The following is a 115,343-nucleotide window of genomic DNA, read 5'->3' on the forward strand; positions in this document are numbered from 1 at the left end:
TTCCGGCTTCGGTTCGGGCTCCGGTTTCGGCTCCGTCCGTGTCGGTGCAACTACCCCCCTGGGTTTGGGCGTCTCGCTAAGGTCGACCCATTCGACCCGCACCGGGTCGGAACCGGCCGACGCCTCCGCGGGGGCCGGTTCCTGCCAGAGGAACAGAACCAGCAACAAATGCAGCCCGCCGCTGGCCAGCAGTCCCAGCACGGTTAATCGGATTGCCTGCTTCGACATCAATGAATGACCGGTGATCAGTGCTTCAGGGGCCGGAACGCGAGCGCCGCCCCGGCATCGGAGCGCACAGTAATTCATCCGGAGTTGTGGTGCAAATGGTAATGATTCGCACTACTGAGCAGAGGCGCTGTAGAGCGCAGCGGGCGACGGACAGGAAAAGAGACACGGAACACCGCCGCCCGCCCCGTTCAGCACGAGGCATCCGGCCCGATGAGACGGAACGAGAAACGGCAGCAGGTTAGGAACGCGCGCAGCGGCGCAACAATCAGCGCAGACCGGGCCGGTCGGCGAATTGCTGGCACGCCTGCGGGCTCATGTCGCGGGCACAACGCTCGGCGAGATCGACGTTGCGTTCGAGATAGTGGTTGTAGAACCCGGGTGCCGTGCCGGTGATCTCGCCGATCCGCTGGCCGCTCGGAGCGAAAAACAGCACGTAGGGAACACCACGGACATCGAGGCGATCAGCGAAGGCTTCCGGTTGCTTGATGGTGCCGTCCATACCGGTGAACGTCTGGTCGCCGTCGATCTGCACCCGACGAATGATCAATCGCCCCTGGTACTTGGGACTCAAGCGCATCGGGATGATGAACTCGTCGTCGATCTTCCGGCAATAGCCGCAGTAGCTGGCATGGAAGAACACCATCATCGGCTTGTCGTGTTCCTGCATCCAGGCCAGGTCCATGGGCAGGTCGTTGAGGTGGTCGACGAAGGCAACCTCGTCGGTATAGGGCCCATCGCTCGCCTGCCCCAACCCGGCCAGCGGGAGGAGCAGAGTCAGTGCGGCGAGTCGCGCCAGTGCCCTGCCCTGTCGATTGATGCCGTTCTCGCGACTTGTTGCTTGTCCCCTCATCGTCTCTTCTCTCCCTGTCACACCCACCGGACACGCCGGCATCATTCGTAGTCGGGCGATAGTCGCACGTTTTGTGACCCGCGCTCCATCATCGCCTTCACGTCCCTCGACCGGCATAAAAAAATCCCCCGATCCGGGGGAAGAAAAGCGAGGGATACAAGAGGCGACTTCCCGGGGGAAGCAGGCTTAGTAATAGCCTTGGGCGAAGGTGACCACGGAATCGGCCTCGAGTTGCATGCTTTCCAGGAAGTCGTCTTCCATGTGGCCGTTGACGGCGACCAGATCGCCCTTGTCGACCTGCTGGAACCCCTGGTCGTCGAGCACGTCGTAGTTGAGGTCGCTAGTATCCACCGTGACCTGACGGTTGCCCGAGTCGATGGTGAATTCCTTGTCCGCTGGCGAGACCGACGACACCTTGCCGGTTACATCCATGCCGGTCTGGACGTTGAATACCAGCGTGGGGATGACCGACACGTCGTCATCGTCAGTCGGCGCGGCAGCAAAGTAGGTGCCAAGGTTCTCCACATACAGGCTGCTCGCCTCGATGCTGCGGGCCTCGCTGAAATCATCGTCGATGACCCCGTAGACGGTGACCTCGTCACCTTTGATCAGACCGCGGGCCTCCTGCTCGATCCACTCCCAGTCGTCCACCTCGACGGTGATCAGCCCCTGGCCGTAATCCATCACAAACGAGCTCGGCGTGATCTCGATCGCCGTGCCCGAAAGCACCAGCGCAGACTGGTCCGGCAGACCGGACGGATTCTCGGCGGCCACGCTGCCGCCGGCAAAGGACAACATCAGCGCGGTGGTAATCAGATTGCGTTTCACGTGCGCCTCCTTCCCTAACTCGGGATATCGGCAAATGGGATGAGGCACTTCCCCGTCTCCCGACAAGTGGTGCCCCAACTGCAACTGACGCTAGAAAACCGACACGAATGTGTCAAAGAAACAACACGTTACGCTGTGGCTCTGATTGATGGCACGCACCCTTCCCCTGCCGGCGGCGCAGCCGACGGACCACCTCTCTAGCCCCAACGAGCGCTCTCGAGCACCTCGGGATTGAGCAACCGGATCTGCTGCACCTTAGGGTCAGGATGCTCGCGCTCGGGCTCGATCTGCATCAGGCGCAGGAAGTACGGCACCATCGCGCGGCGCAGCGGGTAGACCGTGCGGCCGTTATCCATGCCGTAGTCCGCCGCGATCACCGCCCGCTGGGCGGCCGACAGCTCCGGATGCACACCCACCACCAGTTCCACCATCTCGATCCAGTCGCGATCCTGCTCGCGCGACGCCCCGATCTCCTCACCCAGCAGCTCCGCTCCACGCATGCGGGCAAGCACGAAGTCGCGGTATTCGTCGTGCCGATGACTGTAGGCGCGCACATGCCAGCGAAAGCCGCTGTAGACCAACGTGTGCGGCGAGAGCGTCACACGACGCGGCTCGGGGCGGCGCATCGACTGGTACTCCACTGCCACCCGGCAGCCGTTGCTCGCCGCGGCACTCACCGCCCGGAAGACATCGAGGTCCAGCTCGCGCTCCATCGGTCGCAGGATTTCCACGGCTGGGCCGGCGGCCGCCAGCGCCACCACGGGGCTGTCCTCACCCGGCAATGCAGCCAGCAGATCGAGCATTTCCGACGTCCGCCCGGACAGCAGGACCGGGCGGAACGCTGTGCCGGCCTGGTAGCGCTTGTGTGACCGGTCGTAGACGAGGTTGTCCGGCGCCAGCGACTGGTAGACGGCGAAGTCCTTGGAGGCCTGGGCGCGACTGATGCCGAAGCTCTCGGTCAGTGCCTGGGTGCGCACCCAGCCGTTAAGCAGCAGCGTGCACTCGAGCAGCTTGAGCCGCTGACGCAGGTCCCATTTGAGGGTATCGGGGGAAGTTTGCATGCCCCGCATTCTCCGGGCCGGGCACCACCTGTCAATAAAAACGACACGATTTTGTTGACACACCTGAATTACGTGCCTACTATCTGGACATGCCTATTTTGTAGGCGGTCAACAGAGGAGCACAGTCATGCATACCTACCGCGACGAAGTGATCGATTTCTGGGCCAACATCTTTCGTGCCTGCCGCCTGTCGACGACCGGACTGGATCTCGAGACGTTTCTCGAGGAGCCCCAGCAGCATCTCGACCGGCTCGGCCTTTCCGATGCCGTCGAGATGCTTGCCGGCGGCCACCTGCCGTTACTGCCCGAGCAGGCCGCGGTGCGACGCGAGATCGATGCCCGCCATCCCTTGCCCGAGGTGCCGGCAACACCCGGTCCGGCCACCCGCCGGCCGATCGCGCCGCTGCCAACCCTGATGGCCCAGCCGGCCTGAAGCCCGGACCGTACCCACCCGCCCCGAACGCTCCCCCGCGGACATCGTCCCGGGGGAGCTCGCGTATGATGGAACCGACTGGCCCGCTCGGTTTCTCAAGGACGTTATGGACGCGACCAATTCCTTCATCCTGCTCGGTGCCCTGCTGCTGTTCACCAGCATTCTCGCCGGCATGGCCTCGTCGCGTTTCGGCTTCCCGCTGCTGCTGATCTTTCTTGGTGTGGGCATGCTTGCCGGCCAGGACGGGATCGGCGGTGTGGTCTTCGACGACTTCCAGACCGCCTTTCTGATCGGCAACATCGCACTGGCCATCATCCTGCTCGACGGCGGCCTGCGCACCCACATCCGTACCTTCCGGGTGGCCCTGAAGCCCGCCCTGTCACTGGCCACCGTCGGCGTGATGATCACCGCCGGCGCGATGGGGGCTCTGGCTGCCTGGCTGATGGGCTTCGACTGGCATTACGGCCTGCTGATGGGTGCGATCATCGGCTCGACCGACGCCGCGGCGGTATTCTCGCTGCTCAAGGGCAGCGGTACGCGGCTCAACGAACGGGTCGGTTCGACGCTGGAAATCGAGTCGGGCATCAACGACCCGATGGCGATCTTTCTCACCATCACGCTGCTGGAGGTGATCTCGACCGACCAGTCGCTGCTCGACCCCTGGACCGGGCTGTTCCTGCTTCAGCAGTTCGGCATCGGCGCGTTACTCGGGGTCGCCTTCGGTTTCGCGCTGCGCGAGACGCTGCGGCGCATCGAGCTGGCCGAGGGCCTCTATGCCCTGCTGATCGCCTCCGGCGGGCTGCTCTCGTTTGCGCTGATCAACGAGCTCGGCGGCAGCGGCTTCCTCGGTGTCTATCTCACCGGACTGGTGATCGGCACGGCGAAAAATCGCGGCACCTTCCACGTCCTGCGCATCATGGACGGCCTGGCCTGGCTCGCCCAGGCCGGCATGTTCCTGATCCTCGGCCTGCTGGTCACCCCGACGGCCGTGCTCGATCAGATCGTGCCGGCCCTGGTTCTCGCCTTTGCCCTGTTGCTGGTTGCCCGGCCGCTCGCGGTCGCCGTCAGCCTGTGGCCGTTCCATTTCAACTGGCGCGAGACGGCCTTCATAAGCTGGGTGGGGCTGCGCGGAGCCGTGCCGATCGTGCTGGCCCTGTTCCCCGTCATCTACGGCATCGACGAGGCCGACCGCTTCTTCGAGGTCGCCTACGTGGTGGTGATCACCTCGCTGCTGATCCAGGGCAGCACCGTGCCGCTGGCCGCCCGCCTGCTCAAGGTCGAACTGCCTCCCCTGGCCGAGCCCCGCCAGCGGGCGGATCTCAACCTGCCGATCGAGCCACGGCTGGAGATGGTGCAGTTCGTGGTCGGCGAGCATACCGACGGCGACGGCGCCGGGCTCGATCGCCTGCCGTTCGGCGAGTCGGTCACGGTAGCCGGCGTGGTCCGCAACCTCGCCCTGCGAAAGCCCGAGCGCGGTTTCCGCTTTCAGGCCGGCGACATCGTGCTCACCATCATCCCCGAGGACATGATCAACGACCTCAACCGCTTCTTTAACGGCGAGCGCAGGAAGAAACCATCGCTGGCCGAACAGACCTTCTTCGGCGCCTTTTCCCTGCGTGGCGCGGCGCGGGTGAGTGATCTCGCCCAGGTCTACGGCATCGACCCGCCCGAGAGGCTGCGCGAGGCGACGCTCGACGAGGCCATCAAGGCCCTGCTGCGCAATCCGCCGGTGGTGGGCGATGCCGTGCATCTCGACCGCGTCGAGCTGACTGTGCGCGAAATGGAGGGCTCGGCGATCACCCAGGTGGGCCTGAAATTCCGCGAGCGGACCGGCTAGGCGCTCAGGGGGCCGCAAGCAGTGCTGCCACCCGCGCCTGCAGGGCGGGAACCACCTCCGCCTCGAACCAGGGGTTGTTGCGAAGCCAGCGGTTGTTGCGCGGGCTGGGATGCGGCAGCGGGAAGTGGCTCGGCGCGTGCTGCCGCCAGTCGGCCACCAGGTCGGTCACGCGCTGACCGCCCTTCAGCCCCAGGTGCCAGCCCAGCGCGTAACGACCGATCACCACCGTGGTCTCGACCCGCGGCATGGCGGCCAGCAGCGGCCGGCGCCACGTCGGCGCACATTCGGGCCGTGGTGGCAGATCCCCGCCCCGACCGGTGCCCGGAAAACAGAAGCCCATCGGCACGATGGCGATGGCCGGGTGGTGATAGAAGGTCTCGCGGTCGATGCCGAGCCAGTCGCGCAGCCGCTCGCCGCTGGGATCGTTGAACGGCAGACCGGTCTCGTGCACGCGCCGCCCCGGCGCCTGGGCGGCGATCAGCAGACGCGCCTCGGGGCGGGCAATGAACACCGGCCGCGGACCGAGCGGCAGCTCGGCCTCGCACAGCCGGCAGGCGCGGATCTCGGCTTCAAGCGCATTGAGCTCGAGCGGCTCAACCGACATCCAGGGCCTTGAGATGCTCGAGCACGGAATCCTCCAACGCCTCGAGGTCGTAGCCGCCTTCCAGCAAGGAGACCACCGGCAGGTCGTCGCCACCGGCCGCGGCAATCACCTCGCGGGTGATCCAGCCGAAGTCCTCGTTCTCGAGCAGCAGGCCGCCGAGCAGATCCTGGGTATGGGCGTCGAAGCCGGCCGAGAAAAGCAGCAGCTGCGGCTCGAACTCGGCCAGGGTGTCGAACCAGACCGACTCTCGGATCGCCTTGCGGAAGCCTTCGCTATCGGTGAGGTTCTCGAGGGGCACCGGCAGGCAGTTGTCGGCCAGCGGCGGGATGCCCGAGTACGGGTAGAACGGGTGCTGGAAGCAGGAGAAGAACCGTACCGGCTCGCTCTGGGCCACGATCCGTTCCGTGCCGTCGCCGTGATGGACGTCGAAGTCGACGATCGCCACCCGCTCCAGCCCGTGGTGGCGAATGGCGTGGTAAGCCGCAATCACCACATTGTTGAACACGCAGAAACCGGCTGGCTGGCAGGGGGCGGCGTGGTGACCCGGCGGGCGCGTGGCGAGGAAGGCCCGACGGTCGGGGCCGGCCAGCACCCGGTCGACCGCGTCCATCGCCCCGCCGACCACCCGTCGGCTGGCATCGAGCGTGTACTGGTTGAGCGAGGTGTCGCCATCCACGCGCAGCACGCCGAAGTCCTTGGGCGCCTGGGTGAAGATGGCATCGACGTAGCGCGGGTCGTGCGCCAGCTCGTAGTCGGCCTTGTCGGCCAGGGGCGGCTCTAGGCGCTGGTAGCGATCCGCCGGAAAACGCTCGATCGCCGCCATGACCGCATCAAGGCGCTCGGGACGCTCGGGATGCGGCAACATCACGTCGTTCTCGTTCTTGTGTTTCCAGCAGACGGGGTGGCTGTAGATGAGCATGCGCGGATTCCTCTCGAACGGCTCGGCGGGCATGGCTCAAATCAAGCACGCGACATGATCGGTGTAAAGAAAAGCCTGTGCGAATCGAATCCCCTAGCTACCGAATCCCTCAGCCCCGTCATGCGGGGCCCGCACGGTCATCACGTCGCTACGGGATTCGCGCAGGATATGCTGGGCGACGCTGCCAAGCAGCAAGGAACGCAACCCCGTCTCGCCCTGGGTGCCGCAGACGGTCAGGTCGGCATGGGCCCGTACCGCGGCGTCAACCACCGCGGTCCCCGGGTGGCCGGCAATCACGCGGTAGTCCGGTTCGTGTTCGCTGCGCACGCCCGCCTCCCGCGCGAAATCGCGCAGACGCGCGTACAACCCGTCCTCGAGCTCCTGCCGAAGGTTTTCGTAGGTCACCACGTCGATGTAACTCTCGAACAGTGTCTCGTAGGCGTGCACCAGGGTGAATTGCGCCCGCGGTGCCCAGGCGAGGGCGGCGCGAAGGGCGGCACGGCTGGACTCGGAGAAATCGACCGCAACCACCACCGTCTGGTAGCTGTGAGTCGGCTCGCACCGAGCCACCAGCACCGGCACACGACCGGCACGCACCATCTTTTCCGCCGTCGTCCCGATGAACCAGTCACGCACCGCGTGACGGCCGTGCGCACCGACGACGATCAGGCGCGCCTCCATGGCTTCCGCCATCTCGGTGACAACCGCCGCCGGCTTGCCAAACCGCACCTGCACGCCCGGCTCGGATGGTTCTCGATCTACCCGCCCCGCCATCTCGCGCAGCTGGGCCCGGAGCGTCGCCAGCGCCTCGTGGCGCAGTTCGAGGCGCAGGTCGTCCGGATCCAGATCTCGGCTCTCGACCACCCACCACAATGGCTCCTCCTGGATGACGTGCAGGGCGGTCAACGGACAGGCGTGGCTACCGGCCAGTTGCATCGCGCGGGTCACCGCGACCTCGCTGGCATCGGAGAGGTCACTGGCAATCAGGATGGGGCAGGCTTCGGCCATCTTTCGCTCCAGGGATCGGCGTTCTCGTTGATTGCAAGTTACCATCAGAGGAATCGTCTTCACCAGCTTGGCGATAAGGGCGCGGTGCCGCCACCGTAGCGCTCGCCTTAACCAGGAGCATGACGGGTTTGCGCGAGCTCAAGATCTTCTGGAGTACCCTGCTGCACGCCGGTCGCAACCTGCTGCCGATCGTGCTCGTGGTCGCGGCATTCCAGCTGTTCGTGCTCCAGTCCGTGCCCGAGGGGCTGACCGGCATCCTGGTGGGACTGGGCATCGTCGTCCTCGGGGTAGCCCTGTTCCTGCAGGGACTGGAGATGGGGATCTTCCCGATCGGCAGGAGCCTGTCGAACGCCTTCGCCCGGCGCGGTTCGCTGCCCCTGTTGCTGGGCTTCGGTTTTTCCTTCGGCTTTGCCGCGGTGATCGCCGAACCGGCTTTGATTGCGGTGGCCGGTCAGGCCGAGACGATCAGCGAGGGGCATATCGATGCCATGACCCTGCGCCTGATCATCGCCACTTCCGTGGGCCTCGTGGTCGCGCTCGGGGTACTGCGCACCCTGCTCGGCCTGCCGCTGCACTGGTTCATGATCGGTGGCTACATCACCGTGGTCACCATCACCTGGTTCGCCCCGCCCGAGATCGTGGGCCTGGCCTATGACTCGGGCGGCGTGACCACCAATATCGTCACGGTGCCGTTGATCGCGGCTCTGGGCATGGGGCTGGCCGCCGCGATCAGCGGGCGCAATGTTCTGGCCGACGGCTTCGGCCTGGTCGCACTGGCGGTGATGGTGCCGATGATCACCGTCCAGGCCTACGGCATCTACGTCTTCGAGATCGTCGGTATCGACCCGGGCGGTGAATCGCTCGACCTCGCTGGCGACCCGGCCGCGAAGGGGGCATCACTCGATCCGCTGAGCATCCTCACGGGGCTTCTCACGACCCTGCGCGACGTACTGCCCATCATTGCGGCGGTGCTGTTTTTCCAGCTCGTCATCCTCCGCCAGCCGATCCCGCACTTAAAGCGCGTGGTGATCGGTTTCCTGCTGGTGATCCTGGGGCTGTACGCCTTTGTGGTCGGCCTCGAGCTGGGCCTGTTCCCCATCGGCGAGCGCATGGCCGATCAGCTGATTGCCCGTGACAACCTGATCTTCCTCTATCTGTTCGCCTTCGCCATCGGTTTTGCCACCACCATGGCCGAACCGGCCCTGATCGCGATTGGCGACCAGGCCGAACAGGCCGCCCGGGGGCAAATAAACGCCGCCGTGATCCGTCTGCTGGTCGCGCTCGGCGTGGCCATCGGCATCACCATCGGCGTGCACCGCATACTGGCGGGGGATTCGATCCACCTCTACGTGATCGGCGGCTACGCGCTGGTGATCGGGCTGACGTTCGTCGCGCCGCGCTACATCGTGCCACTGGCCTATGATCTCGGCGGGGTGACCACCTCGGAGGTCACCGTGCCGCTGGTCACGGCGCTGGGCATCGGCCTGGCGACGCAAATCGAGGGGCGCAATGCGCTCATGGACGGCTTCGGCCTGATCGCCTTCGCCTCGATCTTTCCGATCGTGACCGTGCTCGGCTATGCCACGATTGCCGATAGGGTCAATCGCCGGCTCTCGGGCCGACCAACGACCGATGACATCGACTGAAGAGGACGCATCGCGATGAGATTTTCCGTACTGGTCGCCATTCTCGCCGAGGACATGGAGGAAAAGGCCATCAAGGTCGCCAAGGACGCCGGGGCCGGTGGCGTGACACTGCTCAATGGCCGCGGCATCGGCGCCGAGGAGAAGAAGACCTTCTTCGGCCTGACCTACGAGGGCAGCCAGTCGGTGCTGCTGTTCGTGCTTGAACGCTCGTTGTCGCTCAAGGTGATGAAGGCGCTCACCCACGAGCTCGAGTTGAAGGAAAACTCGCGCGGCGTGGTCTTCACCCTGCCGCTGGAGCACATCGCCGGCATCGAGAACCGGCAGGTAGAACGATTCCAGGAGAACCTGAAAGATGACCTCTGAAACCCGTCCCCGTCTGGTCGGCGACGTGATGGTCCGGGAAGTCGCCACCATCTCGCCGATGGCCAGCCTGCGCGAGGCCCTGCGCGAGATGCGCCAGCGGCGCGTCAAGTCGCTGGTGGTCGGAAAGGCCCATCCGCACGATGCCTACGGCATCCTCACCTACACCTCCATCCTGCGCACCATCGTTGCCGAGGAAGGCGACATCGATCTGGCCAACGTCTACGACGTGATGAGCAAACCCGCGATATCGGTCCCCGAAGGCATGGAGATCAAGTACGCCGCCCGCCTGATGGTTTCGCAGTCGATCCGACGCGTGATCGTTCTGAGAAGCGACGAACTGGCCGGCATCGTCACCATGAGCGACATCGTCGAGTCGATCATGGCGTTGGCCGATACCTGACCCCCCAACGAAAACGCGGGCCCGAGGGCCCGCGCTTGATTCGATCATCGCGACTGGCTGATCACCAGCCGATGAAGGCCGTGGCCGCGTCCGCCGCGTCGTAGAGGAACAGGTCACGGAACATGTGATCCGAGCCCGAAACCACCGTCATCTCGATGTGGTCGGCCTGGGCCGGCTCGGCCATCTTCTCCTCGAGGTCGGTGATGGTGGTGTCCGCCCCGGCGATGATCACCAGCGTCGGCACCGAAACCGCACCGAGCACGGTGGGGGTGTCCATCAGCGGGTCCTCGCGGTAGTAGCTGACCACACTGGCGGCGGTGGCCGTGGTGTCCTCGCAGTAGATGAAATCCATCTCCATCACCTCGTCGCCACGACCTTCGGCAACGAGGGCTTCCGCGCGGTCCAGAAGCGGAGCGAGTTCAGCGTCGTAACGCTTCTGGTAATCCTTGGCGTGATAGCCGGCAGTCCAGGTCTGCGGGGCCAGCAGCACCGCTTTCTCGACGGACGGATCGGGCTCGCCGGCAAGGTAACGCGCCACCTGGTTGCCGCCACGAGAATGGCCCATCACGGCCAGTCGCTCGGCACCCTCGCCTTTCAGCCACTCGACCCAGGCGGCAACTTCGTTGACGGCGTTGCCGTGCTCGTGGCGGTGGGTGGTGGCGCAGTCGTACATGCCTTCGCGCGCGTCCTGCCCCAGGCTGAGGTTGATGGCGAGTGCGTTGTAGCCCGCCTCGGCCAGGAGCGACTGCATGCTGCGCATGATCTCCATCTGCCCGTGGGCGAGCGTGCCGTGGACCATCAGCACCACGCCGTCGCTGATCTCGCTGCCCGGGGCCATCTCCATGTGACCGACCAGGGTGGTGCCGTCATGCTCGAGCTCTACCCGCTCGGCGGCCTGTGCCTGGCCGGCCAGAAACGACAGCCCCAGGGCGAGTGTGCTCAGGGTGCGGAAAATGCCTTTCATTGTTGTTTTCCTCTTTGGTGAATTGGCGGTTCCGACGGCAAGTCTAGCCGGAAGAGGCGCCAAACACGTCCCCGTGGCTGCGCAGACCGCACAAATCGATAAGCCATGCCACAAAAAAATGGGCAGGCCGTCCCCCGAAGGGGATCAGCCTGCCCGCAAACTCACCGCAGGAGGAGTCAATGAGAACGAAGAGAGAGGCTCTCAACGTGACCCACGCGCTCTGACCGGAAAGGTTTTCAGGAGTTCCCCGGATCAATGCGTCGCGAGTGGCTGGGGTTGGCTGACTTGGCCGCCCGCTTCGTTTCCACCTGACGAGACGCAGTATATCGATCACACATGCAAATGCAAACGTTTCGCATTCCCTTTTGCGTGGAGGCTGTCGCGATTCAGTGGAAATCCCGCGATCGCGCCGGCAGCCGCCCCAGCCAGTCGCTGTGATCGACCAGCACCCGCGCGATCAGATGCGCCACGCCCTCGCGATGCTGCCACTGGCCACGCACCTCCAGCAGACGCGCACCGACCACCACCTGCTGGTATTCGGCCACCCGGTCGGGCCAGACGATCACGTTGACCGTGCCCGCCTCGTCCTCGAGCGTCAGGAACACCGTGCCCTTGGCCGTGCCGGGGCGCTGGCGCATGGTCACCAGCCCGCAGTAGCGCGTGTGCGCCCCGTCATGACGGGTCTTGAGCTCGTCGCTGCGCCGTAACCGCAGCCGGCGCAGTCGCTCGCGCAGCAGCGCCAGCGGATGACCGTTCAGCGACAGTCCCAGCCGCTGATAGTCCGCGAGGATGGTCTGGGCCTCGTCGGGGGCGGGCAGTTCGACCGCCGACTCGCCAAGCGCCCGGTCGGCCGGCAACCCCGCCTCCAGGGCGAGATCGTCGGGAATGCCGGTGGCCGCCCAGTGGGCGGCATGACGATTGTCTTCCAACCCGGCGAAGGCACCGGCCTGCGCCAGCGCGCGCCGGTCGCGCGCATCCAGCCGGGCGCGGCGCACGCAGTCGGCCACCTGCCGGAACGGTGCAACCCGCCGGGCGGCCAGCAGGCGCTCGATGCCGCCGGCGGACAGCCCGCGGATGCGGTCCAGCCCCAGGCGCAGGGCATGGGTCTCGCTGGCATTCCCCTGCCCTGCCAACGGTTCGAGCGTGCTCTCGTCCTGACTGGCCAGCACGCAGGGCGGGCGCACCACCACCCCGTGGCGGCGGGCATCCTGCACCAGCTGCGAGGGGCCGTAGAAACCCATCGGCTGGCTGTTCAGCAAGGCGCAGTAGAAGGCGACCGGCTCGTGGCACTTGAGCCATGCCGAGGCATAGGCGATCACGGCGAAGCTCGCCGAATGCGACTCGGGGAAGCCGTACTCGCCGAAACCGAGGATCTGGCGGTAGACCCGGTCGGCGAAATCGGGCGTGAAGCCGCGCGCGGTCATGCCGTCGTACAGGCGTCGGCGGAAGTCCTCGAGCGTGCCGCGCTTGCGCCACGCCCCCAGCGCCCGGCGCAGCTGGTCGGCCTCGCCGGCGGAGAAACCGGCGGCCACCATGGCCAGCTCGATCACCTGTTCCTGGAAGATCGGCACGCCCAGGGTGCGTCCCAGCACCCGTCGGATGTCATCGTTGGGATACTCCTCCGGCTCGAGTCCCTGGCGACGCTTGAGGTAGGGGTGGACCATCTCGCCCTGGATCGGGCCGGGGCGGACGATCGCGATCTCGATCACCAGATCGTAGAACGAGCGCGGCTGCAGGCGCGGCAGCATGCTCATCTGCGCGCGCGACTCGATCTGGAACACGCCGACGGTGTCCGCCCGGCTGATCATCTCGAAGGTGGCCGGGTCCTCGCGCGGGATCGACCACAGCGCCAGTGGCTGCTCGCGCGGGCGGTGCCGGTTGGCCAGCGCGAACGCCCGGCGTACCGCCGAGAGCATGCCCAGCGCCAGCACGTCGATCTTCATCAGCCCCACCGCGTCGAGATCGTCCTTGTCCCACTGGATCACGGTCCGATCGGCCATCGAGGCGTTCTCCACCGGCACCAGGTCAGCGAGCTGGCCGCGAGCGATGACGAAGCCGCCGACATGCTGCGAGAGGTGGCGCGGCATGCCGGTCAATTGCCGGGCGATCTCGAGCCACCAGCGGATGCGGCGCTGCTCGCCGTCGATACCGGCCGCGGCCAGCTTCTCGGCGCTCACCTCGCGGTCCCACCACGCCAGCTGCTCGTTGACGCGTTCCTGGACGTCCTCGCCGATGCCCAGCGCCCGGGCGGCATCGCGCAGGGCCGAACGGCGCCGGTAGCGGATCACCGTGGCCGCCAGCGCGGCGCGGTCGCGACCGTAGCGCCGGTAGATGTACTGCATCACCTCCTCTCGGCGGTGGTGCTCGAAGTCGACGTCGATGTCGGGCGGCTCGGCACGCTCCTTGGAGATGAAGCGCTCGAACAGCATCGAGGACTCGGCCGGGTTGACCGCGGTGATGCCGAGCGCGAAGCACACCGCCGAATTGGCCGCCGAGCCGCGCCCCTGGCAGAGGATGTCGCGCGAGCGGGCAAAACGGACGATGTCGTGCACGGTGAGAAAATACGGCTCGAAGGCCATCTCGCGGATGACGGCAAGCTCGTGCTCGATCTGCGCGACCACCTTCGGCGGCACGCCCTCGGGCCAGCGCTCGGCCGCTCCCTCGAGGGTCAACCGCCGCAGGTGCTCGTGGCCCGGCACGCCCGGCGGGATGTCGTCGAGCGGGTACTCGTAGGCCAGCTCGTCGATCGAGAAACGGCACTCGCCGGCCAGGCGCACCGCCTCGGCGCGCCACGCGGCGGGAAACAGATCGGCCAGCGTGTCGACCGGGCGCAGATGCCGCTCGGCATTGCGCGGCAGGCGGTCGGCCGCCGCCATCACCGTGGTCCGATGGCGCAGCGCGGTGACCACGTCCAGCAGCGGCTTTTCCTCGGGCTCGGCCATCAGCGTGTCGCCCAGGGCCGTGATCGGCAGATCGTGTGCCGCGGCCAGCCGCCGGGCATGCCCGGCGCGCGCACCGTCGAGTCCGTCGAGCCAGGCCACCACCCCCAGCCAGGGACGGGCGGCGGCGAGCAGCCACGCCGGCGTGATCCCGCCGGCCGCCGGCACCTGCCAGATCACGCGCACCCCGCCATCGAGGCCGTCGAGCACCCCCGCCCGATCCAGTCGGTACTCGCCCTTGGCCGCCGCCCGTCGCCCCCGGGTGATCAGCTGGCTGATCGCCGCGTAGCCGGCCCGGTCGGCGGCCAGCAGCACCAGCTCGTCGCCCTCCTCCAGCACCAGTCGCGTGCCGAGAATCAGCTGCGGCCGGCCGTCCGCCGGCAGGTCCTTCCAGCCCTGCTGGGCACGCACCACGCCGGCGAACGAGCATTCGTCGCAGACGGCGATGGCCGCATAGCCACGCTCGGCCGCCACCGCCACCAGGCGCTCGGGGTCGGCGGTGGCGGCGAGGAAGCTGAAATTCGATCGGGCGGACAGCTCGGCGTAGGCGCTCATACAGATACTGTATATCCATACAGTTTATGGAATCCACCCCACCCGCGGGCGATACCGCCCCAACCACAATTGGGATTACCATCACTCCAAGCGCCGCAGCGGAGAGCGGCGAGAAGCCCCCGGACACGTCAAGGACACCCGCCCATGGACGAGCTGCTGCTGTTTGCCGTGCTCTCATTCCTGGCCCTGCTCGCCGGCGGCGTGCTTGGCTGGATCAGCTTTTTCCGACTGCGCCGGCTGGAAGAGCGACTCGCACGGCTGGAAGCCGGCGAATCGGCGCAACCGACCGCCAGCCCGACAGCCAGACCCACCCCTGAGCCAGCAGCGGAACCGCGGCGCGCACCGCCCGACTGGGCCGAGGGACGACAACAACCGCCGCCCGACCGGCCGACCAAGCGCGAACCCGCTACCCCCACCGACGCGACCGGCCGCACCCCCGGCTTCGTCGCCCTGTTGCGCGAGCACTGGATGATCTGGCTCGGTGGGCTGTCGGTGGGTCTCGCCGGCGTCTTCCTGGTGCGCTACTCGATCGAGCAGGGCTATCTCGGCCCGGCCGCGCGCATAGCGACAGGCCTTCTCACGGGCATCGCCCTGCATGCACTGGCCGAATGGCTGCGCCGACGCTCGGCCTGGCGATCGGACGCCGTGGCCGCACTGGCCGGTGGGGCGAGCCTGACGCTCTACGCGGCCACCCTGGCCGCCCTGCACCTCTACCAGCTCTGGCCGGTGGGACTGGTCTTCGCCGTGCTGGCGCTGATCTCGCTCGCCACCCTGACCCTTGCCCTGTGGCATGGCCCGGTCCTCGCGATCCTCGGCCTGCTCGGCGGCTACGCCGTCCCTGCCCTTCTGGGCACGCAGTCGGACCAGCTGGTCACGACGCTGGCCTACAGCGCGGTGATCGCCCTGTCCGGCTTCACCCTGATGCGCTACGTCTACCGCGACTGGCTGTGGTGGGGCACCCTCGGCGGGGCCCTGTTCTGGTGGTGGGTGGCCCTGATGACGGGCAAGCACACCGAAGCCTGGCTGGGCAGCTATCTCGCCGTGCTCGCCTGGGGCATGCTCGCCATCCACACGAGCAACTGGCGGCTCGACCGGGCCGTCGTCGCCGACCACCCGCCCCACTGGCGCGACTGGCTGCGCCTGATGCCGACCGACCAGCGCGTCCTCCTCATCGGGCTGCTGGTGCTGCTGGCCGCACTGGGGCTGAGCCTCGGCCATGACCCGCACTGGGGCGGCGGACCGCTGCTGTGGCTGCCCCTGCCGGCCGTGCTGCTGATCGCGGCACGCTACAACGACCACCTGCGGCCGCTGCCGTGGCTGACCCTGGCCGTCGTCACCATCGGGCTAATTGCCACCCAGCTGGCCACGCTGCCCACCCAGATGCCGACGCTCATGGTCGACCCGGTCGCGACCGAGCACCACGCCACGCTGTTCGCCTTCCTCGCCCTGCTGGCCGGCCTGTTCTCGGCCGCCGGGCTGTGGCACCTGCGCCGGCGGCCGGGCTCGGCGCTGGATGCCTCGCTGGCCATCGTCGCCCCACTGGTGGCCGTGGCACTGGCCTACCTGCTGGCCCGCCAGGCACTGCCGCCCTGGGGGCTGGCCGTGCTGTGCATCGTCTACGGGGGGCTGCTGCTGAACCTGGCCGTCTGGCGACTGCGCCGCGGGTGGACCGATGGCGTCGCCTTCTGGCTGGTGACCGGTGGCCACCTGGCCTATTCGCTGGCCGCGGTCATCGCGCTGGAGAACGCCACCCTCACGCTGGCGCTGGCCGCCCAGCTGGTCTCCCTGACCTGGGTGATGCGACGCGTGCCGATGGGTAACCTCCACTGGCTGATCAAGCTGGTGCTGGCCGTGGTAGTGATCCGACTGACGCTCAACCCGTGGCTCGTCACCTACCCGGTCGAAGGCCACTGGACGCTATGGACCTATGGCGGCAGCCTGCTGCTGGCCGTGCTAGCCAGCCGGCAGGTGCCGGTCGACGCCCCGCTGCGCCGCTGGCTCGAAGGCGGGGCACTGCATCTGCTGGTGTTGTTCCTGGTGGTCGAGCTGCGCTACTGGCTCTACGACGGCGCGGTGTTCGCGCCACGTTTCGACTTCCTCGAGGCGGCCATCGACGTCAATCTCGCCGCGGCCCTGGGGCTCGTCTACCACTGGCGCGGCCAGCTCTCCACGCAACTGGAGGCCGTCTACCGCCATGCCGGCCGGGTGATGATGGTGCTGGCGCTGTTCGCCTACTTCTACCTGCTCACCATTGCCAATCCGCTGTGGGGCGGGCCGCAGGCAGGCCATATTGGCGACACGCCGCTGTTCAACCCGCTGCTGCTCGCCTACGGTCTGCCGGTGGTCTTGTTCGGCCTGGCCAGTCGCGTCTACGAACCGATGACCCGGCGCCAGTTCGCCGTGGTCGCGGGGGTCGGCCTGTGGCTGTTCGTGAGCTTCGAGATCCGCCATCTCTGGCAGGGAGAGCTTTCTCTGGTCGACGCCGCCTCCAACGGCGAGCTCTACACCTACTCGGCCGTCTGGCTGCTGATGGCGATGGCGGCCCTGCTCACCGGGATCGTCAGGGAAAACCGCAACCTCTACCGCGGCGGCATGGCACTGCTGACGCTGGTGATCCTCAAGATCTTCCTGGTGGACATGAGCGGACTGACCGGCCTGTTGCGGGCGGTCTCGTTCATGGGGCTGGGACTGTCGCTGCTGGCGCTGGCCTACGTCCACCAGCTGCTGGCGCGTCGGCGCGCGCCGCCGGACGAGACGATCTAGCCGGCGTGGGCGTGAAGGATGCGCAGGAAGCCCTCGCCGTACTTCTCCAGCTTGCGCTCGCCCACGCCGGAAACCGCTTCCATCTCCTCGAGGGTGGCCGGGCGGATCTCGATCATGTGCTTCAGGGTCGCATCATGGAAGACGGTGTAGGGCGGCACGCCCTGCTCCTCGGCCAGCCGCTTGCGGTGCGCGCGCAGCGACTCCCACAACGGCTCGTCCTCGACCGGCACCGCGACCGGCTGGCGGCGTGAGCCACGCGTGGCGGCCTTGCGCCTGGTCTCCGGGCGCAGCCGCAGGGTCTCCTCGCCCTTGAGCACCGCCCGGCAGCTCGGGTCGAGGTGCAGCCCGCCGTGGCCCTCGGCATCAACGGCGATCAGTCCCCGGGCGATCAGCTGACGGAACAGGCCACGCCAGGCCGTCGCCGACAGCTCGGTGCCGATACCGAAGGTGGAGATCCGGTCGTGTCCGAAGCGGCGCATGCGCTCGTCGGCCTCGCCGCGCAGCACGGCGACGAGGTAATTCACGCCGAAGCGCTGGCCGGTGCGATGGATGCAGGAGAGTGCCTTCTGCGCCGCCTCGGTGGCATCCCAGGTCTCCGGCGGCTCGAGGCAGTTGTCGCAGTTCCCGCAGGGCTCGGCGAGTGTCTCGCCGAAGTAGCCCAGCAATGCCTGGCGACGGCAGGTGGTCATCTCGGTCAGGCCCAACATGGCATCGAGCTTGGTCCGCTCGATGCGCTTGATGCGCTCGTCCGCCTCGGAGCCGGCCATCATCTGGCGCAGGGTGAGCACGTCCTGCAGGCCGTAGTCCATCCAGGCGTCCGCGGGCAGGCCGTCGCGGCCCGCCCGGCCGGTCTCCTGGTAGTAGGCCTCGATGCTCTTGGGCAGGTTGAGATGCGCGACGAAACGCACGTCCGGCTTGTCGATGCCCATGCCGAAGGCGATGGTCGCCACCACGATCACGCCCTCCTCGGCGAGAAAGCGCTCCTGCACCCGGCGACGGTGCTCGGCCGACAGCCCGGCGTGGTAGGGCAGCGCCACCAGCCCCTGCTTCTCGAGCCACTCGGCGGTCTGCTCGACCTTCTTGCGCGACAGGCAATAGACGATGCCCGCCTCGTTCGGATGCGACTCGCGGATGAAGCGCAGCAGCCGGTCGCGGCCGCCGCCGGTGCCCTGATTGATGCGGTAGCGGATATTGGGCCGGTCGAAGCCGGAGATGAAGCGCCGCGCCCCGCTGAGCTGCAGACGTTCGACGATCTCCTCGCGGGTGGCCTCGTCGGCGGTCGCGGTCAGCGCGATGCGCGGCACGCCCGGAAACTGCCCGGCCAGTTCACCCAGACGGATGTACTCGGGACGGAAGTCGTGCCCCCACTGCGAGACGCAGTGCGCCTCGTCGATCGCGATCAGGGAGAGCGGCACGCTGGCGAGACGCTCGAGGGTCGCCGGCATCATCAGCCGCTCTGGGGCCACGTAGAGGAGATCGAGCGAGCCGTCGTGCAGCCGCCCCAGCACCTCGCGCGCCTCCTCGGCCGAGAGGCTCGAGTTGAGAAAGGCGGCGGCCACGCCCAGTTGGCGCAACGCGGCCACCTGGTCCTGCATCAGGGCGATCAGCGGCGAGACCACGATCGCCGTGCCCTCGCGCGCCAGCGCCGGCACCTGGTAGCAGAGCGACTTGCCGCCGCCGGTAGGCATCAGCACCAGGGCGTCGTTGCCGCCCATGACCGTATCGATCACCTCGCCCTGCGGCGGGCGGAAGTCCTCGTAGCCGAAGACGCTGTTCAGGATTTGGCGGGGACTGCTCGACATGGCGGCTATTGGGCCAGATTCCCCCGACGAAGGAAACCGTGACGAGCGGATCGGCGCCGATGGACGCGCGCGGCCAACTTCGCTAACGTCGATTTTTTACATTGTGACAAGGTGACAGCCGCCCCATGGATCTCGACGAGATGGACGCGTTCGACAAGGTTTCCCGTTCTACCCGCCGCGAGCTGCTGCGCTTCGGGCTGGCACTGCTGTTCGTGATCGGGGTGGCCCTGTTCACCTGGATCACCCAGGGCCACGTCAGCATGGTGATGGTGATCGCGGCGGTGATCGGTGCCTACATGGCCATGAACATCGGCGCCAACGACGTGGCCAACAACGTCGGCCCGGCGGTGGGCTCGCAGGCACTGACCATGGGTGGGGCGATCGTCATCGCGGCGACCTTCGAGGCCGCCGGGGCGATCATTGCCGGCGGCGAAGTCGTCACCACGATCAAGAAGGGCATCATTGACCCCACCCTGATCGCCGACCCCATGACCTTCGTCTGGCTGATGATGGCCGCCCTGCTGGCCGCGGCGATCTGGCTTAACCTCGCCACCGCACTGGGAGCACCGGTCTCGACCACCCACTCGATCGTCGGCGGGGTAATGGGCGGCGGCATCGCCGCGGCCGGCTGGGGCATCGCCAACTGGGGAACGGTCGGACAGATCGCCGCCAGCTGGGTGATATCGCCCGTCTTGGGCGGGGCCATCGCCGCCGCCCTGCTCTACCTGATCAAGCGCAGCATCACCTACCAGCACGACCTGATCGCCGCGGCAAGACAGCGCGTCCCCTGGTTCCTGGGACTGATGGCCTGGGCCTTCGCCACCTACCTGGCGGTCAAGGGACTCAAGCGGATCACGGACATTTCCTTCATGGGCGCCCTCGGGATCGGCCTGGTCGTCGCCGTGGCGGTGTTCTTCCTGGTTCGCCCCCTGATTGCGCGCGCCGCGGATCGCATGACGGAGAACAGCAAGGGTAGCGTCAACAGCCTGTTCACCTGGCCGCTGATCTTCGCCGCCGCCCTGCTGAGCTTCGCCCACGGCTCGAACGACGTTGCCAACGCCGTCGGGCCGCTGGCCGCGATCAACGACGCCCTGGCACATGCCGGCACCGCGGCGAAGGCCGCCATCCCGCTGTGGATCATGGTCATCGGCGCGCTGGGTCTGGCCGTGGGCCTGGCCCTCTACGGCCCCAAGCTGATCCGCACGGTCGGCCACGAGATCACCGAGATCGACCAGATGCGCGCCTACTGCATCGCCATGGCCGCGGCCCTGACGGTCATCCTGGCCTCCCAGCTGGGCCTGCCGGTCTCCACCACCCATGTCACCATCGGCGCGGTCTTCGGTGTCGGCTTCCTGCGCGAATACCTCAAGTCCAGCTACGACCGCCTCGAGCAGCAGGTTCGCGATTTGCACCCGGAAGGCGATGACGACGAGGTGATGCAGGAGTACCTGGAGCGGTTCCGCGCCGCCCCGCTCAAGGAAAAGGAGCAGATGCTCGCCGAACTCAAGAACAAGAGCACGCGACGCGAGGTCCACATCAGCAAGCGCCAGCGCAAGGGACTGAAGAAGATCTACAAGCGCGAGCTGGTCAAGCGCTCGCTGATGCTCAAGGTGGTCGCCGCCTGGGTGATCACCGTGCCGGCCGCCGCGATCCTTTCGGCGATTTTCTTCTTCCTGATCCGCGGCATGATGGCCTGATTCACCGCCGACCGCAGACGGGGCAGTACAATCCCTCTCCATGGCTGCCCCCAGAATCCGCGAAGCCGAAATCGCCCAGGCGCTCGACACCGCCCTGCCCGCCTGGCAACGCGCCGGCCACCGCCTGCCGGTGCTGGTCAACGGCAGGCCTGCCTGGGCATTGGCATGCGCGCAGGCACTGGTCGACGAGGACACCCTCTGGATCGGGCCCGACGCCCCGCCCGTGGCGCGCTCGCTCAGCCTGCGCCGCGCGCGTGAGTCGCTGGGCGGGGAATGTGACCGTGTCATCTTCAATGCCCTGTCCGGATTCGACCCCGACGCCCTCGGCGCCGTCGCCGGCCTGCCGCGCGCCGGCGGCTGCCTGATCCTGATCGCTCCACCGCTGGCCGACTGGCCCGAACGCGAGGACCCGGAACTCGCCCGGATCACGGCCTACCCCTTCACCCCCGCGGATGGCGGCTCGGCCTACATCCGCCGGCTGACCGGCCTCCTGAAAGAACAGCAACCCTTGTGGACGGTCACCGAGGGCAAACCGCTGGCGGCGGTGCCGTCGCCTGTCGGGTCGACCGACGAGCCCCGGCTGGCCACCGCTCCCTGCCGCACTCCCGATCAGGCCGAGGCAGTCGAACGGATCGTCCACGTGGCGCGCAGTCGGCCGCGCCGCCCCCTGGTGCTGCGCTCGCATCGTGGCCGCGGCAAGAGTTCCGCACTCGGCATCGCGGCGGCACGCGTGCTCGAAGAGGGTCTCGGTGATGTGCTGGTCACCGCGCCGCGACGCGAGGCGGTCGAGCCGCTGTTCGCTCGTACCGCCGAGATCATCGGGGCCGCGCCCGACGGCGACGGGGCAATACGTCTCGGCGCGCATCGACTGCGCTTCCTCCCGCCCGACGTGCTGATCGAGCAATGCCCGCCGGGGCGGCTGCTGCTGGTCGACGAGGCCGCCGCGCTCCCCGCCGGTCTCCTCGACGACCTGTTCTCCCACCATCCGCGCTGTGTGTTCGCCACCACCGAACACGGCTACGAGGGCAGCGGCCGGGGCTTTGCCCTGCGATTCCTGCCACGCCTCGAGTCACGCGCGGCATCGGTCCATCACCTGCGGATGAGCACACCGATCCGCTGGTCGACGGACGATCCGCTCGAGGCGCTGATCGACCGTCTGCTGCTCCTCGATGCCGACCCGGCCGACCTGCCGACGTCGCCTCCCGGCGAGCCCGGCACGCCACAGCGGCTGGACCGCGACGCACTGGCCGCCGACGAGCCCCGCCTGGCCCAACTGTTCGGCCTGCTCGTCGGCGCCCATTACCGCACGACACCGCGCGACCTGCGCCAGTTGCTCGAGGCCCCGGGCACCCAACTGTGGACGGTCGAGGCAGACGGCGGGGTGCTGGCGACCGCCGTGGTACAGGACGAGGGCAACCTTTCCCGGCCGCTGGCCGAGGCGGTATTCGCCGGCGAGCGTCGCCTGCACGGCCATCTGCTGCCGCAGACCCTGGCGGCGCATGCCGGCGAGGCCGACTGGCCGATACTGGCCGGCCGACGCATCCAGCGCATCGCCGTGCACCCCGTCGCCCGCCGGCAAGGGCTCGGCCGTCGGCTGGTGGCGGCCATCGCCGAGCAGGCCCGTGCCGACGGGCTGGACTTTCTCGGCGTGAGCTTCGGTGCGCAGGACGACCTGATCGACTTCTGGCAGGCCTGCCACCTGGCGGCCTTGCATCTGGGCCAGCACCGCGACCCGGCCTCCGGCGAAGAGGCCATGGTCATGGTGACGGGGCTTTCCCCGACCGGTCAGCAAGCCGTCGAACACAGCACACGCCGGCTGGTCGAGACCCTGGCCGACCGGGCCGCCGGCCCGCTGCGCCGGGCCGATGCCGGCCGCCTTGCCCGGCTACTAGCCGGCACGACACCAATGACGCCGCCGACTCTCGATGAGGCCGCCCGGCGGCAGATCGACGCCTGCGCCTACCATCGGCACCACCTGGATGCCGCGCTCGCCCCCTTGCGCCGCTGGCTGCCGACGGCACTCAGCCAACCGGCGGTGATCAGGGCCGTCAGCACCGAGAACCGTGCCCTGCTGGTCGGGCGCTTCCTGCAGCTTGCCGAGGAGTCGACGCTGGCAACCCGCTTCGGCCTCGCCGGGCGGCGGGCCGTCGAGGACGCCTGCCGACAAGCCCTGCGACATGTCCTCGAGGTGCTGGCGAGCTAGGAACTCGAGCACGCGCTATGCTTGAGGCCGCCGGTCCGGACATGCTGCACTGGTCGGACAGAGCGCCGAACGGCACCACGGACACAGGGACACCATTGCGGGGACCGCATTGCCATGAAAGTCGCCTTCTTCTCCACCAAGCCCTACGACCGCGAGGCCTTCGACGCCGATCCGAAAGGGCACGAGATCGACTATTTCGACCAACGCCTCACCGAGGAGACGGTCCATCTCGCCCGGGGCTATCGGGCGGTGTGTGCCTTCGCCAACGACGTGCTCGGCGCAGCGGTAATTCAGGCACTGGCCGATGGCGGTACCGAAGTGCTCGCCCTGCGATGCGCCGGCTGCAACCACGTCGATTTCGAGGCGGTGGCCGGGACGGATTTGCGGGTGGTGAACGTGCCGGCCTACTCGCCCAACGCGGTCGCCGAGCACGCCGTGGCATTGATGCAGGCGGTCAACCGCCACCTGCCGCGTGCCGTCACACAGGTCCGCATGGGCAATTACGCCCTGCACGGGCTGGCGGGCACGGATGTGGTCGGCAAAACGGTCGGCGTGGTGGGCACCGGGCGCATCGGCATGGTGTTCGCCCGCATCCTCAAGCAGGGCTTCGGAGCCGAGGTGATCGCCCACGACCCCTATCCGAATGACGAGTGCCGAGAGATGGGGATCGACTACGTGCCTCTGGATGATCTGCTCGAACGCGCCGACATCATCAGCCTGCACTGCCCGCTCACCGATGCCACCCGGCACCTGATTGACGCCGGGGCCATCGCTCGACTCAAGCCGGGCGCGCTGATCGTCAACACCAGTCGCGGCGCGGTGATCGACACCCAGGCGGCCATCGACGGGCTCAAGTCAGGGCAGATCGGTGGGCTCGGGATCGACGTGTACGAACACGAAGGGCCTTTGTTCTTCGAGGATCGCAGCGACGAGCTGCTCACCGACGACCAGTTCGCCCGGCTGCTGGGCTTCCAGAACGTGGTCATCACCGGCCACCAGGCCTTTCTTACCCGCGAGGCGCTGGCGCAGATCGCCAAACAGACGCTCGAAAACCTCACCTGCATCGAGACCGGCGTGGCCTGCGAGCGGGAACTCACCCCGGGGAAGTAGCCCGGGTATAATCCGCCGCCTTTCACGCATCCCCGAGACGACATCCGGCACATGGACCTGCTCGCCCCGCTGACACTCGCCCCCCTCGATCCGGTCGGTCGCGGGGCGCAGAAACTCGTCTACCGCCACCCGGACGACCCCCGAGTGCTGGTCAAGGTGGTGAATCCGGACTTCATCAGGCGCCACGACCGCAAGGACGCCTTCTACAAGCGCAGACGGCGCATCGGTCACTACCGCGCCTTCGAGCGCGAGGTGCGCGAACACCTTGCCTCGCGCGCCCGCCATGCCGGCCGGTACGCCCCCTGCCGCCACCTGCAGAACATCCTCGGCATGGTCGACACCGATCTCGGCGCGGCCCTGCTGGTCGAGGCGGTGCTCGACGAAAATGGCCAGCCGGCGCCGAGCCTCGCCGAACTGCAACGGCGCGGCCGCTACGGCGCCCGCGAGCAACGGGCGCTCGACACGTTCATCGACTGGGCGATGACCTCGAATGTCCTGATCAACGACCTCTCGCCCGACAATCTCGTCTGGCACCCCGACGGCCATTTCGTCCTGATCGACGGCATGGGCGACCGCGCCGCGATCCCGGTGCGCTCTCACAGCCAGTGGCTCAACCGTCGCTACAAGCGCAAGAAGATCGACCGGCTGCTGCGGCAGATCGATGCCGACGGGCAGGCGACATGACTCCCGTCCCGTCGCCATCGCACCGTGACTCGCCCTGATCGCCGCATGGCTCGACGGGAGGCCTCGACCGGGACATCCGACCTGTTTGCAACTACGCTTTGCAGAAAAACAAGGAGGAGAGCATGCGCCCCGAGACCATCGCCCTGCACACCGGCTACGAGCCGGACGACCAGCACGCCGTCGCCGTCCCCATCCACCAGACCACCTCATACGCCTTCGATAACGCCCAGCACGCCGCCGACCTGTTCGACCTGAAGGTCAAGGGCAATATCTACTCGCGGATCATGAACCCCACCTGCGGGGTGCTCGAGGAGCGGATGGCGGCGCTCGACGGGGGCGTGGGTGCCCTGGCGACCGCAACCGGCATGGCGGCAATCACCTACGCGATCCAGACCATTGCGCAGGCGGGCGACAACATCGTCTCGATCAGCGAGCTCTACGGCGGGACCTACAACCTGTTCGCCCACACCTTCCCGCGCCAGGACATCACGGTGCGCTTCTGCAACAAGGATGACTTCGCCGGTATCGAGGCGGCCATCGACGAACGCACCCGGGCGATCTACTGCGAGTCGATCGGCAATCCTTCCGGCAGCGTGGCGGACATCGAGAAGCTCGCCGACATCGCCCATCGCAACGGCCTGCCGCTGATGGTGGACAACACCGTCGGCACCCCCTTCCTGCTCCGGCCGATCGACTACGGCGCCGACATCGTGATCCACTCGGCCACCAAGTACATCGGCGGGCACGGCACCACGCTCGGCGGCGTGATCGTCGACTCGGGGCAATTCGACTGGGCGGCCCACCCCGAACGCTTCTCGCTGCTGATCGAGCCCGACCCGTCCTATCACGGCGTGAGCTACACCAACGATGTCGGTGCGGCCGCCTTCATCGCCCGTGCCCGCGTGGTGCCACTGCGCAACACCGGCGCGGCCCTCTCGGCCCAGTCGGCCTGGCAACTGCTTCAGGGCCTGGAAACGCTGTCACTGCGAATGGACCGGGTCTGCGAGAACACCCAGGAGGTCGCCGAATTCCTCGATGCACACCCTCAGGTCAGCTGGGTACAGTACGCCGGCCTGCCCGAGCACAAGGACCACCGGCTGGCGCGCAAGTACATGGACGGGCGCGCCTCGGGCATTCTCAGCTTCGGCGTCAAGGGCGGTCGCGAAGCGGGCGTCCGTTTCTACGACGCCCTGCAGCTGATCCTCAGGCTGGTGAACATCGGCGATGCCAAGTCCTGCGCGGCGATCCCGGCCTCGACCACCCACCGGCAGCTCAACGACGAGGAACTGCGGGCCGCCGGCGTCCCGCCGGACATGGTGCGCCTGTCGATCGGCATCGAGCACGTCGACGACCTGATCGAGGATCTGGACCAGGCACTCAAGGCCAGCGCCTGATACCGCGCCAACGCCGGCATCAGGCCAGCAGAACGGCCAGAATGCCGGTGATGAAGATGCCGTCGAAGGTGCCGGCCCCGCCGATCGAAGCCACCGGCGAGCCGAGCTTGCGCACGTCCTTGAGGCGCAGGATGTCGGCACCGATCAACACGCCCACCGTCCCGCCAACGTAGGCCAGTGCCGGGCTGTGCTCGGGATCGAGCAACAGTCCGGCGGCGGCCGCCGCCAGTGGCGCGACCAGCACCGGCATGCCGATACCCAGCCCGGGCACCGGCCGGCTGGCGAGATAGGCAATCGAGGAAACGAACGCCACCGCCAGCAGGTAATCGCCGAGGCCGGCGCCGGCGTGCATGACCAGATACGCGGAGAACGTCAGCGGCAGCAGGCAGCCGCCGAGATTGACCGCCACCGTGGTCACGCCCTCGAACGGCTGCTGGGCATGACGCAGGATGCGGCGGATCGGGTCGGGCAGCGGCTCGTCGGGCTCCTCGGCGCTCATGCGAAACAACGGCACGTTCACCAGGCTGCCCATCAGCGAGACGAACAGCAGCGTGACCCCGGCCTGCGGATCCAGCCCCAGCTTGCCGAACGCCAGCTGCAGCGCACCGAGCTGGATGAGGGTGAACAGGACGATCAGGCCGAGGGCGGCTATCAGGAAGGCGGGATTCGGCATCGCTCCTCTCGGGGGCTCGTAAGGGACGACTCCGAGCATGGCAGAGATGTGCGGCGACGTTCACGCCCCGAGGGCGTTAAAGGCTGCGCAGGAAGAGCAGCAATGCGTCGCGATCCGCGGCCGAGAGATGCCGGAAACGCTCGCGTGCCGGCTCGGCCTCGCCACCGTGCCACAGGATCGCCTCGGCCAGCCCGCGGGCCCGGCCGTCGTGCAGGAAGAAACGATGGCCGGTGACCAGTTCGTTCAGCCCGATGCCCCACAGCGGCGGCGTGCGCCACTCGCGTCCGCTGGCGAGGAAATCGCCGCGGCCGTCGGCAAGGCCCTCGCCCATGTCGTGCAGCAGGAAGTCCGAGTACGGCGCGATCTCCCGGTTGGACAGCAACGCGATACCCTCCGGGTGCTCGCCGGTGGCCAGGCGGGGAACGTGGCAGGCCGCGCAGCCGGCCTGCTCGAACAGTCGCTCGCCATGCCGGACCTCGGGGTTGTCGACGAACCGACGTGACGGCACGGCCAGAGTCTGCGTGTAGAAGGTAACATCGCCGAGAATGCGCTCGCCGGCCTCGAGGTCCGGACGGCCGGTCGCGCTGTTCCAGCCGAGCTCGGGGTCGTCGTCCGCCGCATCGCGATTGACCGTGCCCGCCGACTCGCCGGGAAAGACGGGGTTGGTCACCCCCATGTCCTGATGATAGGCACCCGCATTCTGCTGGCGCAGCGAGGGGTTGTTGGCCTTCAGCCCGATCCGACCGATCACCCGCTCGCCGCTCCCGACATCGAGCACGCGGTTGGCCCGCCCGCTGATGCCGTCGCCGTCGGCATCCGCCGGATCGGCCAGCGCCAGCAGGGTGGCGTCGGGGATCGCCTCGATGTAGCCGCGTCCGTGGATGGGCGGCGCGACGCGCGGCGAGATGCGGATGTCCTCGATCGTGTAGCCGGCCGCTGCCAGCGCCGCAGGATCCGCGAGACCGGTCAGCGTGAACTCGGGCCAGCGCAATTCGTAGGCCGTGCCGTCAGCGTAGCGGCCCGTTCGTGTGCGCCAGTGCACCTCCACATTGGCTTCCGGCACCGCGCCGGCGCCGGCCACGGCCTGCTGCTGGAGCTGGGTGCCCATACTCGGCACCGGTGTCGGTCCGGCATCCGGGTCGTTGCCGACGCTCACGCGCAGGAGCAGCGACTCGGCATCCGCCAGGTTGGTGTGGCCGTTGACCGGGTGCGGTGGCGGCGCTCCACGCGAATCCCGCGGATGGCACGACTCGCAGCTCGCAGCGTTGAACACGGGGCCGAGCCCCGGTCGGATGGCATTGCCGCCCGAGACGAACGGGGTCTCGAAGTCGGCGTCGCCTCGAGTAAAGCGGGCGACCTGCGCGTCATTCATGCCCGGCAGGGGATGCGAGAAGGCGTTGCTGGTGGCCGAGTCCACCGTCACCGGCGGCCGCTCTCCCGCCGCGATGGCCGGCGCGAGGCTCAGCATGGCGAGCCCGTACAGCCAGGCGGGCAATCCGGCCCGGCAACGTGCCCGGCGCGTGCGTCGCACTCCGTGACATGCGGTTGACTGCTCCCGCATCAGTGCAGTGCTTCCTCGAGTCGTGCCTGCAGGTCTCGCACGGCCTCCACCGCCGCCTGGATGCGGACCTGCTGCGCCTCCTCGCCACTGGCGACCGCCTCGGCGAAGGCCAGCCGGCCGTTACCGCCGTCCGTCTCGCCGATCGCGGCCAGCCGGCCGGCCGCAACCAACAGCGCCCGGTCGACCGCCTCGACCTCGGCATCCTGCCGGGCGGCAATGGCGCGCAGGCCCGCCCCGGAATCGATGCCGTCCAGTGAACCCAGCCAGAGATTGCGGATACCCTCGACGTTGTGCTGCATGTCGGCCCGCGTGTTGCGCGCCCAGGGTGACTCGACCCCGTCCAGGCGCCCGGATGCCAGCGGCTCGCCCAACTTGGCGGCCGCCAGTTCGTCGGCGATGCCGTCCATGCCTTCGACCAGCTCCTGCACCGCGCCCCTCACGGCGGGGTACAGGCGCGAATCCGGCGTGCCCGCCCCGGCGAGTTGTCGGCCATGACCCTCGCTGCCCTGCCAGGCAGCGGCCATGGCGGCGGCGTGGTCGTGCAGATCCGCGCCCAGGGCGGCTAGCAGTTCGCGTTGGCGCGGGTTATCGGCGAGCCGTCCGGCGGCCTGCGCCGCGGACTCGCGCCCCTCGCCCACCGGTCGATTCCAGAGCAGGAATTCGATCGCGTGGAAGCCCTTGACGTCGCCATCGAGCCTGGCGATGTGCGCACCGTCCAGCGGTGCCGAACCGGTGATCAGTCCTGCAAGCTCACGCCGGTCAAGTGGCCAGGAATCCATCGCCGGGTCATGGCCGTCGGTATCAACCGGACCGAAGAGGTGCGCTTCGCCGGTCTCCCAGTACGCACGTGCCTCGCGCCAGGCGGCTCGCGCGGCGATCACATGCTCGGCGGTGGGGGTCGCGCGCAGCGCCGTCAGGCGATCGGCCAATCGGTCGGCGGCGACGGCGAGCCGGACATAGTTGCGCGTGATCACGTGCTCGGCGGTGTGCTCGAGCACCCGTTCGGCCACGGGCTCGGCGTGGACGGTGGGCACGGCCAGGTTCAGCCCGGCGAGCAGGGCCAACGGGGTCAGTCGGAAAATGCGTGTATTCATGCGGATGCCTCGTATTCGGTGATGCGGTTTCAGAACTCGACGGCAAGCTGCGTGAGGAACGTGCCGGCCGACTCGCCCGTGCCGCCATCGGCGATGTCGTAGTCCTCGTCATGGGCGTACTCGACGCTGAGTGCGGTGTACCGGAAGATCTCGACCGACAGGGCGGCGAGGACACGGCTTTCCGGCAGGCCGAGCGCCACCGATTCGTCGGTGCCCTGGTAACCGATGCTCGCGGAGGCCGGCTTGCCCAGCAGATCGAAGCCGTAGCTGGCCTCGACGTTCCACGCGGCGGGCTGGGCGCCGTCACCGTTGAAGGCCAGTTCGCCGGCGTCGAACGAATCGTTCGCGGTCAGGTACTCACCTACCAGCGTCACGTCACCCATGCCGAGCACGGCATTGGCCGTCCAGGCGCCCACTTCGTCGACATCTGCCCCACCGGTGTTGTCGTACACGGTCTCCTCGATGCCGTCGGATTCGCCGAGGCTGTTGATGTAGCCGGCGGACAGCGCCAGGTCGGCGCCCCCCACGGAGCCGGCATAGCCGGCGGTCGCGCCGAAGCTGTTGACCTGGTTCTCGTCCTCGAGGTCGCCGTTGAAGGCATACACCTCGGCGGAAAAACCGCCCTGGCCGATGCCGGCCGAGATCGCGGTCTCGCGGGTTTCGCCGAGTTCGAGGGTGAGCGGGTCGGAGACCATGGCGGTCTCGTAGACGCCGAACGGCACGTAGAACTGACCGGCACGCAGCGACCAGAGGCTGTCCTCGGCGCCGAGCATCACGCTGGCGGTGTCGACTTCCAGCGGCGTGTCGTTCTCTTCGTAGAGGGTGGAGATCTCGGCGCTGATCCACTCGTTGATCGCGGCCTCGAGGCTCAGCGCGCCGGTTGCCAGAACGATGTCGCTCTCGTCGCTGCCGGTGTAGGGTCTGGTGTGGTAACCCTCTACCTCGACGACACCACCGAAATCGATCGACGGGTAGGTCTCGGCTTGATCGGCCGCCATGGCGGCCTGGCTGGCGAGGCCCAGCGAAAGGGCAGTGGCCAGCACAGTCGGGCGGGCGAATGGGTTCATGTCATCTCCTTGCGTTTTGTAAACCCGTCGAGAACCCAGGCCGCGGACAGATCAACGCGGCCATGCCAGCGGCTGTGCGGATGTGTTCTCGATCAATGGATCGTCACTTTAATACAAATCATTCGTATTGCAAGTCGTGGTTCGCTTTTAATTGCTTTTTGCTGATGCGCAAAGGCATCACCGACACGATCAGAGAGATCGTGTTCCGCAGGAGGAGAGGAGAAACCAGTGGGAATGGATGGGCGAGACAGCCCTCTCGAGGCCACCTTGCCTATCTACGGGGGGTCAACCGTCAGCCGGTGCCCCGCTGCGGTGCCGATGTGGAGCGTAAAGCGCCGCAATCGCGAGCACGAGACCGGAAACCGTGGCGATCATGCCGGCCGCACTCACCGCGTCGTCGGCGCCCAGCCACAGCGGGCCGTAGCCCGCGGCGACGTAGCCGACTACCGCGGAGAAGATCGCGAAGGCCACCGACCAGAGCACCTGGTGCTCAAGACGGTTGGTCATCAGACGGGCTGCCGCTGGCGGGCAGATGAACATGGCGATGACGATGATCGAGCCGACCGCGTCGAAGGCGGCCACGGCCGCCACCGCGGCCATGATCACGAGAGCGAAGCCGATCAGGTTGGTGCGCATGCCCAGTACGCGGGCGAAACCCTCGTCGAAGGTCGAGATCTTCAACGGTCGCCAGAAGACCACGGTGAAGACCAGCATCAAGGCCGCGACGATCGCAATGCGGGGCAGCTCGGGCGGCAAGCCCGCCAGGGCCACCGGATCGAGCAGCGACCCCCAGCCCCGCGCCTCCACCCAGATCAGGCTCTCGAGGTTGCCGTAGAGCGCGTGCTGGACGTCGAGGTGCACCGAGGAGGTATCCGACTGTTCCAGCAAGAGCACACCGAAGGCGAACATCGAGGTGAAGGCCACGCCCATGGCCGCCCCCGGCTCGATCCGCCCCAGCCGCCGGATCAGCTCGATCAGCAGCACGGCGACCACCGCCGCGCCGGCCGCACCGGCCATCATCGCCCACGAACTGACCGTTCCGCTCAGCAGGAATCCCACCACAATCCCGGGCAGCACCACGTGGCTGATGGCATCGCCGATCAGCGCCTGACGCCGCAGCACCAGGAAGTTACCCGGCAACGCACAGGCGACGGCGGCGAGCACACCAATCAGGATCGGCACGAGCGAGAGCATCACGAACTCGGCTCCCATCACGCACAGCCCTCCCCGGCCTCGGCGAGTTGCCGGTCTATTTCGCGGATCTCGTCCTCGGTGAGCACCATCTCGATAGGACGCAGGCCGTCGTAGCGTGACACCGTCGCCTCGTGCGAGTGCATCCGTCGGGCGATCGCCCAGCGCGACTCGTCGCGGCAGGCCTTGGCCGCACGCAACCGGCCGAGCTCGGTGGGCACGCCGTCGGGACGGGCCAGGCCGGCCCGGACTAGCAGGTTGAGGGTATAGCGTTCGTAGATGGGCAGATCCTGGGCGATCGCGAGCAGACCCTGGCGCAGATGGATGCGGCGCTGCTGACGATGGTGGCGCAGCCAGCCGACCAGCAGGCCGCGACCGGGCGCGAACAACATCGAGAGCGTGAACAGGGCAAAGGCCGTCAGGACGATGATGGGGCCGGTGGGCAGCGCCGGCGCGGTGGCCGAGACGGCCGCGCCGATGAAGCCCGACAGACCGCCGAAGACGCCGGCAATACCGAGCACGCGGTCACTACGATCGCTCCAGAAACGAGCGGCCACCGGCGGGATGATCAGCAAGGCGACGATCAGCACCAGCCCGACCACCTTCAGCCCGATGATGGTCACAGCCATCACCAGCCCCATCATGGCGAGATCCACTCGGCGCACGTCGATGCCCGAAGCGGCCGCGAACCCGGCATCGAAGGCGACCAGCGTCATGGGCCGACGCAACGTCCAGACAGCGAGCACCGCCAGTGCGCCTGCCACCGCGATCAGTACCGCATCGCCGAAGAGCATGCCGGCGGTCGCCCCGAGCAGGAAGTCCGCCAGCCCCGCAGGCCGACCGATCGAGACCGTCTGGATCACGGTCAGCAGCACCACGCCGAAGCCGAAGAAGACCGACAGCACCGCACCGATGGCGGCATCCTCGGCCAGGCGCGTGTGCCGGGTAAGCCAATGCATGGCCAACAGCCCCGCCCCGGCCGTCAGCGCCGCACCCAGCATCAGTCCGGCCAGGTGGCGGCCGTCGCCCCCGAGGGCCGCCATCACCAGGAAGGCGAGCCCCACGCCAGGCAGGGTCGAATGGCTGATGGCATCGGAGACCAGCGCGCGCTTGCGAAGGAACAGGAAGGTCCCGGCCGCGCCGGCGGCGATGCCGAGCAGTGCCGCACCGATGGCCACCAGCGTGGCGTTGTAGCCCAGCTGCAGGGTGAGCGCCTCGAGCAACATCAATGACCGCCCAGTTGGAGCTGATCCATCAGATTCGCGGCCAGCCGTCCCCCATAGGCACTCTGCAGGTGTTCCTCGGTGAACGCCTCGGCGACCGGCCCTTCGGCGACCTTGTGGACGTTGATCATCATGACGTGATCAAAGTAGTCACGGACGGTGGAGAGATCGTGATGCACGGCGACCACCGTTCGCCCCTCGGCCTTGAGGGTCTTGAGCACGTCGATGATGGCCCGCTCGGTGGCCGCATCCACGCCGGCGAACGGCTCGTCCAGCAGGTACAGGTCGGCCCCCTGGGCCAGCGCCCGGGCAAGAAAGACGCGCTGCTGCTGACCACCGGAGAGCTGGCCGATCTGGCGGTCGGCGAAGTCACGCATGCCGACCCGGTCGAGGCAGTCGAACGCTCGCTGCCGATGACCGGCATTCACCCGACGCAACAGGCCGAGTTCACGCGCCAGTCCCATCAGCACCACGTCGATCACCCGGGTGGGGAAATCCCAGTCGACCGAGGCGCGCTGCGGAACGTAAGCGATCCTTCGGCGGCTTTTCGCCAGCGGCCGCCCGTAGACCGTCACCACCCCCGACAGGCGCGGCACGATGCCGAGCACGGCCTTGAGGGTGGTCGACTTGCCTGCCCCGTTCGGGCCGATGATGGCGGTCATCGATCCGTCCTCGATCGTCATGTCGAGCGAGAACACGGCCGGCTTCTGGCCATACGAGACCGTCAGGCCACGAACGGCGAGCGGCTTGTCCGACAGCTCGGCCAGCGGGGCGGCCGCGACCTCCTCGCCTCGGCCGAACGGCATGCGCAGGCTCATTGCGTTCCCTCGCCCAGCCGGCCCTGCATGCCGTCCTCCGGCGCTTGCCCGCCCAGGGCTCGCACGATGGTGGTGACGTTGTGGTCGATCATGCCGAGATAGGTGCCCTCGTAGGTCCCCACCGTCCCCATGGCATCCGAGTAGAGCGTGCCGGCGACACGCACCTCGTGACCGCGGGCGCCGGCACCCTCGACCAGGGCACGGACATTGCGCTCGGGTACCGAGCTCTCGACGAACACCGCCCCGATGTCGCGCTCGACCAGCAGGTCGACCAGATCTCGGATGCGACGCAGGCCGGCCTCGGACTCGGTCGAGATGCCCTGGATGCCGATCACCTCGAAATCGAAGGCTCGCCCGAAGTAGGCGAAGGCGTCGTGGGCGGTCAGGAGCACACGGCTGTCGGCGGGCACGCTCGCCGTCGCCTCCTCGGCATAGGCGTTCAGGCGCTCGATTGCGCCCAGGTAAGCCTCGGTACGTTTCTCGAAGCGCCCGGCCTCGGCCGGCCGAGCCTCGACCAGCGCATCGCGGATGGCGATCACCACGTCTTCCCACAGGTTCGGGGCCATCCAGACGTGCGGATCGAACTTGTTCTCGTAGTCCGAGTGACCAAGCAGTCGCTCCCGGGGCAGCACCTCGGCCACCGCAACCACCGACTGGCGGCGGGAGAGGCGGTGCAGGAATTTCTCCATCTGGGCCTCGAGATACAGGCCGTGCGACAGGACCAGATCGGCCTGGGCGAGCGCGACGATATCGCTGCGGGTCTGGCGATAGCTGTGCGGGTCGACTCCCGGCCCCATCAGACCCTTGACGCTGACCGCCTCACCGCCGATCTCGCGGGCGGCATCGGCGATCATGCCGGTCGTCGCGACTACCGCAAGCGGCTCCTCGGCCGGGGCGACGGGCGCGAGGAACACGGCCATGAGAAACGCCGCAAGCCGCCAAATCGGCGCAACACGCCGCCTGTCCCGGCTCCCCGGCCGGTCCACGGAAATTTCCGCTGTTCGCATGTCATCGTTCCAAAAAGTTAGATAAGACTAACTCTGCACTTTAGCGATCCCTCCACCTTGGCGTCAATGCCTCAGCGTGGCGTTGCGGTTTGCACCACCGTGGGGCATCGGGCGTAGAATCCGACGCCCGCTTCACAGCCAGGGAATTCATTTCATGGTCGAGCACCTCCGGAGATTGATCGGCCCCGGCACCACCATGGTCGGGTGGCAGGAAGTCGCCATTGCCGGTCTTGCGGCCGTGGCCAGCCTGTGGGCCGTGCACGCGGTAAGCGCGAGCCTGGTGAGCCCCGATGCCGCCCTGTTCCTGGTCGGCTCGATGGGGGCGACGGCGGTGCTGCTGTTTGCCGTGCCGCATGGCGCCCTATCCCAACCATGGCCGCTGTTCGGCGGCCACCTGGTGTCGGCGGTGATCGGGGTGGCGGCCGCCGACTGGATTGCCGACCCGGCGTTAGCGGCCGGCGTGGCCGTCGGCGGTGCGATCGCTGCCATGCAGCTGCTCCGCTGCATCCACCCGCCCGGCGGCGCAACGGCCCTTGTCGCCGTGATCGGCGGCTCGGCGGTGCACGATCTGGGTTACGGCTACATCCTGCTTCCGGTACTGACCAACGCGACGATCCTGTTCGCGCTGGCGGTCGCCGCAAACTACCCGTTCCGCTGGCGCCGCTATCCGATCGGCCTGGCACGCTGGGACGAACCACCCGCCCCGCCGCTGACCTCGCGCCACCTGCAGGCGGCGGTGCGCGACCTCAACGTCGTGGTCGATATCACCCCGGCCGAGCTGGATGCGATCGCACGCCGCGCCCTAGCCCATGCCACCGAGGACGATGCCTCGGTGCGGCTACCCATAGGTGAGCGGCATGTCCACGCCGAGGCAGGTGAGGCGGTGACCATCCACAAGCGGCTGGACGACGACGGCGAGCCGCGGGGTCGCGGCTATATCACGTTGAACGTGCTGGGACGGGACCGGCGCCGGGAAACCGGCCGGGACTGAGGCGACGGACAGCGCCTATTTCTGCGGCTCGCGTACCCGCAGGGCGGCCCGGCCGTTTTCGGTGGAGAGCTGGTTGGTGATGTGGCAGAAGAGCTTGGCGGTCATCTGCGCATCGTAGAGCGCACCGTGGGCGCGGCTGTTGTCCCAGTCGAAACCCGCGGCGGTGCAGGCGCGCGCCAGCACGGTCTCGCCGACGGCCACGGCGGCCGCGGTGACCGTGTCGAGCGTGGAGAAGGGATGGAAGGGGTTGCGCTTGTAGCCGGTGCGCTCGCAGGCAGCCTTGACCACCGCCAGATCGAACGGGGCGTTGTGCCCCACCAGGATCGCGCGACGGGCATTGAGTGCCTTGACCTGGCGACGGATCGGGCGGAAGAAGTCGGACAGCGCGGCCCGCTCCTCGAGGGCCTCGCGCTCGGGGTCGTCCGGATCGATACCGTGGATCTTGATCGAGACCGGATCGACCTCGGTCAGATGACTGGGATGCACCGAGACGGCAATCTCCTCGGTCGGGTACAGCAGGCCGTGCTCGTCGACGTCGAGCAGCACGGCCGCCAGCTCCAGCAGCGCGTGCCCCTGCGGGTCGAGCCCGCCGGTCTCGACGTCCACCACCACCGGCACGAAGCCGCGGAAGCGGCGCGCGATGGTCCAGTCGGACTGTTCGGCGGCCTCGCTCATCGCAGGCTTCAGTCGAGACCCAGCCGGCCCCGCCAGGAGCCCACCGTGTTGTGCATCAGCATGGCGATGGTCATCGGCCCGACCCCGCCCGGCACGGGCGTGATGAAGCCGGCCCGGGCCGAAGCGGCCTCGAAGTCGACGTCGCCGTGCAGCGTACCGTCCTCGCGGCGATGGATACCGACGTCGATCACGATCGCGCCCTCCTTGATCCACTCGCCTTTCACCAGACCCGGCTTGCCGGCGGCCACCACGACCAGGTCGGCACGCTGGACGTGCGCGGCCAGGTCGTCGGTGAAGCGATGGCAGACGGTCACGGTCGCCCCGGCGAGCAGCAGCTCGAGCGCCATCGGCCGGCCGACGATGTTCGATGCCCCGACGATGACCGCCTCGATGCCGCGCAGGTCGCGCCCGGTCTCCTCGAGCAGGCGCATCACCCCGTAGGGCGTGCAGGGCCGCAGGCCCGGCTGACGGATGGCCAGCCGACCGATGTTGGTCGGGTGGAAGCCGTCCACGTCCTTGTCCGGGTCGATACGGTTGATGATCGAGTCGGCGCTGAGGTGCTCGGGCAACGGCAACTGCACCAGAATGCCGTCCACGCGCTCGTCGGCATTGAGCTCGTCGACCAGCGCGTCGAGCTCGGCCTGGCTGATGCTCGCATCGAGGTCATGCGAAAACGACTCGATGCCGAGCTTGGCGCAGGCCTTGCGCTTGTTGTTCACGTACACCGACGAGGCGGGATCACCGCCGACCTGCACCACCGCCAGGCCTGGCGGGCGGTGACCGTTCTCGGTATAGGCGGCGATGGTCTCGGCAAGCCCGGCGCGCACGGTGGCACCGACAGCTCGCCCATCGAGAAGTCTTGCAGTCATGGGACGCGTCACATGCGGGGAAAGGCGCGATTGTCGCACGCGCCCCGGGACGACTCAACGCCGCCCGAGACCTCGTGCCCGGCTTCGCTAGTCGGCCGCCACCGACAGGTAACGGGTGGGCGACGGCGCCGGGCGGCCGATCAGGAACCCCTGGGCGTAGTCGATGCCGAGGTGGTGGACCTGCTCGAGCACCTCCTCGCTCTCGACGAACTCCGCCACCGTGTGGATCGACAGCTCCCGGGCCAGCTCGGCGATCAGGCGGACGAAGGCGAGATCGCGCGGGTCGCTCATCAGGTTGAGGATGAAGTCGCCCTCGATCTTGAGGAAATCGATCGGGAAGTGCTTCAGATAGTGGAACGAGGAGAAGCCCGAGCCGAAATCGTCGATGGCGAACTTGAAGCCCTCCAGGCGCAGCTCCTGGACGAACTTTTCCAGCAACTGGATGTTCTTGACCGTATCGCGCTCGGTCAGCTCGAACACGATCCGCTCCTTGGCCACCGACGTCCGCTCGACCAGCCCGCGAACCGTGGGCAGGAACTCCGCCAGTACCAGCGCCCGCGGCGAGAGGTTGATGAACACCATCCCCTCGAAGCCGCTGCGATCGACCTCGGCCAGCGCCTTTTCGATCATGATGTAGTCGATCCGGTCGATCACGCCCATCTTCTCGGCGATCTCGATGAACTCGCCGGCCCCCATGACGGTGTCGCCCAGGTCGATGCGCGAGAGCACCTCGACCGCTTCGATTTCGTCGTCCGCGGTGGCCAGGATCGGCTGAAAGTACGGCACGATGCGGCGCTCCTCGACCGCCCGCTGGATGACCAGCCCCTTTTCGCTGATCGAGCGAAACACGTCCATGACGTCCTCTTCGCTCGGCACGGCGACGCGCGCCTTACCCTCGGCCTTGGCCTTGTACATCATGTTGTCGGCGAACAGGAACAGGTCCTTGGGCTCGACCGCGTGATCGGGGAAGACGGCCACCCCGATGGAGGCCGAGGCGGTGACCTGCTCGCCGTCGGGCGCCGGCAGCGCGATCCGGTCGGTCTCGGCCAACACCCGGTTGGCGATCACGCAGGCCTGCTCGAGATCCGTTTCCGGCAGCACCACCACGAACTCGTCGCCGCCGTAGCGAGCGAAGATGTCGCCACGCTTGAGCGCCTTGCCGATCGCATCGGCGAAGGCCTTGAGGAAGGAATCGCCGAAGGCGTGGCCGTAGCTGTCGTTGACCAGCTTGAAGTTGTCGAGATCGATCAGCAGCAGGGCGAAACGCTGTTCGTGGCGCTGCGCGCGGTCGATCTCGTAGCCGATCAGCTCCCAGAAGACCCGCTGGTTGTACAGGTCGGTGAGCGGGTCACGAGTGGCGTAGTACTCGAGATCCCGGGTGTACTTGAAGATCGCCTTGACCGAGCCGACCACGTTCAGGAGCGTCGACAGCACGCTCTCGATCACCAGCAGACGCGTCTCGTCGTTGACCGTCTCGGCCTGCACCCCGATGCCGACGATGCCGCCGATCTTGGGCGAATCGACCAGCAGCGACTTGACCTGCACCCGGACATCCTCCGGGTCGAGCTCGATCCGGGCTCCCTCGGGGTTGGCGACGTGGTGGTTGATGTGCACCAGGGCCGCGTCGCCGAAGCTCGGGTGGGCACTCAGGGCCGCGCGGACCTCGGCCTCGAGCAACGTCTTGCTGCACTCGGCAGGCGGCGAGCGCCAGAACACGTCCAGGTCGAACAGCTCGTCGTCGACCTTGAAGATCGAGAACAGCGTGTAGGTCTCGATCACCTCGTTGATGTCGGTCATCAGCCGACAGATGTAGTCGTGCCAGTCGCGCACCACCTCGGAGGTGATGATGAACTTCTCGAGGAGCTTGATCTCGAATTCGAGCAGATCACGGTCGACCGCCACGCCACGGAACTTGTCCACCAGCTCCTCGAAGCTGCGGAACACCCGGTTGAGCTCGTCGAAGCCCAGATCCGTATCGCCCAGCGACAGGTTGCGCAGGTCGGCCACCCGGTTAACCTTTTCGGCATTGGCCTCCAGCAACTCGACCGAGTGGGTGATGCGACTGTTGACGAACCAGGTGATCAAACCCGCGCCGATGATCGGCAGCGGCGCGAGCAGCACCAGCCAGAAGAAGAAGTTGTCGCGGGCCTCGGCGATGGTCGCGGAGAAATCCTGCTCGACGTCGATCACGCCCAGCACATCGCCCACCTCGGCGGTCGCATGACAGGAGAGGCACTTCTCCTCGGCCTGGAGGGGAAAGGTGTAGCGGACCGCATGTTCCTTGACGTGTTCGCGGGTCTGGCCGGACTCGAACACCGCCGCGACCGCCCCGTCGATGGGTGCCTGGTCGATCTCGCCGTACTGTTCGGCGACCACGGGGCCGCGAAATATCTCGAGCTCGTAGCCACTGCCGGACAATGCCTCGCGGTTGGCCTGGACAAACCGTTCCAGTTGCTCGCGGCTCCAACCGGTGCTCATCAACTGGTACATCGAGGCGAAGGTCGAGCGCGCCAGCAAATGCGAGTCCTTGAGCGCGCTCTGCTGCACCGACTGATTGAAGATGCTGGAGACGACCAGGTAGGCGCCGCCAAAGAACAGCAGCGAGACGAGCAGGGACATCGCGAGGATGAACGTCTTGATGGTGCGCATGCGGAAGATGTTGCGGTAGCCGTGAATCAATCCGGTTCGCCTCCCTGACCCGGTCGGATGAGCGAATACTAGGGAGGCCCCCACGGCGGCGCAACGCAGCGTTTCACTTGGTTAATGAAATACTTATTAACGCTGAACGCGACTGGGGCGGGAGTCGGTCGCCACAAACGGGAATTGCTGCCGTCCGATCAGGCCGGCTCGTCGGGCGTGCGCACCAGCATGTCGCGCGCCACCCGGCCGTCGCGGGTGCGGCGCATGGGCGGCAGGGCATCGAGGATGGTGCGCCCGTAACCCTTGGTCTGCAGGCGGGGGTCGCACAACACCATCACCCCGCTGTCGGCGGTATCGCGGATCAGCCGGCCGACACCCTGCTTGAGGGTGATGATCGCCTCGGGCAACGCCATGTGGACGAAGGGCACCAACCCCTTGTCCTTGAGGCGCTGCTCGCGGGCGGCGCGCACCGGATCGCCGGGGGCGGCGAAGGGGATGCGATCGATCATCACCAGTGACAGGGCCTCGCCGCGCACGTCCACCCCCTCCCAGAAACTCTGGGTGCCCAGCAGCACGCCATTGCCGGCGGCGCGGAAGTCCTCGAGCAACGCCGACTTGGCGCGCGTGCCCTGCACGAACAGCGGCAGCTCGGTCAGGTGCTCGCCCAGGGTCTCGGCGGCAAGCTTGAGCGCCCGGTGCGAGGTGAACAGCAGGAAGGCCCGGCCACCGCTGGCCTTGAGCAACGGGTAGACCGCTCGCAACGAGGCGAGCGTGTGCTCGCACGCCCCACCCGGCCCGCTAGGCTCGGGCAGGTTCGGCGGCAGGTAGAGCACCGCCTGGTGGGCGAAGTCGAACGGCGACTCCACCTGTTCGCAGCGGGCGTCGTCGAGGTTCATGCGCCGCGTGAAGTGGCTGAAGTCCTTCCCCGCGGCGAGCGTCGCCGAGGTCATGATCCAGGCGCGCGGCGACGACTCGACGTGCGATTTCAGCTGCCCGGCGGCATTCACCGGCGTGGTGTGCAGGGTGAACGAACGCGTGCGGCGTTCCACCCAGCGCACGGCCTGGCCGGCGGCCTCGCTCTTGCCGTCGCGAAACGCGGATAGCTCCTCGCGCAGCCCCTGCGCGCGGCCCAACAGCGTCTGCAGGCCCTTGCCGCGCGGTGCCGCGATCTCCAGTTCACGCACCAGCCCGTCAAGCGCCTCGGCCAGGCGGTCGAGCGCCGCGGTCACCACGGCATCCTCCGCCAGTTCCGTCCAGGGCACCCGGTCGGCCTCGATGCGGCCGAGGGCCTCGAGTACCGGATCGGTGGCCCCCTTGAGGGTATCGGCCGCCTCGGCGAGTCCCGGCTGGTCACGCGCCTCGTGCTTCTGCTCGATCCGGGTGTCGGCGGCCAGATCGCGCAGCTGGCGCGACCCGATCGCCTCGCCAAAGAACATCGAGGCGATCTCCGGCACCTGGTGGGCCTCGTCGAGCACCACCACGTCGGTATCGGGCAGCAGTTCGGCAAAGCCGGTCTGGCGCAGGGCAAGATCGGCACAGAACAGGTGATGGTTGATCACCACGATGTCCGCTTTCTGCGCCCGGTCGCGGGCCTTGACCACGAAGCACTCGTCGTAGAGGGGACAGTCGCGCCCCAGGCAGTTGTCGTTGGTCGAGGTGACCAGCGGCCAGATGTCGTGGTCGTCGGCCACGCCCGGGCAGTCGGCGCGGTCGCCGTCGATGGTGCGAGCGGCCCAGTCGCGCACCCTAGTGAGTGCCCGGGCATCCTCGCGCCGCGGCAGGCGCGCCTGCTCCTCGGCCAGATCCAGACGGTACTTGCAGAGGTAGTTTGCCCGCCCCTTGAGAAGCGCCACCTGCGCCTTGACGCCCAGCAGTTCTCGCATCCGCGGCAGGTCGCGATCGAACAGCTGATCCTGCAGGTGCTTGGTGCCGGTGGAAATCAGTGCCCGCTTGCCGGAGAGCAGGACCGGCGCGAGGTAGCCGAAGGTCTTGCCCACCCCGGTGCCCGCCTCGAGCACCAGGGTGTGCTGGTCGGTGATCGCGTCGCGGATCAGTTCGGCCATGCGCCGCTGCCCGGCGCGCGGCTGGTAGCCCTCGAAGGCATCGGCCAGACGCCCCTCGGGGCCGAAGACCTCCTCCAGCCCCAGCCGGGGGGTGCGTTCGGCCGTTTCGCTCATGCCTGCGCGCGAACGCTCGTCACGGCGGCCGACTGGGCGCCGGCGCGCTCCTCGGCCTCGCGCGCACCATCCTCGTCGCCCTGTGCCCGGCGGGCCTTGGCCACCAGCGACCACGCCGCCGACAACGTCCGGTTGTCGCGAGCGTGCTCGACGGCGCGCAGCGCCAGCTGCTCGGCCTGGGCCGGCTGGCCCTGTGCCAGGCGCACCTGGGCCAGATCGAGCCACAGACGGGCGTTGGTGGGTTCGATCTGCACCGCCCTCTCCAGCGTCGACTGGGCGCCGGCAAGATCGCCGGCATTGCGCCGCTGCTCCGCCTGACGAACCAGGGCGAGGACCGCCGGAGAAGTCCGGGAGGGCTGCGGCGCACTTTCGGGCTCGCTCGGCAACTGCTCCTCACGGAGGGTCGGTTCCTGCAGCGGCGTGGCGCGCACGGTCGGCTCCGGTTCGGGCGCCGGCTGCGGGGGCGGCGTCTGACGGGTCGGCATCGGCGCGCAACCGGCGAGCAACATGCCCGCCACCGCGATCGACAGGAAAGGCCGGCGCCACGCGGCGCCGGCAACGAGTGCTGTTGTGTTCATGCTGTCATCCATTCGGTACGAATCGTTCAGCGAAACCAGTCGAAGAAGCCGCCGCCCCCGGACTGACCGCCCTCACAGGTTTCGGCCATCTCGGGCACGTGGCCGGCGATGAACGGCATCCGCTCGCCGGGGCAACGCTCGGGCACGACGAACTGCCGTTCGGGGTCAACGGGCATCAAGCGTACCCCGCGCGGCGGCTGCCTGTCGCGTGGCTGGTTGTCGAGGCGCTCGAAGGTCGACGCCCACAGCGGCAGGGCCGCGCTCGAGCCGGTGAGGTTGGCCGGCCGGTCGTCGTCGCGGCCCACCCAGATCACGCCGACCCGGTTGCCGGTAAAGCCGGCAAACCAGGCATCGCGGCCATCATTGGTGGTGCCGGTCTTGCCGGCCAGACCGAGCTCCGGCGGGAAGAACTGGTTCAACCGGGTCGACGTGCCCTCGCGCACCACTGTCTGCAGGCCGTATTGCAGCAGGTAGAGCGACTCGCGGTCCACCGCCCGGCGCACATCCAGCGAGTAGCGCGACAGCTCGTTGCCCTCCTGGTCGACCACACTGCGAATAGCCCGCAGCGGGGTGACGAAGCCGTCGCCCGACAGGGTCTGGTACATCTGGGTGACCTCGAACGGGGTCATCCCCATCGAGCCCAGCAGCATCGAGGGATAGAACGGCGAGGGTCTCGGCGCGCCGAGACTCTCGAGCGTGTCGGCCACCGACTCCAGTCCCAGCTCCATGCCCAGGCGCACGCTGGGCACGTTGCGCGAATGCGCCAGCGCCTCGATCAGAGGGGTCGGACCGTGGAAGGTCCCGCTGTAGTTCTCCGGCTCCCAGGTGTCCGACCCCTTCTGCTCGACGGCGATCGGCTCGTCGGCCAGCTCGGTGATCAGGTTGTAGTCCGCCGGGCGCGACAGCGCGGTGAGATAGATCGCCGGCTTGATCAGCGAGCCGATCTGGCGGCGGGCATCGAGCGCCCGGTCGTAGCCGTCGAAGTCCGCGTCCCGGCCACCGATCATCGCCTCGACCTCGCCGGTACTCACCGAGGCGACCAGGCCCGCCGTCTCCAGAATTCCCGTCTCAAGACCGCGGGCTGCCTCGACCTCGTCCAGACGCTCGGTGCTCTGCTCGAGGGCCGCCTGCACCCGCGGGCGCAGGGTCGTAAAGATGTTCAGCCCGCGCGTGCGCAGGTCCTCGGCCTCATACTGCTCGACCAGCTGGCGACGCACCAGATCGACGAACGCCGGATGCCGGGCACGCGACCCGGCCCGTTCGAGCACGCCCAGCGGGCGCGACTGCCATTCGGCCGCGCGAGTCGGATCGACCAGTCCCAGCTCGACCATCACGTCGATGACGAGATTGCGCCGCGCGAGTGCCCGTTCCGGATTTCGGCGCGGGTTGTAGTAATTCGCGCCCTTGACCATGCCGACCAGCAGCGCGATCTGCTCGGGGCGCAATTCGCCCACCGGCCGGCCGAAATAGAAGCTCGCCGCCAGACCGAAGCCGTGGATGGCGCGATTACCGTCCTGACCCAGATAGACCTCGTTGAGATAGGCCTCGAGGATCTTGTCCTTGGAGTAGTGCCACTCCATCTCGAGCGCCATGATCATCTCGGCGAACTTGCGCCGGTAGGTGCGCTCGTGGGTGAGAAACAGGTTCTTGGCCAGCTGCTGGGTAATGGTGCTGCCGCCCTGCACCCGCTCGCCGGAGACCAGGTTGGCAAGGAAGGCCCGCAGGATCGCGGTGGGCACCACCCCGCCGTGGTCGTAGAAGGCGCGGTCCTCCACGGCAAGCAGCGAGTCGATCAGCAGCGGTGCCTCCTCGCGTACTTCGTCGATCGACACCAGCACCCGGTCCTCGGTGCGATTGGGATAAAGCGTGCCGATGGAACGCGGCTCGAGACGGATGATGCCGACCGATTCACCTGCCGGGTTGTCCAGCTCGACCACCTGACCGTCGACGATGCGTGCCTCGACCCGGCGGGCAGGCTGATGACCGTCGGGGAAGGCAAAGGCGCGGCGATGGAACGCCACCTGGTTGCCGCGGCGCTCGAAGGTACCGGTCTCCTCGAGGGACCTGGCCGGCACGTAATTGAGCCGCTCCAGCGACGCCACCAGCTGGTCGATCTTCAGCGCCTGACCGACGTAGACCTCGTCGGGGGCGGCGTAGACGGTCGCCGGCAGGGTGAACAGGGCACCCTCGAAGCGCTCGGTTACCCGCTCGTTGAGGTACCACGCCCAGGCGGCCAGCAGCGGCAGGCCGATGGCCGCAAGCAGCAGGCCGGCACGCAACGCCCATCCGAACAGGCGCCGGCGCCAGCCACGTTGCGGCGCCCCCTTGCTCGTCCGACGCTGGCTTGTCCGGCGCTGAGGTGCCCCCCGCTTCTTGTTCGGAGTGCGCCGTGCCTTGCCCTTACCGCTTCCCTTGCTGGATGCCACCGTCAACCCACACTGTTACACTTGGTGAATGATCCCGGCCGCATGCTGATGCGGCCGGAGCGCCAGTCTATCAGGCCGGAAAGACCGACGGAGCGGCCTCCGGCAAGCCCGTTTGCACGGACTGGTCGCCAACCCATCGACGCCAACCAGGAGCGCCCATGGCCGAGCACCCGCAAGAGCGACTGATCGAACGGTTCAAGGAGAACCTCGCCGAAGGCGACCCGTCCCTTGAACACCTGCAGACCCACATCTCGCACGTGTTCCTGACGGGGCCCTGGGCGTACAAGGTGAAAAAGCCGATGAACTTCGGCTTTCTCGACTTTTCCACCCTCGACCGCCGTCGCCACTTCTGCGAGGAGGAACTGCGCCTCAACGCCCGCCTCGCCCCCGAGCTGTACGACACGGTGCTGGGCCTGGATGCCGACGGCAAGCTGATCGAGGCGAGTGACGCGGCCGACGAATTCGTCATCCGCATGCGTCGCTTCGACCAGGCCGACCGTCTCGACCACCTCGCCCGCCGCAAGGGTCTGGACGAGGAACTGGTCGACCAGATCGCCGATCAGATCGCCGCGTTCCACGACCGGGCCGAGGTCGCGCCGGCCCAGACCCACTTCGGCACGCCCGAAACGGTCTGGGCGCCGATGCAGCAGAATCTCGAGCAGATCGGGCCGCTACTGGAGACCGACGCGGACCGCGAACGTCTCGCCGAGATGGATCGTCTGTCCCGCGCCGCCTTCGAGGCAATCCGCCCGACCATCGAGCGCCGCAAGCGCGAAGGGCACGTCCGCGAGTGTCACGGCGACATGCACCTGGCCAACATGGCATTGCAGGACGGGAATGTGACCATCTTCGACGGCATCGAGTTCAACGACGAGTTTCGCTGGACCGATACCGCCAATGATCTCGCCTTCGCCCTGATGGACCTCAACAAGCGGCGTTTCATCGCCGCGGCCCGCCAGCTTTTGAACCGCTATCTCGAGATCAGCGGCGACTACGAGGCCCTGCCGACCCTGCGCTACTACCAGGGCTACCGCGCGGCGGTGCGCGCCAAGATCTCGCTGCTGAGCCTGCGCGACGGCATGCCCGACGAAGAACGCGACGCCGCCTGGCAGGACTTTCGCGAGTACATGGACCTGGCCAACGCCTTCTTCACCCCGAGCGAGGGGCAGATCTACATCACCATGGGGGTCAGCGGCAGCGGCAAGTCACTGGTCAGCCAGGAGCTGGTGATCGGCCGCGGTGCGGTGCGAGTGCGTTCGGACGCCGAACGCCAGCGCATGTTCACGGATCCGGCCGAACGCTACACGCAGATGGCCAGCGACCGCACCTACGAACGCCTGGCGGAGATCGCCCGGCTGGGCGCGCAAAGCGGCTGGCCGATGGCCGTCGACGCGACGTTCCTCGAGCGGGCGCGCCGCGCCCAGTTCGAGTCGCTGGCCGAGGAGATCGGCACGCCGTACACGATCCTGTTCATCGAGTGCGACAACGAGCAGCTCCTGAAGTACCTGCGTGACCGCCAGGCCCACGGCGGCGACATCTCCGAAGCCGACGAGCAGGTGCTCGAACACCAGCTGCAGAAGCTCGAGCCCCTTGGCCCCGACGAGGCCAGGCATTGCGTGCGCCTGAAGTGCGACGTGCCGTTCGGCGCCCAGATCGCCGAGCGACTGGGCTAGCCGGCCGCCCTACTCCACCGCCTCGACGCTCGCCCCACCCCGGACCGCGTCGACCGCCAGCCGGTACATGTCGATATCCAGCGGCGGATCCGGCTCCTCGCCGTGGAGGATCTCGTCCACCTCATCGGGCGATCGTGCGGTGCCCAAATAACGCCAGTGCCGAAACAGGTGCCGCTCCTCCCGGCCGTCACGCGACTCGAGGATGGCGATGGCGCCTGTGTACGGCCAGGCCTCGAAGGCCAGCGGCGCCAACGCCTGCTTGAGGCGCAGCCGGTGGGCGATCTCCGGCTCGGCACCGGCGCACAGCCCGCGGCAGGCGCCGATCTGGTGGGCGAAGCAGGCCCGCCCCTTGCCCGACTCCAGCCCGAGAAACTGCGGGCACAAGCCGTGCTCGCGGGCCAGCTCGGTCAGCCGTTCACGTCCCTTGTGACGTGAGCGGAACATGCCGTGGGCGCGGTGCAACTCATCCGGCTCGATCTCGTCGATTGCCCGCAACTCCGGCGGCCGGTCGGCCTCGTCGTCCCAGTACCAGGTCAGGAGCGAGCGTTGCGCGCGCAGACGGCGATTGAAGATCGGGCGGTCGCGCTTGACCAGCCAGGCCTCGGTCAGCAATGCCCCGAACTCACCGGCGGTCTCGATCCAGTCGATGTGATGGGTCTGCTGGGCAATGCGCATCTCGCGATCGCTGCGGTGATCGCCGGCGAAGTGCGCACGCACCCGCGAGCGCAGGTTGACGCTCTTGCCGACATACAGCAGCGCGCCTTCCTCGCCATAGAATCGATACGTGCCCGGCACGGCCGGCATGGCATCCAGAATCGCCGGGTCGAGGTTGGGCGGCGTGCTCGCCCGCGGCGCCTGCCGCGCGAGGGCCTCGACCACCGCCTCGTTCCCGTCACGCTCGATGAAACGCGCCAGCAGGGCCGGCAGCGCCTGGCAGTCGCCCATCGCCCGGTGACGATCGCCGACCGGCAGCTGGTGACGGCTGATCAGGCTGTCGAGATTGTGTCGGCGCTCGCCACGGTCGAGGCGACGCGACAGCTTGACCGTGCACAGTTCGCGCAGGGTCAGCACCCGCCCCGCCGCGCGGAAGGCGTTGCGCAGGAACCCGGCATCGAAGCGGGCATTGTGCGCCACCAGCCAGCGCCCCTCCAGCCGCTCGGCGACCGCGTCGACCAGACGGACGAACGCGGGCGCACCCTCGACCATGGCATCGGAAATACCGGTCAGGCGGGTGATGGTGGGCGGGATGGCAACGCCGGGATCGACCAGGCTCTGCAGCGGTTCGCCGACCACCCCCTGATCGACCGGGATGATGGCGACCTCGGTGATCCGGTCGCGGGTCGGGCGCGTGCCGGTGGTCTCGAGATCGACGAAGGCCAGACGGTCAAAAGGCGCTGGCAGCGATGCCAGCGCCTCGATGCGCTCTCCGGGTTGGGGAAGGCCGGTCAAGGGCTTAGCCGTCGAGCGTCTCCACGCGCATCCGGACCAAAGGCGCACGGACCGTGTCGAGCGCCTCGATCTCGCCGATTGCCTCGTTCATCGCCTGCTCGCGCACCTGGTGGGTGAGCATGACGATCGGCAGGGTGCGCTCGTCCTCGCTCATCTCCTTCTGCATCATCGCCTCGATCGAGACGTCGTGATCGGCCAGGATCTGGGCGATGCGCGCCAATACGCCCGGCTTGTCCTCGACCGCGATGCGCAGGTAGTAGGCCGTCTCGATCGAATCCATCGGCGCGACCGGCAGGTCGCTGATCTGGTCGGGCACGACCGCGAGGTGCGGCACACGGTGCATCGGGTCGGCGGTGAGCGTGCGCACCACGTCGACCAGGTCGGCGACAACCGCGGAGGCGGTCGGGTCGGCACCGGCACCGGCGCCGTAGTACATGGTCGGACCGACCGCATCGCCCCAGGCGAGCACGGCGTTCTGCACCCCGTCGACGTTCGCCAGCAGGCGCCGCTCGGGAATCAGGGTCGGGTGCACACGCAGCTCGACGCCATCGTCACGCTGCCGCGCGATACCCAGATGCTTGATCTGGTAGCCGAACTCGCCGGCGTACTGGACGTCGTCGGTCTCGATGCCGGAAATGCCTTCCGTGTAGACCTCGTCGAACTTCAGCGGCATGCCGAAGGCGATCGCCGCGAGGATGGTCAGCTTGTGCGCCGCGTCGATGCCCTCGACGTCGAAGGTCGGATCGGCCTCGGCGAAGCCCAGATACTGGGCCTCGGCCAGCACCTCGGCAAAGGCCCGGCCCTCGTCGCGCATGGCGGTGAGGATGTAGTTGCCGGTGCCGTTGATGATGCCCGCCAGCCACTCGATGCGATTGCCGGCCAGGCCCTCGCGGATCGCCTTGATGATCGGGATGCCGCCGGCCACGGCCGCCTCGAAGGCGACCATGGTGTGGTTCTTCTGCGCCAGCTCGAACAGGTCCATGCCCTCGTGGGCGATCAGTGCCTTGTTGGCCGTGACCACCGGCTTGCCCAGCTCGAGCGCACGGCGCATCAGGTTGCTGGCCGGCTGCATGCCGCCGATCAGCTCGACCACCACGTCGACCTCGGGGTTCTCGACCACTTCCATCGGGTCGGTGGTCAGCGTGATGCCTTCCAGCGGGCAGATGCGCGGCGCATCGAGATTGCGCGCCGAGGCATGCACCACCTCGATGCGGCGGCCGGCGCGGCGGGCGATTTCCTCGGCGTTGCGGGTCAGGACGTTGACCACGCCGCCACCGACGGTGCCCAGCCCCAGCAGGCCGATACGCACCGGCGGCAGCGCCTCGTTCTCGTGTGTCTGCATCTGGCTCATTGACCTCCCTCCGACGGCGGCGTGATTCCGTGGGCGCGGAACATCGCCTTGATGCCGCGAATCGCCTGTCGGGTGCGGTGTTCGTTTTCGATCAGCGAGAAGCGCACGTGGTCGTCGCCGTAGGCGCCGAAGCCGATGCCCGGCGAGACGGCCACCTTGGCCTCGGCGAGCAGCAGCTTGGAGAACTCCAGCGAGCCCAGGTGCGCGAACTGCTCCGGAATCTTGGCCCAGACGAACATGGTCGCCTTGGGCGGCTCGACCGGCCAACCGGCGGCGTTCAGACCCTCGCACAGCACGTCGCGCCGGCGGCGGTACATGTCGCAGATCTCGTCGACGCAGGTCTGGTCGCCCTCGAGCGCGAGGATCGAGGCGACTTGGATCGGGGTGAAGGTGCCGTAGTCGAAGTACGACTTGATCCGCGCCAGCGCGCCGACCAGCGTCGGGTTGCCCACCATGAAGCCCACGCGCCAACCCGGCATGTTGTAGCTCTTCGACAGCGTGAAGAACTCGGCGGCGACTTCCTTCGCCCCCGGCACCTCCATGATCGACGGCGCCTTGTAGCCGTCGAAGACGATGTCGGCGTAGGCCAGATCGTGGATCACCCAGATGCCTGCCTCGCGGCAGATCGCGACCACCTTCTCGAAGAACTCCAGGTCCACGCACTGCGTGGTCGGGTTCGCCGGGAAGTTGAGGATCAGCATCTTCGGCTTCGGCCAGGTTTCCTTGATCGCCCGGGTCAGTTCCTCGAAGAAGTCGACATCCGGCGTGAGCTGCACGTGGCGGATGTCCGCATCGGCGATCACCGAGCCATAGGGGTGGATCGGATAGGCCGGGTTCGGCACCAGTACGGTATCGCCCGCCGAGAGGGTCGCCATCGCCAGGTGGCCGAGGCCTTCCTTGGAACCGATGGTGACGATCGCCTCGGATTCCGGATCGATCTCGACGTCGTAGCGATTGCGGTACCAGTTCGAGATCGCACGACGCAGGCGCGGGATGCCCTTCGACTGCGAGTAGCGATGCGTGTCGCCGCGACGGGCCGCCTCGACCATCTTCTCGACGATGTGCGGCGGAGTCGGCTGGTCCGGGTTGCCCATGCCGAAGTCGACGATGTCCTCGCCGGCGGCACGTGCCTTCGCCTTGAGTTCGCCTGTGATGTTGAAGACGTACGGAGGCAGTCGCTTGATACGGGCGAAATGTTCGTTCACTTGGATTCTGGCGCGTCTGGGGGTGGTGGACGAAACACGGCCGAGCAGCCCGGAGGCAGAGCTCGGCCAAAGGGTACAAACAGTAAGGAGCGGCGCGCTCACTGTCAATGTCGCAGCAGTCTTTCAACGCCGCCGCAAGCCCCGGGCTCAAGCCCAGACACCGGGCCTTTCCTTTCGCCCTACCCGCCTGACCAAATCAGCGATTCGCACACATTATCCCGGACGTAATATCACACAAACCCACAAAGGCATTTTCAAAAGAAACACAAATAACTGACAAAATCACTCGGGCATTAATTCGGGGCGAAAACAAAACCCGACAAAATCACTGCGAAATATGAATAAGCGGCCACCAAACACACGGTCGAAAACCATGTGTCGGCACCTAAACCGACCCAAAAGCGCGCCATGACGTCACCAAACGTGGATGAAAGCAAGCCACCTAATCAATAGCTAAGCATTCAATAAAATACTAATTCATGCTTAAGGTTTCACAAGAGGCGCCGATAGAAAACCTCGACAATTAAAACGCGCCACTCACCGAATTAATCCAGGATTTGGGCACAGGGAAAGCACCCATGAAAGTCAATCTCCCGGTCACGCAGAAGAATGTCGACTACCCGGCGGACATGCAGCTGATCTCGACCACTGATCTCAAGGGACAGATCACCTACGTCAATCAGGATTTCATCAAGGTCAGCGGTTACGGCTGGCACGAGCTGATCGGCAAGCCCCACAATCTCATCCGCCACCCCGACATGCCGCCGGCGGCCTTCAAGGATCTCTGGGACACGATCAAGGCCGGCGAGGTCTGGAATCAGCTGGTGAAGAATCGCTGCAAGAACGGCGATCATTACTGGGTGGATGCCTACGTCACGCCGGTCTATGCGGGCGAGGAGATCGTCGGCTACCAGTCGATCCGCTCCAAGCCGAGCGAGGCGGCCATCGCCAAGGCCGAGGCACTCTATCGGCGCATGAACGAGAACAAGATCGATCGCGTACCGAAAAAGCGTCGCCTCGCCGACCTGGACATGGGGCCGATCGCTCTCGGTGGACTGGCGGTGGTCATCCTCGTCAATCTGCTGGAACTGTTCCAGATAACCACCGCCACCGGGCTGAGCTGGCACATTGTCCTGCCGATGATGGGCGCGCTGGTCAGCGCCGGGCTTGCGCTGATGTTGTGGCGCAGCGTGTTCCAGCCACTCAAGCAGACGGGACAGACACTGCGCCGCATGGCCGGCGGCAAGCTACGCCAGCCGATCCTTGTCGGCGGTGACAACGAGGTCGGCCGGCTGAACGAATCGGCCAAATTGCTGCAGGCTCGCCTGAACACCGTCTTCGGCCAGTTCACCGAATCGGCCATGTCGCTGACCGCCTCAGCCGACCAACTGTCCACGACCGGCGGGCAGACCTCCAGCCGCATGGACCACCAGACCCGCGAGGTCGAGCAAGTCGCCACCGCGATGAACGAGATGGCCCAGACGGTCGATGAAGTCGCCCGCAGCGCGGCCGAGACCGCCGAGGCCGTACAACGCGCCGACCGCGAGGCTTACGGCGGCAAGGAACAGGTGCGACGGACCCACGAAGCGGTGGCCGATCTGTCCGGTCAGTTCGAACAGACGGCCAGCTCGATCCAGACATTGCGGGAGCACGGCGACCGTATCGACAGCATCATCCAGGTGATCGGCGGCATCGCCGACCAGACCAACCTGCTGGCTCTCAACGCCGCCATCGAGGCCGCCCGTGCCGGTGAGCACGGACGAGGATTTGCCGTGGTCGCCGAGGAAGTCCGTTCGCTGGCATCCAAGACACAGGAGTCGGCCGGCGAAATCCGCACGATGATCGAGGCCCTGCGTGCCGGCATTGGCAAGGCCGTGACCGACGTGGAAGGCGGCCGCGAGCGCATGGGGCAGGTCGAGGCCCAGGCCGACGCCACCGACCAGGCACTCGACTCGATCACCGAAGCGGTCGACCAGATCAACAACATGAGCTCGCAGATCGCCACCGCCACGGAGGAACAGAGCAGCGTCGCCGAGGAGATGAACCGCAACATCACCACCATCAGCGGCGAAACCGAGGACACTCTGGAGAACAGCCGCGAGGTGGCGAGCCTCGGCAACGAACTCGCCAACATGGCCGGTCAGCTGCAGAAACTGCTGGCGCAATTCAACACCGAGAGCAGCGCGTCGTTCGATTTCGAATCGGCCAAGGCCGCCCACAGGGCCTGGAAGACACGGGTGCGGTCTTATCTGAACGGGGACGAGACGGCGATCGATCCCGAACAGATCGCCTCCGACCGGCAATGCGAACTGGGACGCTGGTATTTCGGGCTCGGCAAGAAAAAGTTCGGCCACCTGCCCGACATGCAGGCCATCGAGGAACCGCACCGGCAGCTGCACGCCAAGGTCAAGCAAATCGTCGATCTGAAGCAGGCCGGCCAGACCGAAGCCGCCGGCCGCGAACTCGAAACGGTCAACCGCCTTTCCGACCAGATCGTCAGCCTGCTCGACCGGGTCGAACGCCAGGTCTGAGGGGTTGCCCGGGCTCCGGGCGTCGCGGCTGGGTGCGTGCTAAGGTCCGGACCACACTTACACCGGGCCCGACCACTCACGCCCCGTCGCGCCCGGCTAACCGGAAGGGATTCACCCCATGACTGACTCGTCGACCGCGCGTCGCGATGCCGAAACCGGCCTGGCACGTCTCGGCGATCCGCTGGTGCTGATCCTCACCATCGGCTTCGTCATTGGCTTCATCGGCCTGAGCCTCTACGACATAGACCGCGTCGCCGACGGCATCGGTGCCGGCTTTGCCTGGACGGCGCGTGTGCTGGGCTCCTATTTCCAGCTGTTCCTGCTGCTGACCTTCTTCATCGCGATCGGCGTGGCGCTGTCGCCGGCGGCCAAGGCCACGGTGGGCGATCTCGAGACTCCCGAGATGAGCACTTTCAAGTGGCTGTCGATCATCATGTGCACGCTGCTCGCCGGTGGCGGGGTATTTTTCGCCGCGGGCGAACCGGTCTACCACTTCCTGGTCACACCGCCGGCCTTTGACACAGAAGCCGGCACATCCGCGGCGATCGCCGGGGCGCTGGCGCAGTCGTTCATGCACTGGGGCTTTCTCGCCTGGGCGGTGCTCGGTTCGCTCACCGCGGTGGTGCTCGCCTATGCGCACTACATCAAGGGCCAGCCCCTGCGCCCGCGCACCCTGCTCTACCCGGTCTTCGGCGAGCGCATCATGCGCGGCTGGTTCGGCGGCGTGGTAGATGCCTTCTGCGTGATCGCGGTGGTCGCCGGCACGGTCGGCCCAATCGGCTTTCTCGCCACCCAGTTGAGTTACGGCCTGCACGAGCTGTTCGGCCTGCCGGCCACCTTCACCACGCAGCTGGGTATCCTGGCCTTCCTCGGCGCGGTCTACATCACCTCGGCCGTCACCGGGGTGCACCGCGGCATCCAGTGGCTGAGTCGCTTCAACGTGATCCTGGCGATGGTCATCGGCGCGGTCATCTTTGTCTTCGGCCCGACGCTGTTCCTGACCAACGCCTATGTGCAGGGCATGGGCGAATACGTCTCGTCGTTCTTCGCCATGGCCACGATGACCGCCGAAACCGCGCCGGGCTGGTGGATGCAGTGGTGGACGGTGTTCTTCTTCGCCTGGTTCATCGGCTACGCACCGCTGATGGCCGTGTTCGTCGCGCGGATCTCGCGTGGGCGGACGATCCGCCAGATGATCCTTGCCGTCGCCGTGATGGCGCCGATTGCCACCACCATCTGGTTCACCCTGCTGGGTGGCTCGGGCATCTTCTACCAGCTCGGCGGGGCGATCGACCTGACCGAACCGCTGAACAACTTCCAGTTCGACGTCGCCACTCTGTCCGTCGCCCAGGCATTGCCGGGTGGGACATGGATGGCCGGCGCGATCATGGTGCTCACCCTGATCTTCGTCGCAACCACCGGCGACTCGATGAGCTACTCGATCGCCATGGTTGGCTCGGGTCACGACGCACCCCACCCGCTGGTACGCGCCTTCTGGGGCGGGATTATGGCCGTCATGGCGGCGATGCTGCTGTACATGGGCTCGGGACAGATCAGCGTGCTGCAGCAGTTCATCGTCATCACCGCGATCCCGGTGTCGCTGATCCTGCTGCCAACGCTGTGGACGGGACCGAAGACCGCCTATGCCATGGCCCGGGCACAGCGATTGCTGCCCGAGGCCTGAGCCGACGCCGATTCATTCCGCTGCCTATACTCCCGGGGTGTCTACCGGGAGGAGTCAGTCATGAACGCGAATAAAACCCCTGTCGCGAGCAGCCGACTGCGCGCGCTGATGCCGACCGCCCTGCTCGGTCTGGGACTGGCCTGGCAGGCACCGGCCAGCGCAATGGAAATGAGCGGCAACTGGGAACCGGACGGCGAGGACGTCGGCTACCAGGTGAACGGGGAGGCCTTCACCGGCTATCTCTCGCCGGCCGTGGGCGAGTCACGCGGGACCGTCCTGGTCATTCATGACTGGGACGGCATCGACGACTACGAGCGAAAGCGTGCCGACATGCTCGCCGAGATGGGTTATGACGCCTTTGCCGTCGACCTCTACGGCAAGGGCAATCGCCCGCAGGAAACCGGGGCGAAGAAGGCCGAGACCCAGCGGCTCTACCAGGACCGTGAGCGCATGCAGCGTCTCACCCGCGCCGGGCTGGACTTCGCCCGCGAGCAGGGGGTCGCCGAGGAAACGGTGGTGATGGGGTACTGCTTCGGCGGTGCGGTGGTGCTTGAAGCCGCGCGCAACGGGCTGATCGACCAGGCCCGCGGCTTCGCCACCTTCCACGGCGGCTTGGGCACGCCCGAGGGGCAGAGCTGGTCCGACCCGGGCGCGCCCCTGCTGATCGCGCATGGTGGAGCCGACTCGATGATCTCGATGACCGACGTCGCCACGCTTGCGGGCGAACTCGAAGCGGTCGGCGCGACCTACACCATCGAGGTCTACTCGGGCGCTCCGCACGCCTTCACCGTCTTCGACACCGGCCGCTATCAGCAGCGCGCCGACGAGCAGTCCTGGGCTGCCTTCACCGGGTTGCTCGAGCGGGCCTTCTAAGACTTGCCGTCTACGTGACAAGGCAGAAATGCGAAAGGCCCGACATCGCGTCGGGCCTTTCGCGTTCCGGCAGGCACCTTGATGGCCGATCAGGCGCGTTGCCACCATCCCCTGCGCGACTTGAGCTTCTCGATGTGATGACGCACCGCCCGGGAGGCTGCCGTCTCGATGATTGCCTCCCGCTGGCGTTTGGGCACCTGCTTTCCATGCTCCCATCGCTCCATCTGGGCGGCCAGAGCGACCTTCAGCGGCTCGATCTCGACCTTGTTCTCCTCGAGCCAGTCGAGGGCGAACTTGATGGCGTCACTGATGAGAAACTCGCGGTTGGTCATGGGCTGGAACGGCTCGTCCAAAGGGTGAATGTCCGGGAACCCGGCAGTCGCTCTCTCGGCAACGGGAGGCGCATCCTACCCAATTCGGCAGCCGGGTACACGTGCCCTGCCGTCTTGTCTCGACAACCCGGCTAGACTCAACGAGAAAGTGTCGATATCCACCGGCCACGGAGGCGCCCCGCCAGCCATGTTCGGCCCGCCCACTCCTCTGCCGCATCGTGACATCGTCCGGGCTTCCATCCGGGTGCTCGCGCTGACACTCGTGCTGCTCGGCACTGCCTCGCCGGGTCCTGTCACGTGGGCCGACGATGCCGCCGCACCCGGCATCGAGGAAATGCGCGACTGGATCGAGGCCATGAAACGCGCGCCTCGCGGGCCGTTCGAGCGCATCCGGTGGTTCTGCGAGGACGGCACCGTGCTGGCGCCGGAACCCTATGCCTGCCGACCGCACGGCGGTGGCATTCAGCACGGCCAGTGGAACGAGCGGGCCATGACGATCCGAGCGCAGGGCTACCCCTTCGCCACGCTCGTCGCCGAACTCGACCCCGAGGACTTCCTCGGCCCCGGCGGGCAGCACCGGCGACTGCGCGGGATACTGATCGAACGGTTCCTGATCCGCTTCGACGATGGCTGGGTCTTCCGCCGCGCGCGTTTCTACCGGGGTGCGATCCAGGTCGAGGACGAACAGCGTCAGGCCCGCACCCTGCTGCTCGCCCTGCTCGACGATCCCTACTGGCGCGACCCAAAACGCTTCCTGACCCTGCGCGAGGCCGCGCGCCTGCTGCCGCTGGGGGGCAATCGCAGCGACGCCACCATCGTCCGGGATCTGGCCATCGAGATCGCCGAGGCCGACCCCGGCTTCCAGCCCCTGCGCACCAAGCTGCACGGCCTGCCGGATGCCGGTGATGCCGAACGGGTGCGCAACTACGCCCGCAAACACGATGACCCCGAACTGGATGCCCTCTTCGACGAGCTGGTGCAGGCAATCGAGCGCCTGCATGCACCACAAACGGCCGTTCGGCGCCTGGAACAGCTTGCCTCATCGACACGCACGCCGGTGCTGGCGACCTGGCTGAGCGACGCCTCCGACCGACTCAGTTCGCGCCCCGACCTGGCCACCCGCCTGTCGGTCACGGGTGAGCTGGCCGCAAAGACTCGCGAACGAGTCCTGGCAGACAACGGACTGTCGCCAGCGGATCGGCTGCTACTGCTGCAGGCCAGCCTCGCGCTCGAGGACGAGGCCTATGCCGTCGGCAGCCAGCTGACGTCCGGTCAGCCGGAGTCACCGGCCAGCCGCGCGGAGCGCCTCGACTGGCTGGTCGCCCTGAGCCAGAGCCTCTACGGGGCCGGACTGCTCTCGGCCCGCCAGCAGAAGCACCTGGAACAAGCCGTCGCCCATCTGCGCGACACCCCCCTCGAGGCGGGCCGCTATGCCGAGGGGCTCGCCTACCTGTCGCGCGCCATGGCGTGGGCCCAGCGCGCCATGGCATTCCAGTTCGACCCCGCCCTGGATCACTGGGCGACTCTGACCCCCGCCGTGCGCTACTACATCCCGGATCGTCTGCGGGACAGCCCGCTTTTGGTCTACAGCCGGGTGGTCGACCCGCTGCGCACCGATGCCGCGCGGCTGCTGGGCACACCGGACGAGCTGTTCGGCCAGCCAGTCAGCCACGGCCTGCGTGCTCTCAACCCGGGGCTGCAACGCGGCGTGCTCAAGCGCGCCCCCGGGCCAACCGGCGCCTTCGCGGCCGACGGCATCTATCTCCTGCCGGAGACCACCGCCGACCTGCCGCCGGTTGCCGGCATCCTCACCCGGGACGAGGGCAGCTCGCTCTCGCACGTCCAGCTGCTGGCCCGCAACCTCGGCATTCCCAACGTGGTGATCGACGCCGGCCTGATCGAGCGGATCGAGCCGTTCTTCGGCGAGCCGGTGGTGCTGGCAGTCAGCCCGGGCGGTCGGGTGCAGCTGGCACGCGACGGCCCGGAATGGGATCGCTTCTTCCCGCCGTCCGACCAGCCGGGCGACGAGCAACTGACACTCCCGCCGGGCAAGCTCGAGCTGGGGCACGCCACCCCGATCCCGCTCTCCCGGTTGAGGAGCGACGATGCCGGTCGTCGCGTCGGGCCGAAGGCCGCCAATCTGGGCGAGCTGGCTCATCACTACCCACGGCAGGTCAGCCCGGGCCTAGCGATACCCTTCGGCGTCTTTAGGCAACTGCTCGACCAGCCGATCCGGGCGGATGGTCCGCCCGCCCGGCAATGGCTGCAGGCCGAATACCGGCGGATCGGCCGAATCGACGACCCCGACCGACGCGAGCGGGAAATCCGGGCGGTGCTTGCCCGGCTGCGCGTCTGGATCGGCGACGTCCCGCTGCCGGCGGGGTTTCACCAGACGCTGCATGCCACGCTGAGCGAAACATTCGGAAGCGCCGATACGGACGGCATCTTCGTTCGAAGCGACACCAACGTCGAGGACCTGCCGTCGTTCAGCGGTGCCGGCCTCAACCGGACAGTGCCCAATGTGGTGGGTTTCGAAGCGATCGTGAACGCCATCCGCGAGGTCTGGGCCTCGCCGTTCACGCCGCGGGCCTTCGCGTGGCGCCAGGCACGCATGAATGCGCCCGAACAGGTCTATCCGTCGGTGCTGCTGCAGGCAACCGTGCCGGTGGACAAGTCGGGGGTGCTGGCGACCGTCGATCTCGACAGCGGTGACCAGGACTGGCTGAGCATAGCCACCAGCGAAGGGCTGGGCGGCGTGGTCGAGGGACAGGCTGCCGAGGAATTGCGGGTGCATCGCGATTCGGGCGCCCTGCGGCTTCTGAGCGAGGCGACCGCTCCCTTTCGCCGGGTAACATCTCCGGGAGGCGGGCTGCATCGCGAGCGTGCCGAGGGCCCCTCGCAGTTGTTGAGCGAGGCGGAAATCGAACGGCTGCGGGCGTTGGCGAACGACGTCGAGCGTCGAGCGCTGATCACCGGACCGAGCGGCGGTCCCGCGCCGGCGGATATCGAGTTCGGCTTCGTCGACGGTCGACTGGCCCTGTTCCAGATCCGTCCCCTGGTCGAAAACCGCCGGGCGCGCGCCAACAGCCACCTCGCCGAGATGGATGCCCCCTTACGGCAAGCAGGACAGACAACCGTGACGCTGACGGAACCGCCCCGCGATGCGCTGCCCGGTGGCGTCCCGTGACCGGCCGGCATTGCTCCCGCCGCTGGCCTAGGCTCACCCCATGAACTCCTCGAACGAACAACGGGCTGGACAATGGGTTACCTCCGTTTGGCCGGGCATCCTGCTCGCCGCAATGACGGTTGCCGTCATGTCCGGCACGGCGGCCGCCTACCCGCTGGATGCGGCGGAGGAAACCGGTATCGAGCGGCTGACCGGCTATCGCCTGGCGAACGAAGGGCAGATTCCGGGCAACCGGGTTCACCCCGGCGCCCTGCTCGACCGGGAACAGATCCGGCTGCGCCTGACCGATTACCCGGACTTCTCGCTGCCGCCGGCCAACACCCGGCTCACCCGCCGCATCATCGGCCTGCTGGGGGCGGATGCACCGCGTTACAGCGTCAGCGTCCTGGATATCAGCGATCCCGCCGCCCCGCTGTATGCCGAGCACAACGGCACGGCGCGACGGACACCGGGCAGCGTCGGCAAGGTGATGCTCGCCGTCGCCCTGCTGCAGACGATCGCCGACCGCTATCCCGACGACATCGAGGCCCGCAAACGCCTGCTGCGCGAGACACAGGTAACCGCCGACGAGTTCATTCACTGGGACAGCCACAAGGTGCCGCTGTGGGATGACGAGCGAAAGCGCTTCACGCGCCGCCCGTTGCGGGTCGGCGACACGGCCAACCTGTGGACCTATCTCGACTGGACGCTGTCGGCCAGCTCCAACGCCGCGGCCAGCGCAGTGATGAAACAGCTGGTGCTGCTGCACTACTTCGGCGACGCCTACCCGGTGCCGCCAGAGCGCGAAGCAGAGCTGTTCGAGGACCTGTCGTGGAAGGAGCGGCGCGAGGTGCTGCTCGACGCCCTGCTAACGCCTCTGGCGCGAAACGGCTTCGACACCGACACGCTGCGTCAGGGGGCGTTCTTCACCTCGGAGGGCAAGCGCCGCATGCCGGGCACCAACAGCCTGGCCACCCCGCGGGCGCTGATGAAACTGCTGGTGAAGATGGAGAAGGGCGAGCTGGTGGATGCCTGGTCGAGCCGAGAGCTCAAACGGCTGCTCTACATCACGCAGCGACGGATCCGCTATGCCTCCTCGCCGGCGCTGCGGGAGGCGGCCGTGTTCTTCAAGTCCGGATCGCTCTACAAGTGCGACCGGGAGAAGAACCCCGACTGCGGCAAGTATCGCGGCAACGTCTACAACTACATGCACTCGGTCGCCATCGTCGAGTCACCCGCTGGCGACCCGGATCACGTCTACCTGGTGACCATGACGTCCAACGTACTGGGACGGAATTCCGCCGTCGCCCACCAGACATTCGCCACCCGGCTGCACCGCCTGCTGCTCGGCTGGCGGGAGTGAGAGGCGATGAGGCTCGCCTGCGCCCGATCAGAGCCCGGCGGTGCGTACCGGCGACTTGAGGATCAGGCCGTCGAGCTCGACGATCAGCTGCTTGAGCCAGCTGCCACCACGCGCATCACGGGCCAGCCCCACCGCGATGTAGGTGCGCCCCTGGTGCTCGACGATCGCGCTGTCGGCGTGCCACTCGCGCCAGCTGCCCGACTTCCGGTAGATCTGCGCGTCCGGCGCCTCGTGCAGCAACCCACCGACGAACTTGTGGTGGATGGCCGGCTCACCGAGGATCGACTTCATTTCCCGCGACCACTTCGGCGAGACCAGTCCGCCGGTCTCGAGCAGATAGTAGAAGCGCGCCACCTGAAAGGCGGTCGCCCCGTGCGAGAGGTGGTGCAGCGGGTCGCGCTCGTAGGCCGAGCCCCGGCCGTACTCCTTGCCGACCCACAACCCGCCGTTGAGCTCCTCGTCATAGAGGCGGTAACGCGGCGAACGCAGCAGGTCGTTGATGTAGTTGCGGCCGACGCGACGGATCATCTCGGTAGCGGCCGAATTGGAGGAATTCCGGATCATGCGGGTGAGCAGGTCGCGGGTTTCCGCATCCAGTGCCAGCTCGCCCGCGTCGATGCGCTGGAATGCCGCCAGCAGGATGGCGATCTTGGGCAGGCTGGCCGCATAGAGCATCTCGTCGCCGTTGACCTCGGCCAGACGCGGGCGGTCCGGGTCGGTCACGTCGACCAGCGCGACGGCGAGCTGGCCGGCCGACACGCTGTCATTCAATCGAAGCTTGTCCAGACGAGCCTCGAGACGGGCCTGCAGCGTCGGGTCGGCAGCCTCGCGCAGGGTGGCGGCATCCACGGGCAGCGCCGCCTGCGCCGCGCCCCACGTGCTACCTACCAACAACATCATCACCCACAACAGCCGCATGGCCACCTCCTGACCGCAATCGGTCGGAATCGAACACAAAATCTTGTGCACAATAGCGCATTTTTACCGTAAAGTCATGGTGATAGCTCGACGGAGGGAGCCCAGGTGAATCTGCTGCCGCGCCACGAAACCCCGCTGACGCTGCGCCGCGTGCTGCTGTTCACGAACTTCTTCCTGATCATCGCCGCGGTCTATCACCTCAAGCCGGCGAGCCGGTCGCTGTTCCTCAGTGCACTGGGTGCCGACGCCCTGCCGTGGGTCTGGATCGCCACCGCGGTCGCCCTGGGGCTGACCATCGGCCTGTACCACCGTCTGATCGCGCGCTTCTCGCGCATCCACGTGGTGCTCGGCACCTGCGTGATCGTCATCGGCGTGTTGCTGGGGCTCTATCCGCTGATCGACAACGGCGGCTTCCTGCCCGCCTTCGTCTTCTATGTCTTCGTCGACATGACCAGCGTGATCCTGGTCGAGCAGTTCTGGAGTCTCACCAACAGCATGTCCACCACCCGCGAGGGCAAGCGCTGGTACGGCTTTATCGCCACCGGCGGACTCGTCGGCGGGGTGGTCGGAGGCATTGCCTCGAGCGCATGGATCCGCCAGTTCGGCCTGGAGACCATGGACCTGCTGCCGATTGGGGCCGCCCTCTTCGGTCTGCTCGCGCTGCTCACCCTGCTGATGGGCCGGCTGGGGCTGTACGCGGAAAAACACGGCGTGGAAAACCATGTCAGCCCGTCGACCGGCGATTGGCGCGCCATTCTGCATCACCGTTACCTGCTGCTGATCGCCGTGATCCTGCTGCTCGCGCAGATGGCCGAACCGATCATCGAGTACCAGTTCATGAAGGTGGTCGAGGCGACCATCACCGACCGGGACGCGCGCACGGCCTACCTGGGCGCCTTCTTCAGCGTGCTGAGCGCGGTGGCCATCGGCATCAACCTGCTGATTACGCCGCTGATCCATCGCTGGCTCGGGGCACTCGGCGGCCTGTTCGCCCAGCCGCTCGCCGTGCTGGCCGGCAGCGTCTGGTTCATGTCACAGGCAACCCTGCAGGCCGGCGCCTTTCTCAAGATCGCCGACCGCGGCCTGTCCTATTCGATCAACCGCGCCTCCAAGGAACTCCTGTACGTGCCGATCGCACCCCTGCTGATGTTCCGCGCCAAGGCCTGGATCGACATGTTCGGCTATCGGCTGTTCAAGGTGACCGGTTCACTGCTGATCCTGCTGCTGACCCAATGGATTCCCTGGCCACTGGAGACCACGGGGCTGGCGTGGCTGGTCATCGGCATCGCGCTGGTGTGGATGCTGGTTCTGACCCGTCTGGGGATCCGCTACCGGGACATCCTGGCCCAGGTCGAGACCATCCGCCGCTCGCCCTGACCCACGACCACCACGGCAACGAAAAAGGCCCGGTCCAGGACCGGGCCTCGTCTGTCACCGGCGCAGGGCACGGCCGTCAGCCTTGCCCGCCGCCTTGCTTCGTGAAGTGTTCGGCGAATTGCTGGAAGGCGCCGGTGAGCTCCATCGGCAACGGGAAGAAGATCGAGCTCGCCTTGCCGCTGGTCGACATGTCCGCCATGGTCTGCAGGTAGCGCAGCTGCAACGCGGCCGGGCTCTCCTCCATCATCCGCGCGGCGTTGACCAGCTGCTCGGCGGCCTGGAACTCGCCCTCGGCATGGATGACCTTGGCGCGCCGCTCGCGTTCGGCCTCGGCCTGACGTGCGATCGCGCGGATCATCGACTCGTCGAGATCGACGTGCTTGATCTCGACGTTGGTCACCTTGATGCCCCAGGCATCGGTCTGCTGGTCGAGGATCGCCTGGATATCGTTGTTGAGCTTGTCGCGCTCGGAGAGCATCTCGTCGAGATCGTGCTTGCCGAGCACCGAGCGCAGGGTCGTCTGCGCCAGCTGACTGGTGGCGGCGTAGTAGTTCTCCACCTGGATGACCGCCTTCTCCGAATCGACCACCCGGAAATACAGCACCGCGTTGACCCGGACGGTGACGTTGTCCTGCGAGATGACGTCCTGGCTGGGCACGTCCAGGGTAATGATGCGCAGGTCGACCTTGACCATCTGCTGGATCACCGGCACGACGATGATCAGGCCGGGGCCCTTGACCCGCTGGAACCGGCCGAGAAAGAACACCACGCCGCGCTCGTACTCGCGCAGCACCCTGAGCGACATCGCGATGATCGCGATCAGGATGACCAGTGGCACCACCAGAAAACCGAAATTGCCGAGCATCGTGCTTACTCCTCCCGGGCCGGTCGGCCCTTTACTCTTCTTCGTGTCGTTCCGTCTGTCTCTATTCCGCCGGCTCCACGGTCAGCGTCAGGCCGTCGATGGCCACCACTCGCACCGTCTGTCCGGAACGAACCGGCGCGCGGGCACGGGCGTTCCACAGCTCACTGTGCACCCAGACCCGCCCGGTGTCGTCGAAGTCCTCGCGAGCCGTGCCTTCCATGCCCACCATTTCCTCGTAGCCGGTCGCGGGCTTCTTGCGCCGCACGTCGAGGAACCGGCCCAGCACCCAGATGGAAAAGCCGGCGATACCGATAGCCACGCCGATGATCAGCGGCAGGGCGATATTCAGGTTGGGGTCGTCCCAGAGCATGATGGATCCTGCGGTGAAGGCGGCCAGGCCGCCGATGCCGAGCGCGCCGAAACTGGGCACGAACGCCTCGGCGATCATGAAGACAATACCCAGCAGGATCAGCGCCAGCCCCGCGTAGTTGAGCGGCATGACCTGCAAGGCGAAGAAGGCCAGGATCAGCGCGATCGCGCCGATCGTCCCGGGCACGATCGCGCCGGGGTTGGCCAGCTCGAAGATAATGCCGTAGATCCCGATCAGAAGCAGGATATACGCGATATTCGGATTGGTGATCACGGCAAGCAGCTCGGTGCGCCAGCCCGGGTCCTCGCGCACCACCTCGATCTCCTCGGTCGAGAGCGTCCGCGGCGTGCCGCCGACCAGCACCTCGCGCCCGTCCAGCTGGGCAAGGAGATCGGCAACGTCCTTGGCAACGATGTCGATCACGTTCTGCTCGAGTGCCTCGCGCGCGCCGAGGTTGGCGCCTTCGCGGACCGCCCTCTCCGCCCAGTCGGCATTGCGACCGTGCCGTTCCGCCAGCCCGCGGATGTAGGCAACCGCGTCCTCGAGCACCTTGCGCTCCATGGCGGTTCCAGCCTCGGCGGGCGCGCCCTCGCCATTTCCGTTGCTGCCCTCGTCCGGTGAGGGCATGCCGGGCAACCCGCCCCCACCGAGTTGCACCGGCGTGGCCGAGCCGAGATTGGTCGACGGCGTCATCGCCGCGACCGGTGAGCCGTAGAGGATATAGGTGCCGGCACTGGCCGCTCGCGCTCCGGCCGGGTGGACGTAGCTCGCCACCGGCACGCGGGCCTGGAGAATCGCCTGGATGATCGAGCGCATGCTGGAATCGAGCCCGCCGGGCGTATCGAGCTGCAGGACGACCAGTTCTGCACCGCGGGTCTCGGCCGACTCGATGCCGCGAATCACGTAATCGGCGGTCGCCGGCGTGATGGCGTCCTGGACCGTCAACTGGATTGCCTCGCGCGGCCGATCCTGGGCCGAGGCGACGAGCAACCAGGCCAGCCCGGCCAGACCCACCAGAAGCCAGGCCAGCCGCCGCCACACGACCCGGGACACCTTTCCGACTGGGGATGCTGCCTGCATGCCGATCACCTGTCTCCTTGCCTCCGGCTACCAACGGGCACGGACCTTCCGCACCCGAGACCAGCATAGGTCATTGGCCTGCCCGGGGCATGCGCCCACGAAAAAGGCCGCCCATCGGGCGGCCTTCTGCGTCAAGTCCCGAAAACGGCCGTCAGCCGCCGGTCATCGACATGAAGCGGATGACCTTCTCGGGCTTTTCCGTGAACTCGTGACGCTCGGGCTTGAGCGCGATCGCCTGCATCAGCGCCTCCTTGAGCTCGTCGTCAGGAATGCCCTTTCTCAGCAGCGGGCGGAAGGAAAAGCTCTCCTCCTGGCCCAGGCACATGTACATGGTGCCGTCGCAGGACAGGCGCACGCGGTTGCATGTCTCACAGAAATGGTCGGACATCGGGGTAATGAAACCGACCATGGTGTCGGTGCCCGCCACCTGCAGGTAACGCGCCGGGCCGGCGCCGGTGACCGAGTTGACTGCCGGAATCAGGTCGTATTTGGCCTTAAGACGCTTCTTGACGTCCTGGAGGCTGACGTAGCGATCGATGGCGTCACGGCCGGTCTCGCCCATCGGCATGGTCTCGATCATGCGCAGGGTGAAGCCGTTGTCGATGCAGTAGTCGAGCAGGTCCTCCATGTCGTGCTCGTTGAGGTCCTTCATCACCACGGCATTGATCTTGATCGGATCGAAGCCGGCCTCCTTGGCCGCGGCCAGACCGTTGACGACCTTGTCGACCTTGCCCTTGGTGATCGACTTGAAACGCTCGGGGTCGAGGGTATCCAGACTGACGTTGATGCGGTTCGCTCCCGCCTGACGCAGCGTATCGGCCATCTTGTTCATGCGGGTGGCGTTGGTCGACAGCGACACGTCCTGGATGCCCGGCATGGAGGCGACCCGGCCGACGATGTCCTCGATCCCCTTGCGCACCAGCGGCTCGCCACCGGTGATACGCACGTGAGAGAGGCCCATGTCGGCCATCACGCCCACCAGCCGCTCGATCTCGTCGGGCGTGAGCCAGTGCTCGGGAACCTCGAAGTCCTTGAAGCCCTCGGGCATGCAGTAGAAACAACGCAGGTCGCAGCGGTCCGTCACGGACAGCCGCAGGTAGTTGATGGAACGGCCGAAGGGGTCGGTCAACTGCTGCATTGGTCTTGTCAGCCCTTGCCTGGACCATGCGGACATCCGGGTCGCATGGGTGTCTGTAGAAAGCGTGACCGGCATGGCGGCCGATCGCGCGAGAATGGGCCCGGACGGGACCGAGGGGTCGGAATCGGCCTCGACCGGGGCCTGCTATGCAGGAGCAAGTGAAACGTGCGTCATGTTCACTTAGACATAACGGTATCAGCCGCGGACGAAAATGCAAGGGTTATGTCGAGAGAAACCTAACGCCACGCACGCCCTGCCCGAGGCCAGCACTCGGCTCAGGCCTCGTCGACCCGCCAGTGCCCGCTCTTGCCACCGCGTTTTTCCAGCAGACGCGTCTGCTCGATCACCATGCCGCGATCGACGGCCTTGCACATGTCGTACAGGGTCAACGCGGCGACCGACGCCGCCGTCAGCGCCTCCATCTCCACGCCGGTCTGCCCGGTGACGGCACACTCGGCCGTGATGTGCACGGCATTTTGGTCCGGTTCCGGCGTGAGCTCGACCTTGACCTTGCTCAGCATCAGCGGGTGGCACATCGGGATGAGATCGCCGGTGCGCTTGGCCGCCATAATCCCGGCGATGCGAGCGGTGGCGAGCACGTCACCCTTCTTGTGCCCGCCTGAGAGGATCAGCTCGAGCGTCTCGGGCTGCATGACGATGCGCGACTCGGCCACGGCGACGCGCTGGGTATGCGCCTTGTCGCCGACATCGACCATGCGGGCCTCGCCCTTCTCGTCCAGGTGGGTGAGTGTGCGGCTCATAGACCAAGCTCCTTGAAGGCGGTGTATTCGACCGTGTCGCCGGCGGCGAGACGGGCATCGGGCGGGATCAGGGCGAGACCGTCGGCCCAGGCGAGCGAGCTCAGCAGCCCCGAGTTCTGGTCCGGGTAGGCCTCGAGCATCGTCCGCCCCTCACGCTCGACCCGGCGCACGCGGATGTACTCGGGCCGATCCCCGCCGCTGCGCGACGCGGCCAACGGCAGGTGCAGGCGTGGCCAGGCACCGGGGTCGCCCTGTCCGGCCAGCCGGTCGATCGCGGTGCGCACGAAGCGGAGGTAGGTGACGAAGGTGGAAACGGGGTTCCCCGGCAGGCCGAGAAACGGCGTACCCAGCACCTCGCCGATCGCCAGCGGCTTGCCCGGCTTGAGGAAGATGCGCCAGTGGTCGATGCGCCCCAGCGCCTCGACACCGGCACGCACCAGGTCCGCCTCGCCCACCGACACGCCGCCGGAGGTCACGATCAGATCGGCCTCGGCCGCCTCGCGCAGGCGCGCGTCGATTTCGGTGTGGTCGTCCGGCAGACAGGCCCGCTGGACGATGTCGACCCCGGCGGCCTTGAGCAGGGTTTCCAGCATCGGCCCGTTGGCATCGTAGATCTTGCCGGGCGCAAACGGCTCACCGGCGGCGAGCAACTCATCACCCGTGGTCAGCAGCGCCACCCGCACCCGGCGAGCCACGGACACCTCGGCCAGCCCGGTGCTCGCGATCAGGCCGAGCATTGCGGCCGTGATGCGCGTGCCGGCGGCCAGCAGCGTCTCGCCTGCACGTGTATCCGCACCCGTCTGACGCACGCCGTCACCGCGGGCAACATCTGCCTGCCAAACGGCCCGGTCACCATCGATCTCGACCGACTCCTGGGCGATGACGGTGTCGGCGCCTTCCGGCAACAAGGCGCCGGTAAAGATACGCATCGCCGTGCCCGTCTCGAGCCTCGCCGGCGGATCACCGGCAAACTGCTTGCCGACCACCGGGGAGCCCTCGCCCGCAACCAGCGGACCGGCGACCGCATAACCATCGAACAAACTCAGCGGGGCAAACGGCACATCCCGCGGCGCGCTGACCGGCTCGGCCAGCACACGCCCCACCGAATCCAGCACCGGTACCGATTCGCTCTGACCAAGCGGCTCGATCCATTCGCGCAAGCGCGCAACGACGTCTTCGACGGCTTCCATCAGCGCGACCCTTTCCGTTCAGTCCTCGAAATCGGCAAACCAGCGACGGCGCGCCGCCTCGTCGCTCTCGCGTGCGTCCACCCAGCGGGTGTTGCCCTCGGGGTCGACCTCTTTCTTCCAGAAGGGCGCATGCGTCTTGAGGTAGTCCATGATGAAGGTGCACGCCTCCAGCGCATCACCACGGTGAGCGCTGGCAACGGCAACCAGCACGATCTGGTCGGTCGGCCGCAGGTGCCCCACCCGATGAACAATGCTCACGCCGGCCAGGGGCCAACGGGAAATCGCCTCGTCGGCCACGCGCTCCAGCGCCCGTTCGGTCATGCCCGGGTAGTGCTCCAGCACCAGGTCACTGACCTCGAGATCGTCATTGATATCGCGCACGGTGCCGAGAAAGCTCGCCACCGCCCCCACGTGGGCGCACTGCGAACGCAGCTCGCCAAGGACGCCGCCGATATCGAAATCGGCCTCTTGAACTCGGATGGAACGGTACACGGTTATGTTCGATGCCCTGCTGGATATTTCCGGCAAACTATAACGGCCCGGCCCGTGCCGGCCAAGGACGCGATGGCCCGCCGGCGCCAGAATGCCGCCGGGCTCCAACCGCCGGTTGACGCGCGCAGCGCCACTGATACCCCATTAAATGTTCAAACCCCCCTCTCGGTTGTTAATTAGAACCCGCTGATGTAGATTGCTGCCGGTTCAATTTTTTGATCGGGCCATCGATCATGGAATCCTGTCTGGATTGACCCGGCCGGAAGACCCATGAACAATAGCGGGTCCATTGGCGACATCGGCAAGCCGCCGGCCTGTCCTCAAAAGAATGCGCGCCTTCTCGGTTGTCGGAGAACCGGAAGGCACGGAATGGATCTAAAGCATGATGATCCGACCAATTGCCTACGATGCAGGAGTGAGCAATGTCAGAAACCACACTTGATCAGACGCCGCAGAGCGATGCCCGCGAGGGCGTGGCTTCCAGCGACCGTCGCAAATTCCTCCGCAAGAGCGTCGCGCTGGCGGCATCTGGCGCTGCCGCTGCAGCTGCCGGCAATGCCTACGCTGGTGACGTGAAGCTGGAGACCGTCACCGAGCCGCTGAAGCCCGGCGCGACCCGCAACATCCTCGGCCGCGGCGTGGTATCCGTTCCCTACGGCATGCCGTCGAAGTTCGAGAAGCACGTCGTTCGTCGCAACGTCAGCTGGCTGACCGCCGACACCGTCGCCTCCATCAGCTTCACCCCGTGGCAGGACCTCAACGGCATCATCACGCCGAACGGTCTGCACTTCGAGCGTCACCACGCCGGTGCCGTCGACGTTGACCCGGAGACCCACCAGCTGGTCATCCACGGCATGGTCGACAAGCCGATGGTCTTCTCCATGGAAGACCTCAAGCGCATGCCGTCGCACACCGCCATCCACTTCCTCGAGTGCCCGGCCAACGGCGCAATGGAGTGGCGCGGTGTCCAGATGGACTCCATGCAGTTCACCCACGGCATGATGGCCTGCTCCGAGTGGACCGGCGTCAAGCTGACCGACCTGATGGAATACGTCGGCGTTGATCCGAAGTCGACCTGGCTGTACGCCGAAGGCACCGACGGTTCCGCCCTGCAGCGTTCCATCCCGATGGAAGGCGCCAAGGACCAGTTCGGCGAGCCGATCCCGGCCGACCAGTGCGATATGTACAAGGACGCCATGATCGCCTACGCCCAGAACGGCGAAGCGCTGCGTCCGGAGAACGGCTACCCGATCCGCTTCCTGCTCCCGGGCTGCGAAGCGAACATGTCGATCAAGTGGCTGCGCCGCATCAAGTTCGTCGACAAGCCGCTGGTCACCTACCAGGAGACCCGTCACTACATCGAGCCGCTGCCGGATGGCACCATCCGCCAGTTCTCGCTGGTGAACGAGACCAACTCGGTCATCAACTACCCGTGCCCGGACAACCAGATGAAGGGCAAGGGTGCCTACGAGATCCGTGGCATCGCCTGGTCAGGTCGCGGCAAGATCGCGCACGTCGACGTCTCCGTCGATGGCGGCAAGAACTGGCAGGAGGCCGAACTGGTCCAGCCGGTCATGAGCAAGTGCGTGACCAAGTTCAAGCTGCCGTTCGAATGGAACGGTGACGAGCACCTGATCATGAGCCGGGCCACCGACGAGACTGGCTACGTCCAGCCGACCCTGATGCAGCTGCGCAACGTTCGTGGCACCAACAGCATCTACCACAAGAACTCCATTCAGGCCTGGAAAATCGAGAAGACCGGCGAGGTGAAGAATGTCCAAATTGAAAACTTCTAAGTTCGGCCTGGGTCTCGCGGCCGGTGTCATGGCCCTTGGCCTGAGCACCGCCGGCATCGCAGCCGACGAGTTCAACGGCATCGGCGCGAAGATCACCGAAAAGGCGGTCGAGCCGTGGGACATCAGTGTGTTCTACGACGGCACCAACCTGCCGGAAGGCTCGGGCACCGTCGAGGCGGGCCAGAACCCGTACGACGCGAAGTGCGCCATGTGCCACGGTGCGTTCGGTGAAGGCGCCGAGGGTTACCCGAAGATGGCCGGCGATCCGATGCCGGCGTTCATCAAGTCCCTCAAGCAGGGCCTCGATGGTGTGGGTAACCGCGGCGTGAACAACGCCTGGGGCCACGCTCCGACGCTGTTCGACATGATCAAGCGCCACATGCCGTTCTACGCACCGGGCACCATGGGTGTTGACGAGTCCTACGCGGTCACCTGCTACGTCCTGAACCTGGGCGGCATCGTGCCGATGGACTTCACCTGCAGCGACAAGACGCTTGCAGACGTCGACATGCCGGCACGTGACTACTACGTCACCGACACCCGTCCGGACGTCGACAACGAGCGTTGCATGAGCGACTGCTACGACTACGACCCGAAGGTTGTCGGCGCTGTGGTAACCGGCGTCAGCGAGTAAATCGCGACCAACCCTCGCTAGCAGAAAGCCCCGCCACTGGCGGGGCTTTTTTTGTGCCCATCGACTTATGTCCGGAAAGACATCATGAAAGCGCGTCGTCCGTCACCGCTGAAGCGACCTGCTCGGCCCGCTGCCGTAATTCGCCGGCGTTTTCCAGTCCGGCCAGAAACCGGTGGGGAATACCGCTGAGACCCACCTGTGCCCCCGTAAGCGCACCGGCCAGCATCGCCCGGGCCATGTTCTGGCCACCGCCATTGACCGCGTGCAATACCGCCGCCTCAAAGTCGTCTGCAAACCTTGCCGAGAGGTAGTAGGCCGCCGGAAGCTGGTGGTAGATGGCGCAGGGCATGCCGTACACCAGGGACACCTTCCAGGGCGGCTCAATGCGCACCTCCGGATCGGCAGCCGCTGTTGCGATGAACGACGGTGTCAGCAGGGCATCAGGCGAAGCGAAACGGCCTGCCCGGGGCGGGTCCGGCTGACCGGGCCGAGGCGGCTGAAGGTCATCGCTGGTGACGGCATGGAACGGCAGATCACCGCTTTTCACCAGCGCCATCAGCTCAGCGGAGATGTCACTGTCGAGGCGACGACCCTGAACCAGCAAGGCCAGAAGCGCACCGAACGCCACCGTCATCGACACCACCGTGTCGTCCACCTGGGTCAGCACGGTGTTGTCGGCAATGGCAGCAGCCAGCTGTCGTGGCCGGAACGCATAGCGCACGGCAATGGCAAGCGTGCGCTCGATGGCTTCGGTGGTATCGGCGTGGCCACCCACCTCCCCCCACGGCAGGCCCTGCTCGACCCGTTTTCGCCAGGCATCCCGGATGGACTGGCTGGTGTAACCGCCGGGACCATGGGCCGGGGTGCCATCGAGCAGCGGAAAGAGATCCTCATCCAGCCGTCGGCAGAAATCGTCCTGGTCGTACCCGTTCGACGCCACCAGTGAACGCACCATCAGGTCGAGGATAATCCCCGCCTGAGAGGACTGGCCTGCCTTGAGGCCGTCGTGATAACGGCCGGGCTTGGGGTCGGTGTAACCGTCAATCCAGTCCCCGTAATCCCGACGCAACTCGTCAAGGCGGTAGTACCAGTGCGGACCCAGCGCCAGGGCGTCTCCGATAAAGGCCCCCATGATCGCGCCCGCGGCACGGTTTCGGACATCCTCACGGTTGGTCATGGATCCTCCGACGAGGTTGCGGCAAAGACAGTCTCTTCACAGCGGTCATGAACGAACAAGGCGGGACAGACGGCTGCCAGCCGCTGCGCTCAACCCGCCCCAGCGGGCCTGCAACCTCCACCGCTCCCCTACCAGGACGGCCTGAACACGCCCATTTCCCCGTGACTCCCCGGGAATCGGCCATCGCTTTTAAGCCTAGTCGGCCGGCCGGGCACATTCACGACCCTGGAGAAAGGCAAAACTCAGCCGAACCGTTTTTTGCAGCTTTTTTGTGGCTGCACCGGCAGAGCAACCCGAAGACGGGACAGATGCGACTGACAAAAGAAAACCCCGCCGAATGGCGGGGTTGTCGACCCTGACGACGGCCAGTGACGCTGCGGTCAGCCCATGAAGCCGAGGATCGCGTTGCGCACGGAATCGAGGTCGGCGTCGATGGTGACCATGGTGGCCTTGTCCACGCCGGGCATGTCGCCGGTGCACTGGTTGATTGCGGTGTCCGGATCCTTGAGGCCGTTGCCGGTCAGGGTCAGGACGATGCTGGAGCCGTCCTGGATCTTGCCGGCCTTCAGATCGTTGATCAGGCCGGCCAGCGAGGCCGCCGAGGCCGGCTCGCAGAAGATGCCCTCGTGCTCGGTCAGCATGCGCTGGGCGGCAAGGATCTCGGCGTCCGAGACCTCGGCGAACCAACCGCCCGACTCGTCCATCACCTTCCACGCACGGTCCCAGCTCTGCGGGTGGCCGATGCGGATGGCGGTGGCGACGGTGTCCGGGTCGTCGACCATCTCGCCACGCATGAACGGCGCCGAGCCGCTGGCCTGGTAGCCGACCATCTTCGGCCGGTTGCCGCCCGAGCCGCCACCGGCGAACGGGCACTTGCCGTTGCAGTAGGCACAGGACTCGGTCACCTGGTCGCCGGAGACCGCGGAGAACTCGCAGTAGCCGATCCAGTGAGCGGTGATGTTGCCCGCGTTGCCGACCGGCAGGCAGTGGTAGTCCGGCGCGCGGCCCAGCTCCTCGACGATCTCGAAGGCGGCGGTCTTCTGCCCCTGCAGACGGTACGGGTTGACCGAGTTGACGATGGTCACCGGCGCTTCTTCGGCGACTTCCTTGACCAGGCGCATGCCGTCGTCGAAGTTGCCGCGGATCTGCAGGATGGTCGCGCCGTACATCATCGCCTGGGCCAGCTTGCCCATCGCGATCTTGCCGTCCGGGATGATGACGAAGGCGGTGATGCCGGCTCGCGCGGCGTAGGCCGCGGCCGCCGCCGAGGTGTTGCCGGTCGAGGCGCAGATGATGGCCTTGGAACCCTCCTCGACCGCCTTGGTGACCGCCATGGTCATGCCGCGGTCCTTGAACGACCCGGTCGGGTTGAGCCCCTCGAACTTGACGTAGATGTCCACCGAGCGGCCCAGCACCTTGGGCAGGTTGTGCAGCCGGATGAGCGGCGTGGCACCCTCGCCCAGGCTGATCAGGCGGGTGTCGTCGGACAACGGCAGACGGTCACGATACCGGTCGAGCAGACCGGTGTAGCGGCTTTGATGCGTCATGGAGATCTCGCTTGGATGACGCGCCACCCGGCGACCCGCTCCACGGGTACGCCGAACGGCGAGCTGGATGATTTGGCGGCATTTTACCCTGCCGACGGGCAACTGTCAGGGGGAGGCCCCGGCTTGCCCGCCGACTAGCCGGCCGCGAGCCGGCAGAGCATGCGGTCCTCGCCGCTGAGGATCTGCTTGAGCACCTTGCGCACCCCGCGCATGGAGTTCGACAGCGTCTTCTCGATCTCGTCCATCGAGACGGTGTCGCCGTCGTGCACACCGGCCGCCCAGTTGGCCACCACGTTGAGGCTGGCGTACTCGATATCCGCTTCGCGGGCCAGCACCGCCTCGGGCATGCCCGTCATGCCCACCACGTCGCAACCGTCACGCTCCAGGCGCCGGATCTCGGCGGCGGTCTCCAGCCGCGGGCCCTGCGTGGCGCCGTAGGTGCCGCCATCCCGCATCGGGATATCGAGCGCCTGCCCCGCCTTGAGGAAGGCCTGGCGCAAGGGCTCGTCGTAGGGATAGGTGAAGTCGACGTGGGTGACCGAGTCGAGGTCGCCCTCGTAGTAGGTCGACGGGCGCCCCCAGGTGTAGTCGATCAGCTGGTCGGGCACGACCAGCGAGCCCGGCCCCATGTCCGGATGGATGCCGCCAACGGCCGCCACGGCAAGAATGCGGCTGACGTTGAGCTCGCGCAGCGCCCAGATGTTGGCGCGGTAGTTGATCTGGTGCGGGGGGATACGATGGTTGTAGCCATGACGCGGCAGGAACACCACGTCGCAGCCCTGCAGCCGGCCGATGGTCACCGGCCCGGAGGGCTCGCCGAACGGCGTCGAGACCACCTGATGGCGCACGTCGTCGATGCCTTCGATCTGGGACAACCCCGTCCCGCCGATAATCGCCAGATGCACGTCAGCTCCTCCCGAAACGGGTTACGCCCGGCTCACTCGCCGTCGGGCAGCGCGTAGATGCCGGGCAGATTGCGAAAGTAGCCATGGTAATCCATGCCCTCGCCGAAGATATAGCGGTCGGGGACCGTCACGCCGCAGAAATCCGCCTTCAGCCCGGCCACCTTGCGCTCATGCCGCTTGTCGGTCGCCACCGCGATCCACACCCGCGAGGCACCGGCATCCAGGCACCATTCCCGCACCGCGGCCAGCGTATGGCCCTCGTCGAGGATGTCGTCGACCAGGAGCACTTCACGACCGGCCAGTTCGATGTCCGGCTGGGCCAGCCACTTGAGCGCCCCGCCGGTGGTCGCACCGCGATAGCGGGTGGCATGCAGGTAGGAAAGCTCCAGCGGAAAGGTCAGTTGCGGCAGGATCTGGCCGGCACTGACCAGCCCGCCGTTCATCAGGGCCAGCACCACCGGCAGCCGCCCGGCCAGGCGGGCGTTGATGGCCTCCGCCAGCCGCGAGTACGTCGCCTGCATCTCTTCCGGGGCGATCAGGCAGTCGCAGCGGGCAAGCAGCGCGTCGAGGTCATCGGATCGCTGCCGCCAGTCGAGGGTCTCTTGCATGGGTTCGAACCAGTCTCTGAATCAGGGGGGATCAGGCGCGGTCGGGGAACAGGTCGGGCGCGTCGACACCAAGGCGCTCGATCCACTGCCGCGCCTCGGCAAAACGCGGCGAGCGGGCCAGCCGCTCCTCCGACGGCACCGGACCGTGCCCGAACATCCGCGCCAGACGAGCCTCGCGCTGCGGGCTGGCGGCGAACTCGAGCCGCTTCTGCACCCGGTCGACCAGCTCGGGATGATTGCAGATCAACGCCATGTCGACCCCGGCTGCCAGGCACTGTTCGACCCGCTGCTCGATCTCGCCCACCGCAGCGGCGGCCGCCATGGTCAGGTCGTCGCTGAACACCGCGCCCTCGTATCCCCACTGCTCGCGCAGGATCTGGCGCACCCACACCGGCGAGAACCCGGCCGGACGCTCGTCGACCTCGGGGTAGATCACATGGGAGACCATCAGGCCGGGGATCAACCGGTCGGCCATCGCCCGGAACGGACGCAGGTCCGTCTTCTCGATGGTGGCAAGCGCGCGGGTATCGACCGGGTGGGCGATATGCGAGTCGGCCGCCACCGCCCCGTGGCCAGGATAATGCTTGCCGACGGCCGCCATGCCGGCCTCGTGCATCCCGCCGGTCCAGGCGATCGACAGGGCGATCACCGCCTCGGGGCGCGCGTCGAAGGCACGATCACCGATCACGCCACTGATGCCGCGATCGAGGTCGAGCACCGGCGCAAAGCTCAGATCCACGCCCACCTCTCGCAGCTGGGTGGCCATCAGCCAGCCGAGCGAACGGGCCGCCTCCAGCCCCGCCTGGCGATCGGCGTCGAACAGCTTGCCGATACGCCCCATCGCCGGCAACGGCAGGAACCCGTCCTCCTTGAAACGCTGCACGCGCCCGCCCTCCTGATCGACCGCGACCAGCAGATGCGGACGGCGCAGGGAACGGATCTCGGCGATCAGCGCCTTGAGCTGCGCCCGGCTCTCGAAGTGCCGGGCGAACAGGATCACGCCGCCCACCGAGGGATGCTGCAGGCGAGGACGGTCGGCGGCGGTCATCTCCGGGCCGACCAGGTCGATCATCAGGGGGCCGAGTGCCGTCATGGCGATGTCCTTGGCAAAAGCGGTTGAGAATCAGCCCTTAGTTGTCGTCCCGGGTGACGCGCTGGCGACGACTGCGGCCGCTGTTACCCAGAAGGGCCTTTTCGGCAAGCGCCCCAAGGTACACGTACAGGCCCAGGCCGACCAGCAGGGCGGCGGCAGCAAAGATCATCAGCGAGGCCACTCCACCCTGGTCGGAATAGCCCATCGAGACCTTGAACATGGTCAGCAGGCCCTCGATCAGGATCGCGACCAGGATCGCTGCGACGAAGCGGGTCATGGTACGCCGCACGGTACTGTGTCGGTGGACGTCCTTCTCCATCAGGACCTCTTCCTCGAACACCGTCTTGGCGAGATCGAAGATCGCCATCGCCAGGGTGAGCACGACGATCACCTCGAATGGCTTGAGCCTCAGTTCCGCCGCCCAGCCGGGCTGCATCAGGGCCCCGACAAGCTCACTCATGCTGCTGTAGAACAGCACGCCGGCGACCAGCAGCATGGCCGCCGCGAACAGGCCGTAGAGCACGCGAAAGAACGGCTCGATACGGCGACGCAGGGTGTCGCCCAGCAGGAAGCTGATCATCGCCTCGAGGTCCACGTCGATGACGAGATAGCCCACTCGTCCCTGGTGTTCGATACGCAGGGTCGCCGAGATGCACAGGTCGCGCGAGGCCGAGGACAGGTAGGGCTCGGTCAGGTGAACGTGCTCCTCATCGGACTTGTAGAACTTGAAGTACGGCCGCTCACTGCGATCCATGCCCTTGCCGCGGCCCATGGCGCGATTGACGTGGCCGGTCTCGTCGGCGCCGAACTCGGCGATCTGCACGCCCTCCTCGTCGAGCAAGTACACCAGATCGACGAAGGGATACAGATCGATCAGCTTCTCGGTGACCGCGTGCAATGCGGACTGGTCGGTAAGCAGCCGCGGCTCGCCGATGCCGGTGATGATCGATTCGATCAGTTCGCGGATCGAGCGGGACTGCTCGTGGTAGCGGTCGATGGTGCTGATGTAGTTGGCCGAGTGCATGAGTTCCCTGATTGACGTGGATGAATGCGCCGGTGGGCAGTGTAACCCGAGCCGGGCGGCGGCTTCGCGCAAAAAAAGAGGCGCCCGAAAGGGGCGCCCAGAAAGGAGGAGTCAAAGAGCACCAAACGGGTCACGTCGACATTGGAGATGGAACGTGTCGTATTGGCACCCCCTTAGCAGCGAGAAGCGTGCCAAGTCTTTCCAACGCCTCCGAAATGGGCGGGAATCCCCGCCATGGCGGGATTTCAGGTCAACGAGTCGCAGCGGGGCCGCGAGGCAGGGCCGAACCATGTCGAGACGGCTCGCGCCTCATTTTGGGGCATCCGGGTACCGGCCGCCCCAGACTGGGTCGCTTCAGCCCAGCCGGCGGGAGAAGAAGTCGAGCGTCTTCTCGAGGGAATCGCGATCGGCGGCCTCGTCGTAGCCCAGCGGCAGGCCGAATCGTTCGGCCTTGTCGTCGGCACCCGGGTTGGTGAAGGCATGGCTGACGCCCGGATAACGGGTGACCTGCACCTCCGCGCCCGCCTCGCGCATCTCCTCGGCGACCCGTTCGACCTCCGCCGGGTCGGCCATCGGGTCCTCCTCACCGGTGAAAATCCAGGTGGGCGTGTCCACACGGCCGGCGACCGGCGCGAGCCCACCGATACCGGCATGGAAGGTCGCCAGCGCATCATGATGCACGCCCTGGCGTGCCATGCTCAGACCCACCGAGCCACCGAAGCAGTAGCCGATCGCGCCGAGGCGCTCGGCATCGACGCGTTCGTGGCGCTTGATCGCCTCGATCGCGAGTCGGTAGCGGCGCTTCAACGCGTCGAAATCCGACAGCGCCTGGTTCATCAGCTCGGTGGCCTCGTTGGCATCCTCAGTGAGCTTGCCGTCGCCGTAAAGGTCGATGGCGAAACCGACGTAGCCCGCCTCGGCCATGTCGCGGGCACGCTTTTCCATGTAGGCCGTGCGCCCCCAGAACTCGGGTACCACCAATACGGCCGGCCGGGGGCCGGCGACATTGGGATCGTAGGCGACCATTCCCTTCATGGTCAGATCGTCGGCGTGGTACTCGAGCTCCTGGGTCCTGATCTCTGCGGCCATGCTTGTCTCCTGGTTATGAACGCAATCGCGACGACGCCGCGTCCGTGAAATAAGGGGGCGCTGCATCGGGACGAAAGGGACAGTCTTAGCAGCTGGCGACCGCTATTTCAGCCGACCGCGTCGGCAGCCGGTTCACCGCTGCGGGCGGCCCGGGCGGCACGGGCACGACGGGCCGTGCGCTGATCGACTGCCTGCTTGAAGGCGACCAACAGACCCAGCCCGATGAAGGCGCCCGGCGGCATCAGGGCCAGCAGGAAGGTCATCCGCTCGGGCAGGATACGCACGCCCCAGTCGACGGCCATCGGGCCGAACAGCTGCTCGGCGCCCGCCAGCAGCGTGCCGAAGCCGATCAGCTCACGCATGGCACCCAGGGTGATGAGCACCAGGCCGAATCCGGCCCCCATGACGAAACCGTCGAACACCGAAAAGCCGAAGGCGTGACGCGAGGCGAACCCCTCGGCGCGGGCGATGATGATGCAGTTGGTCACGATCAGCGGAATGAAGATGCCGAGCGTGTTGTAGAGCGAGTGGAAGTGCGCATTCATGATCAGCTCGATGATGGTCACCACCGAGGCGATCACCATCACGTAGACCGGCAGTCGGACCTCCGGGCGCACCCAGTCACGAATCAGCGAGACCACGCCGTTGGAGACCACCAGTGTCACCAGCGTGGCAATGGCAAGCCCGATCGCGTTGACCGTGGTGTTGGAGATCGCCAGCAACGGACACAGCCCCAGCACCTGCACCAGTGCCGGGTTGTTCTTCCACAGCCCGTCGAGGGCCAGTTCGGACAAGCGCGGCTCAGCCATCGTCATGCTCCTCCCCTTGGTCGCCTACCGGCTGTTCGAACAGCTGGCGACGATGTTCGCGCACGTACAGCAACACGTCCTCGACCGCCTCGACCACCGCCCGCGGCGAGATCGTGGCGCCGGTGAACTGGTCGAAGACGCCACCGTCCTTCCTCACCGCCCAGTCCTCGAGCGGCGGGGCACCGAGACGACGGCCGGTGAAGTCGCTTATCCAGTCGGTCTTGTCGGCCTTGATCTTGTCGCCCAGCCCGGGGGTCTCGTTCTGTTCGAGCACCCGCACGCCGGTGATCACGGCATCCGCATCCACACCGACCAGCAGACGGATATCACCGCTATAGCCGCGATGGGTGACCACCGGGATGGCCACCGCCGTGACCCGGCCGGCCTCGCGAGCGCGAAAGCCCAGCTGACTGGCCTCCATGGCCCGCTCGCGTTCCTCGACCGTCAGCGAGGCCGGCAGTACATCGTCGTCGGGCGGGGTGATTACCGGCTCGCCGAGGTTGAGCGCTTGCGGATCCGGCAGGACGAAGGCGTCCTCGGCCGGGTTGTTGTCGTGGGTCTCGCTACCGAGCACGGCCATGATCTGACCAAGCAGTACCGCCTGGCGGTTGAGCTCGATCTGGTCCGCCGTCTTCTGCTGGGTGTAGGCGACGAAGCCCACGCCCAGGCCGAAGAACACCGCCAGGATCACCGTGGTGATCACGACGCGCCTGAGCTCCAGATCCTTCACGAGCCCTTCTCCTCGCCGGCACCGGCCCGGCCCTTGCGACCGAACACCGCCGGCTGCGTGTAGTAGTCGATCAGTGGCACCGCGAGATTCATCAGCAGGATCGCGAAGGCCACCCCGTCGGGATAGTTGCCGAAGCTGCGAATCAGCACGGCAAGCACGCCGATGCCGAAACCGAACACCAGCCGCCCGCGCGGCGTGGTCGAGGCGGTCACGGGATCGGTGGCAACGAACAGGGCACCGAAGATCACCCCGCCACCGACAAGGTGGAACAGCGGATCGGCGAAGCGCTCGGGGTCGATCCCCCACAGCAGGGTTGCCATGACGAGCACGCCGACAATCATGGCCACGGGAATGTGCCAGCGGATCGCACCGCGCCAGAGCATCCACGCCCCGCCGGCCAGGAAGGCGAGATTGAGCCAGAGCGACCAGCCGCCACCCTGCCAGATCGAGGCACCCGCACCGGCCACCTCGCCGCCCTGGGTCAGCACCATGCGCCACTGGTCGAGCGGCGTGGCCTGGCTCAGGGCATCAAAAGCCATCCCGCCCGGCAGCACACCGAACAGGCTCCACTGCAATGCCTCGGCGAACGACAGGCTGGCCGCCCCGTCTTCGATCGGCGCGCCCCAGCGGGTCATCGCCTCGGGGAAGGACACCAGCAGCACCACGTAACCGACCATCGCCGGGTTGAACAGGTTGTAGCCGATCCCACCGTAGAGCTGCTTGGCGACCACCACGGCAAACACCGCACCGACCACCGGCAACCACCATGGCGCAAGGTTGGGCAGACACAGCGCCAGGATCCAGCCGGTGATCAGCACCGAGCGGTCGGTCAGTGCCGGGCGAAACGGCCGCGCCCGCAGCCACAGCATCAGCGCCTCGGCCAGCCAGGCGGCACCGACGGCGAGCAGGACGTTGATCAGCACGCCCCAGCCCAGCAGCCAGATGGCGGCGACGGTACCGGGCACCAAGGCCCACAGCACCGTGGTCATCACATCGGCAACGCTCGAAGGCGCCTCGACGTGCGGCGATGTCTGGACCGGAAACTTCATGACGACCCTCCCGGCCGTTCGGGTGAGTCACTCGCCTCGCCGTTGGCGGGCGGCGCATCGGACGAGGCCTCGCCCCGCTGCACGCGTGCCTTGCGGGCCTTGGCCCGGGCGCGGGCGGCCTCGATGCTCATTGCCGCGGTGGATTTCTCCTCGCCCTCCGGCTTAGCCGCCTTGCCGCCCGCCTTATCCCCGTCCGCGTCCTCGGCGGCGGCCTTCTCCTGGGCGGCCTTTACCGCGGCGCGCTTTTTCGCCAGGGCGGCCTCGCGCTCGGCCTTCTGCCGTTCGATGCGCTCGTTGTGGAATTCGAACCGTCGCCGGGCGTGCTCGGCCTTGGCCTTCTCGCGCTCGGCCGACCAGATCTCGGTCTTGGCGTGGCGGAAGTACTGCACCAGCGGAATGTGCGACGGGCAGACCGCCGAACAGACACCGCATTCGATGCAGTCGAACAGGTGGTAGTCGTGGCTGCGGTCGAACTGCTGGGCGCGGGCGTACCAGTAGAGCTGCTGCGGCAGCAGGTCGGCAGGGCAGGCCTCCGAGCAGCGCGAGCAGCGGATGCAGGGTTGCGGCGCGGGTGCCGGGTCACGGTCGACCGGGCGCATTGCCAGCAGGCAGTTGGTCGCCTTGACCACCGGCACCTCGTCCTCGTGCAGGGCGAATCCCATCATCGGCCCGCCCATCAACAGGCGGTCGACGCCCTCGGTGTAGCCGCCGGCCGCCTCGATCACCTTCGCCATCGGCGTGCCGATGCGCACGCGGAAGTTCTGCGGTTCGGCGACGCCACCGCCGGTGACGGTTACCACCCGCTCGGTCAGCGCCCGTCCCTCGACCACCGCATGCCAGCTGTTGGCCACCGTACCGACGTTCAGGCACAGCAGCTGGTAGTCGGTGACGTGACGGTTGCGCGGCACCTCGATGCCGGTGAGCGTGCGGATCAGCTGCTTCTCGCCGCCGGCCGGGTAGATGCTCGGCACCACCTTGATGGCGAAACGGTCCTCGTTTTCCTCGGCCGCCAGCCGGTCGATCACCGCCTGCAGCGCCTCGACCGCCCGCGGCTTGTTGTCCTCGATGCCGATCAGGCAACGGGCCGCACCCACCGCGTGCAGCATCATCTGCGCCCCACGGATGATGGTCTCGGGCGCCTCCTGCATCAGGCGGTCGTCGCAGGAGATATACGGTTCGCACTCGGCGCCGTTGAGCACCAGCGTCTCCACCCCGCCCGGGTTGGCGGTGGCAAGCTTCACGGCCGTCGGGAAGACCGCCCCACCCAGGCCGACGATGCCGGCCTCGCGCAGGCGCGAGCGGATCTCTACCGGGCTCTTGTCCTCATAGTCGGGCCACGGGGGAAAGGGGTCGGCCGCTCGGTCCTCGCCGTCGGCAGCCAGCACGATGCTTTGTGCCGACAGACCACCCGGATGCGGCAGCCCGCGCGGCTCGATCGCCTTGATCACCCCGGAGGTCGGGGCGTGGATGGCCGCGGAGATGAAATCGTCCGGACGGGCCAGGAGCTGGCCGCGGCGAACGTGATCGCCCACCGACACCACCGGGATGGCCGGGGCGCCGATGTGCATGTGCAGCGGCAGGACGTACTCGTCGACCAGCGGCATCTCGCCGATGGGCCGGTCACAGGCCGGTGCCTTGCGGGGCTCGACATCCAGACCGCCGTGAAAGCCGTGCAGTCCCGGCGAGACCGTCGCGCGCGCCTCAGGCATGGGCCGGTGCCTCCTGACGAGCGGCCGGACCGCGGGTAGGTACGGGGTGGGCGGACTCGGGCATCGGGAAGCGGTAGGCCTCCACGCCTTCCTCGACCGGCACCATGTCGATGCAGTCGACCGGGCACGGCTCGACGCACAACTCGCAGCCGGTGCACTCGTCCTCGATCACGGTGTGCATCTGCTTGGCAGCACCCAGGATCGCGTCGACCGGGCAGGCCTGGATGCACTTGGTACAGCCGATGCAGACCTCCTCGTCGATGATCGCGAGGGTCTTGACCTCCTGAATCTCGAGGTCATCGTCGAGCGGCTTGAACTCCACGTCGAGCAGATCGGCGAGATTGCGGATGGTCGACTCGCCGCCCGGCGGGCAGCGGTTGATGTCCGCCTCGCCCTTGGCCATCGCCTCGGCGTACGGCTTGCAGCCGGGATAGCCGCACTGGCCGCACTGCGTCTGCGGCAACAGCTCGTCGATCCGATCGGCGAGCGGGTTGCCCTCGACCCGGAAGAACTGCGCCGCCAGCCCCAGCAGCACCCCGAACAGGATCGCCAGCCCGACGGCAAGAAGAATCGCCAGCCACATCAGACGGTCACCATCCCGGCAAAGCCCATGAAACCCAGTGCCATCAGCCCGGCCGTGACCAGGGCGATCGGCACCCCTTCGAAGGCCGCCGGCACGTCCGCCGCGGCCAGCCGCTCACGCAGAGCGGAAAACAGGATCAGCACCATCGAGAAGCCCACCGAGGCGCCAAAGCCGTACAGCGCCGACTCGATGAAGCTGTTCGCCTGCTGGACGTTGAGCAGCGCCACGCCCAGCACGGCGCAGTTGGTGGTGATCAGCGGCAGGTAGATACCCAGCACGTTGTGCAGCAGCGGGCTGGTCTTTCTCACCATCATCTCGGTGAAGTTGACCACCACGGCGATCACCACGATGAACATGATCGTGCGCAGGTAGCCCAGCCCCAGCGGCTCGAGCAGCCAGGCATGCGTGACGTAACTCGCGATCGCCGAGAGTGTCAGCACGAAGGTGGTCGCCAACGACATGCCGATGGCCGTCTCGACCTTGTTCGATACCCCGAGAAACGGGCACAGGCCGAGGAATTTCACCAGCACGAAGTTGTTGACCAGGATGGTGCTGATCAGGATGAGGATGTATTCAGTCAAGGCCACCTACCGTGCGTCCCGGAAACCGCGCCGACGGGGCCGGCACTTTATGCGGCGAATGGTAACAAGGAAGTGCCGAGGGCCGCGAACCGGTATGTTCAATCATACCATTCGGTTCGTTCAACCCCGTGACCGAATCAGGAACCGATGCCGGGCCAGGTAAACCCCTCGTCCACCTTCTTCAGCCGCTCGACCCAGTCGGCGTGGGCCGTAGCGGCCTCCGCCTCGGGCTCGATCACTCGCAGCCGCGGCCGGTCGCTCGGGATCGTGCCGAGCGCGGCCTGGCCGGCCGTGGCCGTCTCGGCGGGATTGTCGAACGAGAGGTCCCACTGCCCGCCGGTCAGGGCGAGATAGACGTCGGCGAGGATCTCGGAGTCCAGCAGCGCGCCGTGCAGGGTGCGATCGGAGTTGTCGATCTGGTAGCGGCGACACAGCGCATCGAGACTGTTGCGCTGCCCCGGGTGCTTGTCGCGGGCGATGGCGAGCGAGTCGGTGACCAGGTCGACGTGCTCGGACAGGGGCGGGAAGCCGGCGCGCTTGAGCTCGGCGTCGAGAAAGCCGACGTCGAACGCCGCGTTGTGGATGATCAGCTCCGCGCCGCGGACGTAGTCGAGGAACTCCTCGACCACCTCGGCAAAGCGCGGCTTGTTCTCCAGAAAGTCGTTCGACAGCCCGTGGACGGCGAAGGCACCGGCATCCACTGCCCGCTCGGGGTTGAGGTACTGGTGGTAGTTGCGGTGCGTCAGGCGCCGCTCGACCAGCTCGACCGCGCCGATCTCGATCAGCCGGTGGCCTTCCTCGACCGGCATGCCGGTGGTTTCGGTATCCAGAACGATCTGTCGCAGTGTCATCGACGGTTCTCGCTTCCGCTTTGGCGTTGATATTGGTTCAACCAGCGCTCCAGGGCGCTGGCGAATGCCTGCTTGTCCTTCGGTCCCAGCGGCGGCGGTCCGCCGGTGGCCACCCCGCTCTCGCGCAGGGTCTGCATGAACTCCCGCTGGGCCTGCCGGCCACGGATGGACTCGGCGGAATACGCCTCGCCACGCGGGCTGATCGCCGCCGCGCCCTTGGCCAGCACCTCGGCGGCCAGCTCGATGTCGGCGGTGATCACCAGCTCGCCCGGGCTCACCCGCTCGACGATGGCATTGTCGGCGACATCGAAGCCCGGTGCCACCTGCAGGAAGCTGACCCGACGGGAACGCGGCGTCGGCAGCGGATGATTGGCCACCAGCACGACGTCCACGCCCACCCGGTCGGCGGCACGGAACAGCATCGTCTTGATCGGCCCCGGACAGGCATCGGCATCAACCCAGATGGACAAGCGGTTCTCCTCGGCACTCGCCCGAACCGGGCGGGCGGTAAATGATCGGTCCCCGATGATACGTGAGCCCGTCGAGATCGCGGCGCACCACGATTGCTATCATGCCCCGTCATTCAGCCCAGACAGGACCGAACATGGACTTCGACGTGGTGATCATCGGCGCGGGCGCGGCCGGCCTGATGTGCGCGGCCACCGCCGGCTACCGCGGCCGCCGGGTGCTGGTGCTCGATCATGCCCGCAAGGCGGGCCAGAAGATCCTGATGTCCGGTGGCGGGCGCTGCAACTTCACCAACCTCAACAGCACGCCGAACCAGTTTCTCTCGGCCAACCCGCGCTTCTGCATCTCGGCACTCAAGCGCTACCCGCCGTCGGCCTTTCTCGAACTGGTCGAGCGCCACGGCATCGACTACGTCGAGAAGGCCCCGGGCCAGCTGTTCTGTGCCGGCAAGGCGCGTGAGATCGTCGACATGCTGCTGACCGAGTGCGACTGGGCCGGCGCCGAGGTACGCATGAAGACCGGGGTCGAGGCGATCGAGGTGATCTCCGGCGGCTACCGCCTGCGCACCGCGTCTGGCCCCGTCACCACCGAGTCGCTGGTGATCGCCACCGGCGGGCTGTCGATCCCGACCATGGGCGCGACCCCGTTCGGCTACGAGGTCGCCCGCCAGTTCGGCCTGACGGTGCTGCCCACACGCGCCGGGCTGGTGCCCTTCACCCTGCATCCCGCGCTCAAGGAACGCCTCGCTCCGCTGGCCGGCATCAGCGTGCCCGTGGCCGTGACCGCGGGCGGGATGCGCTTCGAGGAGCCGATGCTGTTCACTCATCGCGGCCTGTCGGGCCCGGCGATGCTGCAGATCTCGAGCTTCTGGCAGCCGGGTGAACCACTGGTCATCGACCTGTTGCCCGGCCGTGACGTCGCCGCCGAGCTGGCCGAACGACGCGCCCGACACCCGCAAGGCACGGTGCTGCAGTATCTCGACGAGCACCTGCCGCGCCGGCTGGTCCGCGTGCTTTGCGACTGGCACGGCTGGTCGGGTCCGTTGCAGGAATATTCGCGCGACGACATCGCCACCGTCGCCGACCACCTGCAGCGCTGGGCGGTCAACCCGGCCGGCACCGAGGGCTACCGCACCGCCGAAGTGACACTCGGCGGGGTCGACACCCGCGCACTGTCCTCGCAAAGCATGGAAGCGCGCGACCAGCCGGGTCTATTCTTCATTGGCGAGGTGGTCGACGTGACCGGCCACCTCGGCGGCCACAATTTCCAATGGGCCTGGGCCTCCGGGGTCGCCGCCGGCCAGGTGGCCTGAGACGAACGACGCGGACAACGGGGTGGGCATGGACAGTCTGACCGGTCAGTTTCTGCAGGAAAACCAGTCACTGGTGTTGCTGACGGTCTCCCTTCTGCTGGGGGCGCTGATCGGCCTGGAACGCGGCTGGTCGAGCCGACAGAAGGAAGCCGGCGAGCGGATTGCCGGCATCCGCACCCACGCACTGCTGGGCCTGCTCGGCGGGCTCGCCGCCCTGCTCTCGACAGAGCTGACCGACTGGGCCTTCCCCACCCTGCTGCTCGCCGTCACTGCCGTGGCGCTGGTGGCCTGGCGCACCCGGGCCCAGTCGGTGCGCAATTTCAGCATCACCGACAGCGTCGGTCTGCTGATCACCTTCTGCCTAGGGGCCGTCGCCGTGGCGGTCGACGTGGTGGTCGCCACCGCGGCGGCGGTGGTGACCGCGATGATCCTCGACAACAAGGAAGAAATTCACGGCCTGCTGAAAAAGCTCGAGGCGCGCGAGCTGGACGCCGCCTTCAAGCTGCTGCTGATCAGCGCGGTGATGCTGCCCCTGCTGCCCAACGAACCGCTGGGACCGGGCGGCGCGCTCAATCCCTACCAGATCTGGTGGATGGTGGTGCTGATCGCCTCGATCTCGTTCGTCGGCTACTTCGCCATCCGCGTCGGCGGCGCCGAGAAGGGCATCCTGTTCACCAGTCTGTTCGCGGGCCTGAGCTCGTCGACGGCACTGACGCTGCACTTTGCCCGCCAGTCACGCCGCCTGCCCGAACTGGACCCGATGCTCGCCGTCGGCATCCTGATCGCCTGCGGCACCATGTTCCCGCGGGTACTGCTGGTGGCCACGGCAGTGCACCCGCCCATCTTCGATGCGCTGTTGTGGCCGGTGGTGGTAATGACGGTGCTGCTGATCGTCCCGGCCGCCTTCATGTGGCAACACGCCCGGCATCGCAGCACGATCAAGCAGCCGCAGCTGACGCAGAACCCGCTCGACCTGAACTCCGCGCTGCTGTTCGGCGCCCTGCTGACCGTGATCATGCTCGCCGGCGAATGGCTGCGCGAGTGGCTCGGCAGTGCCGGCATCTACCTGCTGGCTGCCTCCTCGGGCGTGGCCGACGTGGATGCGATCAACCTGTCGCTGACCCGCATGGCACGCGACAGCATCGACATCCACACCGCCGTGCTGGGCATCATCATCGCCTCGGCGGTGAACAACATCGTCAAGACCGGAATCGCCGGCAGCATCGGCACCCGCCGGCTGGGACTGCATGTCGCCGCGCCCATGATCGTTTCGCTCGCCGGTGGCCTGCTCACCGCCTGGCTGCTGATCTAGGCAGGCTTGCTTGCTCGCCGCTCGACCCAGGCGAGCATCGACGGCGTGAACAGCAGGGTCAGCATGGTGGCGGCAATCAGCCCGCCGGCAATTGCGGTGGCAAGCTGCACCCAGTACTGGGTCGAAGGCGCACCGATGCTGAATTCACGGCCGATCAGATCGATGGTCAGACCGAAGACCATCGGCGCAAGCCCGAGCACGGTGGTCACACTGGTCAGCACCACCGGCCGCAGACGCTGCGCGCCGGTGCGCAGCGCCGCCTCGTCGGCCGGGATACCCTCGCGGCGCAGCTGGTTGAAGGTGTCGATCAGGACGATGTTGTCATTGACCACCACGCCGGCCAGTGCGATCACGCCAATGCCACTCATCACGATCGAGAACGGCTCGCCGCGCAGGATCAGCGCCAGCAGCACCCCGCCGGTCGAGATCACGATGGCGCTCAGCACCAGGCCGGCCTGATAAAGGCTGTTGAACTGGGTGACAAGGGTGAGGAACATCAGCGCGATCGCCACCACGAAGGCCGCTGTAAGAAACCGGCCAGCCTCCGCCTGCTCCTCCTGCTGGCCGCGCACCGCCAGCTGCAGCCCCGGCGGCATGGGGTGGCCGTCCAGCCATTCGGTCAGCGCCCGCACGCGTTCGTCGACCAGCCGGCCGGGAGCGACGTCCGCCTCGATGGTGAAGGTGCGCCGGCCGTCGACCCGGTTGATGATCCCCGTCTTCGGCGCCGGCACGAATTCGACAAAGTTTCGCACCGGCACAAGGCCCGCCTGGGTGGGCACCCGCAGGTTGACCAGCTGGGCGAGGTTGCGCTCGTCGAAAGGAAAGCGCACCCGGATCTCGACCTCCTCGTCGGCATCCACCGGCCGATAATCGCCCAGCTCCACGCCGCGGGTGAGCATCTGCACCGCCCGGCCGAGGAGGTTCACATCGGCACCGAAACGGGCCGCCTCGCGGTGGTCGACCTCCAGCCGCACCTCCACGCCCGGCAGCGGCCGGTCGTCCTCGACATCGACGAAACCGCCGACAGCCCGCATTCCCTCGCGCAAGTGCTCGATCCCCGCGGCCAGCTGCCTGACCGACGCCCCCTTGCGCTCACCGGCCACCTCGAGCACGACGGGCTTGCCCTCCTCCGGCCCGCCCGACTGCGTGAGAAACTGCAGTCGCACCCCGGGAATGTCGGCAAGATCGGCACGCAGCCGATCGAGTATCTCGGCGGCCGGCGGCCGGCGCTGCCAGTCGACGAACTCCAGCTGGATCACACCGATCACGTCCTCGGCGTAGTCCTGAACCAGCCGGTCCCGTGGCGAGCCGATGGTGCGGGCATAGACCGTCTTCAACGAGGGGCGATCGAGCAGTCGCGCCTCGACCGAACGCACCAGGTCGTCCGCCTCCCAGACCGAGAGATCGCCGCGCGCCTGCACCTGAATCTGCGCGAAACGCGGCTCGATCTCGGGAAAGAAGTCGACCCCCCGCCCCAGCTCGGCGTAGGCGACAAACAGGCCACCGGTCACGACCAGGGCGATGGCAAGCGTCTGCGCCGGATGAACCACGGTCCAGCGGAGCAGGGCCACGTAACGACCGGTGCCACCGTCGAGCTCGTCGAAACGCCCGGCTTCGGCCGCGCGGATATGCCTTACCTGCTCGGGACGACTGGGGCGATCGGCGCCCAGCGAGGCGGCCAGCACCGGGATGAACACCAGCGCCATGGCCAGCGACATCAGCAGCGTGATGATCACCGTCGCCGGCAGGTAGAACATGAACTCGCCCACCATCCCGGGCCAGAACAGCATCGGCAGAAAGACCGCCAGCGTGGTGATCACCGAGGCGATGATCGGCCAGGCCATGCGCTGGGCCGCATCCCGGTAAGCGGTGCCGGCACGCCCCTCGGCAAGGTAGCGGTCCGCCTGTTCGATCACCACGATCGCCCCGTCGACCAGCATCCCCACCACGAGGATCAACGAGAACAGGACCACGATGTTCAGGGTGTAGCCCAGCAGGTACAGGACCAGTATCCCGCCGAGAAACGCCCCGGGTATCGACAGCCCCACCAGCCACGACGAGCGACCACCGAGCGCAGCGACGATGACCAGCATCACCAGCAGAATGGCGATGAGGACGTGGTTCTCCAGATCACCCAGCAGGTCGCGGACATCACGTGCCTGGTCCTGCAGGTAACGCACCTCGACCCCGCCAAGCCAGTCATGGCTGGCTTCATCGATGATCTGGCGGGCCGCGGCGACGGTATCGAGGATATTGGCACCGCCACGCTTGCGGATCTCCAGCGAGATCGCCGGCTGGCCGTCGATGCGGGCGAAGCCTTCGGGATCCTTGAAGGTACGCCGCGCCGTAGCCACCTCGTCGAAGGTGACCACGGTGCCCTCGAAGGCAATCACCGGCATCTCGAGGATATCCTCGACCGATTCGATCACGCCGGGAACCTTGATGCTGACCCGGCCGGCGCCCGTGTCCATCGCCCCGGCGGCGACCAGCTGATTGTTGCGGGCGAGCGCCGCGATCAGCTCGTTGTAGGGCAGTTCGTAGGTCTCGAGCGTCCGGGGGTCGACCATGACCTCCAGCAGGTCCTCGCGCTCGCCGCCGACCTCGACCTCGAGCACACCCGGCACCGCCTCGATGCGATCGCGCAGGTCACGCGCGATGCGGACCAACGTCGACTCGGGCACGGAACCCGACAGCGCGGCGGTAAGCACCGGAAACATCGACAGGTCGACTTCGGTGACCACCGGCTCCTCGGCCCCGGGCGGCAGATCCGGACGGACCAGGTCGACCTCCTCGCGCACATACGCGAGTGCCCGGCGATTGTCGTAGCCGGGATGGAAGTCCAGACGCAGCAGCGCGAAACCTTCGCCGGCGCTGGCCCGAACCTCGTCGAGCCCCTCGATCGTCGACAGTTCACGCTCCAGCGGCCGGATCAGCAGCCGCTCGCTGTCCTCAGGGGAAATGCCGGGGTACGACACCGAGACGAAGAAGATCGGCACGTCGACATCCGGCGCCGCCTCCTTGGCGATCGACACGTAGGCAATCCCGCCGGCAGCAAGCAGGGCAAGCAGAACCAGCAGCACGCTGCGTGAGCGGGCGAAAAGCGCGCCGATCAAGCGGTTCATGGACTATCTCCGGCCACCTCGATCGGGTCGCCGTCACGGACGAAGCCGTGACCCAGGGTGATCAGCCGCACCGTTTCGGGCAGGCCGGTCACCCAGATCCGGCTGGCATCGGCACGCACGGGCTCGACTGGCAGGAAACGCGCCCGCACCCCCTGCCCGGTCTCGACAGCCACCTTGACGCCCAGCCGACCATCCTCGTCCTGGCCGATCAGCGCCGGCGACACGGCGTGGGCAGGCACCTTGTCGACGGGTATCTCCACGGTCACGCTGGTGCCGGCCGGCAAGTCACGCTCGGGGTTCGGCACCGAGATACGTGCCCGGAAGGTGCGTGTCTGCGGATCGGCCATCACCGACACGTACTCAAGCCGGCCGACGCGCTGCTCGCCGTCCAGGAACACCACGCGCGCCGTCTGACCTTCCCGGGCCTCGTGGACGCGATGCTGCGGGATGCTCACCACCGCGCGCAGCGGGTCGTTCTCGACGATCTCGACCACTGGATCGCCGGCGGCGATCACGTCGCCAGGCCGGGCGATCAGCCGATCGAGGATGCCGCCGATCGGCGCCTCGATGCGGGTGCGGGCGATGTCGAGCTCGATCGCGGCGACCCGGGCGCGGGCAGCCTCCAGCGCGGCCTCGGCCTGCTCGGCGGCCAGTCGGGCCTGAAACCCCTGGTCGGCAAGCCGCATCGCGGCCTGGTAGTCGCTGCGCGCCTGGCGTGCCGCCGCCTCGGCCTCGCGCAGACGAGCCTCACGATCGTCCATCGCCAGCCGGGCAACCAGCTCGCCCGGTTCCACCGTCGCCCCCTCCGACAGCGGGGTCTCGACCACCTGACCGGCGGTGCGCGCCCGGACATCGACGACCTGATGGGGCTCCACCGCACCCTGCAGCGTCAGGAGCCGCTCGACCGGTTCGGCATGGCGCGTGGACAACGCGACGGTCACTGCCGCGTCAGGGCGACTGGCCGATCGCTCCTCGGCATGTTCGGAGTCGCCGGTCAGCACCCAGACGGCAAGCCCGAACACGGCGAGGACGATCACGATCCAGCCGGCATTGTCCGCGATCCATTTTTTTGTCATGACCATGGCCCGTGTGATCTGTCGTTCTTCAGCGACAGGTGCAAGGCATCGTTCCGATGATAACCCTCACGCCCGGCATGCTCAGTGCCATGAGGGGGAAAGCCGTCGACCGATCACCTTGTAGCCTTCCATGAGGAAAAACGAGACCAGCCCAACCGCGAGAATCAGCACGCCATCGAACAGGGAAACGGCCTCGGTGGCGAACACCGATTGCATCGCTGGCAGGTAGGTGATCATGAGCTGCGCGACCATCACGCCGATCACCGCCAGCCAGACGGGGCGTGTGGCACGTAGCAGGTCGAAGCGGAACCGGGCGTTGTGCAGGCCGCGAATGAAGAACAGCTGCACGATCTCGAGCACCACCAGCGTGTTCATCGCCATCGTGCGTGCCAGTTCCAGCGAGTAGCCCTGGCTGATCGCGTACTGGTAAACGCCGAAGACCGCCCCGACGAACAGGGCCGCCATCACCGCGATGTAGATCAACCAGCCGCCGGAGAGCACGCCCTCGTCGCGGGGCCTGGGTGGGCGGCTCATCACCCCCTCCTCGCTGGGCTCGAAGGCAAGCGCCAGGCCGAGCGTGGTCGCCGTCACCAGGTTGATCCAGAGGATCTGGATCGGCGTGATCGGCAGGGTCAGACCGGCGAGCAGCGCGACCACGATGGTCATCGACTCGCCGGCGTTGGTCGGCAACGTCCAGCTGATCACCTTCTTGACGTTGTCGTAGACCGTCCGCCCCTCGCGAATACCGGCGACGATCGAGGCGAAGTTGTCGTCGGCGAGCACCACGTCCGCCGCTTCCTTGGCCGCCTCGCTGCCTCGCTGCCCCATGGCGATACCCGCATCCGCCCGCTTGAGAGCCGGCGCGTCGTTCACCCCGTCCCCCGTCATGGCGACGCTGTGACCGAGTGCCTGCAGCGCCTCGACCAGTCGCAGCTTGTGTTCCGGACTGGTGCGGGCGTAGACATCGACATCGAGAACGCACTGGCGGAGCTGCTCGTCGCTCAGTCCCTCGATATCCGCCCCGGTCAGGGCCGTGTCGGCGTGCTCCAGCCCGATCTCCGCGGCGATTGCCGTCGCCGTGCCCGCGTGATCGCCGGTAATCATCTTGACGCGAATGCCTGCCCGGCGGCATTCGTTCACCGCATCGGGCACTTCGGGCCGCGGCGGGTCGGACAGGCCGAACAGGCCGAGGAACACCAGATCCGACTCGACCTCGTCGCGCTCGAGCACGGTCCGCTCGGGGTCCTCGGGGCGCGCCGCCACGGCCAGCATGCGGTGCCCCCGGGAGGCGAGGTCGTGGGCCCGATCCCGCCACCACTCGGCATCGAGCGCCCGCGTATCGCCGTCGAAGGCCCGTTCCCGGGCGCACATCGCGAGCAGCTTCTCCGGCGCCCCCTTGACGAACAGGCAGGCGTGGCCTTCGTGGTCGTGATCGAGCGTCGCCATGAATCGGTGCTCGGCGTCGAACGGGATCGAGTCACTGCGGTGCCAGCGATCACGCTCGGCATCGATATCCAGCCCCGCCCGGCCGGCAAAGGCAATCAGGGCGCCCTCCATCGGATCACCCTCGACCTGCCAGGCCTCCTGCTTCTGCACGAGGCCGGCGTCGTTGCAGAGGAGCCCGGCGCGCGCCATTTCCTCGAGAAGGCTGCCTTCGCTCTGGTCCACGGGCCGGTCGTCATGGACGATCTGGCCAACCGGCGAGTAGCTCTCGCCAGTCACCGTGAATTCCGCCCCGGCCACGGCAACCACGGTCACGGCCATCTCGTTGCGCGTCAGCGTGCCGGTCTTGTCGGTGCAGATGACCGATACCGAGCCGACGGTCTCGATTGCCGGCAGACGCCGCACGATCGCCTGGCGACGGGCCATTGCCTGCACGCCGATCGCCAGGGTGATGGTGAGCACGGCCGGCAGGCCTTCGGGAATCGCGGCGACCGACAGCCCGACCACCGCAATGAAGAGTTCCTGGAACGCCATTTCGCGCCAGAACAAGCCCAGGAGCAGAATCATCGCGGCGATCATCAGGATCACCACGGTAAGCCAACGGCCGAAGCGGTCCATCTGCTCGACCAGGGGCGTGGTCAACGACTCCACCTCCGAGAGCAACCCGGAAATACGACCGATCTCGGTCGCCTCGCCGATCGCCACGACCACCCCTCGCCCCTGTCCACGGGTCACCAGCGTGCCACTGAAGGCCATCGAGCGACGGTCGCCGACGGACGCTTTAGACTCGACCGGCTCACTCCCCTTCTCTACCGGGACGGACTCTCCGGTCAGGATTGCCTCCTGAACGTGCAGGTCGCGTCCGCCAAGCAGGCGCAGGTCGGCCGGCACCCGGTCGCCGGCCTCGAGCAGCACGACATCGCCGGGCACCAGTTCCTCGGCGGGCACGGCCTGGCGACGTCCGTCCCGGATCACGCCGGCCTTCAGAGCCAGCATGCGGCGAATGGCGCCCATTGCCTGCTCGGCACGCCCCTCCTGGACGAAACCGATCGCCGCATTGGCCAACACCACCGCCAGGATCACGGCGGTGTCGATCCAGTGCGCCATCAGCGCCGTCACCACCGAGGCGGCCAACAGGACGTAGATGAGGATGTTGTGGAACTGACGCAGCAGGCGGCGCCATGCGCTGGGACGCCGTGCCTCCGGCAGACGGTTGGGTCCGTATTCGGCACGCCGCCCCTCGATCTGATCCTCGCTCAGCCCGTCACGACCCGACTCCAGCGCCTCGAGCACCGACTGAGCCGGCTGGCTATGCCATCGTTCGTCTGGTCGAGGATGTTCCGTCATGGTCTCGCTCCCCCGCCGAGGACAGGTCGTCGATCGCCGTCGTGCGTCTTCTTGCATTGAAGACTAGGGGAACTGCGGCTGGCTCGCGATATCGGCCCCGTCGCCCCGGCCGGCTAATCGATGGCCCCGTCGGCAGCCGCCTCGTCCATGGCCCGGTTGGCCAGCTGGTCGGCACGCTCGTTCTCGGGATGGCCGACGTGGCCGCGAGTCCAGTGCCAGTGGACTTCATGTCGCTCGGCGGCCTGCTCCAGGCGTCGCCAGAGATCGGCGTTCTTGACCGGCTTGCCGGCGGCGGTACGCCAGTTGCGCCGGCGCCAGTTGTGGATCCATTCGGTGATCCCCTGGCGGACATACTGCGAATCGGTGGTCAGATGGACCTCGCAGGGCTCCTTGAGCGCCTCGAGCGCCTCGATCGCCGCGGTGAGCTCCATGCGATTGTTGGTGGTCTCGGTATCCGCCCCCCAAAGGTCGCGCTCGTGCTCGCCGAAGCGCAGCACCGCCCCCCAGCCGCCCGGGCCGGGGTTGCCGCGGCAGCCGCCGTCGGTCCAGGCGTGGACGACCTTGCGTCGGCTAGGGGAGGAGGCATCGGATGACTGCATGATCTCGGGACTTATCGGTTGGAATGGTTGTTGGACTCGCGACGAAAGCCCGCCACCTCGCCGCTCACCGGCTGACCGACCAGCGAACGCAGGCGAAAGGCCGGTTTGGCCGGCGTCGGCCGGGCCACGCGCCGGGTGGCGTCGATCAGGTACAGACCATTGAGGAACCAGGCCCAGTCGCCGCTAATCCGGCGCAGGCGCTCGCAACGCCGGTAGGTCGCAGCGCGGCACCACGGCGCCACGCCGCCGGCAGGCTCGATCGCCTCGATCCGGTAGCCGAGCACACGCAGCCAGTCGACCACCCGCCAGGCCGGATGGTGATGCCCGAGTGCCAGCGGCGCGTGGCAACGCGGCCAGAACCGCGCGCTCAGGTGCAACAGGCTGGCCGGATTGACCCCCACCAGCAGCAGGCGACCTTCCGGACGTAGCGTCCGGTCGATCTCGCGCAGGATCTCGTGGGGGTTGCGCCTATCCTCGAGCACGTGCAGGGCGATCACCAGGTCGGCCGCCTCGCTCTCGATCGGCAGGGCATCGAGGTCGACCGGCATCCCCGTGCCCTCACCACCGGGCGGCCCGGCCATCACCTGGTGGCCGATGCGCAGTTGCCGGTTCCAGTCGAAGCGACGATCGAACTCGGGCCCCGCCTCGCCCAGAACCAGGGCGTGATAGCCGAAGGCTGTCTCCGCCCGGCGGGCGAGCAACTCGATCAGGTCGGCCGCCACCAGGCGACCGATCGGGCCGCGATACCAGTCGGCCGCGGCAACGCTGGCGGGAAGCTCGTTGGGGCTGACAGGCGGCTGGCTCACGGCGTGCAACGCTTCCTCGGGTTCAGTCAGGGAATCACTAGCCGGCCTCGCGCTCGCCGGGCGACCAGCGCACCACCCGCCGGCTGACAAGCATCAGGGCGAAGGCCAGCAGGCTGGCGACGGTCATCGCGGCGAAGGCCGTGCCGGGTTCCACTCTACCCCAGAGCAGCCCGGCGAGGTACAGGCCGAGCGCGGCTCCGCCACCGTAGCTCGCTGCCGACAGGATCGCCTGCCCGCGGGCATGGGCCCGGCCGGGAAACTGATGATCGATTACCCAGATGCCGACGGCGTGCGTCATGCCGAAACTGGCCGCATGCAGCAGCTGGGCGAACAGCAGCCAGCCGAACACGTCCGCCTGGTAGCCGATCAGCAGCCAGCGCAGCGCCATCAGGCCGATGGCGACCAGCAGCAGGAACAATGGCGCAAAGCGGTTGCGCAGGCCGGGCAGGAGGAAGAACAGCACGATCTCGGCGACCACACCCAGCGCCCACAGCAACCCGATGGCGGTCGCCGAGTAGCCGAGATCCGCGAGGTGGACGGAAAAGAAGGCGTAGTAGACACCGTGAGCGAGATTGATCAGGAACGAGCCGGCGAAGAAGCCGATCATCGCCGGCTCCTTGAGCCGGGCGCGGATCGACACCGGCAGAGCACCCGTCTCGCGCGGTACGCCCGGTTCCGGTACCCGAAACAGCACCACCGCCAGCGCGATCAGCGCCACGGCCATCAGCCAGGGCACGGCATCCAGACCGATGCGGTCGATCAGTGCACCCAGCCCTACCGAGGCGACGATAAAGCCGATCGACCCCCAGGCTCGCAGGGCCGGATAGCGCTCGGGCGCCGGGCCGGTCAGACGCAGCGCGGCCACGTCCAGCTGCGATAGCAGCGGCTGCCAGAAGAAGCCGAACAGCACCAGCAGCACCATCCAGCCGAGCAGGCCGGCCTCCAGGCCGCCCAGGAGACCGAGGCCGGCGGCAAGCAAACCGCTGACCACCGCGGCGGCGATCAGCCAGACGACCACCCGGCCGCTGTGGTCGACCACCCAGCCGAGCAGGGGCGGGGCGATCAGCTTCGCGGCCATCACCATGGCCAGCATTGCCCCAACCGTGTCGGGCGCAAAGCCCTGCTCGATCAGGTAGGGGCTGAAGTACGGCAGATAGACGCCGAGCCCGAGAAAGAAGGCGAAGTACCCGAGCCGGATCGGGTTGAGGCTGGCCGCCCCGCCCTGCCCTGCCGGCTGCGCGCTCATCGGCCCGGTGTCGAGCCTTCCCCGGCCGGCACCACCGGCGTGTCGGTGGTGAGATCACCGCACTGACCGCGTTGGCGCAGGGCGTGGTCCATCAAGGTCAGGGCGAGCATCGCCTCGGCGATCGGTGTGGCCCGGATGCCGACACAGGGATCATGGCGCCCGGTGGTGACCACCTCAGTGGATTCACCTTGCATGTCGACGCTCTGACCCGGCAGGCGGATGCTGGAAGTGGGCTTCAAGGCCAGGTGGGCGATGATGTCCTGACCGCTGGAGATGCCGCCGAGCACGCCACCGGCATGGTTGCTCTGGAAGCCCTCGGGGCTGATCTCGTCACGGAATTCGGTGCCGCGGGCAGCCACGCAGTCGAAACCGTCGCCGATCTCGACGCCCTTGACCGCGTTGATCCCCATCAGGGCATGGGCGATGTCGGCATCCAGACGATCGAACACCGGCTCGCCCCAGCCCGGCGGGCAGCCTTCGGCACGCACCGTGACCTTGGCCCCGACCGAGTCACCCGAGCGACGCAGATCGTCCATGAAGGTCTCCAGTTCCGACACCTGCGCGGCACAGGGCCAGAAGAACGGGTTCTCGCCGACGGCCGCCCAGTCGAAGCAGTCCTCGCTCAGGGTGATGGGTCCGAGCTGCGACAGGTGGCCGCGCACGGTGACGCCATGGTTCTCCGCCAGCCATTTCTTGGCAATCGCGCCGGCCGCCACCCGCATGGCCGTCTCGCGGGCCGAGGAGCGCCCGCCGCCTCGGTAGTCGCGCACACCGTATTTCTGCCGATAGGTGTAGTCGGCGTGGCCGGGGCGGAACTGCTCGGCGATCTTGGAATAGTCCTTGGAACGCTGGTCGACGTTCTCGATCAGCAGACCGATGGGCGTACCGGTGGTCTCCCCCTCGAACACCCCGGAGAGGATGCGCACCTGGTCGGGCTCGCGCCGCTGCGTGGTGTGCCGTGAGGTGCCCGGCCGCCGCCGATCGAGATCGGCCTGCAGGTCCGCCTCGGTCAGCGGCAATCCGGGCGGGCAGCCGTCGACGATCGCGCCGAGCGCCGCGCCATGGGATTCGCCGAATGTCGTGACCCGAAACAGGGTGCCGAAGGTGTTGCCTGCCATACGTGTGGTTCCAAAAACTGGCGGTCGATGTCGTGACGACGACCGGCTGCGCCCCGCGCGGGCGGCCTGTCGAGCATGATAAACTTCGCGGTCCGCGGCAGGCCGGGAAATGCCCGGCCCACCGACCGCAGAGCCGCAGAGTATACCTGTCCGATCCGGACACTGCCCAAGACCAGCCGTCCATGCCCATCGACCTCATCTCCGCCATCGACCGGCAGGCCCGTATCCGCCCGCAGGCGCATGCCCTGGGCGACCGGAAGCAGTGGCTGGACTATGCGGAACTGGCCGGCCGCCTGCAGGGGGCTCGACGCTCCCTGCAGGCGCTCGATCTCACCGCCGGCGACCGGGTGGTGGTCTGGGCCGGCAAGTCGGTCGACACGGTCCTCTGGCTGCTGGCGATGCTCGCCGAGGACATCGTTCCCGCCCCGGCCCACCCCGGGCTAAGGCCCGAACAGGTCGACCACCAGCTCGCCCGCTGCGAGGCGCGCGGCCTGCTTGCCGACCGCCCTCGGCTGACGCAATACGAGCAGCGAGACATCGACGCCGCCTGGGGCTGGTGGCCCGCCGGCGCCGAGGCACCGCAGGCGCTGGCCGAACCCGCGTCGATAGACCCGCTGGCCGAGACGCATGACGAACGGCAGCCGGACCCGGATCGCCTGGCGATGCTGTTCTTCACCTCGGGCAGCACCGGCCTGCCCAAGGGCGTGATGGTCAGCGAGGGCAACCTCGACACCGGCACGCGCGTGGTCGCCGACTACCTCGGCCTGCGCCCGGATGACGTGATCGCCGCCATCCTGCCGCTGGCCTTCGACTACGGCTTCTCGCAGATCACCACGGGCCTGGCCAGCGGCGCGGCCGTCTACCTGGACGACTACCTGCTGCCCGCCGACCTCAAGCGCCCGCTAGTGAGAGAGAAAGCGACGGTGTTCGCCGGCACGCCCGGTCTGCTGGTGCCGCTCTCCCAACAACCCTGGCTGGCCGATGCCCCGGCATTGCGCGTACTGACCAACTCCGGTGGGGCGTTACCGCTGGCCGCCGTCCGCCGACTGCGCGAGGCCCGCCCGGCAACCCAGCTCTTCCTGATGTACGGCCTGACCGAGGCCTTCCGCGCCACCTACCTGCCGCCCGACGAGGTCGATACCCAGCCGGGGGCCATCGGCTACCCGCTGGCCGACACGACCATCGGCCTGGTCGACGAGGAGGGCCGCCTGGTTGGGCCGGGCGAGAGCGGCGAGCTGGTTCAGGGTGGCCCGCTGGTGGCGCTGGGCTACATCAACGATGCCGAGGCCACCGCCGCACGCTTCCGCACCCCGCCGGCGGGCTGGCCGGACCCGCAGGCCGAACGGGTGGTCTACAGCGGTGATCGCGTGCGCATGGACGAGGCGGGACGCATGCACTTCGAGGGGCGACTCGACGAGCAGATCAAGGTCGCCGGCTTTCGCATCAGCCCCGAGGAAATCGAATCAGTCGCACACGCCGCGTCCGGTGTCGAGGAGGCCGTCGCCTTGGGACTGCCCGATCCGGAGCGCGGCAACCAGCGACTGCAACTGCATGTCGCCCCGGCACAGGTCGATGCCGACGCGCTGCGCCGTCATATGCGGCTTCATCTGGCACCCTATCAGCAGCCGGCCGAGATCATCACGCATGCCGCCCTGCCCCGCTCGGCCAACGGCAAGTTCGACCGCCAGGCATTGCTGAACCAGACACAGACGGAGGCGCACTGACCCATGGCGAAGCGCGACGCGATCGATCCCGCCAACGGCCACGAGGTGCTCGAGAACACGCTCGGACCACTGGCCGCATGCTGGGGCCGGGAAAACGGACATCTCGCCATCGATGGCCAGCCGCTTTCGAAGCGGATACCGCAGACACCGGCCTACCTCTACAGCCGGCGCTGCCTCGATGCCGCCGTCGCCTCGCTGCGGAGCGCCCTGCCCGAATCGATCGGCATTCACTACGCGATCAAGGCCAATCCCTTCCCGCCACTGCTGCGGCACATGGCCGGCCTGGTCGACGGCTTCGACTGCGCCTCGCTGACCGAAATGCAGCAGGCCAGCGAGGTGGCCGACTCGGGGCAGAAACTCTCGATCGCCGGCCCGGCCAAGTCGCGCGCCGAGCATCGCTTTGCGATCGAGAACGGCATCACCATCAACGCCGAGTCGGTGGGCGAACTCGAACGGATCATGACCGCAGCCCGCCTGAGCGGACAGCGTGCGCGGGTCGCCCTGCGGGTCAATCCCCCCTTCGCCCTCAAGGGCTCCGGCATGCACATGGGCGGCGGTGCCCGGCCGTTCGGCATCGACAGCGAGGCCATCCCGGCGCTCCTCGAGCAGCGCGCGGCACTGGCCGAGGGCGGTATCGACCTGGTGGGGCTGCACCTGTTCGCCGGCTCGCAAAGCCTGGATATCGAGGCGATCGCCGCGACACTCGATGCCTGGACCGAACTGCTGCGCGACTGGCAGGACAGCACCGGCTACACCCCGGGGGAACTGATCATCGGCCCCGGGCTGGGCGTGGCCTACCATCCCGGAGATCGTCCGCTGGATCTCGACACTCTGGCCCCGGCGTTTGCTCGTCTCGGCGAGGCGCTTTCCGCTCTGGGCGAGAACGGCGGCACGAACATCGACACCCGCCTGGAGCTGGGCCGTTTCCTGGTCGCCGCCGCCGGTGTCTATCTCACGCGCGTGGTCGACCGCAAGGTCTCGCGGGGGACCACCTATCTCGTCTGCGACGGCGGCATGCATCACCACCTCGCCCTGTCCGGCAATCTCGGCGCGGTGCTGCGACGCAACTGGCCGCTGGTGGCGGCCGATCACCTCGACGACGCGGCCAGCGAAACCGTGGATCTCGCCGGCCCGCTGTGTACGCCCCTGGACGTGCTGGGCAAGAAGCAGTCGCTGCCGCCGCTCGCACCCGGCGACTGGATTGCCGTGCTGCAGTCGGGCGCGTACGGGGCATCGGCCTCGCCCGGCGCCTTCCTTTCGAGGGACGCGGCAATGGAATTCCTGGTGTGACCACCGCCCGCGCCGCCGCCCGGCCGGATGCCGGTCGACACTTCCAGCGTTTTCTCCTGGTCAGCGCGGCGTTGCTGATTCTCTCCCTGCTCGCCAACCTGGTCATCGACCGGCCGGTCTTCTCGCTGATCCACGCCCTGATGCTCGCGGCGGTGGGACTGAGCGCCTGGATCGAGCGGTACTGGGGCTGGCGCGTGGCCAAGCGCTGGTTTCTCGGCGCGCTGATGCCCTACCTGCTCAGTTTCGCCTTCGTCGGCCAGCACCAGAGCTTCGACATCCTCTGGATGCTGCTCTTCCCGCCGATTGCCGCCTTCCTGGTCGAGCGCCCGCGCAGCCTGATCGGCTGGGATGCGGCATTCCTCTCGCTGGTGACGCTCACCTATACGCTCCACTGGACGCGCATCCTCCCGCTGGAATACAGCGACATTGCCCTGGGCAGCCAGTTGACCGCGCTGTTCTTCCTCGCGGTGATCAGCTGGTTCATGCAGGGATACAAGGCGCGGCTGGCCGACATGCAGCAGGCCTTCCAGGCACAACTGGAACGCCAGGTCGACGACGGTGTGCAACGCATCCGCGGACTGAACCGCGAGCTGGAATCCACCCAGACCGACCTGGTCCGCCTGCTGGGCGAGCTGTGCGAGGCGCGCTCGGAAGAGACCGGCAACCACGTCGCCCGGGTCGCCGCCTATGCCCGGCACCTGGCCGAGCTCGCCGGCCTGCCCGACGAGCACGTCACCGCGATCCATCAGGCCGCGCCATTGCACGACGTCGGCAAGATCGCCATTCCCGACCGGATACTGAACAAGCCAGGCCGTCTGACCGACGAGGAATTCCGCGAGATGCAGTCGCACACCCACCTGGGCCACGGCATCCTCAAGGCGTCCGGACGGCCTCTGCTACAGGCCGCAGCGACCATCGCCCACGAACACCACGAGCGCTGGGACGGCAATGGCTACCCGCGCGGCCTGTCGGGCGAGACCATCTCGATCGAGGGGCGGCTGGTGGCGATCGCCGACGTGTTCGATGCCCTGTCCTTCGAACGCGCCTACAAGCCGGCCTGGGAGGACGAGCGGATACGCGAGCTGTTCGCCGCCGAGCGCGGCCGCCAGTTCGACCCCGCACTGACGGACCTGTTCCTGGCCAACTACGACGCGTTCATTCGACTGCGCGACGGCGTCGGCTGAGCCGCTTCAGCCAGGCGTGTCGGGGAAACAGAGGCGCCGGACCGGGGCAAAGGAGCGGCGGTGGATGGGGCTGGGGCCCAGCTCGGCGAGGGCCGCGAGATGGGCCGGGGTGGGGTAACCCTTGTGCCGGGCCAGCCCGTACCCGGGGTGCTCGGCGTCCAGGGCAACGATCTGGCGATCACGTGACACCTTGGCCAGTATCGAGGCCGCGGCGATGGCCGGATCGGAGGCATCACCACCCACCAGCGCCCGGCCGAGCACCGGCAGCTCCGGGCAGCGATTGCCGTCGATGTGCGCCCGGTCGAGGGCGTGACCGTCATCCAGCAACGAGAGCACGGCCCGGCGCATGGCGAGCATGGAGGCATGCAGGATGTTGATCTCGTCGATCTCGGCCACGCTCGCCTCGGCGATCGCCCAGCCGGCGGCCCGCTCGCGGATCTCGTCGAACAGGGCCTCGCGACGGGCCTCCGTCAGCTTCTTGGAGTCGTCCAGGAGACGAATCGATCGGGCCGGATCGAGGATCACCGCCGCGGCGACCACCGGGCCGGCCAGCGGGCCGCGTCCGGCCTCGTCGACACCGCAGTAGCAGCCGGCGGCGTCCAGATCGTCAAACAGGTCCGCTTGCGGCATACTCGCGCTCATCGTCATCACTCATCTTGCTGCAGGGAGGCCAGCTTGAATTCATCGACGCACCAACCGCAGATCCTCATCGCCGCCGGCGAGGCCTCTGGCGACATGTACGCCGCCGAGCTGATGCCCCGCCTGAAGGAACGCCTCCCGGGGCTCACCGCCTTCGGCCTGGGTGGCGCCCAGTCGCGCGCTGCCGGCATCGACACCATCGTCGACATGGACCAGGTCTCGGTGATGGGCCTGGTCGAGGTGCTCCGTCATTACGGCCAGCTTCGAGCGGCGATGACCACGCTGGTCGAGGCCCTTGATCAGCGGCGGCCGGATCTGGTCATCGTGATCGATTTCCAGGAATTCAACCAGCGCCTGGCCAAGGAGGCCAAGGCACGCGGCATCCCGGTGCTGTTCTTCGTCGCGCCGCAGGTCTGGGCCTGGCGCCCGAACCGCGCCAAACACTTCAACCGCTATGCCGACCAGCTGGCCGTGCTGTTCGATTTCGAGGTACCGCTGTTCGCCCGCCACGGCCTGCCGACCACCCATGTCGGCCATCCGTTGATCGACCTGATCGACCGCGAGGCGCCCGATCGCTCGACCGCGCGCACCGCCCTGTCGCTGGGGACGGACGAGACCATCGTCGGCCTGCTGCCCGGCAGTCGCCGCGGCGAGATCGAGCGGCTGCTGCCGGTGTTTCTCGAGACGGCCGAACGCCTGCTGACCACCGACCCCGATCGTCGTTTTCTCGTTCCTCGCGCCGGCTCCATCGACGCCGAGTGGCTCGCCACACAGATCGATGCGGCCGACCTCTCGGATGCACTGCGCGCTCGGCTGACCGTCACCGACGCCGGTGCCCGTCAGGTAATGGCCGCGAGTGACGCGCTGCTGGTTGCCAGCGGCACCGCCACCCTCGAAGCCGCCCTGATCGGCACGCCCCAGGTGATCGCCTATCGCAGCAACGCGCTGACCTACGCGCTCGCAAAGCGCCTGGTACGGGTCGAGCACGTCGGCCTGCCGAACGTCATCCTCGGTCATGCCGCGGTCCCGGAACGTATCCAGCAGGAGGCGACCCCGACGCGACTGGCCCCCGACCTCGAGGCCATCCTCAGTCGCCGTGGGGCCCGGGCGCAGAAGGCCGAGCTCGGGGAAATCCGCGAGCGGCTAGGCGCCGGCGGCGCACTCGACCGCCTCGCCGATCTCGCCGCCCGGGTGCTAGCGGGGCGGGCCTAGTCCCCGCCGGTGAGGCGGCGCGGGTCCAGCAGGTCGGTCAGCGTCGCCTCGTCGAGATCCGTCATCTCGCGCGCCACGTCGATCACCGCCCGCCCCTCGGCGTAGGCCCGTTTGGCAATCGCCGCGCCGGCCTCGTAGCCGATCACCGGATTCAAGGCCGTGACCAGGATCGGGTTGGCGGCGAGATCGCGCTCGATCCGTTCCCGGTTGACGGTGAAGCCGGCGATCGCCTTGTCGGCCAGGAGCCGCGAGGCGTTCGCCGCCAGGGTGATCATCTCGTCGAGGTTCGCCGCCACCAGCGGGAACATCACGTTGAGCTCGAAGTTACCCGACTGGGCCGCCATGGCGATGGCCTGATCCAGCCCCTGGACCTGCACGGCGACCATCGCCGCCGATTCCGGCACCACCGGGTTGACCTTGCCCGGCATGATCGAGCTTCCTGGCTGCAACGCCGGCAGGCTGATCTCGCCCAGCCCGGCCAGCGGGCCGCTGTTCATCCAGCGCAGGTCGTTGGCGAGCTTGTGCAGGAAGGCCGCCACGCCGCGCAGGGCCGAACTCAGTGCAAGCGAGTCGTCCTGGACGCTCATGCCGGCGGCCGGTTGCGACAGCAGGGTGAACGGGCGCTCCCGCTCGAGCGAGCGGTTCAGCGCCTCGACGGCGGCCGCGGCAAACCCCTGCGGGGCGTTGAGGCCGGTGCCCACGGCCGTGCCGCCCAGCGGCAGGGCGAGATTGCGGTCACGCGCCTGTTCCAGGGAAAGGCGCCAGCCGCGCAGCTGCTCGACGTAGCCCTCGATCACCTGGTCGAAGCGGATGGGGGTCGCGTCCATCAGGTGCGTCCGCCCGGTCTTGACCACGTCGCGGAGCTCGCCGGCCCGGCCCAGCAGCACCGTCTCCAGGTGTGCCAGCGCCGGCAGCATGTCGTTCTCGACGCGCTGCACCGACATCACGCGGATGGCGCTCGGCACCATGTCGTTGGAGCTCTGGCTCATGTTGACGTGATCATTGGGATGCACGTCCGCATCGCCGGACAGGTGGGCGATCACCTCGTTGACGTTCATGTTGCTCGAGGTGCCCGAGCCGGTCTGATAGACGTCGACCGGGAAGGCCTCGCGGAACCGCCCTTCCGCCAGCCCGCTCACCAGGCGCCCGGCCACGCTCGCGATCGCGTCGGCACGAGTGGCGTCGAGTGCACCGATCTGCTGATTGCCGCGCGCGCAGGCCGCCTTGATGCGGCAGAGCGCGTCGATGAAGGCGACCGGCATGGGTCGGCCGCTGACCGGGAAGTTGTCAACGGCGCGCTGGGTCTGCGGGCCGTAGAGCGCATCGGCGGGCAACCGCACCTCGCCCAGGCTGTCGTGCTCGATGCGTTCGGCGGGATTGGTGGCAGTCATGGTGTCGGAACGGTCAGAGGTGGAAACGGAATGGCGGGGTCGCGACGCGCCCCGTCGACATCAGCGCGTGATGCCGCGGTCGCTTTCGCGGATGAAGTCGAGCATCTCGGCGAGTGCCGGTTCGGTCTCGGCGGCCTGCTCGAACTCGGTCCAGGCGAGATCGTCGCCCTGGCGCTTGACCAGCTGGCGGAAGCAGCGGTTGAGCAGCGTGATGGTCTCCTGCGAGAAACCGCGCCGCTTGAGGCCCTCCTTGTTCAGGCCGATGGCACGCGCCCGGGCTCCGTCCGCCATGACGAAGGGCACCACGTCCTTGGAAACCTTGGAGAACCCGCCAATGAAGGCATGCGGGCCGATGTGGCAGAACTGATGCGCCACGGCGAATCCGCCGAAGATGGCGTACTCGCCCACCTCGACATGGCCGGCCAGCGAGGCGGCATTGGCAAGGATGACGTGGTCGCCGACCAGGCAGTCGTGGGCGACGTGCGCATAGGCCATCACCAGGATGTCGGAGCCCAGTCGGGTCAGTCCGCCGCCACCACCCGTGCCACGGTGGATGGTGGAGAATTCGCGGATGCGGTTGCGGTCGCCGATCTCGAGAAAGGTCCGCTCACCGGCGTACTTGAGGTCCTGCGGCACCTCGCCGACGACGGCATGACTGAAGATGTGGTTGTCTTCGCCGATGCGGCAAGGTCCCTTGATCACGGCGTGCGACTCGACGACCGTGTTGGCGCCGATCTCGACCTCGCCCTCGATGATGGCAAAGGGGCCGACCGACACGCTCTCGTGCAGCCGTGCCTCGTCGCTGATGATCGCGGTCGAATGAATCACTCGGTCACTTCCTTGGCCACGCACTTGACCGTTGCCCGGGCGGCGAGCTCGTCGCCCACGCGCGCCTCGCAGTTGAAGATACCCATGCCGCGCGCCATGCGCTTGATCTCGACGCGGATGGTCAACTGATCACCCGGCTCGACCATGCGACGGAAGGTGACGTCGTCCAGGCCCACCAGCATGTAGAGCGCGTCATCCTTGGGCCCGCCGCCGTTGCTGCGGAAGGCGAGCACGCCGGTGGCCTGCGCCATCGCCTCGGCCACCAGCACGCCGGGCATGATCGGGCGGACCGGGAAGTGACCCTGGAAGAACGGTTCGTTGAATGTGACGTTCTTGATCGCCACCAGATACTCGTCGGGTGCCCAATCCACCACACGGTCGATCAGCAGGAACGGGTAGCGGTGCGGCAGGAGCTCCATGATCTCCTGCACGTTCATGATGTTGTCTTCGCTCACGAGTCTTCCTCACGCGTCGGCGCGTCGCCGAGCTGTTTTTCCAGTTGTTTTACCCGGCGCGCCAGCCGGTCGAGTTGTTTGAAGCGCGCGGCATTGCGGTGCCAGCGCTCGTTGCTGTCCAGCGGGGTACCGGCGGAGTACACGCCCGGCCGGTGAATCGAACGGGTAACCATCGACATCCCGGTGATGTGGACGTTGTCCGCCAGCGAGAGATGCCCGGCCAGGCCGACACCGCCCCCGAGGGTGCAGTGGCGACCGACCTCGCTGGAGCCGGCCAGGCCAGCGCAGCCGGCAACCGCCGAGTGCTCGCCAATGCGCACGTTGTGCGCGATCTGGATCAGGTTATCCAGTTTGACCCCGTCGTCGATCACGGTGTCGTCGAGCGCCCCACGATCGATGGTGGTGTTCGCTCCGATATCCACATCGTTGCCGATCACCACGCGCCCCACCTGCGGCACCCGCCGCCAGGCACCCTGGTCCTGGGCGAGCCCGAAACCGTCGGAGCCGATCACCACACCCGGCTGGAGCACGCAACGCGCCCCGATGACGCTGTCGTCCAGCACGGTCACGCGGGCGAGCAGGCGTGTCTCGGCGCCGATGATGACATTGCCTCCGACCATGCAGCCGGGGCCGATCTCCGCCCCTGCCTCGATCCGGCAGCCCGCACCGACAACGCTCTGCGGCCCGATGCTTACGCTTGGATCGATGTCGGCATCATCGGCCACCACCGCTGTCGGGTGGATGCCCGGCGTCGGCGTCGGGCGCGCGTACAGTCGGTCAAGCGTATGGGCGAAGGCAAGCCGCGGGTCGCCGACGACGATGGCCGGCACGCCGGCTGGCAGACTCGCGCGACCGGCCTCGTTGGTAATCACCAACCCGGCGCGTGTCTGCGCCGCCACACTGGCCGTCTTGCGATCGCCGTCGTAGTAGGCCACTTCGCTGCCGTCAGCCGAGGCCAACGAGGCCGCCCCCGTGATACGGGTAGCGGCCTCGTCGGTCACTGCGGCGTCGAGCCAGGCGGCGATTTCGCCCGGGGTCGCGCTCGTGCTGGCGGGAATGCTCACCGTGACTCCAGCCCCGGCCGATCAGCGGCCTTTCTGCTCGAGCCGGTCGAGCACGTCCTCGGTCAGCTCGACCCGGTCGGCGGAATAGACCACGCCCTCGGAGAGCACCAGGTCATAGCCCTTGTCGCGGGCAACCTCGCGGATGGCTTCCAGTACCAGCCGCTGCAACTTGCCCAGTTCCTCGTTCTTGCGCAGATTGAGGTCGTCGCGGAAATTGCTTTGCTGGCGCTGCAGGTCACGCAGCTTGCGGTTGAGCTCCCGTTCGAGCTCGCTGCGATCGGAGTCGGTCATCGTGACGCCTTCACGATTCAGCCGCCCCTCGAGCCCCTGGATTTCCTGGCGAAGCTGACGCAGCTCCTCCTCCCGGGCGGAGAATTCCTGCTCGAGCTTCTGCTTCGCCCGCTCGGCCTGTGGCGCCTGTTCCAGCAGCACGGACGAGTTGACGAAGCCGATCTTGACGTCCTCGGCGCCCTGGGCCAGCAGCGGCGCGCACAGCGCGACGGTCAGAAAAACCAATCGTTGAACCAAGCGAATCACGCGATCATCTCCTGAAACATCTGGACCCGGATGGGCCGATTGGGCACCGGCAACGGCAGCGCCCGACTTCTCGATGGCGCCCCATTATGCCACAGCGGGGGCATGCCCCGCGGGCATCAGAACGATGCGCCGATGGAGAACTGGAAGCTCTGTGTCCGGTCGCCCGGCTCGTCGTTGAGCGCCTCGGCGTAACTGAACATCAGCGGGCCGACCGGCGAGATCCAGCTCAGGCCCACACCGACCGACTGGCGCAGGGTGCCGGCCTCGAAGTTCTCGATGTCACGGTAGGCGTTGCCGATGTCCCAGAACACCGACATGCGGACCGAATCACGCTGCTCGGTCAGGAACGGCAGCGGCGAGTAGACCGCCAGGCCGCCGTTGACCTTGAAGGTGCCGCCCATCGGGTCGTCGTTGTTGTCGCGCGGGCCGAGCGAGTAATCCTCGTAGCCACGCACCGACCGGATACCGCCGGTGAAGTAGTTCAGGAACGGCGGCACACCGTCGTAGAACGGGCTCACGCCGCTGTAGTCCGACTGGGTATCGCCGTAGGACTTGATCTGGCCGACGTTGCCGTGGGCCTGCAGCGTGAACATCTCGGTGATTGGGAAGTAGAACTCGCCGTCGTATTCACCCTTGACGTAGGTCAGGTCGCTGCCCGGCACGGCCACCGTGCCCGACAGCTTGTGATACTGACCGGAGGTCGGGAAGAGGTGGCGATTGCGCGAGTCGTAACGCCACGACGGACGGATCGTGTAGGTGTAGAACTGCTCGCCGTCGAAGCCCGGGCCGCCGTCGTCGCCGGTCACCCAGCTGGGCGAGGCGGTGGTCGCCTTGATTTCCTGGCTTTCCACGCCGAAGGCGATCTGGGCGTAGGTCAGCTCCGAGAGCGGCACGCCGAAGTTGACGTTACCGCCGAACGAGTCGACCAGGTAGCGCGACAGCGACAGCTCGGTACCGTCCTGCTTCTGGTAGTAGAGACCGAAGCCCTGGCTGACACCGTTGACCGTGAAATACGGGTCGCGGTAGTTGAACTGGTAGTACTCCCGGTAGGAACTGCGCTCGACGTTGATGCCGACTTCCTTGCCGGTACCGAGGAAGTTCGGCTGGTTCAGACCAACGTTGAACAGCACGCCCTCGGCCTGCGAATAGCCCACACCGGCAGACAGCGAGCCGGACAGCTGCTCGGTGACGTCATACTCGATATCGACCTGGTCCGGCGCGTCGGGCACCGGCTTGACCTGCTGCTCGACTGTCTTGACCGACGGCAGGCGTTGCAGACGCTCCTTGGAGCGGTCGAGCTTGTCGCCCGCATACCAGCTGCCTTCCATCTGCCGCATCTCGCGGCGATAGACGACCTCGTTGGTGTTGTAGTTGCCCTGGAATTCGATCCGGCGGACGCTCACCCGGCGGCCCGGCTGCAGGTTGAAGTCGACCACGACCGACTTGGCTTCCTCGTCGATCTGCGGGCGCGGCTCGACGCGGGCGAAGGCATAGCCGTAGTCACCCATGCGGCTGCCGATGGCCTCGCTGGTATCGACGACCTGGCGGCGATTGAAGTACTCGCCCACCTCGACCTGGTTCAACTCATCCAGCGTCTGCTCGTTGAGCAGCATGTTGCCGCTGTAGGTGACGTCCTCGACGGTGTAGCGATCGCCCTCGGAGACATTGATCACGACCTCGATGTCCTTCTTGTCCGGCGTAATCGTCACCTGGGTCGAGTCGATCGCGAACTTGAGGTAGCCGCGATCGAGGTAGAACGAGCGCAGGCTTTCGAGATCGCCCTGCAACTTCTGCTTGGAGTACTGGTCGGCGTTCGACCAGAACGCCCACCAGGAGACGGGGCCGAGCTCGAGCTCGTCGAGCAGCTCGTCCTCGTCGAAGTCCTCGTTGCCGATGATGCGCACCCGACGGATCGAGGCCGGCTTGCCCTCGTAGATCTCGATGTCGACGAAGACGCGGTTGCCTTCGAGCTCCTCGACCTCCGTCTCGATCTGCACGCCGTACTGGCCGAGGCTGTAGTAGACCCGCTGCAGCTCGGTCTGCATCTTGTCCAGCGCCCGCTGGTCGAGGACTCGCCCCTGGACCAGGCCGATCGACTTCAGCGCTTCCTGGAGCTTTTCGGTCTCGACCTTGTCGTTACCGTTGACCTCGATCGCAGTGATGGTCGGGCGCTCCTGCAGGCGGATCAGCAAGGCGTCGTCCGGACCGCGGCCCACTTCGACGTTCTCGAAGAAGCCAGTGTCGTAGAGCGCTTCGACCACCCGGGTACTGTCGCCGGGCTGGAAGTCGTCTCCGACCTCGTAGGGGATGTAGGTGAAGACGGTGCCCGGGGAGATGGTGCGGAGCCCCTCGACCCGGATGTCGGTGATTTCGAATGCCTGTGCCAGCGTGGGCAGGAAGAGCAGCGCGGCGAGCGCCAGGGAGGTGCAGCGTTGGATGATGGTCATGCCAAAAGGCTTTCCTGGTCAGGCGGATGAAACAGGTACGGGGAAACCGGCCGCGGCACGGCGGGCACGCACCCGGCACAAGCGTGAATCCGGGCTATTGTGGCCCAAGCAGGGCTAGTGCATCAACCGGGCGATATCGTTGTAGAAGACCACCACCATGAGCACGCCGAGAACGGCAATTCCCAGCCGCGCGAAGATTTCCTCGACGGTCGGCCCGACCGGGCTGCCCTTGAGGGCCTCGATGGCGTACAGGAGCAGATGCCCCCCGTCGAGCATCGGGATCGGCAGCAGGTTGAGGATCGCGAGCGACAGGCTCACCAGTGCCAGAAAACCGAGGAAGGTCGAAACACCGAGCACGAGGCTCTTCCCGGCATACTCGGCGATCGCCACCGGCCCGGACAGGTTGGCGATACTGGCCTCGCCGATCAGCAGCCGATAGAACACCTCGAACGTCAGGGTGGTCATCTCCCAGCTGCGCTCGGCGGCCAGCCCCATCGCCTCGATCGGCCCGGCCCGTTCGATCAGGAACATCGATCCGGCCGCTTCCGGGTCCAGCGGCCGCGAGGCCAGCGCCACGCCGATGCGGCCAACCGTCTCGCCATCCACCTCGGTCGGACGGGGCGTGATCGGCACCCGGCGCTCGCCCTTCTCGCCGGCGACGATCAGCTCGGTGGACTGGCCGGCACGCTCGCTGATGGCATCGATCAGTGACCAGGGATCCTCGAAGCGCGCGTCCTCCAGACCGACGATCCGCTCACCGGTTGCCAAGCCGGCGACGTCGGCCGGGGAGCCGGGCTGAACCTCGGCGATCTCGGCGTGCGCCGGCGCGCGCCAAGGCACGAAACCGACCCGTTCGAGGATATCGGTGGGCTGCCGACCGATCTCGCCGCCGAGGGGGTCGAGATCGCGCAGATCGAGCACGACCTCGCGGACTTGACCGGCGCGGTCCAGCTTCATCGGCAGCCGTTGCTGCTCGATCGCACCGTTGAGCAGTTGCAGGCGCAGGTCGGAAAGCGTGGCCACCGACTGTCCGTCGACTGCGCGGATGACGTCGCCGGCCTCGACGCCAGCGTGCGCAAGCCGCGATTCCGCCTCGAGGTCGCCTACCTTCGGCAGCAGGCCCTGCGTGCCGATCATGAACATCAGCCACCAGAAGAACAGCGCCAGCACCACGTTGGCGGCGGGTCCGGCGGCAACCACCGCGGCACGAATGCGGATCGGCTGACGATTGAAGGCCCGGTGGCGCTCGGCGGGATCCACCTCGCCCTCGCGTTCGTCGAGCATGCGCACGTAGCCGCCGAGTGGCAGCATGCCGACCCGATACTCGATCGATTCCGGCCCGCGTCGGGTGGAGAAGATCGCGCGACCGAAACCCAGCGAATAGGTCAACACGCGCACGCCGAGGCGGCGGGCGACCCAGAAATGGCCGTATTCGTGGAAGGCGACGAGGATGCCGATGGTCAGCAGGAAGCCGACCAGACTGACGAGTATTTCCATGCCCTACCCCGTGTTCCGTGCGGCGACCGAGCGGCACCACTCGGTGGTCCACTCGCGCACGGCGTGGTCGGCCTCGAGCACCGCCTCGATGCTCGCGACCGATGGATTCTCACCGGCAAACGCGGCCATGGCCGCCTCGATCGCCGCCGGGATCGCCATGAAACCGATCCGTCCCTCGAGAAAACCGGCCACGGCCACCTCGTTGGCGGCGTTGAGCACCAGCGGCATGCTGCCACCAGCGTCGAGCGCCTCGAAGGCCAGGCGCAGGGCGGGAAAACGCTCGGGGTCCGGCGGCTCGAAGTGCAGCCCGGCCAGGGCGCCGAAATCGAGCGGCGCGACGCCCGAGTCGATCCGGTCCGGCCAGGCGAGCGCGTGGGCAATGGGCGTGCGCATGTCCGGCTCGCCCAGTTCGGCGATCACCGACCCGTCGACGAAGCGCACCATCGAATGGATCACGGACTCGGGGTGTACCAGCACCTCGATCCGCTCGGCGGCAACCCCGAACAGGCGCGCCGCCTCGATCACCTCGAGACCCTTGTTCATCATGGTGGCCGAATCGACCGAGATCTTGCGACCCATCGACCAGTTGGGGTGGGCGCAGGCCTCTTCCGGGGTGATCGCGGCAAAGTCGGCCAGCGGCCGGTCTCGGAAGGGACCGCCGGAGGCGGTGAGCACCAGCCGCTCGATGTCGCGGCTTTCCTCGGCCACGCCAGCACGACCGACCACCGCCGCCTGCTCGGCCGGCAGGCACTGGAAGATCGCGTTGTGCTCGCTGTCGATCGGCAGCAGGGTCGCGCCACCACGACGCGCGACGTCCAGCATCAGCTCGCCCGCCGCGACTAGGGATTCCTTGTTGGCCAGCAACACCCGCTTGCCGGCGGCAAGCGCGTTCCAGGTCGAGCCCAGCCCGGCCGTGCCGACGACCGCCGCCACCACGATATCGAGCTCCGTCTTGCCGGCCAGTTCGTCGACGGCCGCCTGCCCGGTCACCACCGCCGGGCGCTGCGCGACGGGAAGGCTCGCCAGGCGCTCATCGAGCGCCGCACGCTGACGGTCATCGACCAGCCCGACCACCGCGGGACGGAAGCGCTTGATCTGTTCGAACAGGGGATCGACCCGGGAGTAGGCGGCCAGCACCTCGACGGAAAAGCGCTCCGGGTGACGCGCCAGGACATCCAGCGTGCTTGCCCCGATACTGCCGGTCGAGCCGAAAAGACCGACGCACTGCCTGTCCATCGTCACGCCCCCAGCAACTGCATCTGCCAGAGCCCCAGCCACCACAGGGGCATGGCGGCGAATTGCCCGTCGAGCCGGTCCAGCACGCCTCCATGGCCCGGCAGCACCCGACCGCTGTCCTTGACGCCCGCTTCGCGCTTGAGGCGCGACTCCTCCAGGTCACCGCCCACGGATGCCAGTGCGACGGCAACGCACCACATGGCCAGCAGCCAGCTGGGCGTGGTCGCGAACAGCGGCAGCACCGCACCAATGGCGGCCAGCACGGCCACGCCAAGCAGGCCGCCGATCACGCCCTCGATCGACTTGCCCGGACTGATCATGGGGGCAAGCTTGCGCCGGCCGAAGGCCCGGCCGGCGAAATAGGCCAGTGAATCGGCCACGACGACCACCAGGATGCCGAACACCAGCAGCCACTCGCCCTGGGGGGCAGCGTGGATCGACACCAGCGCCAGCCAGAACAGCGGCAGGATGATCAGACCGATCAGCCGGCGCAGCCAGAATGGCCGGTTCGCCGGCCGCTCGCGCCGATGCCGCAGCTGGGCGACAAACAGGCCCAGCCAGACGACCGCCACCGTGGCCAGCAGCCAGACGCGCAGGCCTTCCGGCCAGGCCGCCTGCCAGCCGACCGCGATGGCCACGGTCGCCACCGCCCAGGGCCAGACGCGGCACGGCTCGAGACCGCAGAGACGAAACCATTCGACCGCCGCCC

Annotated in this window: 93 protein-coding genes and 1 pseudogene (1 of these 94 running past the window's edge); 27 read left to right on the plus strand and 67 right to left on the minus strand. The window is 67.3% G+C overall.

From position 1 onward, the window contains the following. From AWR35_RS10880 to AWR35_RS02675, 4 genes and pseudogenes are all read right to left on the minus strand, one after another. A pseudogene (locus AWR35_RS10880) lies at window positions 1-228 on the minus strand (hypothetical protein); the annotation flags it as partial. Between the two features lie 265 nt (window positions 229-493). Further along, complete coding sequence (locus tag AWR35_RS02665; RefSeq protein WP_058574423.1) at window positions 494-1,078, minus strand: thioredoxin family protein; 585 nt, start codon at window positions 1,076-1,078, stop codon at window positions 494-496. A 186-nt stretch (window positions 1,079-1,264) separates the two neighbouring features. After that, window positions 1,265-1,906, minus strand: a complete 642-nt coding sequence (locus AWR35_RS02670) for a hypothetical protein (protein WP_058574424.1) — start codon at window positions 1,904-1,906, stop codon at window positions 1,265-1,267. A gap of 197 nt (window positions 1,907-2,103) precedes the next feature. After that, window positions 2,104-2,967, minus strand: coding sequence for a WYL domain-containing protein (locus AWR35_RS02675; RefSeq protein ID WP_058574425.1), 864 nt, complete (start codon window positions 2,965-2,967; stop codon window positions 2,104-2,106). 127 nt (window positions 2,968-3,094) lie between these two features. On the opposite strand from AWR35_RS02675, the gene AWR35_RS02680 reads away from it, so the two are divergent. After that, window positions 3,095-3,400, plus strand: coding sequence for a hypothetical protein (locus AWR35_RS02680; protein WP_058574426.1), 306 nt, complete (start codon window positions 3,095-3,097; stop codon window positions 3,398-3,400). A gap of 106 nt (window positions 3,401-3,506) precedes the next feature. After that, complete coding sequence (locus AWR35_RS02685; RefSeq protein ID WP_058574427.1) at window positions 3,507-5,237, plus strand: potassium/proton antiporter; 1,731 nt, start codon at window positions 3,507-3,509, stop codon at window positions 5,235-5,237. Between the two features lie 4 nt (window positions 5,238-5,241). On the opposite strand, the gene AWR35_RS02690 is transcribed toward AWR35_RS02685, so the two are convergent. From AWR35_RS02690 to AWR35_RS02700, 3 genes are all read right to left on the minus strand, one after another. Then, window positions 5,242-5,841 (minus strand): uracil-DNA glycosylase family protein, encoded by a 600-nt coding sequence (locus AWR35_RS02690; protein WP_058574428.1) that lies wholly within the window; start codon window positions 5,839-5,841, stop codon window positions 5,242-5,244. After that, window positions 5,831-6,760 (minus strand): histone deacetylase family protein, encoded by a 930-nt coding sequence (locus AWR35_RS02695; protein WP_058574429.1) that lies wholly within the window; start codon window positions 6,758-6,760, stop codon window positions 5,831-5,833. The genes AWR35_RS02690 and AWR35_RS02695 overlap by 11 nt, the downstream gene beginning before the upstream one ends. Window positions 6,761-6,853: 93 nt before the next feature. After that, window positions 6,854-7,768 carry a universal stress protein gene (locus AWR35_RS02700; RefSeq protein WP_058574430.1) on the minus strand — a complete coding sequence of 305 codons (915 nt, stop codon included), beginning with the start codon at window positions 7,766-7,768 and terminating at the stop codon, window positions 6,854-6,856. Between the two features lie 119 nt (window positions 7,769-7,887). Here AWR35_RS02700 and AWR35_RS02705 point away from each other — a divergent pair, with 119 nt between their 5' ends. From AWR35_RS02705 to AWR35_RS02715, 3 genes are read left to right on the plus strand one after another with little or no spacing between them, the layout of a single operon-like run. Continuing rightward, a complete protein-coding gene (locus AWR35_RS02705) occupies window positions 7,888-9,414 on the plus strand; it encodes a DUF1538 domain-containing protein (protein ID WP_058574431.1) in 1,527 nt (508 codons plus the stop codon). A gap of 15 nt (window positions 9,415-9,429) precedes the next feature. After that, entirely contained in the window at window positions 9,430-9,777 is a 348-nt protein-coding gene (locus AWR35_RS02710) for a hypothetical protein (protein ID WP_058574432.1), read from the plus strand. Continuing rightward, on the plus strand, window positions 9,767-10,177 hold the full coding sequence (locus tag AWR35_RS02715) for a CBS domain-containing protein (RefSeq protein WP_058574433.1): 411 nt from the start codon (window positions 9,767-9,769) through the stop codon (window positions 10,175-10,177). Before AWR35_RS02710 ends, AWR35_RS02715 begins: the two co-directional genes overlap by 11 nt. Before the next feature lie 61 nt (window positions 10,178-10,238). On the opposite strand, the gene AWR35_RS02720 is transcribed toward AWR35_RS02715, so the two are convergent. Together AWR35_RS02720 and AWR35_RS02725 are read right to left on the minus strand one after the other, a co-directional pair. Beyond that, window positions 10,239-11,141 (minus strand): alpha/beta fold hydrolase, encoded by a 903-nt coding sequence (locus AWR35_RS02720; RefSeq protein ID WP_066185043.1) that lies wholly within the window; start codon window positions 11,139-11,141, stop codon window positions 10,239-10,241. A gap of 386 nt (window positions 11,142-11,527) precedes the next feature. Further along, window positions 11,528-14,635 (minus strand): error-prone DNA polymerase, encoded by a 3,108-nt coding sequence (locus AWR35_RS02725; protein ID WP_058574434.1) that lies wholly within the window; start codon window positions 14,633-14,635, stop codon window positions 11,528-11,530. A 144-nt stretch (window positions 14,636-14,779) separates the two neighbouring features. Here AWR35_RS02725 and AWR35_RS02730 point away from each other — a divergent pair, with 144 nt between their 5' ends. Continuing rightward, window positions 14,780-17,398: a DUF2339 domain-containing protein gene (locus AWR35_RS02730; protein ID WP_058574435.1), complete on the plus strand. Its 2,619-nt coding sequence runs from the start codon at window positions 14,780-14,782 to the stop codon at window positions 17,396-17,398. Here the strand turns inward: AWR35_RS02730 and recQ are convergent. Next, window positions 17,395-19,200: a DNA helicase RecQ gene (recQ, locus tag AWR35_RS02735; RefSeq protein ID WP_058574436.1), complete on the minus strand. Its 1,806-nt coding sequence runs from the start codon at window positions 19,198-19,200 to the stop codon at window positions 17,395-17,397. The genes AWR35_RS02730 and recQ overlap by 4 nt on opposite strands. 125 nt (window positions 19,201-19,325) lie before the next feature. Here recQ and AWR35_RS02740 point away from each other — a divergent pair, with 125 nt between their 5' ends. The 5 genes from AWR35_RS02740 (at window position 19,326) to AWR35_RS02760 (ending at window position 26,288) form a co-directional block, all read left to right on the plus strand. Further along, a complete protein-coding gene (locus AWR35_RS02740; RefSeq protein WP_058574437.1) occupies window positions 19,326-20,897 on the plus strand; it encodes an inorganic phosphate transporter in 1,572 nt (523 codons plus the stop codon). Between the two features lie 40 nt (window positions 20,898-20,937). Continuing rightward, complete coding sequence (locus AWR35_RS02745; RefSeq protein WP_058574438.1) at window positions 20,938-23,100, plus strand: GNAT family N-acetyltransferase; 2,163 nt, start codon at window positions 20,938-20,940, stop codon at window positions 23,098-23,100. 114 nt (window positions 23,101-23,214) lie between these two features. Next, window positions 23,215-24,210: a 2-hydroxyacid dehydrogenase gene (locus AWR35_RS02750; protein ID WP_058574439.1), complete on the plus strand. Its 996-nt coding sequence runs from the start codon at window positions 23,215-23,217 to the stop codon at window positions 24,208-24,210. A gap of 51 nt (window positions 24,211-24,261) precedes the next feature. Then, the gene (locus tag AWR35_RS02755) at window positions 24,262-24,894 is read left to right on the plus strand and encodes a YrbL family protein (protein WP_058574440.1); all 633 of its coding nucleotides are present in this window, start codon (window positions 24,262-24,264) and stop codon (window positions 24,892-24,894) included. Between the two features lie 122 nt (window positions 24,895-25,016). Continuing rightward, window positions 25,017-26,288, plus strand: a complete 1,272-nt coding sequence (locus AWR35_RS02760; RefSeq protein WP_058574441.1) for an O-acetylhomoserine aminocarboxypropyltransferase/cysteine synthase family protein — start codon at window positions 25,017-25,019, stop codon at window positions 26,286-26,288. 19 nt (window positions 26,289-26,307) lie between these two features. On the opposite strand, the gene AWR35_RS02765 is transcribed toward AWR35_RS02760, so the two are convergent. The 8 genes from AWR35_RS02765 to AWR35_RS02800 form a co-directional block, all read right to left on the minus strand. Further along, entirely contained in the window at window positions 26,308-26,961 is a 654-nt protein-coding gene (locus AWR35_RS02765; RefSeq protein ID WP_058574442.1) for a DUF1614 domain-containing protein, read from the minus strand. Between the two features lie 76 nt (window positions 26,962-27,037). Continuing rightward, entirely contained in the window at window positions 27,038-28,456 is a 1,419-nt protein-coding gene (locus tag AWR35_RS02770) for a di-heme oxidoredictase family protein (RefSeq protein ID WP_197408112.1), read from the minus strand. A 65-nt stretch (window positions 28,457-28,521) separates the two neighbouring features. Next, window positions 28,522-29,616: an imelysin family protein gene (locus tag AWR35_RS02775; protein ID WP_058574444.1), complete on the minus strand. Its 1,095-nt coding sequence runs from the start codon at window positions 29,614-29,616 to the stop codon at window positions 28,522-28,524. 29 nt (window positions 29,617-29,645) lie between these two features. Next, the gene (locus tag AWR35_RS02780) at window positions 29,646-30,683 is read right to left on the minus strand and encodes an LbtU family siderophore porin (RefSeq protein WP_058574445.1); all 1,038 of its coding nucleotides are present in this window, start codon (window positions 30,681-30,683) and stop codon (window positions 29,646-29,648) included. Between the two features lie 285 nt (window positions 30,684-30,968). Beyond that, complete coding sequence (locus AWR35_RS02785) at window positions 30,969-31,895, minus strand: metal ABC transporter permease (protein ID WP_197408113.1); 927 nt, start codon at window positions 31,893-31,895, stop codon at window positions 30,969-30,971. Then, the gene (locus AWR35_RS02790; RefSeq protein WP_058574447.1) at window positions 31,895-33,100 is read right to left on the minus strand and encodes a metal ABC transporter permease; all 1,206 of its coding nucleotides are present in this window, start codon (window positions 33,098-33,100) and stop codon (window positions 31,895-31,897) included. Before AWR35_RS02790 ends, AWR35_RS02785 begins: the two co-directional genes overlap by 1 nt. Beyond that, on the minus strand, window positions 33,100-33,915 hold the full coding sequence (locus tag AWR35_RS02795) for a metal ABC transporter ATP-binding protein (protein WP_282096948.1): 816 nt from the start codon (window positions 33,913-33,915) through the stop codon (window positions 33,100-33,102). Before AWR35_RS02795 ends, AWR35_RS02790 begins: the two co-directional genes overlap by 1 nt. Further along, entirely contained in the window at window positions 33,912-34,835 is a 924-nt protein-coding gene (locus AWR35_RS02800; protein ID WP_197408114.1) for a zinc ABC transporter substrate-binding protein, read from the minus strand. Before AWR35_RS02800 ends, AWR35_RS02795 begins: the two co-directional genes overlap by 4 nt. Before the next feature lie 241 nt (window positions 34,836-35,076). Between AWR35_RS02800 and AWR35_RS02805 the strand changes: the two genes are divergently transcribed. Continuing rightward, window positions 35,077-35,913, plus strand: coding sequence for an HPP family protein (locus AWR35_RS02805; protein ID WP_058574449.1), 837 nt, complete (start codon window positions 35,077-35,079; stop codon window positions 35,911-35,913). Between the two features lie 15 nt (window positions 35,914-35,928). Here AWR35_RS02805 and rnt read toward each other — a convergent pair whose 3' ends face one another. From rnt to mrcB, 6 genes are all read right to left on the minus strand, one after another. Further along, the gene (gene rnt, locus AWR35_RS02810; RefSeq protein WP_197408115.1) at window positions 35,929-36,588 is read right to left on the minus strand and encodes a ribonuclease T; all 660 of its coding nucleotides are present in this window, start codon (window positions 36,586-36,588) and stop codon (window positions 35,929-35,931) included. 8 nt (window positions 36,589-36,596) lie between these two features. Next, window positions 36,597-37,457, minus strand: a complete 861-nt coding sequence (folD, locus tag AWR35_RS02815; RefSeq protein ID WP_058574450.1) for a bifunctional methylenetetrahydrofolate dehydrogenase/methenyltetrahydrofolate cyclohydrolase FolD — start codon at window positions 37,455-37,457, stop codon at window positions 36,597-36,599. Between the two features lie 87 nt (window positions 37,458-37,544). Then, entirely contained in the window at window positions 37,545-40,106 is a 2,562-nt protein-coding gene (locus tag AWR35_RS02820; protein ID WP_058574654.1) for a bifunctional diguanylate cyclase/phosphodiesterase, read from the minus strand. Between the two features lie 188 nt (window positions 40,107-40,294). Continuing rightward, entirely contained in the window at window positions 40,295-42,274 is a 1,980-nt protein-coding gene (locus AWR35_RS02825; RefSeq protein WP_058574451.1) for an ATP-dependent DNA helicase, read from the minus strand. Then, the gene (locus AWR35_RS02830; protein ID WP_066185057.1) at window positions 42,271-42,852 is read right to left on the minus strand and encodes a tetratricopeptide repeat protein; all 582 of its coding nucleotides are present in this window, start codon (window positions 42,850-42,852) and stop codon (window positions 42,271-42,273) included. Before AWR35_RS02830 ends, AWR35_RS02825 begins: the two co-directional genes overlap by 4 nt. 26 nt (window positions 42,853-42,878) lie before the next feature. Further along, window positions 42,879-45,131 (minus strand): penicillin-binding protein 1B, encoded by a 2,253-nt coding sequence (gene mrcB / locus AWR35_RS02835; protein WP_058574453.1) that lies wholly within the window; start codon window positions 45,129-45,131, stop codon window positions 42,879-42,881. 305 nt (window positions 45,132-45,436) lie between these two features. Here mrcB and AWR35_RS02840 point away from each other — a divergent pair, with 305 nt between their 5' ends. Further along, a complete protein-coding gene (locus AWR35_RS02840) occupies window positions 45,437-46,951 on the plus strand; it encodes a bifunctional aminoglycoside phosphotransferase/ATP-binding protein (protein ID WP_058574454.1) in 1,515 nt (504 codons plus the stop codon). Window positions 46,952-46,960: 9 nt separating this feature from the next. Here AWR35_RS02840 and AWR35_RS02845 read toward each other — a convergent pair whose 3' ends face one another. Genes AWR35_RS02845 through alaC form a run of 3 tightly spaced genes read right to left on the minus strand, consistent with a single transcriptional unit; the run spans window position 46,961 to window position 50,956 of the window. Next, window positions 46,961-48,400, minus strand: a complete 1,440-nt coding sequence (locus tag AWR35_RS02845) for an exonuclease domain-containing protein (RefSeq protein ID WP_197408116.1) — start codon at window positions 48,398-48,400, stop codon at window positions 46,961-46,963. A 4-nt stretch (window positions 48,401-48,404) separates the two neighbouring features. After that, window positions 48,405-49,718, minus strand: a complete 1,314-nt coding sequence (locus tag AWR35_RS02850; RefSeq protein WP_058574656.1) for a homoserine dehydrogenase — start codon at window positions 49,716-49,718, stop codon at window positions 48,405-48,407. Window positions 49,719-49,747: 29 nt separating this feature from the next. Next, window positions 49,748-50,956: an alanine transaminase gene (alaC, locus tag AWR35_RS02855; RefSeq protein ID WP_058574455.1), complete on the minus strand. Its 1,209-nt coding sequence runs from the start codon at window positions 50,954-50,956 to the stop codon at window positions 49,748-49,750. Window positions 50,957-51,534: 578 nt separating this feature from the next. Here alaC and AWR35_RS02860 point away from each other — a divergent pair. The 3 genes from AWR35_RS02860 (at window position 51,535) to AWR35_RS02870 (ending at window position 56,044) form a co-directional block, all read left to right on the plus strand. Continuing rightward, window positions 51,535-53,487, plus strand: a complete 1,953-nt coding sequence (locus AWR35_RS02860) for a methyl-accepting chemotaxis protein (protein WP_058574456.1) — start codon at window positions 51,535-51,537, stop codon at window positions 53,485-53,487. Window positions 53,488-53,605: 118 nt separating this feature from the next. Then, on the plus strand, window positions 53,606-55,171 hold the full coding sequence (locus AWR35_RS02865) for a BCCT family transporter (RefSeq protein ID WP_058574457.1): 1,566 nt from the start codon (window positions 53,606-53,608) through the stop codon (window positions 55,169-55,171). Between the two features lie 60 nt (window positions 55,172-55,231). After that, window positions 55,232-56,044, plus strand: coding sequence for a dienelactone hydrolase family protein (locus AWR35_RS02870; RefSeq protein ID WP_197408117.1), 813 nt, complete (start codon window positions 55,232-55,234; stop codon window positions 56,042-56,044). A gap of 89 nt (window positions 56,045-56,133) precedes the next feature. Here AWR35_RS02870 and AWR35_RS02875 read toward each other — a convergent pair whose 3' ends face one another. Continuing rightward, window positions 56,134-56,376: a hypothetical protein gene (locus AWR35_RS02875; RefSeq protein ID WP_058574458.1), complete on the minus strand. Its 243-nt coding sequence runs from the start codon at window positions 56,374-56,376 to the stop codon at window positions 56,134-56,136. A gap of 187 nt (window positions 56,377-56,563) precedes the next feature. Here AWR35_RS02875 and AWR35_RS02880 point away from each other — a divergent pair, with 187 nt between their 5' ends. Beyond that, window positions 56,564-59,563: a PEP/pyruvate-binding domain-containing protein gene (locus AWR35_RS02880; RefSeq protein WP_058574459.1), complete on the plus strand. Its 3,000-nt coding sequence runs from the start codon at window positions 56,564-56,566 to the stop codon at window positions 59,561-59,563. A 40-nt stretch (window positions 59,564-59,603) separates the two neighbouring features. Beyond that, window positions 59,604-60,905: a hypothetical protein gene (locus AWR35_RS02885; protein WP_231723548.1), complete on the plus strand. Its 1,302-nt coding sequence runs from the start codon at window positions 59,604-59,606 to the stop codon at window positions 60,903-60,905. Between the two features lie 27 nt (window positions 60,906-60,932). Here AWR35_RS02885 and AWR35_RS02890 read toward each other — a convergent pair whose 3' ends face one another. Then, window positions 60,933-61,823 (minus strand): serine hydrolase, encoded by an 891-nt coding sequence (locus AWR35_RS02890; RefSeq protein ID WP_066185044.1) that lies wholly within the window; start codon window positions 61,821-61,823, stop codon window positions 60,933-60,935. 105 nt (window positions 61,824-61,928) lie between these two features. On the opposite strand from AWR35_RS02890, the gene AWR35_RS02895 reads away from it, so the two are divergent. Next, window positions 61,929-63,200, plus strand: a complete 1,272-nt coding sequence (locus tag AWR35_RS02895) for an Npt1/Npt2 family nucleotide transporter (protein WP_082663872.1) — start codon at window positions 61,929-61,931, stop codon at window positions 63,198-63,200. 76 nt (window positions 63,201-63,276) lie between these two features. Here AWR35_RS02895 and AWR35_RS02900 read toward each other — a convergent pair whose 3' ends face one another. The 6 genes from AWR35_RS02900 to AWR35_RS02925 form a co-directional block, all read right to left on the minus strand. Next, complete coding sequence (locus AWR35_RS02900; protein ID WP_058574461.1) at window positions 63,277-64,065, minus strand: slipin family protein; 789 nt, start codon at window positions 64,063-64,065, stop codon at window positions 63,277-63,279. Window positions 64,066-64,126: 61 nt separating this feature from the next. Continuing rightward, on the minus strand, window positions 64,127-65,515 hold the full coding sequence (locus tag AWR35_RS02905) for a nodulation protein NfeD (RefSeq protein ID WP_058574660.1): 1,389 nt from the start codon (window positions 65,513-65,515) through the stop codon (window positions 64,127-64,129). Window positions 65,516-65,666: 151 nt separating this feature from the next. Continuing rightward, complete coding sequence (gene moaA, locus AWR35_RS02910) at window positions 65,667-66,653, minus strand: GTP 3',8-cyclase MoaA (RefSeq protein ID WP_058574462.1); 987 nt, start codon at window positions 66,651-66,653, stop codon at window positions 65,667-65,669. A 275-nt stretch (window positions 66,654-66,928) separates the two neighbouring features. After that, on the minus strand, window positions 66,929-67,414 hold the full coding sequence (gene moaC / locus AWR35_RS02915; protein ID WP_058574463.1) for a cyclic pyranopterin monophosphate synthase MoaC: 486 nt from the start codon (window positions 67,412-67,414) through the stop codon (window positions 66,929-66,931). Beyond that, the gene (gene glp / locus AWR35_RS02920; RefSeq protein WP_058574464.1) at window positions 67,411-68,604 is read right to left on the minus strand and encodes a gephyrin-like molybdotransferase Glp; all 1,194 of its coding nucleotides are present in this window, start codon (window positions 68,602-68,604) and stop codon (window positions 67,411-67,413) included. The genes moaC and glp overlap by 4 nt, the downstream gene beginning before the upstream one ends. Before the next feature lie 18 nt (window positions 68,605-68,622). Next, on the minus strand, window positions 68,623-69,096 hold the full coding sequence (locus AWR35_RS02925) for a molybdenum cofactor biosynthesis protein MoaE (protein WP_058574465.1): 474 nt from the start codon (window positions 69,094-69,096) through the stop codon (window positions 68,623-68,625). Between the two features lie 422 nt (window positions 69,097-69,518). On the opposite strand from AWR35_RS02925, the gene soxC reads away from it, so the two are divergent. Both soxC and AWR35_RS02935 read left to right on the plus strand, forming a co-directional pair. Next, on the plus strand, window positions 69,519-70,892 hold the full coding sequence (soxC, locus tag AWR35_RS02930; protein ID WP_058574466.1) for a sulfite dehydrogenase: 1,374 nt from the start codon (window positions 69,519-69,521) through the stop codon (window positions 70,890-70,892). After that, a complete protein-coding gene (locus AWR35_RS02935) occupies window positions 70,870-71,526 on the plus strand; it encodes a cytochrome c (protein ID WP_156413916.1) in 657 nt (218 codons plus the stop codon). Before soxC ends, AWR35_RS02935 begins: the two co-directional genes overlap by 23 nt. Before the next feature lie 82 nt (window positions 71,527-71,608). Here AWR35_RS02935 and AWR35_RS02940 read toward each other — a convergent pair whose 3' ends face one another. The 15 genes from AWR35_RS02940 to AWR35_RS03010 all read right to left on the minus strand — a co-directional run bounded on the left by AWR35_RS02940 (window position 71,609) and on the right by AWR35_RS03010 (window position 85,751). Then, window positions 71,609-72,703 (minus strand): ADP-ribosylglycohydrolase family protein, encoded by a 1,095-nt coding sequence (locus AWR35_RS02940; RefSeq protein ID WP_058574468.1) that lies wholly within the window; start codon window positions 72,701-72,703, stop codon window positions 71,609-71,611. Window positions 72,704-73,083: 380 nt separating this feature from the next. After that, window positions 73,084-74,250 (minus strand): threonine synthase, encoded by a 1,167-nt coding sequence (thrC, locus tag AWR35_RS02945; RefSeq protein ID WP_058574469.1) that lies wholly within the window; start codon window positions 74,248-74,250, stop codon window positions 73,084-73,086. Between the two features lie 134 nt (window positions 74,251-74,384). After that, the gene (locus AWR35_RS02950) at window positions 74,385-75,155 is read right to left on the minus strand and encodes an S-methyl-5'-thioinosine phosphorylase (protein WP_058574470.1); all 771 of its coding nucleotides are present in this window, start codon (window positions 75,153-75,155) and stop codon (window positions 74,385-74,387) included. A gap of 32 nt (window positions 75,156-75,187) precedes the next feature. After that, complete coding sequence (locus AWR35_RS02955) at window positions 75,188-75,763, minus strand: hypoxanthine-guanine phosphoribosyltransferase (RefSeq protein WP_058574471.1); 576 nt, start codon at window positions 75,761-75,763, stop codon at window positions 75,188-75,190. A 31-nt stretch (window positions 75,764-75,794) separates the two neighbouring features. Then, the gene (gene nagZ / locus AWR35_RS02960; RefSeq protein ID WP_058574472.1) at window positions 75,795-76,856 is read right to left on the minus strand and encodes a beta-N-acetylhexosaminidase; all 1,062 of its coding nucleotides are present in this window, start codon (window positions 76,854-76,856) and stop codon (window positions 75,795-75,797) included. Between the two features lie 37 nt (window positions 76,857-76,893). After that, window positions 76,894-77,880, minus strand: a complete 987-nt coding sequence (locus AWR35_RS02965) for a hypothetical protein (RefSeq protein ID WP_058574473.1) — start codon at window positions 77,878-77,880, stop codon at window positions 76,894-76,896. A gap of 354 nt (window positions 77,881-78,234) precedes the next feature. Continuing rightward, window positions 78,235-78,969 (minus strand): dienelactone hydrolase family protein, encoded by a 735-nt coding sequence (locus AWR35_RS02970; protein ID WP_058574474.1) that lies wholly within the window; start codon window positions 78,967-78,969, stop codon window positions 78,235-78,237. Between the two features lie 107 nt (window positions 78,970-79,076). Next, on the minus strand, window positions 79,077-79,778 hold the full coding sequence (locus tag AWR35_RS02975) for an electron transport complex subunit E (RefSeq protein ID WP_058574475.1): 702 nt from the start codon (window positions 79,776-79,778) through the stop codon (window positions 79,077-79,079). Continuing rightward, complete coding sequence (locus tag AWR35_RS02980; protein WP_058574476.1) at window positions 79,771-80,508, minus strand: RnfABCDGE type electron transport complex subunit G; 738 nt, start codon at window positions 80,506-80,508, stop codon at window positions 79,771-79,773. The genes AWR35_RS02975 and AWR35_RS02980 overlap by 8 nt, the downstream gene beginning before the upstream one ends. After that, window positions 80,505-81,557, minus strand: a complete 1,053-nt coding sequence (locus AWR35_RS02985; RefSeq protein WP_058574477.1) for an RnfABCDGE type electron transport complex subunit D — start codon at window positions 81,555-81,557, stop codon at window positions 80,505-80,507. Before AWR35_RS02985 ends, AWR35_RS02980 begins: the two co-directional genes overlap by 4 nt. Next, entirely contained in the window at window positions 81,554-83,266 is a 1,713-nt protein-coding gene (rsxC, locus tag AWR35_RS02990; RefSeq protein WP_058574478.1) for an electron transport complex subunit RsxC, read from the minus strand. The genes AWR35_RS02985 and rsxC overlap by 4 nt, the downstream gene beginning before the upstream one ends. Beyond that, on the minus strand, window positions 83,259-83,849 hold the full coding sequence (gene rsxB / locus AWR35_RS02995; protein WP_058574479.1) for an electron transport complex subunit RsxB: 591 nt from the start codon (window positions 83,847-83,849) through the stop codon (window positions 83,259-83,261). The genes rsxC and rsxB overlap by 8 nt, the downstream gene beginning before the upstream one ends. Next, window positions 83,849-84,430, minus strand: coding sequence for an electron transport complex subunit RsxA (gene rsxA / locus AWR35_RS03000; RefSeq protein ID WP_058574661.1), 582 nt, complete (start codon window positions 84,428-84,430; stop codon window positions 83,849-83,851). Before rsxA ends, rsxB begins: the two co-directional genes overlap by 1 nt. Window positions 84,431-84,567: 137 nt before the next feature. After that, a complete protein-coding gene (gene dnaQ / locus AWR35_RS03005) occupies window positions 84,568-85,281 on the minus strand; it encodes a DNA polymerase III subunit epsilon (protein ID WP_058574480.1) in 714 nt (237 codons plus the stop codon). Further along, window positions 85,278-85,751 (minus strand): YaiI/YqxD family protein, encoded by a 474-nt coding sequence (locus AWR35_RS03010; protein ID WP_058574481.1) that lies wholly within the window; start codon window positions 85,749-85,751, stop codon window positions 85,278-85,280. The genes dnaQ and AWR35_RS03010 overlap by 4 nt, the downstream gene beginning before the upstream one ends. Before the next feature lie 134 nt (window positions 85,752-85,885). Here AWR35_RS03010 and AWR35_RS03015 point away from each other — a divergent pair, with 134 nt between their 5' ends. Both AWR35_RS03015 and AWR35_RS03020 read left to right on the plus strand, forming a co-directional pair. Next, window positions 85,886-87,061 (plus strand): NAD(P)/FAD-dependent oxidoreductase, encoded by a 1,176-nt coding sequence (locus AWR35_RS03015; protein ID WP_197408125.1) that lies wholly within the window; start codon window positions 85,886-85,888, stop codon window positions 87,059-87,061. A gap of 28 nt (window positions 87,062-87,089) precedes the next feature. Next, window positions 87,090-88,373 carry a DUF4010 domain-containing protein gene (locus AWR35_RS03020; protein WP_058574483.1) on the plus strand — a complete coding sequence of 428 codons (1,284 nt, stop codon included), beginning with the start codon at window positions 87,090-87,092 and terminating at the stop codon, window positions 88,371-88,373. Here AWR35_RS03020 and AWR35_RS03025 read toward each other — a convergent pair. The 7 genes from AWR35_RS03025 to aroC all read right to left on the minus strand — a co-directional run bounded on the left by AWR35_RS03025 (window position 88,370) and on the right by aroC (window position 99,130). Further along, window positions 88,370-91,495, minus strand: coding sequence for an efflux RND transporter permease subunit (locus tag AWR35_RS03025; RefSeq protein WP_058574484.1), 3,126 nt, complete (start codon window positions 91,493-91,495; stop codon window positions 88,370-88,372). The two genes, AWR35_RS03020 and AWR35_RS03025, sit on opposite strands and share 4 nt — an antisense overlap. After that, window positions 91,492-92,571 carry an efflux RND transporter periplasmic adaptor subunit gene (locus tag AWR35_RS03030; RefSeq protein ID WP_231723549.1) on the minus strand — a complete coding sequence of 360 codons (1,080 nt, stop codon included), beginning with the start codon at window positions 92,569-92,571 and terminating at the stop codon, window positions 91,492-91,494. Before AWR35_RS03030 ends, AWR35_RS03025 begins: the two co-directional genes overlap by 4 nt. Window positions 92,572-92,652: 81 nt before the next feature. Then, the gene (locus tag AWR35_RS03035) at window positions 92,653-95,361 is read right to left on the minus strand and encodes a cation-transporting P-type ATPase (RefSeq protein ID WP_058574485.1); all 2,709 of its coding nucleotides are present in this window, start codon (window positions 95,359-95,361) and stop codon (window positions 92,653-92,655) included. A gap of 113 nt (window positions 95,362-95,474) precedes the next feature. Then, on the minus strand, window positions 95,475-95,960 hold the full coding sequence (gene rnhA / locus AWR35_RS03040) for a ribonuclease HI (protein WP_058574486.1): 486 nt from the start codon (window positions 95,958-95,960) through the stop codon (window positions 95,475-95,477). Window positions 95,961-95,971: 11 nt separating this feature from the next. After that, a complete protein-coding gene (locus tag AWR35_RS03045; RefSeq protein ID WP_156413917.1) occupies window positions 95,972-96,766 on the minus strand; it encodes a methyltransferase domain-containing protein in 795 nt (264 codons plus the stop codon). 37 nt (window positions 96,767-96,803) lie between these two features. Then, window positions 96,804-98,012, minus strand: a complete 1,209-nt coding sequence (locus tag AWR35_RS03050) for an MFS transporter (RefSeq protein ID WP_058574488.1) — start codon at window positions 98,010-98,012, stop codon at window positions 96,804-96,806. Next, a complete protein-coding gene (gene aroC / locus AWR35_RS03055; protein ID WP_058574489.1) occupies window positions 98,009-99,130 on the minus strand; it encodes a chorismate synthase in 1,122 nt (373 codons plus the stop codon). The genes AWR35_RS03050 and aroC overlap by 4 nt, the downstream gene beginning before the upstream one ends. A gap of 182 nt (window positions 99,131-99,312) precedes the next feature. Between aroC and AWR35_RS03060 the strand changes: the two genes are divergently transcribed. From AWR35_RS03060 to AWR35_RS03070, 3 genes are read left to right on the plus strand one after another with little or no spacing between them, the layout of a single operon-like run. Beyond that, window positions 99,313-100,854: an AMP-binding protein gene (locus AWR35_RS03060; protein ID WP_058574490.1), complete on the plus strand. Its 1,542-nt coding sequence runs from the start codon at window positions 99,313-99,315 to the stop codon at window positions 100,852-100,854. A gap of 3 nt (window positions 100,855-100,857) precedes the next feature. Next, window positions 100,858-102,144 (plus strand): alanine racemase, encoded by a 1,287-nt coding sequence (locus AWR35_RS03065; protein ID WP_066185048.1) that lies wholly within the window; start codon window positions 100,858-100,860, stop codon window positions 102,142-102,144. Continuing rightward, the gene (locus tag AWR35_RS03070) at window positions 102,141-103,328 is read left to right on the plus strand and encodes an HD domain-containing phosphohydrolase (RefSeq protein WP_058574491.1); all 1,188 of its coding nucleotides are present in this window, start codon (window positions 102,141-102,143) and stop codon (window positions 103,326-103,328) included. The genes AWR35_RS03065 and AWR35_RS03070 overlap by 4 nt, the downstream gene beginning before the upstream one ends. Before the next feature lie 6 nt (window positions 103,329-103,334). On the opposite strand, the gene rnhB is transcribed toward AWR35_RS03070, so the two are convergent. Then, window positions 103,335-103,958 (minus strand): ribonuclease HII, encoded by a 624-nt coding sequence (rnhB, locus tag AWR35_RS03075; RefSeq protein ID WP_156413927.1) that lies wholly within the window; start codon window positions 103,956-103,958, stop codon window positions 103,335-103,337. Between the two features lie 45 nt (window positions 103,959-104,003). On the opposite strand from rnhB, the gene lpxB reads away from it, so the two are divergent. Next, window positions 104,004-105,179, plus strand: a complete 1,176-nt coding sequence (gene lpxB, locus AWR35_RS03080; RefSeq protein ID WP_058574492.1) for a lipid-A-disaccharide synthase — start codon at window positions 104,004-104,006, stop codon at window positions 105,177-105,179. Here lpxB and AWR35_RS03085 read toward each other — a convergent pair. The 9 genes from AWR35_RS03085 to AWR35_RS03125 all read right to left on the minus strand — a co-directional run. Continuing rightward, window positions 105,176-106,570: a class II fumarate hydratase gene (locus AWR35_RS03085; RefSeq protein ID WP_058574493.1), complete on the minus strand. Its 1,395-nt coding sequence runs from the start codon at window positions 106,568-106,570 to the stop codon at window positions 105,176-105,178. The genes lpxB and AWR35_RS03085 overlap by 4 nt on opposite strands. A 60-nt stretch (window positions 106,571-106,630) precedes the next feature. Next, window positions 106,631-107,398: an acyl-ACP--UDP-N-acetylglucosamine O-acyltransferase gene (lpxA, locus tag AWR35_RS03090; RefSeq protein WP_058574494.1), complete on the minus strand. Its 768-nt coding sequence runs from the start codon at window positions 107,396-107,398 to the stop codon at window positions 106,631-106,633. Continuing rightward, on the minus strand, window positions 107,395-107,835 hold the full coding sequence (fabZ, locus tag AWR35_RS03095; RefSeq protein WP_058574665.1) for a 3-hydroxyacyl-ACP dehydratase FabZ: 441 nt from the start codon (window positions 107,833-107,835) through the stop codon (window positions 107,395-107,397). Before fabZ ends, lpxA begins: the two co-directional genes overlap by 4 nt. Before the next feature lie 14 nt (window positions 107,836-107,849). Next, the gene (gene lpxD / locus AWR35_RS03100; RefSeq protein WP_058574495.1) at window positions 107,850-108,917 is read right to left on the minus strand and encodes a UDP-3-O-(3-hydroxymyristoyl)glucosamine N-acyltransferase; all 1,068 of its coding nucleotides are present in this window, start codon (window positions 108,915-108,917) and stop codon (window positions 107,850-107,852) included. Window positions 108,918-108,938: 21 nt separating this feature from the next. Then, complete coding sequence (locus tag AWR35_RS03105; protein WP_058574496.1) at window positions 108,939-109,454, minus strand: OmpH family outer membrane protein; 516 nt, start codon at window positions 109,452-109,454, stop codon at window positions 108,939-108,941. Between the two features lie 116 nt (window positions 109,455-109,570). After that, window positions 109,571-111,901 carry an outer membrane protein assembly factor BamA gene (gene bamA / locus AWR35_RS03110; RefSeq protein ID WP_058574497.1) on the minus strand — a complete coding sequence of 777 codons (2,331 nt, stop codon included), beginning with the start codon at window positions 111,899-111,901 and terminating at the stop codon, window positions 109,571-109,573. A gap of 114 nt (window positions 111,902-112,015) precedes the next feature. Further along, a complete protein-coding gene (rseP, locus tag AWR35_RS03115; RefSeq protein ID WP_058574498.1) occupies window positions 112,016-113,398 on the minus strand; it encodes an RIP metalloprotease RseP in 1,383 nt (460 codons plus the stop codon). 3 nt (window positions 113,399-113,401) lie between these two features. Beyond that, window positions 113,402-114,634: a 1-deoxy-D-xylulose-5-phosphate reductoisomerase gene (gene dxr, locus AWR35_RS03120; RefSeq protein WP_058574499.1), complete on the minus strand. Its 1,233-nt coding sequence runs from the start codon at window positions 114,632-114,634 to the stop codon at window positions 113,402-113,404. Window positions 114,635-114,636: 2 nt separating this feature from the next. Then, a protein-coding gene (locus AWR35_RS03125) for a phosphatidate cytidylyltransferase (RefSeq protein WP_058574500.1) crosses the window boundary here: on the minus strand, window positions 114,637-115,343 show its 3' portion. The gene runs 118 nt beyond the window's last position; 707 of the gene's 825 nt are visible here — the last part of the coding sequence; its start codon lies beyond the right edge, outside the window; its stop codon occupies window positions 114,637-114,639.

This window comes from Guyparkeria sp. WRN-7 (genome assembly GCF_001641825.1).
Lineage (GTDB): Bacteria > Pseudomonadota > Gammaproteobacteria > Halothiobacillales > Halothiobacillaceae > Guyparkeria.

Bases quoted from the DNA above. Each gene is read 5' to 3' on its own strand.
- recQ (WP_058574436.1), bottom strand. From the start codon at position 19,200: ATGTCGAGCAGTCCCCGCCAAATCCTGAACAGCGTCTTCGGCTACGAG.
- AWR35_RS02685 (WP_058574427.1), top strand. From the start codon at position 3,507: ATGGACGCGACCAATTCCTTCATCCTGCTCGGTGCCCTGCTGCTGTTC.
- AWR35_RS03015 (WP_197408125.1), top strand. From the start codon at position 85,886: ATGGACTTCGACGTGGTGATCATCGGCGCGGGCGCGGCCGGCCTGATG.
- AWR35_RS02710 (WP_058574432.1), top strand. From the start codon at position 9,430: ATGAGATTTTCCGTACTGGTCGCCATTCTCGCCGAGGACATGGAGGAA.
- AWR35_RS02750 (WP_058574439.1), top strand. From the start codon at position 23,215: ATGAAAGTCGCCTTCTTCTCCACCAAGCCCTACGACCGCGAGGCCTTC.
- AWR35_RS03060 (WP_058574490.1), top strand. From the start codon at position 99,313: ATGCCCATCGACCTCATCTCCGCCATCGACCGGCAGGCCCGTATCCGC.
- soxC (WP_058574466.1), top strand. From the start codon at position 69,519: ATGTCAGAAACCACACTTGATCAGACGCCGCAGAGCGATGCCCGCGAG.
- AWR35_RS02675 (WP_058574425.1), bottom strand. From the start codon at position 2,967: ATGCAAACTTCCCCCGATACCCTCAAATGGGACCTGCGTCAGCGGCTC.
- AWR35_RS02740 (WP_058574437.1), top strand. From the start codon at position 19,326: ATGGATCTCGACGAGATGGACGCGTTCGACAAGGTTTCCCGTTCTACC.
- AWR35_RS02830 (WP_066185057.1), bottom strand. From the start codon at position 42,852: ATGAACACAACAGCACTCGTTGCCGGCGCCGCGTGGCGCCGGCCTTTC.
- AWR35_RS02665 (WP_058574423.1), bottom strand. From the start codon at position 1,078: ATGAGGGGACAAGCAACAAGTCGCGAGAACGGCATCAATCGACAGGGC.
- AWR35_RS02700 (WP_058574430.1), bottom strand. From the start codon at position 7,768: ATGGCCGAAGCCTGCCCCATCCTGATTGCCAGTGACCTCTCCGATGCC.
- AWR35_RS02730 (WP_058574435.1), top strand. From the start codon at position 14,780: ATGGACGAGCTGCTGCTGTTTGCCGTGCTCTCATTCCTGGCCCTGCTC.
- AWR35_RS02880 (WP_058574459.1), top strand. From the start codon at position 56,564: ATGTTCGGCCCGCCCACTCCTCTGCCGCATCGTGACATCGTCCGGGCT.
- AWR35_RS03065 (WP_066185048.1), top strand. From the start codon at position 100,858: ATGGCGAAGCGCGACGCGATCGATCCCGCCAACGGCCACGAGGTGCTC.
- dxr (WP_058574499.1), bottom strand. From the start codon at position 114,634: ATGGACAGGCAGTGCGTCGGTCTTTTCGGCTCGACCGGCAGTATCGGG.
- AWR35_RS02765 (WP_058574442.1), bottom strand. From the start codon at position 26,961: ATGCCGAATCCCGCCTTCCTGATAGCCGCCCTCGGCCTGATCGTCCTG.
- AWR35_RS02955 (WP_058574471.1), bottom strand. From the start codon at position 75,763: ATGCAAGAGACCCTCGACTGGCGGCAGCGATCCGATGACCTCGACGCG.
- rnhB (WP_156413927.1), bottom strand. From the start codon at position 103,958: ATGCCGCAAGCGGACCTGTTTGACGATCTGGACGCCGCCGGCTGCTAC.
- AWR35_RS03085 (WP_058574493.1), bottom strand. From the start codon at position 106,570: ATGACTGCCACCAATCCCGCCGAACGCATCGAGCACGACAGCCTGGGC.
- AWR35_RS02785 (WP_197408113.1), bottom strand. From the start codon at position 31,895: ATGGGAGCCGAGTTCGTGATGCTCTCGCTCGTGCCGATCCTGATTGGT.
- AWR35_RS02940 (WP_058574468.1), bottom strand. From the start codon at position 72,703: ATGACCAACCGTGAGGATGTCCGAAACCGTGCCGCGGGCGCGATCATG.
- bamA (WP_058574497.1), bottom strand. From the start codon at position 111,901: ATGACCATCATCCAACGCTGCACCTCCCTGGCGCTCGCCGCGCTGCTC.
- AWR35_RS02825 (WP_058574451.1), bottom strand. From the start codon at position 42,274: ATGAGCGAAACGGCCGAACGCACCCCCCGGCTGGGGCTGGAGGAGGTC.
- AWR35_RS02885 (WP_231723548.1), top strand. From the start codon at position 59,604: ATGAACTCCTCGAACGAACAACGGGCTGGACAATGGGTTACCTCCGTT.
- glp (WP_058574464.1), bottom strand. From the start codon at position 68,604: ATGGAAGCCGTCGAAGACGTCGTTGCGCGCTTGCGCGAATGGATCGAG.
- AWR35_RS02790 (WP_058574447.1), bottom strand. From the start codon at position 33,100: ATGTTGCTCGAGGCGCTCACCCTGCAGCTGGGCTACAACGCCACGCTG.
- AWR35_RS02695 (WP_058574429.1), bottom strand. From the start codon at position 6,760: ATGCTCATCTACAGCCACCCCGTCTGCTGGAAACACAAGAACGAGAAC.
- AWR35_RS02870 (WP_197408117.1), top strand. From the start codon at position 55,232: ATGAACGCGAATAAAACCCCTGTCGCGAGCAGCCGACTGCGCGCGCTG.
- AWR35_RS02755 (WP_058574440.1), top strand. From the start codon at position 24,262: ATGGACCTGCTCGCCCCGCTGACACTCGCCCCCCTCGATCCGGTCGGT.
- AWR35_RS02715 (WP_058574433.1), top strand. From the start codon at position 9,767: ATGACCTCTGAAACCCGTCCCCGTCTGGTCGGCGACGTGATGGTCCGG.
- AWR35_RS02800 (WP_197408114.1), bottom strand. From the start codon at position 34,835: ATGGCCGTGTTCCTCGCGCCCGTCGCCCCGGCCGAGGAGCCGCTTGCG.
- AWR35_RS02705 (WP_058574431.1), top strand. From the start codon at position 7,888: ATGACGGGTTTGCGCGAGCTCAAGATCTTCTGGAGTACCCTGCTGCAC.
- AWR35_RS02780 (WP_058574445.1), bottom strand. From the start codon at position 30,683: ATGAACCCATTCGCCCGCCCGACTGTGCTGGCCACTGCCCTTTCGCTG.
- AWR35_RS03020 (WP_058574483.1), top strand. From the start codon at position 87,090: ATGGACAGTCTGACCGGTCAGTTTCTGCAGGAAAACCAGTCACTGGTG.
- AWR35_RS02970 (WP_058574474.1), bottom strand. From the start codon at position 78,969: ATGGCCGCAGAGATCAGGACCCAGGAGCTCGAGTACCACGCCGACGAT.
- AWR35_RS02985 (WP_058574477.1), bottom strand. From the start codon at position 81,557: ATGAAGTTTCCGGTCCAGACATCGCCGCACGTCGAGGCGCCTTCGAGC.
- AWR35_RS03050 (WP_058574488.1), bottom strand. From the start codon at position 98,012: ATGAGCGCGCAGCCGGCAGGGCAGGGCGGGGCGGCCAGCCTCAACCCG.
- rsxC (WP_058574478.1), bottom strand. From the start codon at position 83,266: ATGCCTGAGGCGCGCGCGACGGTCTCGCCGGGACTGCACGGCTTTCAC.
- rnt (WP_197408115.1), bottom strand. From the start codon at position 36,588: ATGAGCGAGGCCGCCGAACAGTCCGACTGGACCATCGCGCGCCGCTTC.
- fabZ (WP_058574665.1), bottom strand. From the start codon at position 107,835: ATGAACGTGCAGGAGATCATGGAGCTCCTGCCGCACCGCTACCCGTTC.
- moaA (WP_058574462.1), bottom strand. From the start codon at position 66,653: ATGCAGCAGTTGACCGACCCCTTCGGCCGTTCCATCAACTACCTGCGG.
- AWR35_RS02965 (WP_058574473.1), bottom strand. From the start codon at position 77,880: ATGCACTCGGCCAACTACATCAGCACCATCGACCGCTACCACGAGCAG.
- AWR35_RS02860 (WP_058574456.1), top strand. From the start codon at position 51,535: ATGAAAGTCAATCTCCCGGTCACGCAGAAGAATGTCGACTACCCGGCG.
- AWR35_RS02890 (WP_066185044.1), bottom strand. From the start codon at position 61,823: ATGCGGCTGTTGTGGGTGATGATGTTGTTGGTAGGTAGCACGTGGGGC.
- AWR35_RS02905 (WP_058574660.1), bottom strand. From the start codon at position 65,515: ATGCAGGCAGCATCCCCAGTCGGAAAGGTGTCCCGGGTCGTGTGGCGG.
- AWR35_RS02935 (WP_156413916.1), top strand. From the start codon at position 70,870: ATGTCCAAATTGAAAACTTCTAAGTTCGGCCTGGGTCTCGCGGCCGGT.
- AWR35_RS02745 (WP_058574438.1), top strand. From the start codon at position 20,938: ATGGCTGCCCCCAGAATCCGCGAAGCCGAAATCGCCCAGGCGCTCGAC.
- rnhA (WP_058574486.1), bottom strand. From the start codon at position 95,960: ATGCAGTCATCCGATGCCTCCTCCCCTAGCCGACGCAAGGTCGTCCAC.
- AWR35_RS02975 (WP_058574475.1), bottom strand. From the start codon at position 79,778: ATGGCTGAGCCGCGCTTGTCCGAACTGGCCCTCGACGGGCTGTGGAAG.
- moaC (WP_058574463.1), bottom strand. From the start codon at position 67,414: ATGAGCCGCACACTCACCCACCTGGACGAGAAGGGCGAGGCCCGCATG.
- dnaQ (WP_058574480.1), bottom strand. From the start codon at position 85,281: ATGACACTGCGACAGATCGTTCTGGATACCGAAACCACCGGCATGCCG.
- AWR35_RS02725 (WP_058574434.1), bottom strand. From the start codon at position 14,635: ATGAGCGCCTACGCCGAGCTGTCCGCCCGATCGAATTTCAGCTTCCTC.
- AWR35_RS02840 (WP_058574454.1), top strand. From the start codon at position 45,437: ATGGCCGAGCACCCGCAAGAGCGACTGATCGAACGGTTCAAGGAGAAC.
- AWR35_RS03025 (WP_058574484.1), bottom strand. From the start codon at position 91,495: ATGAACCGCTTGATCGGCGCGCTTTTCGCCCGCTCACGCAGCGTGCTG.
- rsxB (WP_058574479.1), bottom strand. From the start codon at position 83,849: ATGTGGCTGGCGATTCTTCTTGCCGTCGGGCTGGCGATCCTGTTCGGG.
- AWR35_RS02760 (WP_058574441.1), top strand. From the start codon at position 25,017: ATGCGCCCCGAGACCATCGCCCTGCACACCGGCTACGAGCCGGACGAC.
- AWR35_RS03035 (WP_058574485.1), bottom strand. From the start codon at position 95,361: ATGACGGAACATCCTCGACCAGACGAACGATGGCATAGCCAGCCGGCT.
- AWR35_RS02775 (WP_058574444.1), bottom strand. From the start codon at position 29,616: ATGAATACACGCATTTTCCGACTGACCCCGTTGGCCCTGCTCGCCGGG.
- AWR35_RS02875 (WP_058574458.1), bottom strand. From the start codon at position 56,376: ATGACCAACCGCGAGTTTCTCATCAGTGACGCCATCAAGTTCGCCCTC.
- thrC (WP_058574469.1), bottom strand. From the start codon at position 74,250: ATGACGCATCAAAGCCGCTACACCGGTCTGCTCGACCGGTATCGTGAC.
- folD (WP_058574450.1), bottom strand. From the start codon at position 37,457: ATGACTGCAAGACTTCTCGATGGGCGAGCTGTCGGTGCCACCGTGCGC.
- AWR35_RS02690 (WP_058574428.1), bottom strand. From the start codon at position 5,841: ATGTCGGTTGAGCCGCTCGAGCTCAATGCGCTTGAAGCCGAGATCCGC.
- AWR35_RS02720 (WP_066185043.1), bottom strand. From the start codon at position 11,141: ATGAAAGGCATTTTCCGCACCCTGAGCACACTCGCCCTGGGGCTGTCG.
- AWR35_RS02865 (WP_058574457.1), top strand. From the start codon at position 53,606: ATGACTGACTCGTCGACCGCGCGTCGCGATGCCGAAACCGGCCTGGCA.
- nagZ (WP_058574472.1), bottom strand. From the start codon at position 76,856: ATGACGGCACTCGGCCCCCTGATGATCGACCTGGTCGGCCCGGAGATG.
- AWR35_RS03030 (WP_231723549.1), bottom strand. From the start codon at position 92,571: ATGACAAAAAAATGGATCGCGGACAATGCCGGCTGGATCGTGATCGTC.
- aroC (WP_058574489.1), bottom strand. From the start codon at position 99,130: ATGGCAGGCAACACCTTCGGCACCCTGTTTCGGGTCACGACATTCGGC.
- AWR35_RS02820 (WP_058574654.1), bottom strand. From the start codon at position 40,106: ATGCGCACCATCAAGACGTTCATCCTCGCGATGTCCCTGCTCGTCTCG.
- AWR35_RS02805 (WP_058574449.1), top strand. From the start codon at position 35,077: ATGGTCGAGCACCTCCGGAGATTGATCGGCCCCGGCACCACCATGGTC.
- rseP (WP_058574498.1), bottom strand. From the start codon at position 113,398: ATGGAAATACTCGTCAGTCTGGTCGGCTTCCTGCTGACCATCGGCATC.
- AWR35_RS02900 (WP_058574461.1), bottom strand. From the start codon at position 64,065: ATGCTCGGCAATTTCGGTTTTCTGGTGGTGCCACTGGTCATCCTGATC.
- AWR35_RS02795 (WP_282096948.1), bottom strand. From the start codon at position 33,915: ATGAGCCTGCGCATGCCGTTCGGCCGAGGCGAGGAGGTCGCGGCCGCC.
- AWR35_RS02680 (WP_058574426.1), top strand. From the start codon at position 3,095: ATGCATACCTACCGCGACGAAGTGATCGATTTCTGGGCCAACATCTTT.